At 73.2% G+C, this 93,464-nt stretch carries 85 protein-coding genes and 1 riboswitch (1 of these 86 only partly in view); of the genes, 32 read left to right on the top strand and 53 right to left on the bottom strand.

Going from position 1 to position 93,464, the window contains the following annotated elements; all coding sequences use genetic code 11:
- Nucleotides 1-534, top strand: the 3' portion of a protein-coding gene (locus tag ABD234_RS15905) for a family 78 glycoside hydrolase catalytic domain (protein WP_344358294.1). 1,752 nt of this gene lie to the left of the window's left edge; the window shows 534 of its 2,286 coding nt (coding positions 1,753-2,286); its start codon lies off the left edge, out of view; the stop codon is at nucleotides 532-534.
- Between the two features lie 164 nt (nucleotides 535-698).
- On the opposite strand, the gene ABD234_RS15910 is transcribed toward ABD234_RS15905, so the two are convergent.
- The 3 genes from ABD234_RS15910 to ABD234_RS15920 are packed head-to-tail and all read right to left on the bottom strand — an operon-like array spanning nucleotide 699 to nucleotide 5,778.
- On the bottom strand, nucleotides 699-3,260 hold the full coding sequence (locus tag ABD234_RS15910; protein WP_344358297.1) for a glycosyl hydrolase: 2,562 nt from the start codon (nucleotides 3,258-3,260) through the stop codon (nucleotides 699-701).
- Nucleotides 3,242-4,690, bottom strand: a complete 1,449-nt coding sequence (locus tag ABD234_RS15915; RefSeq protein WP_344358300.1) for a mannitol dehydrogenase family protein — start codon at nucleotides 4,688-4,690, stop codon at nucleotides 3,242-3,244. Before ABD234_RS15915 ends, ABD234_RS15910 begins: the two co-directional genes overlap by 19 nt.
- A complete protein-coding gene (locus tag ABD234_RS15920) occupies nucleotides 4,687-5,778 on the bottom strand; it encodes a LacI family DNA-binding transcriptional regulator (protein WP_344358302.1) in 1,092 nt (363 codons plus the stop codon). Before ABD234_RS15920 ends, ABD234_RS15915 begins: the two co-directional genes overlap by 4 nt.
- Nucleotides 5,779-5,964: 186 nt before the next feature.
- Between ABD234_RS15920 and uxaC the strand changes: the two genes are divergently transcribed.
- From uxaC to ABD234_RS15935, 3 genes are read left to right on the top strand one after another with little or no spacing between them, the layout of a single operon-like run.
- Entirely contained in the window at nucleotides 5,965-7,413 is a 1,449-nt protein-coding gene (gene uxaC, locus ABD234_RS15925) for a glucuronate isomerase (protein WP_344358306.1), read from the top strand.
- On the top strand, nucleotides 7,410-8,963 hold the full coding sequence (locus ABD234_RS15930) for a UxaA family hydrolase (RefSeq protein WP_344358309.1): 1,554 nt from the start codon (nucleotides 7,410-7,412) through the stop codon (nucleotides 8,961-8,963). The genes uxaC and ABD234_RS15930 overlap by 4 nt, the downstream gene beginning before the upstream one ends.
- A 49-nt stretch (nucleotides 8,964-9,012) precedes the next feature.
- Entirely contained in the window at nucleotides 9,013-9,801 is a 789-nt protein-coding gene (locus tag ABD234_RS15935; protein WP_344358312.1) for a nucleotidyltransferase domain-containing protein, read from the top strand.
- A gap of 91 nt (nucleotides 9,802-9,892) precedes the next feature.
- Here the strand turns inward: ABD234_RS15935 and ABD234_RS15940 are convergent, their stop codons facing one another.
- The 4 genes from ABD234_RS15940 to thiO form a co-directional block, all read right to left on the bottom strand.
- Nucleotides 9,893-11,080 carry a ThiF family adenylyltransferase gene (locus ABD234_RS15940; protein ID WP_344358315.1) on the bottom strand — a complete coding sequence of 396 codons (1,188 nt, stop codon included), beginning with the start codon at nucleotides 11,078-11,080 and terminating at the stop codon, nucleotides 9,893-9,895.
- Nucleotides 11,077-11,826: a thiazole synthase gene (locus tag ABD234_RS15945; RefSeq protein WP_425546800.1), complete on the bottom strand. Its 750-nt coding sequence runs from the start codon at nucleotides 11,824-11,826 to the stop codon at nucleotides 11,077-11,079. Before ABD234_RS15945 ends, ABD234_RS15940 begins: the two co-directional genes overlap by 4 nt.
- A 137-nt stretch (nucleotides 11,827-11,963) precedes the next feature.
- Entirely contained in the window at nucleotides 11,964-12,203 is a 240-nt protein-coding gene (gene thiS / locus ABD234_RS15950) for a sulfur carrier protein ThiS (RefSeq protein ID WP_038370637.1), read from the bottom strand.
- The gene (thiO, locus tag ABD234_RS15955) at nucleotides 12,200-13,324 is read right to left on the bottom strand and encodes a glycine oxidase ThiO (RefSeq protein ID WP_051486471.1); all 1,125 of its coding nucleotides are present in this window, start codon (nucleotides 13,322-13,324) and stop codon (nucleotides 12,200-12,202) included. The genes thiS and thiO overlap by 4 nt, the downstream gene beginning before the upstream one ends.
- Nucleotides 13,320-13,426: riboswitch (TPP riboswitch) on the bottom strand. (Overlaps the previous gene by 5 nt.)
- Nucleotides 13,427-13,453: 27 nt before the next feature.
- On the opposite strand from thiO, the gene thiE reads away from it, so the two are divergent.
- Complete coding sequence (thiE, locus tag ABD234_RS15960; protein ID WP_344358322.1) at nucleotides 13,454-14,344, top strand: thiamine phosphate synthase; 891 nt, start codon at nucleotides 13,454-13,456, stop codon at nucleotides 14,342-14,344.
- Between the two features lie 15 nt (nucleotides 14,345-14,359).
- Here the strand turns inward: thiE and ABD234_RS15965 are convergent, their stop codons facing one another.
- From ABD234_RS15965 to ABD234_RS15990, 6 genes are all read right to left on the bottom strand, one after another.
- A complete protein-coding gene (locus ABD234_RS15965; RefSeq protein ID WP_344358325.1) occupies nucleotides 14,360-15,382 on the bottom strand; it encodes an alpha/beta hydrolase fold domain-containing protein in 1,023 nt (340 codons plus the stop codon).
- Nucleotides 15,383-15,490: 108 nt separating this feature from the next.
- Nucleotides 15,491-17,599, bottom strand: coding sequence for a DUF6807 family protein (locus ABD234_RS15970; RefSeq protein WP_344358328.1), 2,109 nt, complete (start codon nucleotides 17,597-17,599; stop codon nucleotides 15,491-15,493).
- Complete coding sequence (locus ABD234_RS15975) at nucleotides 17,596-19,008, bottom strand: Gfo/Idh/MocA family protein (protein ID WP_344358330.1); 1,413 nt, start codon at nucleotides 19,006-19,008, stop codon at nucleotides 17,596-17,598. The genes ABD234_RS15970 and ABD234_RS15975 overlap by 4 nt, the downstream gene beginning before the upstream one ends.
- Nucleotides 19,009-19,046: 38 nt before the next feature.
- Entirely contained in the window at nucleotides 19,047-19,937 is an 891-nt protein-coding gene (locus tag ABD234_RS15980) for a carbohydrate ABC transporter permease (RefSeq protein ID WP_038370633.1), read from the bottom strand.
- The gene (locus ABD234_RS15985; protein WP_038370631.1) at nucleotides 19,930-20,868 is read right to left on the bottom strand and encodes a carbohydrate ABC transporter permease; all 939 of its coding nucleotides are present in this window, start codon (nucleotides 20,866-20,868) and stop codon (nucleotides 19,930-19,932) included. Before ABD234_RS15985 ends, ABD234_RS15980 begins: the two co-directional genes overlap by 8 nt.
- Before the next feature lie 79 nt (nucleotides 20,869-20,947).
- The gene (locus ABD234_RS15990; RefSeq protein WP_038370629.1) at nucleotides 20,948-22,249 is read right to left on the bottom strand and encodes an ABC transporter substrate-binding protein; all 1,302 of its coding nucleotides are present in this window, start codon (nucleotides 22,247-22,249) and stop codon (nucleotides 20,948-20,950) included.
- 341 nt (nucleotides 22,250-22,590) lie between these two features.
- Between ABD234_RS15990 and ABD234_RS15995 the strand changes: the two genes are divergently transcribed.
- The 5 genes from ABD234_RS15995 (at nucleotide 22,591) to ABD234_RS16015 (ending at nucleotide 27,913) form a co-directional block, all read left to right on the top strand.
- Nucleotides 22,591-23,898 (top strand): ABC transporter substrate-binding protein, encoded by a 1,308-nt coding sequence (locus tag ABD234_RS15995; RefSeq protein ID WP_344358335.1) that lies wholly within the window; start codon nucleotides 22,591-22,593, stop codon nucleotides 23,896-23,898.
- Nucleotides 23,899-23,974: 76 nt separating this feature from the next.
- Nucleotides 23,975-25,279, top strand: coding sequence for an ABC transporter substrate-binding protein (locus ABD234_RS16000; RefSeq protein ID WP_344358338.1), 1,305 nt, complete (start codon nucleotides 23,975-23,977; stop codon nucleotides 25,277-25,279).
- 97 nt (nucleotides 25,280-25,376) lie between these two features.
- A complete protein-coding gene (locus tag ABD234_RS16005; protein WP_344358341.1) occupies nucleotides 25,377-26,003 on the top strand; it encodes a DedA family protein in 627 nt (208 codons plus the stop codon).
- Nucleotides 26,004-26,102: 99 nt separating this feature from the next.
- Complete coding sequence (locus ABD234_RS16010) at nucleotides 26,103-26,960, top strand: SMP-30/gluconolactonase/LRE family protein (RefSeq protein WP_344358343.1); 858 nt, start codon at nucleotides 26,103-26,105, stop codon at nucleotides 26,958-26,960.
- A complete protein-coding gene (locus tag ABD234_RS16015) occupies nucleotides 26,960-27,913 on the top strand; it encodes a Sir2 family NAD-dependent protein deacetylase (protein WP_344358346.1) in 954 nt (317 codons plus the stop codon). Before ABD234_RS16010 ends, ABD234_RS16015 begins: the two co-directional genes overlap by 1 nt.
- A gap of 198 nt (nucleotides 27,914-28,111) precedes the next feature.
- On the opposite strand, the gene putP is transcribed toward ABD234_RS16015, so the two are convergent.
- The gene (gene putP, locus ABD234_RS16020; protein WP_344358348.1) at nucleotides 28,112-29,656 is read right to left on the bottom strand and encodes a sodium/proline symporter PutP; all 1,545 of its coding nucleotides are present in this window, start codon (nucleotides 29,654-29,656) and stop codon (nucleotides 28,112-28,114) included.
- 100 nt (nucleotides 29,657-29,756) lie between these two features.
- Between putP and ABD234_RS16025 the strand changes: the two genes are divergently transcribed.
- From ABD234_RS16025 to ABD234_RS16035, 3 genes are all read left to right on the top strand, one after another.
- Nucleotides 29,757-30,536 carry a LamB/YcsF family protein gene (locus tag ABD234_RS16025; RefSeq protein ID WP_344358351.1) on the top strand — a complete coding sequence of 260 codons (780 nt, stop codon included), beginning with the start codon at nucleotides 29,757-29,759 and terminating at the stop codon, nucleotides 30,534-30,536.
- 107 nt (nucleotides 30,537-30,643) lie between these two features.
- Nucleotides 30,644-32,371 (top strand): 5-oxoprolinase subunit B/C family protein, encoded by a 1,728-nt coding sequence (locus ABD234_RS16030; RefSeq protein ID WP_344358354.1) that lies wholly within the window; start codon nucleotides 30,644-30,646, stop codon nucleotides 32,369-32,371.
- A gap of 10 nt (nucleotides 32,372-32,381) precedes the next feature.
- Complete coding sequence (locus ABD234_RS16035) at nucleotides 32,382-32,996, top strand: hypothetical protein (RefSeq protein ID WP_344358357.1); 615 nt, start codon at nucleotides 32,382-32,384, stop codon at nucleotides 32,994-32,996.
- A gap of 183 nt (nucleotides 32,997-33,179) precedes the next feature.
- Here ABD234_RS16035 and ABD234_RS16040 read toward each other — a convergent pair whose 3' ends face one another.
- The 4 genes from ABD234_RS16040 to ABD234_RS16055 all read right to left on the bottom strand — a co-directional run bounded on the left by ABD234_RS16040 (nucleotide 33,180) and on the right by ABD234_RS16055 (nucleotide 35,842).
- On the bottom strand, nucleotides 33,180-33,668 hold the full coding sequence (locus ABD234_RS16040) for an NUDIX domain-containing protein (RefSeq protein WP_344358360.1): 489 nt from the start codon (nucleotides 33,666-33,668) through the stop codon (nucleotides 33,180-33,182).
- 225 nt (nucleotides 33,669-33,893) lie between these two features.
- On the bottom strand, nucleotides 33,894-34,232 hold the full coding sequence (locus ABD234_RS16045) for a hypothetical protein (RefSeq protein ID WP_344358362.1): 339 nt from the start codon (nucleotides 34,230-34,232) through the stop codon (nucleotides 33,894-33,896).
- 164 nt (nucleotides 34,233-34,396) lie between these two features.
- Complete coding sequence (locus ABD234_RS16050; RefSeq protein ID WP_344358365.1) at nucleotides 34,397-34,960, bottom strand: hypothetical protein; 564 nt, start codon at nucleotides 34,958-34,960, stop codon at nucleotides 34,397-34,399.
- Between the two features lie 255 nt (nucleotides 34,961-35,215).
- Complete coding sequence (locus tag ABD234_RS16055; RefSeq protein ID WP_344358368.1) at nucleotides 35,216-35,842, bottom strand: hypothetical protein; 627 nt, start codon at nucleotides 35,840-35,842, stop codon at nucleotides 35,216-35,218.
- Between the two features lie 151 nt (nucleotides 35,843-35,993).
- Between ABD234_RS16055 and ABD234_RS16060 the strand changes: the two genes are divergently transcribed.
- Complete coding sequence (locus tag ABD234_RS16060) at nucleotides 35,994-37,544, top strand: dihydrolipoyl dehydrogenase family protein (protein WP_344358371.1); 1,551 nt, start codon at nucleotides 35,994-35,996, stop codon at nucleotides 37,542-37,544.
- Here the strand turns inward: ABD234_RS16060 and ABD234_RS16065 are convergent.
- From ABD234_RS16065 to ABD234_RS16100, 8 genes are all read right to left on the bottom strand, one after another.
- The gene (locus ABD234_RS16065) at nucleotides 37,525-38,220 is read right to left on the bottom strand and encodes a hypothetical protein (RefSeq protein WP_344358373.1); all 696 of its coding nucleotides are present in this window, start codon (nucleotides 38,218-38,220) and stop codon (nucleotides 37,525-37,527) included. The genes ABD234_RS16060 and ABD234_RS16065 overlap by 20 nt on opposite strands.
- The gene (locus ABD234_RS16070; RefSeq protein ID WP_344358375.1) at nucleotides 38,217-39,092 is read right to left on the bottom strand and encodes a hypothetical protein; all 876 of its coding nucleotides are present in this window, start codon (nucleotides 39,090-39,092) and stop codon (nucleotides 38,217-38,219) included. Before ABD234_RS16070 ends, ABD234_RS16065 begins: the two co-directional genes overlap by 4 nt.
- Before the next feature lie 48 nt (nucleotides 39,093-39,140).
- Nucleotides 39,141-40,133, bottom strand: a complete 993-nt coding sequence (locus ABD234_RS16075; RefSeq protein ID WP_344358377.1) for a WXG100 family type VII secretion target — start codon at nucleotides 40,131-40,133, stop codon at nucleotides 39,141-39,143.
- A 203-nt stretch (nucleotides 40,134-40,336) separates the two neighbouring features.
- Nucleotides 40,337-41,497 (bottom strand): variant leucine-rich repeat-containing protein, encoded by a 1,161-nt coding sequence (locus tag ABD234_RS16080; RefSeq protein ID WP_344358379.1) that lies wholly within the window; start codon nucleotides 41,495-41,497, stop codon nucleotides 40,337-40,339.
- Nucleotides 41,498-41,638: 141 nt separating this feature from the next.
- Nucleotides 41,639-42,424, bottom strand: a complete 786-nt coding sequence (locus ABD234_RS16085) for an SDR family oxidoreductase (RefSeq protein WP_344358382.1) — start codon at nucleotides 42,422-42,424, stop codon at nucleotides 41,639-41,641.
- 105 nt (nucleotides 42,425-42,529) lie between these two features.
- A complete protein-coding gene (locus ABD234_RS16090) occupies nucleotides 42,530-43,888 on the bottom strand; it encodes an MFS transporter (RefSeq protein WP_038370613.1) in 1,359 nt (452 codons plus the stop codon).
- A 37-nt stretch (nucleotides 43,889-43,925) separates the two neighbouring features.
- Nucleotides 43,926-45,065, bottom strand: a complete 1,140-nt coding sequence (locus ABD234_RS16095; protein ID WP_344358385.1) for a zinc-binding dehydrogenase — start codon at nucleotides 45,063-45,065, stop codon at nucleotides 43,926-43,928.
- 449 nt (nucleotides 45,066-45,514) lie between these two features.
- A complete protein-coding gene (locus ABD234_RS16100; RefSeq protein WP_051486706.1) occupies nucleotides 45,515-46,450 on the bottom strand; it encodes a sugar-binding transcriptional regulator in 936 nt (311 codons plus the stop codon).
- Between the two features lie 237 nt (nucleotides 46,451-46,687).
- Between ABD234_RS16100 and ABD234_RS16105 the strand changes: the two genes are divergently transcribed.
- Nucleotides 46,688-48,229 carry an FGGY-family carbohydrate kinase gene (locus tag ABD234_RS16105; RefSeq protein WP_344358390.1) on the top strand — a complete coding sequence of 514 codons (1,542 nt, stop codon included), beginning with the start codon at nucleotides 46,688-46,690 and terminating at the stop codon, nucleotides 48,227-48,229.
- A 44-nt stretch (nucleotides 48,230-48,273) separates the two neighbouring features.
- Here ABD234_RS16105 and ABD234_RS16110 read toward each other — a convergent pair whose 3' ends face one another.
- The 5 genes from ABD234_RS16110 to ABD234_RS16130 all read right to left on the bottom strand — a co-directional run bounded on the left by ABD234_RS16110 (nucleotide 48,274) and on the right by ABD234_RS16130 (nucleotide 53,040).
- Nucleotides 48,274-49,545, bottom strand: coding sequence for a TRAP transporter large permease (locus tag ABD234_RS16110; protein ID WP_344358393.1), 1,272 nt, complete (start codon nucleotides 49,543-49,545; stop codon nucleotides 48,274-48,276).
- Complete coding sequence (locus ABD234_RS16115; protein WP_344358396.1) at nucleotides 49,538-50,194, bottom strand: TRAP transporter small permease; 657 nt, start codon at nucleotides 50,192-50,194, stop codon at nucleotides 49,538-49,540. Before ABD234_RS16115 ends, ABD234_RS16110 begins: the two co-directional genes overlap by 8 nt.
- On the bottom strand, nucleotides 50,191-51,255 hold the full coding sequence (locus ABD234_RS16120; RefSeq protein WP_344358399.1) for a TRAP transporter substrate-binding protein: 1,065 nt from the start codon (nucleotides 51,253-51,255) through the stop codon (nucleotides 50,191-50,193). Before ABD234_RS16120 ends, ABD234_RS16115 begins: the two co-directional genes overlap by 4 nt.
- A gap of 46 nt (nucleotides 51,256-51,301) precedes the next feature.
- Nucleotides 51,302-52,165 (bottom strand): sugar phosphate isomerase/epimerase family protein, encoded by an 864-nt coding sequence (locus ABD234_RS16125; RefSeq protein ID WP_344358401.1) that lies wholly within the window; start codon nucleotides 52,163-52,165, stop codon nucleotides 51,302-51,304.
- A gap of 68 nt (nucleotides 52,166-52,233) precedes the next feature.
- Nucleotides 52,234-53,040, bottom strand: a complete 807-nt coding sequence (locus tag ABD234_RS16130; RefSeq protein ID WP_344358403.1) for an SDR family NAD(P)-dependent oxidoreductase — start codon at nucleotides 53,038-53,040, stop codon at nucleotides 52,234-52,236.
- 529 nt (nucleotides 53,041-53,569) lie between these two features.
- Between ABD234_RS16130 and ABD234_RS16135 the strand changes: the two genes are divergently transcribed.
- From ABD234_RS16135 to ABD234_RS16150, 4 genes are all read left to right on the top strand, one after another.
- Complete coding sequence (locus ABD234_RS16135; protein ID WP_344358406.1) at nucleotides 53,570-54,307, top strand: FadR/GntR family transcriptional regulator; 738 nt, start codon at nucleotides 53,570-53,572, stop codon at nucleotides 54,305-54,307.
- Entirely contained in the window at nucleotides 54,304-55,269 is a 966-nt protein-coding gene (locus ABD234_RS16140) for a transketolase (RefSeq protein ID WP_344358409.1), read from the top strand. The genes ABD234_RS16135 and ABD234_RS16140 overlap by 4 nt, the downstream gene beginning before the upstream one ends.
- Nucleotides 55,266-56,252, top strand: coding sequence for a transketolase family protein (locus tag ABD234_RS16145; protein ID WP_038371790.1), 987 nt, complete (start codon nucleotides 55,266-55,268; stop codon nucleotides 56,250-56,252). Before ABD234_RS16140 ends, ABD234_RS16145 begins: the two co-directional genes overlap by 4 nt.
- Before the next feature lie 231 nt (nucleotides 56,253-56,483).
- The gene (locus ABD234_RS16150) at nucleotides 56,484-56,969 is read left to right on the top strand and encodes a hypothetical protein (protein WP_344358413.1); all 486 of its coding nucleotides are present in this window, start codon (nucleotides 56,484-56,486) and stop codon (nucleotides 56,967-56,969) included.
- 22 nt (nucleotides 56,970-56,991) lie between these two features.
- Here the strand turns inward: ABD234_RS16150 and srmL are convergent, their stop codons facing one another.
- Both srmL and ABD234_RS16160 read right to left on the bottom strand, forming a co-directional pair.
- Nucleotides 56,992-58,155 carry a PheS-related mystery ligase SrmL gene (srmL, locus tag ABD234_RS16155; RefSeq protein ID WP_344358416.1) on the bottom strand — a complete coding sequence of 388 codons (1,164 nt, stop codon included), beginning with the start codon at nucleotides 58,153-58,155 and terminating at the stop codon, nucleotides 56,992-56,994.
- Between the two features lie 251 nt (nucleotides 58,156-58,406).
- Nucleotides 58,407-59,267: an NAD(P)H-dependent oxidoreductase gene (locus ABD234_RS16160; protein WP_344358418.1), complete on the bottom strand. Its 861-nt coding sequence runs from the start codon at nucleotides 59,265-59,267 to the stop codon at nucleotides 58,407-58,409.
- 81 nt (nucleotides 59,268-59,348) lie between these two features.
- Between ABD234_RS16160 and ABD234_RS16165 the strand changes: the two genes are divergently transcribed.
- Nucleotides 59,349-60,314 (top strand): AraC family transcriptional regulator, encoded by a 966-nt coding sequence (locus ABD234_RS16165; RefSeq protein ID WP_344358421.1) that lies wholly within the window; start codon nucleotides 59,349-59,351, stop codon nucleotides 60,312-60,314.
- A 116-nt stretch (nucleotides 60,315-60,430) separates the two neighbouring features.
- Nucleotides 60,431-60,928 carry a glutathione peroxidase gene (locus ABD234_RS16170; protein WP_344358424.1) on the top strand — a complete coding sequence of 166 codons (498 nt, stop codon included), beginning with the start codon at nucleotides 60,431-60,433 and terminating at the stop codon, nucleotides 60,926-60,928.
- A gap of 55 nt (nucleotides 60,929-60,983) precedes the next feature.
- On the opposite strand, the gene ABD234_RS16175 is transcribed toward ABD234_RS16170, so the two are convergent.
- Together ABD234_RS16175 and ABD234_RS16180 are read right to left on the bottom strand one after the other, a co-directional pair.
- A complete protein-coding gene (locus ABD234_RS16175) occupies nucleotides 60,984-62,132 on the bottom strand; it encodes an adenosine deaminase (RefSeq protein ID WP_344358427.1) in 1,149 nt (382 codons plus the stop codon).
- Between the two features lie 62 nt (nucleotides 62,133-62,194).
- A complete protein-coding gene (locus ABD234_RS16180) occupies nucleotides 62,195-62,677 on the bottom strand; it encodes an NUDIX hydrolase (protein WP_344358429.1) in 483 nt (160 codons plus the stop codon).
- A 188-nt stretch (nucleotides 62,678-62,865) separates the two neighbouring features.
- Between ABD234_RS16180 and ABD234_RS16185 the strand changes: the two genes are divergently transcribed.
- From ABD234_RS16185 to ABD234_RS16195, 3 genes are all read left to right on the top strand, one after another.
- Nucleotides 62,866-65,355, top strand: coding sequence for a WD40/YVTN/BNR-like repeat-containing protein (locus tag ABD234_RS16185; protein ID WP_344358432.1), 2,490 nt, complete (start codon nucleotides 62,866-62,868; stop codon nucleotides 65,353-65,355).
- 95 nt (nucleotides 65,356-65,450) lie between these two features.
- Nucleotides 65,451-66,527, top strand: a complete 1,077-nt coding sequence (locus ABD234_RS16190; protein ID WP_344358434.1) for a Gfo/Idh/MocA family oxidoreductase — start codon at nucleotides 65,451-65,453, stop codon at nucleotides 66,525-66,527.
- Nucleotides 66,524-67,645: an NAD(P)/FAD-dependent oxidoreductase gene (locus ABD234_RS16195; protein WP_344358436.1), complete on the top strand. Its 1,122-nt coding sequence runs from the start codon at nucleotides 66,524-66,526 to the stop codon at nucleotides 67,643-67,645. Before ABD234_RS16190 ends, ABD234_RS16195 begins: the two co-directional genes overlap by 4 nt.
- Here the strand turns inward: ABD234_RS16195 and ABD234_RS16200 are convergent, their stop codons facing one another.
- Nucleotides 67,646-68,371, bottom strand: coding sequence for an SDR family oxidoreductase (locus ABD234_RS16200; protein ID WP_344358439.1), 726 nt, complete (start codon nucleotides 68,369-68,371; stop codon nucleotides 67,646-67,648).
- 87 nt (nucleotides 68,372-68,458) lie between these two features.
- Between ABD234_RS16200 and ABD234_RS16205 the strand changes: the two genes are divergently transcribed.
- Nucleotides 68,459-69,358: a LysR family transcriptional regulator gene (locus ABD234_RS16205; RefSeq protein WP_344358442.1), complete on the top strand. Its 900-nt coding sequence runs from the start codon at nucleotides 68,459-68,461 to the stop codon at nucleotides 69,356-69,358.
- A 24-nt stretch (nucleotides 69,359-69,382) separates the two neighbouring features.
- Here the strand turns inward: ABD234_RS16205 and ABD234_RS16210 are convergent, their stop codons facing one another.
- Nucleotides 69,383-70,288 (bottom strand): NAD-dependent epimerase/dehydratase family protein, encoded by a 906-nt coding sequence (locus ABD234_RS16210; protein WP_038371779.1) that lies wholly within the window; start codon nucleotides 70,286-70,288, stop codon nucleotides 69,383-69,385.
- Nucleotides 70,285-71,838 carry an MFS transporter gene (locus ABD234_RS16215; RefSeq protein ID WP_344358446.1) on the bottom strand — a complete coding sequence of 518 codons (1,554 nt, stop codon included), beginning with the start codon at nucleotides 71,836-71,838 and terminating at the stop codon, nucleotides 70,285-70,287. The genes ABD234_RS16210 and ABD234_RS16215 overlap by 4 nt, the downstream gene beginning before the upstream one ends.
- A 135-nt stretch (nucleotides 71,839-71,973) precedes the next feature.
- Here ABD234_RS16215 and ABD234_RS16220 point away from each other — a divergent pair, with 135 nt between their 5' ends.
- Nucleotides 71,974-72,570, top strand: a complete 597-nt coding sequence (locus ABD234_RS16220; RefSeq protein WP_344358449.1) for a helix-turn-helix domain-containing protein — start codon at nucleotides 71,974-71,976, stop codon at nucleotides 72,568-72,570.
- Between the two features lie 109 nt (nucleotides 72,571-72,679).
- Here the strand turns inward: ABD234_RS16220 and glpK are convergent, their stop codons facing one another.
- From glpK to ABD234_RS16235, 3 genes are all read right to left on the bottom strand, one after another.
- Nucleotides 72,680-74,215 (bottom strand): glycerol kinase GlpK, encoded by a 1,536-nt coding sequence (gene glpK, locus ABD234_RS16225; RefSeq protein WP_344358452.1) that lies wholly within the window; start codon nucleotides 74,213-74,215, stop codon nucleotides 72,680-72,682.
- Nucleotides 74,216-74,258: 43 nt separating this feature from the next.
- On the bottom strand, nucleotides 74,259-74,981 hold the full coding sequence (locus tag ABD234_RS16230) for an MIP/aquaporin family protein (RefSeq protein ID WP_344358497.1): 723 nt from the start codon (nucleotides 74,979-74,981) through the stop codon (nucleotides 74,259-74,261).
- Between the two features lie 208 nt (nucleotides 74,982-75,189).
- Entirely contained in the window at nucleotides 75,190-76,941 is a 1,752-nt protein-coding gene (locus tag ABD234_RS16235) for a glycerol-3-phosphate dehydrogenase/oxidase (protein WP_344358455.1), read from the bottom strand.
- A gap of 94 nt (nucleotides 76,942-77,035) precedes the next feature.
- Here ABD234_RS16235 and ABD234_RS16240 point away from each other — a divergent pair, with 94 nt between their 5' ends.
- Nucleotides 77,036-77,995 carry a sugar-binding transcriptional regulator gene (locus tag ABD234_RS16240; protein ID WP_344358458.1) on the top strand — a complete coding sequence of 320 codons (960 nt, stop codon included), beginning with the start codon at nucleotides 77,036-77,038 and terminating at the stop codon, nucleotides 77,993-77,995.
- Between the two features lie 59 nt (nucleotides 77,996-78,054).
- On the opposite strand, the gene ABD234_RS16245 is transcribed toward ABD234_RS16240, so the two are convergent.
- Entirely contained in the window at nucleotides 78,055-78,531 is a 477-nt protein-coding gene (locus ABD234_RS16245; protein WP_038371774.1) for an ASCH domain-containing protein, read from the bottom strand.
- A gap of 37 nt (nucleotides 78,532-78,568) precedes the next feature.
- On the opposite strand from ABD234_RS16245, the gene ABD234_RS16250 reads away from it, so the two are divergent.
- The gene (locus tag ABD234_RS16250) at nucleotides 78,569-78,766 is read left to right on the top strand and encodes a hypothetical protein (RefSeq protein WP_344358462.1); all 198 of its coding nucleotides are present in this window, start codon (nucleotides 78,569-78,571) and stop codon (nucleotides 78,764-78,766) included.
- Here ABD234_RS16250 and ABD234_RS16255 read toward each other — a convergent pair.
- The 11 genes from ABD234_RS16255 to ABD234_RS16305 form a co-directional block, all read right to left on the bottom strand.
- Nucleotides 78,757-79,860 carry a hypothetical protein gene (locus tag ABD234_RS16255; protein ID WP_344358464.1) on the bottom strand — a complete coding sequence of 368 codons (1,104 nt, stop codon included), beginning with the start codon at nucleotides 79,858-79,860 and terminating at the stop codon, nucleotides 78,757-78,759. The two genes, ABD234_RS16250 and ABD234_RS16255, sit on opposite strands and share 10 nt — an antisense overlap.
- Before the next feature lie 251 nt (nucleotides 79,861-80,111).
- Entirely contained in the window at nucleotides 80,112-81,020 is a 909-nt protein-coding gene (fdhD, locus tag ABD234_RS16260; protein ID WP_344358466.1) for a formate dehydrogenase accessory sulfurtransferase FdhD, read from the bottom strand.
- Between the two features lie 60 nt (nucleotides 81,021-81,080).
- Nucleotides 81,081-82,055, bottom strand: coding sequence for an ABC transporter substrate-binding protein (locus tag ABD234_RS16265; RefSeq protein WP_344358469.1), 975 nt, complete (start codon nucleotides 82,053-82,055; stop codon nucleotides 81,081-81,083).
- 57 nt (nucleotides 82,056-82,112) lie between these two features.
- Entirely contained in the window at nucleotides 82,113-82,781 is a 669-nt protein-coding gene (locus ABD234_RS16270) for an ABC transporter permease (RefSeq protein WP_344358471.1), read from the bottom strand.
- Nucleotides 82,778-83,479: an ABC transporter permease gene (locus tag ABD234_RS16275; protein ID WP_344358474.1), complete on the bottom strand. Its 702-nt coding sequence runs from the start codon at nucleotides 83,477-83,479 to the stop codon at nucleotides 82,778-82,780. Before ABD234_RS16275 ends, ABD234_RS16270 begins: the two co-directional genes overlap by 4 nt.
- Nucleotides 83,476-84,336 carry an ABC transporter ATP-binding protein gene (locus tag ABD234_RS16280; protein WP_344358476.1) on the bottom strand — a complete coding sequence of 287 codons (861 nt, stop codon included), beginning with the start codon at nucleotides 84,334-84,336 and terminating at the stop codon, nucleotides 83,476-83,478. The genes ABD234_RS16275 and ABD234_RS16280 overlap by 4 nt, the downstream gene beginning before the upstream one ends.
- Before the next feature lie 123 nt (nucleotides 84,337-84,459).
- Nucleotides 84,460-85,296: an amino acid ABC transporter permease gene (locus tag ABD234_RS16285; RefSeq protein ID WP_344358478.1), complete on the bottom strand. Its 837-nt coding sequence runs from the start codon at nucleotides 85,294-85,296 to the stop codon at nucleotides 84,460-84,462.
- On the bottom strand, nucleotides 85,293-85,985 hold the full coding sequence (locus ABD234_RS16290; protein ID WP_038371766.1) for an amino acid ABC transporter permease: 693 nt from the start codon (nucleotides 85,983-85,985) through the stop codon (nucleotides 85,293-85,295). Before ABD234_RS16290 ends, ABD234_RS16285 begins: the two co-directional genes overlap by 4 nt.
- Nucleotides 85,986-85,998: 13 nt before the next feature.
- On the bottom strand, nucleotides 85,999-87,006 hold the full coding sequence (locus ABD234_RS16295) for a glutamate ABC transporter substrate-binding protein (protein WP_344358482.1): 1,008 nt from the start codon (nucleotides 87,004-87,006) through the stop codon (nucleotides 85,999-86,001).
- Nucleotides 87,007-87,102: 96 nt separating this feature from the next.
- Nucleotides 87,103-87,897 (bottom strand): amino acid ABC transporter ATP-binding protein, encoded by a 795-nt coding sequence (locus ABD234_RS16300; protein WP_038371765.1) that lies wholly within the window; start codon nucleotides 87,895-87,897, stop codon nucleotides 87,103-87,105.
- 107 nt (nucleotides 87,898-88,004) lie between these two features.
- Nucleotides 88,005-88,820 (bottom strand): hydroxymethylpyrimidine/phosphomethylpyrimidine kinase, encoded by an 816-nt coding sequence (locus ABD234_RS16305; protein ID WP_038371764.1) that lies wholly within the window; start codon nucleotides 88,818-88,820, stop codon nucleotides 88,005-88,007.
- 178 nt (nucleotides 88,821-88,998) lie between these two features.
- Here ABD234_RS16305 and ABD234_RS16310 point away from each other — a divergent pair, with 178 nt between their 5' ends.
- The 4 genes from ABD234_RS16310 to ABD234_RS16325 all read left to right on the top strand — a co-directional run bounded on the left by ABD234_RS16310 (nucleotide 88,999) and on the right by ABD234_RS16325 (nucleotide 93,272).
- Complete coding sequence (locus ABD234_RS16310; RefSeq protein ID WP_344358487.1) at nucleotides 88,999-89,493, top strand: GtrA family protein; 495 nt, start codon at nucleotides 88,999-89,001, stop codon at nucleotides 89,491-89,493.
- A 129-nt stretch (nucleotides 89,494-89,622) separates the two neighbouring features.
- Nucleotides 89,623-91,659 (top strand): PTS sugar transporter subunit IIA, encoded by a 2,037-nt coding sequence (locus tag ABD234_RS16315; RefSeq protein WP_344358490.1) that lies wholly within the window; start codon nucleotides 89,623-89,625, stop codon nucleotides 91,657-91,659.
- A gap of 60 nt (nucleotides 91,660-91,719) precedes the next feature.
- Nucleotides 91,720-92,868: a mannitol-1-phosphate 5-dehydrogenase gene (locus tag ABD234_RS16320; RefSeq protein WP_344358492.1), complete on the top strand. Its 1,149-nt coding sequence runs from the start codon at nucleotides 91,720-91,722 to the stop codon at nucleotides 92,866-92,868.
- A gap of 131 nt (nucleotides 92,869-92,999) precedes the next feature.
- A complete protein-coding gene (locus tag ABD234_RS16325) occupies nucleotides 93,000-93,272 on the top strand; it encodes an HPr family phosphocarrier protein (RefSeq protein ID WP_038371759.1) in 273 nt (90 codons plus the stop codon).
- Nucleotides 93,273-93,464 lie beyond the last annotated feature (192 nt).

Here is a 93,464-nt window from a genome sequence, read left to right on the forward strand (position 1 = left end):
GCGGCACGGCTCAGCGAGGTCGTGCGCGCGGCCGGCTACCGGGTCTCCACCGGTTTCGCGGGCACCCCCTTCGTCACCTGGGCGCTATCGGAGACGGGGCATGTCGAGGATGCGTACCGCCTGCTGCTGGAGGAGGGGAACCCGTCCTGGCTCTACCCCGTCTCCATGGGGGCGACGACGATCTGGGAGCGCTGGGACTCCATGCTCGAGGACGGATCCATCAACCCCGGCGAGATGACGAGCTTCAACCACTACGCCCTCGGCGCGGTGGCCGACTGGATCTACCAGGTGGTCCTCGGGATCCGCCCCGCCGCCCCGGGCTACTCGCAGATCCTCGTCCAGCCCACCCCGGGGCCGGGCCTCGACTGGGCGCGCGGCGCCTACGAGTCGGCCGTCGGGCGCATCGAGGTGGCCTGGCGCACCGTCGACGGCCCGTTCCAGCTCGAGGTGGCCATCCCCGAGGGCGCGAGCGCGACGGTCGTCCTGCCCGACGGCACCACGCACGAGGTCGGCGCGGGGACGCACGAGTTCTGATCGGCCGCCACGGGCCCTGCTCCTCGATCCCGAGGGGCGGGGCCCGCGGCATGTCCGGCGGCGGCGGGTGTGCCCGGGACGCCGGCGTCGGCCGATCTCGGCGGCCGCAGTGAGTCCGGCGGCCGCGGTGATCCCGATGCCCGCGGCAGGGGCGGCATGCCGGGTCAGACCGGGAGGCGCACCTCCAGCACCGGGGACTCCCGCAGACCCACCGCGTGCTCGTCGAGGGCGCGGTCGAGGTCCTGCAGCGTGAAGCGGTCCCCGGAGGCGCGCCGCGCGCCGGCGACCGTCTCGTCGAGGTGCGGGTCGGCGGCGAGCGCCGCGGCCGCCGTCCCGTGGACCTCCAGACGCAGGGTGCTGGTGCCCGCGCGCAGATGCTCGGTGAGATCGAGGCGGAAGGGAGCGTCCCACAGCACCCCGACCTGGACCCCGTCCAGGCGGACGACGGCGATCTCGCGCACGGGCCCGTGGACCTCGGCGCGGTAGCCGTGGGCATCCGCGGGGGCGGGCGCGGGCGTGCAGGGGCCCAGGTCCAGGACGACGCCCGCCCCGGGCCGCAGCCAGGCCGGGTCGATCTCGAGAGCTGCCTCGTGGACGTGCTCGGCGACCTCGGTGAGGCGCAGGCCGACCCGCTCTCTCCGGTGCGCGGCGGGCGCCGTGTCGTCGGTGTCCGGGCGGGCCGCGGCGAGGGTCTCGGCCCTCGCCGCGGCGTTCTCCACGGCATCGGCGCCGGCCAGCACGATCGCTGCGTAGGGGTGCAGCTCCACGGCGCTCAGGTCGACGGGGCGCCGGTGCCCGGTGGCCGGGTCCCAGGCCTCGTAGGCGGCGTGCTCGTCGCGCGGCCGCAGCGAAAGGGTGCGCGTGCGGGGGCCGGTGTTGGCGACGAAGTAGACGTCGCCGTCCTCCAGGCGGCGGTGGACGACGCCGATCTCCCCTCCGTCGCCGTCGAGGGCGAGGTCCGGGGCGAGCGCCGCGCGCAGGGCGGCGGCGAGGCCGCCCTCCGGGACGTGTGCGGTCGCGAGCTCTGCCATCGGCTGCGGGCCCTCGGCGGGGCCGGCCGGCGGTGTCGTGCCGGAGGCCGCGACCGCCAGGACGGCGCCGCCGGCGGCGCGGATCGCCGCGATCCGGTGCGCGGTGCCCGCCGGAAGGCGGCGGGTGCCGGGAAGGACGAGGATCGGGACCTCGGCGGGGTCGAGGGTCTCCAGGGCGCGGTCGTCGACGAGGTCGAGGTCGTAGCCGTTCTCGCGGATCGCAGCGGGGATGTCCGGTCCGATGCGGGCGGCGACGGCGCGCCACAGGTCCAGCGGCCCCGGGTTCTCGACGCGCACGTCGTCGGCCGGGACGTAGATCTTCACGTCGGCGACGCCGCGGCCCTGGCGCAGCAGCCAGCACAGGCCCGTGAGGTACCGGGTCAGCTCCGGCATCGCCGGCCACCAGGGGTTGCGGTCGTCCAGGGCGCCGGCGGCGTAGAACACCCAGCCGAGGCCGGGGGCGTCGGGCGGCGAGTACGGCCAGCCGTGGCCGACGAAGTGGGTCGAGCCGAGCAGCAGGTGCTCGTGCGCCTCGCCCTTGAGGTCCAGCGGAGTCGCCCGGAAGGACGGCGAGTGCACCCAGGTCCAGATCTCGGTGGAGACGACGTCCCGCCCGTCGAGGTGGGCGGCGGAGGTGGCCCACCGGGTCTGCGGGAGGCCCTTCCAGCCCACCCCCTCGCCCTCGATGAGGTCGACGAGCCGGTTGGTGCTCAGCTCGATGGGCGGCTCGCCGTAGCCCTGCAGGCGGAAGCGGACCCCGTGCTCGCGGGCCCATTCCTGGCAGGTGGCCACGAAGCCGTCCTCGACGAGCTCGCTGCGCGTGCGGCCGAGGTCGATGCGCAGGCGGGCCGGGTCGACGTCCGCGCCCTCGCCGGTGATCCGTGCGCCGTCCAGGACCAGCGGCAGCACCGGGAGGAGGTCGTAGCCGCGGCGCCGCCGGAACTCCTCGGGCAGGCGCGGCGTCCAGTCGGCGCCGTACACCTCGAGGCTGTCGCTGAACACGGATCCGATGAGCTCTGCGGGGACGGCGTCCAGCAGCGCCGTCCCGACGACGTCGAGGTGACGGCGGGTCGCCGCGGCGCTGAAGTGGTCCAGCACGGGCCCCTCGGCTCCCGCGGCGGCCCGCTTGACCTGCTGGCCCGTGGGGCGCGACCAGGCCAGCAGGACGCGGCGCGGCCCGCGGCCCGGCGGGATGGTGAGCGTGCCGCCGGTGCGGGGCAGCAGCTGCCAGTCGGCGGCGTCGGCGCCCTCCCCGAGGTAGGCGGCCACCAGCTCGTCCCCGGGCCAGCCCCCGTCCAGCGGCACGGCGAGGCTCTCGAGGCCGATGTCCCGGCGCTCCCAGTGCAGCCGGCGCGCGGCATGCTCGGGGCCGATGTGCCCGCCGCCGTAGGACCAGCCGCTGCCGAGGGTCACGTCGAAACGCAGCCCCAGCTCCCGGGCGGTGCGGGCCGCATGGGCGAGGGCCTCGCGATGGGCCGGCGAGAGGAAGGGGGTGGTCGTCTCCCGCAGCGGGTAGACGAAGGCGACCTCGGCGCCGCCGATCCCGGCCGCGGCCATGGCCCGCAGCTCGCGGTCGATCTCGGCGTGCTCGACCTCGGGCCCGAACCACCACCAGCGCATCATCGGCCGCGCGGAGGGGTCCGGGTCCGCGAGGCCGGCCCGGGCCTGGGCGAGGGTCACCGCGCGAGCAGGCATGCCACCTCGTCCCGCAGCACCCCGCGCAGCCAGGCGTCCGCGGGGAGGTCCTCGCCGAACACCTCGCGGACCCCGAGGAGGTTCTCGACGATCGCCCCGGCGTCGGTGCGGCCTCGGGCCAGCTGCGCGAGACGGTCCGCGATCGGGTCGTCCAGGGGGAGGTCGGAGGCCACGTAGGCCATCCAGGCGGCGACGCCGCGGGCGGCGGCCAGCGGCTCGGCGCCCGCGGTGCGACGGTCGCGGATCGTGCCGAGCAGCCGCAGCGGCAGCTTCTGGGAGCCGTCCATGGCGATCTGCACGGTGCGGTGCGCGAGCGCCGGGTTCGCGAAGCGCTCGAGCACGGTCTCCCCGTAGGCGACGAGGTCGGTGCCGTCGGGCGCGGTGAGCGTGGGGATGACGTCCTGCGCGATGAGGTCGCGGGCGGCCTGCAGCACCTGCGGGTCCGCGACGGACTCGGCGATGGTCTCGTGGCCGCGCAGCGCGCCGAGATAGGCGAGGGTCGAGTGGGCTCCGTTGAGGGTGCGCAGCTTCATCAGCTCGAAGGGCGCCACGTCCGCGGTGAGCTGGGCGCCGCCCTGCTCCCAGGCGGGCCGCTCCCCGGCGAAGGAGTCCTCGACGACCCACTGCAGGAAGGGTTCGGCGACGACGAGGCCGGCGTCCTCCAGGCCCAGGATGGCGCGGCCCTCGGTGCGGTCGGCGTCGGTGGTGGCGGGGACGATCCGGTCGACCATCGTGGACGGGAAGCGGACGTGGGCGTCCAGGAAGGCGGTGAGCTCCTCGGCCTCGGCTGCGGGGAGGGCCTCGGCGAAGTCGCGCACCAGGCGTTCCAGGACTTCGCCGTTGGCGGTGAGGTTGTCGCAGCACACGACGGTGATCGGGGCGCCGCCGGCGCGGGCGCGCCCCTGCAGGCCGCGGGCCAGCCGCCCGACGGCGGAGGCCGGCGCGGCTCCTGCTCCCCCGGCGATGTCGGCGGCCACCAGCGGGTCGGACAGGTCCAGGCGGCCGTCCGCGCGGCGCCGGTAGCCCTTCTCGGTGACGGTGAGGGTGATGATCCGCAGGGCCGGGTCCGCCAGCAGCGCATCCAGCCGGTCCTGCTGCTCGGCGGGGAAGATCACCTCCCGGACGGCGCTGATGACCTGGGCCTTCGCCCCGGCGGGCGACTTCTCCAGGACCGTGTAGAGGCCGTCCTGGGGGGCGAGCTGGCGGCGCACGGAGTCCGAGCGCTGCGTGACGCCGGTGATCCACCACGAGTCGTCGCCGGTGTCCTCCATCGCCGCCTGCGTGATGACCGCCTGGTGGGCGCGGTGGAAGGCGCCGATGCCGAAGTGGACGATCCCGGAGGGCGCGCCGTCGGCCGGCAGGTGCGAGGGCAGGACGAGGTCCTCCCGCGGAGTGAGGGTCGGCAGGGAGGTGCGGTCCAGTCGGGTCATGGGCTCGTGTGCTCCTGGAGCTCGGGGAGGGGGCTCTCGGGCGAGGAGGTCCCTCGCTCGGGATCGGGGAGGGAGATGCGCAGCTCGCCGTCGGGGCGGGCCTCGTCGATGCGGAGGGGGGCACGGGAGGTGCTGGCGCGCAGGACCAGCTCGGTCCCCAGGCGGATCGCCCCGCCGGTGCCGCCGGCGATGATCTCGCCCAGCAGGTCCACCGCCGTGCGCCCGGCCTCGCGGCGGGGCATGCGCACCGTGGACAGGGCGGGCCGGGCCATCGCGGAGAACTCGATGTCGTCCCAGCCGATGACGCTGACGTCCCTCGGGACGTCCAGCCCGAAGGTGCGCAGGCGGTCCATCAGCCCCAGCGCCATCAGGTCGTTGTAGACGATCGCGGCGCCGAGCCGGAGGGCCAGCAGCTCCTCGGCGGCCGCGGCGCCGCCGGCGGCATCGGGCTTCCGCGCTCCCAGCGGGACGACCTCGAGGCCGATCCGCGGGGCCAGCTCCGCGAGGCTGCGGCGGCGCCGGTCGTCGGAGCTGGAGGTCGCCGGGCCGCCCACGTAGCCGATCCGGGTGTGGCCGAGGGCGTGGAGATGCCGCAGGGCGGCCTCGACGCCGGGCCCCGGGTCGAGCACGACCGACGGCAGGTGCCCGTGCTCGCGGTTGACCAGCACCGTGCGGGTGAGCGAGGCGGCCTGGCCGAGCTCGTCCTCGTCCATCCGGCTCGAGCAGAGGATCACGCCGTCGACCTGCGGGGCGAGGGTGCGCACCAGCGGGAGCTCCTCGGCGGGGGACTCGTCGGTGTCGGCCAGCAGCAGCTGCAGACCGAGCTCGCGGGCGCGGGCCTGGGCGCCCTTGACCACGGCCGGGAAGAACGGGTTCAGCAGGTCCGGGACGATGAGGCCCAGGGTCGCCGTGCGCCCCGTGCTCAGCGCCCGGGCGGTGCGGTTGGGGGTGTAGGCCAGCGCCGCCGCGGCCGCCCGGACCCGTTCCCGGGTGGCCTCGCCGATGCGCTCGGACCCCTGCAGGGCCCGCGAGGCGGTCGCGACCGACACCCCGGCGCGGGCGGCCACGTCTCGCAGCGTCGTCGCCATGGGACCTCCTCGTCGGCTCGCTCGCGCGGATGCGTCATCCGGTGCATCGCCGGGTCCCGGACGGGATCCGCAAACGTTTGCACCGCCTCCATCTTGCGCGACGGGCCGGGAATGTGCAACCGTTTACGCACCGTCTCGTGCCCGCGTCCGCTCCGGCACGGACACCGCCCCGTCGAAGGAGATGGCATGACCTCGTCCCGCCCCGCGACCGCGGACTGGACCCTCCACCCCCATCGTGCCCTGCCCGCCGAGCCGGGCCTGCGCGACATCGCCGTGCGGATCTACGAGCAGACCGCCTCCCTCCCGCTGGTGTGCATGCACGGGCACGTCGAGGCCTCCGTCTTCGCCGACGACGAGCCCTTCGCCGACCCGGCCCAGCTGCTCATCGTCCCCGACCACTACGTCACCCGCATGATGGCCTCGCAGGGCATCCCCCTCGAGTCCCTGGGCGTCCCGCGCCGGGACGGCGGCCCGGTGGAGACCGACTCCCGGAAGATCTTCCGGACCTTCTGCGAGAACTGGCACCTGTACCGCGGCACGCCCTCGCGCTACTGGCTCGAGCACGAGCTGGTCGAGGTCTTCGGCGTCACGGAGCGGCCCAGCGCCGAGAGCGCCGATCGCCTCTACGACCGCATCTCCGAGTGCGTGGCGGACCCGTCCTTCCGGCCGCGCGCCCTACTGGACCGCTTCAACATCGAGATCATCTCCACCACCGACCCGGCCTCCTCGGACCTCTCCGTCCACGGCCGGATCGCCGAGGACGGCCTCGGCGAGCGCGTCGTGCCGACCTTCCGCCCCGACGGGGTCCTGCAGCTGGAGCGCCCGACGTGGCGCGAGGAAATCGCGACGCTGGCGGAGGTCTCCGGCACCGACACGAGCAGCTACGCCGGCTACCTCGACGCGCTGCGGGAGCGCCGTGCCGCCTTCGTCGCGGCGGGCGCCCGCGCGACCGACCACGGCCACCTCTACGCCGACACGCATCCGATGGATCCGGCCGATGCCGCCTCCCTGTACTCCCGCGTGCTGGGCGGCGAGACGCCGACCGCCGCGGAGGCCCGGGCCTTCTCCGCCCACATGCTCCTGGAGATGGCGGGGATGTCCTGCGAGGACGGCCTGGTCATGCAGATCCACCCGGGGGTGCTGCGCGACCACTCGACGCAGGTGTTCGAGCGGCACGGCCAGGACAAGGGCTACGACATCCCGATCGGCGCGGAGTACGCCCGCGCCGTGCGGCCGATGCTCGAGCGCCACGGGCTGGACCCGCGCTTCCGCGTCATCCTCTTCACCATCGACGAGACCGTCTACTCGCGCGAGCTGGCGCCGCTGGCCGGCGCCTACCCCTCGGTGCGCCTCGGCGCGCCGTGGTGGTTCCTCGACTCCCCGGACGGCATGCGCCGCTTCCGCGAGCTGGTCACCGAGACCGCGGGCTTCGCGAACATGTCCGGCTTCGTCGACGACACCCGCGCCTACGCCTCGATCCCGGCCCGCCACGACCTCGCGCGCCGCGTCGACGCCGGATACCTGGCGCGGCTGGTCGCCGAGCACCGCCTCGAGGAGGACGAGGCGATCGAGACCGCCGTCGACCTGGCCTACCGCCTGCCCCGGCTGTCCTACCCGAAGCCGGTGCCGGCATGACCGGCACGCCGGCCGCCGCGCTGCGGCTGCTGCACGCCGGGGACCACGTCGCGATCGCCCTGCGCGACATCGCCGCGGGCGAGCAGCTCGCCGTGGACGGCCAGGACCTCAACGTCGCCACCGACGTCCCGCGCGGGCACAAGGTCGCCGTCCTCGCGCGCGCGAACGGCGAGCCCGTGGAGAAGTACGGCCACGTGATCGGCACCGCGACGGCGCCCATCGCCCCGGGCGACCACGTCCACTCCCACAACCTCACCTTCTCCGCGCACGCCGCCACCAGCGCCGCCCAGGCCGGCTCCACCGGCTCCTGGACCCCGCCGGAGCTGCCCGAGCGCCGCACGTTCCTCGGGATCCGGCGGGAGGACGGCCGCGTGGCCACCCGCAACCACATCGCGATCGTCGCCTCCGTGAACTGCTCGGCGACCGTCGTCAAGGCGATCGCCGACCGCGTCGAGCGGGCCGGCATCCTGCCGGACACGGTCGACGGCGTGCTGCCGCTGGCCCACGACCTCGGCTGCGGGATGGCCCCCAGCGGCGAGGGCATGGACATCCTGCGCCGCACGATCCTCGGCTACGCGGACCACCCCAACGTGGGCGGCGTGCTCGCGATCGGCCTGGGCTGCGAGGTCAACCAGATGGAGCAGCTGTTCGCGGAGTTCGAGACCGGGCCGCATCGGCCCGCGCGCGACCTGCCCCTGGTGCGGATGACCATCCAGGACTCCGGCGGCACCCGCGCCACCATCGCCAAGGGCATCGAGGCCATCGAGGCCATGCTCCCCCGGGTCGCCGATGTGCGGCGCGAGGAGGTCCCCGTCTCCGAGCTGGTGCTGGGCCTGAACTGCGGCGGCAGCGACGGCTGGTCGGGGATCACCGCGAACCCCGCGCTGGGCCACGCCTCGGATCTCATCGTCGCCCAGGGCGGCACGAGCGTCCTCGCGGAGACCCCGGAGATCTACGGCGCCGAGGACCTCCTCGTCGAGCGCGCCACGGACCCCCGGGTGGCCCAGGATCTGCTGGACGTGATCGCCTGGTGGGAGAAGTACACCGAGTCCACCGGCGCGAGCATGGACAACAACCCCTCCCCCGGCAACAAGGAGGGCGGCATCACGACCATCCTCGAGAAGTCCCTCGGCGCGGTCGCCAAGGGCGGTCACGCACCGCTGGCCGCGGTGTACCGCTATGCGGAGAAGATCGACACCCGCGGGTTCGGCTTCATGGACACCCCGGGCTACGACCCGGTGTCCGTGACGGGCCTGGTCGCCGGGGGCGCGAACCTCGTCTGCTTCACCACGGGCCGCGGCTCCGCGCTGGGCAGCCGTCCGGCGCCGACCCTCAAGGTCGCCACGAACTCGGACCTGTACCGCCGGATGGGTGACGACATGGACATCGACGCCGGCGAGATGGTCGAGCACGACGTCTCGATCGAGGAGAAGGGCCTGGAGATCTACCACGCCCTGCTCGACCTCGCCTCCGGGACGCAGTCCGCGAGCGAGGAGCTGGGCTACGGGCTCGAGGAGTTCATCCCCTGGCACATCGGCGCCGTCATGTGACGGTGCCTCCGCAGCGGGCCGCAGGGCCCCGAGGACGGGAGCAGCATCCATGGAGCACCAGGAGAGAGCCCTCGCGGCCTATGTCGAGCAGGTCGCCGAGGATCCGGCGACCCTCGGCGTGGTGCTCGTCGGCTCGCTGGCCCGCGGCACCGAGCGCGAGGACTCCGATGTCGACGTCTATCTGATCGTCGACGCGGCGCGGTTCGCGCAGCTGGGCCGCGAGGACCGCTGGGCATGGACCGACCGGGTGGGAGCGGACTATCCGGGCTCCTACGTCGACGTGAAGGCGGCGAGCCCGGACTACCTGCGCACGGCGGCGGCGTCCGGGGACGATCCCACGCGCGCCTCGTTCCTGGGCGCCCGGGTCGCCTTCTCGCGCCGCGAGGAGCTCCCCGCACTGGTCGCCGCGATCCCCCGCCTGTCCGAGGACGCCTGGGCCGGCCGGGTGCGTTCGCATCTGGCGCAGGCCCACCTGCACGGCGGCTACTTCCTGCGCCAGGCCGAGCAGCGCGGGGACCCGTTCCTGCTGCAGCATGCGGGCACGCACCTGGCCCTCGCCGCAGCGCGCGCCGCTCTCGCCGCGGACCGCCGCCTGATGCCCGGGGCGAAGTACATCCACCGCCTCGTCCGGGAGGTCCCGAGCCCCGACGGGTTCGTCGAGGCCTGGGACCGGCTCCTGGCCGGCCCGTCCATCGGGACCGCCGGCCGCCTGGTGGAGATCCTCGACGAGTGGCTCGGCCCCGAGGGCGGGATGAGCGTCGACGAGTCGCTGTCGGTGTTCATCCGCGACAACGAGCTCGCCTGGCTGCGCGGGACGCTGCCGGCGGAGTACTTCTAACCAACAGCCGCACTCCACCTCTGCGCATCCGTCGGCCACCGCGTCGGAGACGTTCCCGCGGGAACGTTCCCCGGCTGAGCAGCCGCGCGCCTCAGCCTTCGGACGGCGCCGTCCACGCCTGATAGCCGCCGTCGAGGTGGCGCAGGCGTCCCTCGCGCAGGGCCCAGTCCGGGCGCAGCCGCTCCAGGGCCCGCGCCGAGCGGACCCCGCCCTGGCAGTACAGCACCACGTCGTCGCCGCGGGGCAGGGCCGCGGCGCCGCCGTCGAGCACCTGCTGCAGCGGGACGTTGACCGCGCCGTCGATCGCCCCGGCCGCGAACTCCCACGGCTCGCGCACGTCGACCAGGGTGACCTCCCCGCGCACGACGCCCTCGGACCCGGCATCGGCCCGGCCCAGCAGCTCCCGCAGCTGGGCGGCCTGCAGGGTCTCCTCCGGCGACGGACCGCCGATCCGGCAGGACGGATCGGCGGCGGCCGGGATCTCGACCCGGGTCGCGGGGGCCCTCTCCGGGTCCGGGGCGATGCGCAGGGTGCGGGTGGTGCTGGTGGCCTCGTCCCACAGCAGCAGCCGGCCCACCAGCGGCGACCCCGTCCCCGTGATCAGCTGGATCACCTGCGTGGACATGATGGTGCCGAGCAGGCCCGGCAGGGTCCCCAGCACCCCGGCCTCGGCGCAGGAGGGCGCCTCGCCGGGGGCGGGCGGCTCGGGGAACACGTCCCGGTAGTGGGCGCCGCGACCGGGCCAGAACACGCTCACCTGCCCGTGCCCGCGCAGGATCGCGCCCCAGACCACGGGGACGCCGGTGATCTCGCTGGCATCGGCCACGACGTAGCGGGTGGCGAAGTTGTCGGTGCCGTCCAGCACCACGTCGTAGCCGCGCATCAGCTCCACGACGGTGTCCGGGCCCACGCGTTCGCGGTGGATCCGCACGGCCACCTCGGGGTTGATCCGGGCGACGGCCGCGGCGGCGGAGTCGGCCTTGGGCCGGCCGAGGGCGTCCATCCCGTGCACGACCTGCCGGTGCAGGTTGGTGACGTCCACGAGGTCGTCGTCGACGATCCCGAGGGTGCCGATGCCGGCGCCGGCGAGGTACTGCAGCGCCGGCGACCCGAGCCCTCCGGCGCCGACGACCAGCACGGAGGCGGCGCGCAGGCGGCGCTGCCCCAGGGTGCCGATCTGGGCGAGGGTGATCTGGCGGCGGTAGCGGGCGATCTGCTCGGGCGTCAGCTCCGGGCCGGGCTCGACCAGCGGCGGCAGCTCCGCTCCGTCGGCGCTCACAGGGACTCCGCCTCGCGGCTCGTGCCGGCGGTCTCGATGATCCCCTCGAAGCTCGAGGAGGCCAGCGCCAGCTGCCGCCGCGGGATCCGCCCCGCGCGGGCGGCCTCGCGCCCGCCGCGGACGGCGAGGTCCATCGCACGGGCCATCGCCTCCGGGTCCTGCGCCCGGGTGACGGCGCTGGCGACGAGCACCGCGGAGCAGCCCAGCTCCATGGCCTGCGCGGCCTCGCTCGCGGTGCCGATCCCGGCATCCAGCACCACCGGCACCCCGGCGCGCGCGGTGATCAGGGCGATGTTGTGCGGGTTGAGAATCCCCAGCCCCGTGCCGATCGGGGAGCCCAGCGGCATCACCGCGGCGGCGCCCGCCTCCTCCAGCTGGCGGGCGAGGACCGGGTCGTCGGTGGTGTACGGCAGCACGGTGAATCCGCGGCGCACCAGCTCCTCCGTCGCCTCGAGCAGCTGCACGCCGTCGGGCAGGAGGGTGTCCTCATCGGCGATGACCTCGAGCTTGACCCAGTCGGTCTCGAGGGCCTCCCGCGCGAGCTCTGCGGTGAGGACGGCGTCGCGGGTGCTGTAGCAGCCGGCGGTGTTCGGCAGCGCCATGATGCCCAAGCGCTGCAGCAGGGCGAACACCGAGGTGCCGGCATCGGCGGAGAAGCGGCGCATGGCGACGGTGGTCAGCTCGGTGCCGGAGGCGATCAGCGCCCGCTCGAGCGCGGCGAGGTCGGTGGCGCCGCCGGTGCCCATGATGAGGCGGGATCCGATGGTCCTCCCGGCGATGACCAGCGGGTCCGCGGCGGCTCCCGGCTGCGCGGGGGCGGTGGTCGAGGGCGCGGCGGCGGGGGCGGCGGTCGCCGGGGTGGGGGTGTCGGTGGTGGTCATGCTCAGCCTCCTTGGACGGCGGTGACGAATTCGCAGCGGGCGTCGGCGGCGAGCGCCGTGGCGGCCCAGCGGCTGCGGGGGACGACGGTGTCGTCCAGCGCGACGGCGACGCCGAGCGCGCGGCCGTCCAGGGCGCGGCCGTCCTCGCCGACGGGGTGGCCGATGCGGTCGGCGACCAGGTCGCGGACGGTCCAGCCGGCCGGGACCTCGGCGGGCTCGCCGTTGATGGTCACGGGGATCATGCGGGCTCCTTCGTGAAGCGCTCGGGGCGGACGGCCGCGGGCAGGGACGCGTCGCGGCCGTCGATGATGTCGGCGGTGCGCTCGGCCGCCCAGGCCGAGAGCAGGATGCCGTGGCGGTGGTAGCCGGTGGAGACGATCACCTGCTCGTGGCCGGGGACGGGCCCCAGCAGCGGCAGGTCGTCGGGGGTGCCGGGGCGGTCGCGGGCGGTGACCTCGACCAGCTCCGTCTCGCGGATCGAGGGGAGGATCTCGGCGCTGTCCTGGATCAGCTGCAGCACCCCGCCGGTCGAGGGTCCCTGCAGCGTGTCCTCCCGGCTGGTGGCGCCGAGGACGATCCCGCCGCCGTCGCGCGGCACGCAGTACACGGCACGGCCGCGGACGATCGCCCGGACGGTGCCGGTCAGCAGATGCTCCTCCCCCGGCATGAGCAGGGACGAGGGGACGCGCAGGCGGAGGATGTCGCCGCGCACGGGACGCAGCGCGAGGTCGAGCTGCTGATGCGGTCCCGCGATCGCCGGCGCCCCGAGCCCGGCGGCCAGGACGATGCGGTCGGCGGGGACGGCGTCCAGGCCCGGGACGGCGCCGATGCGCAGGCGCACCCCGTGGGCCTCGAGGGCCGCGACCACGGTGCGGGCCAGGGTGCGCGGGTCGACCTGGTGGTCGCTGCCGATGCGCACGGCGCCGGCGATGCCGCGGGCCAGCGCCGGCTCGAGGCGGCGCGCCTCGCGGGGCAGCAGCTCCTGCACCTCGGCTCCGGCGCGGCGCTGCAGGACGGCCAGGTCGTGCAGGGCCGCGAGGTCGGCATGGTCGCGACCGACCACCAAGGTCGGGTCATCCCGGTATCCGGCGGATCGCGCCGTCGCCGGCCGGGAGAACTCGCGCGTCAGCTCGGGAAGCCGGGCGGCGAGGCGCCGATGGGCGAGGGCCGCCTCGCGCATGATCCCCCACAGCGGCCCCTGACCCACCTGCACCTCGGCGGCGGGGGCGAGCATGCCCGCGGCGGCGTGGGTGGCGCCCTCGGCCACCCCGGTGGAGCGGACCTCGACCTCGTGGCCGCGACGGCGCAGCTCGAGCGCGGTGAGCAGACCGACGATCCCCGCGCCGATGACGACGACATGCACGTGTGCGATTCCTCCTGACGGCGGCATGACCCGCATCCAGTCGTAGTGGTCGGCGCCTGACGCCCTCTCAGCCCGTTCCTCCGGGCTCCCACGGAACGTCCGCGAGTGTACCTGTGGGACGCTATGACCATGAGTGCTGACCAGCTGACGGGCGCGGAGCCCCAGGACATGCCGGGGGTCCCCGCCCCCGCCCCGGGCACGGAGGAGCCCGCCCCGAGCACGGCGCAGTCCGGCGCGGGGACGGAGGAGCCCGGCGCGGGGACGGAGGAGCCCGGCGCGGGGACGGAGGAGCCCGGCGCGAGCACGGCGCAGTCCGGCGCGGCGGCGACGGCGGCGGCCCGGCGACGGGCGGTCTCGCCGGAGGGCGCCCGGCGTCGCGGCCGGCTGACCCGCGCCCGGCTGTACGTGTGCGTGGACCTCTCGCGCGGCCTCGAGGAGCTGCTCGCCTTCGCCGAGGCCGCCTTCCGCGGCGGCGTGGACATCCTGCAGGTGCGCGACAAGTCCGCGGAGGCGCGCGCCGAGGTGGAGGCCCTGCGGGCCCTGCGCCCGATCGCGGACCGTTTCGGGGCGCTGCTGGCGGCCAACGACCGGGCCGATGTCGCGGTGCTCGCGGGCGTCGACGTGCTCCACCTCGGGCAGGGCGACCTGACCACGGCCGATGCCCGATCCCTGGTGGGTCCCGACGTGCTCATCGGCCGCTCCACGCGCACCGAGGAGCAGATGCGGCAGGCGCACGACGACCCGGGGATCGACTACTTCTGCACGGGGCCCGTCTGGGAGACGCCCACCAAGCCGGGCCGCGCCGCGGTGGGCCTGGCGCTGCCGCGCGCCGCGGCCGAGCACCGCGACGCCGCCGCGCATCCGACGCCGTTCTTCGCGATCGGCGGCGTGGACCTGGACCGGGTGCCCGAGGTGCTCTCCACCGGCGCCGACCGCATCGTGGTGGTCCGCGCCGTCACCGAGGCCGAGGATCCGGAGGCCGCGGCCCGGGCGCTGCGCGCGGCCGTCACCGGGGCCTGACCCGGACTGCGGGGCTCAGCGCTCCCGCAGGCGGCGGGCCATGCGGTCCATGCTGGCGTGGGCCTCGGCCAGCCCCACTTTGTTGAGATGCCCGTGCGGGACGCCGCGGCTGAGCGCGAGCTCGACCTCGACCCCGGCGGCCTCGAGCTGCTGGGCATAGGCGCGACCGCTGGGGCGCAGCCCGTCGAACTCGGCGACGTCGATCAGCGTCGGCGGCAGATGGTCGTGCCGCGCCGCGAGGGCCGGGAACTCGTAGCCGGTCGCCTCGCTGCGGGGACGGCCGGTGTAGGTCTCCCCCATCACCGCGACGGACTCGGCGGGGAACCCGCCCAGCGGGGCGCAGGCCGCCAGCGCCGCGGCCTCCTCCGCATCCGGGGCCGGCATCTCGATGTGCGCGACGGGGTACATGAGGAAGGACTGCCACGGCGGCGCGCCCTCGTCGGCCAGGCGCAGGCTGAGGCAGGCGGCGAGGTCGCCGCCGGCGCTCGCCCCGCCCACGGCGATCCGTGCCGGGTCCGCCCCCAGCTCCGCGGCGTGCTCGCGCACCCAGGTGAAGGCGGCGTGCACGTCGTCCAGCGGGATCGGCGCGTGGATGCCCGTCTCCCCGTCGAGGTTCGGGGCGGGCCTGCCCGAGGGCTCGTCGCACAGGCGGTAGAACACGGAGACGACCACGGCGTCGGCGCGCCCGGCCACGCCCCGGGAGACCTCGTGGGCCTCGGGCATGTCGAGGTCTCCGTGCTGGAAGCCGCCGCCGTGGATCCACACCAGCGCCGGGCGGGCGGGGGCGGTGGCGGCATCGGCCGCCTCGACCGCGTCCCCGGAGGCGCGCGGGGTGTAGATCCGCACCGGCACCCGGCCGTGCGGTCCGGGCAGGTCGCGGTCGACGATGTCGAGGTCCCAGCTCTCCGGCGCGCCGAAGGGCGCGCGCCAGGCGGCCTCGGCCTCGGGCGACAGGGCGTCCTCGGGGCCGAGGCCCTCGAGCAGGTGGGCGCGGGCGGCGAGCTGCGGCGCCCAGGCGGCGTCGGCGGCAGGGGACATGAGAGGGCTCCCGGGGTCGAGGGGGCGGTGGGGTCAGGACGGGCCCGGCCGCGTCAGGGAGAGTCGCGGCCGGACCGGGGCAGGGCAGGGCAGGGCAGGGCAGGTCGGTCAGGGAAGATCGCGGACGGTGATGCGGAAGGCACGCGTCAGCGGCTGCTCGGCGGTCGTGGTGACCGGGCTGTCCCAGGCGATCGCCGATCCCAGGCCGGGGTACCCGGCCACGCGCACGAACCACGGGTCGTCGTGCTCGTCGAGGTGCTCGATCCGCACCGCGAAGCGTCCGCCGGTGGCGGCCGTGCCGCACAGCTCCACCCACGGGGCACGGGCGCCGTGGACGGCGTCCTCCCCGGTGAGACGGCCGCCGTCGGGGCCGGGCACGGCGACGGTCGCCTCGGCCAGCGGGGCCAGGCGCAGGAACAGGCCGCCGTATCCGCCGCCCTCGCGGCCGTGGCTGCCGGGGCTGCCCAGTTCCATGGCCTCCGCGCTCACGGGGCGCAGCTGCGAGGTCAGCTCCACGCTCCAGCCGCCCTCGACGGGCGCGAAGACGTGGGTGCGGGTCTCCTCGAGCTCCACGCGCGGTCCGGGCCCGTCCGAGGGAGCGGAGCCGCCGGAGGCATCGGCCGCAGTGACATCGGCCGCGGAGGTATCGGCCGCGGGCTCCGGGCCCCGCCAGCGCAGGCGCTGCGTCCAGGCGGTGCCGTCGGCCGAGGTCTCCTCGAAGGCCTCATGGGCGATGGTGCCGTGGTCCTCGCGCCAGATGTACCCGGCGCCCTCGACGTAGGTGCGCCCGCCCCAGAAGTTGACGTCCGCGACGTCCTGGATCACCACACCCAGGCCGTTGTGCCAGTCGTGGTCGGCCGGGTGCGCGTCCGTGATCACGGTCCCGCCGAGGGTGCGCAACGGGTGCAGGTAGGGGCGCGGGCTCGACCGCGGGATGATGTCGCTGCCGTCCACGAGCACGGCGATCTCGGACCCGGCGATCTCCTGGGTGCGCAGCACCCGGCGCGGGGACCAGCGGTGGACGGCCGAGGCGTCGCCCCAGGGGGCGCCGACCTCCGCGAACGGAGCCCCGGAGTCGAGAGCCGCGGTCATCCACGCCTCGACGTCCTCGACCACCGGATGGGCCGCCGGCCCCTCCCCCACCCAGGTCACGTGCTCGGGGCCGATGGGCGTGGGATCCGGGACGGACTGGGTCGCATCGAGCACCGCGGTGAACGCGCTGGTGGACTCCAGCGGGCATAGCAGCGGGACGGAGGCGTCCCGCACGTGGCGCAGCAGGTTCTCGACCAGGGAGATCCGCTCGTAGTCCTCGCGGCGGGCGGCGGCGCCGATGTCCGCGGCCGCGACCCCGGCGGGCACGATCTGCGAGGGCACGACCTGCGCGGGGCCGATCTCGGCGCGGTCGGCGGTGTAGTACAGGCGGGCGCGGCCGCGCTCGGCGACGACCTCGACCCACGGGTCGGACTGGTCGGGGGCGGTGGTCACCAGGGCGCAGTGCACGGGCGGCAGGTCCGACTGCGCCGGCAGGATGCCCAGGTAGGTGGTGTCGTCCGCCTCGATGTCATGGGCATGGCGCAGCTCGGTGGTGACCTCGGCGATCTGGTCGGCGCGATCGATCCCCGCGACGGTGAGCGCGGCGTGGACGCCGTGGGCCAGCGGGTTCGTGGCCACGCCGTCGGCCACCCGCTCCCCGCCCAGCCGCCGCAGGCCGGCCCAGCGGCTGCGGGAGTAGTAGGCGCGGTCGCGCTGCCAGGCGCCGTAGGCGGTCACCCGCAGCACCCGTCCCAGCTCGCCGCCGCGCACGATGCGACGCAGGCGGTCGATGCCGCCACCCCCGCGGGCCTGGAAGCCGACCTGCACGGAGCGCCCGGCCTCGCGGGCGGCGCGCAGCAGCTGCCAGTGCTCGGCCAGGGATCGCACCGGCGGCTTCTCCAGCAGCACGTGGCAGCCGGCCGCGAGCGCCTCGAGGGCCATCGCCATGTGGGTGGTGATCGGGGTGGCGATGATGACGACCTCGGGAGCCCGCTCGCCGGGCAGCTGCTCGAGCAGCTCGCCGAGGGTGAGGAACCACGGGGCGGTGACATCGGCCTCCGGCTCGGCGACGTCCACGACGCCGACCAGCTCCGCCAGCCCCTCGGAGATCTGCTTCTGCAGGCCCTGGAAATGCACGCGCCCGAAGCCGCGGGTGCCGACCAGCGCGACGCGCACGGCGCTCATGCGCGGGCGCCGTCGGACTCGAGGGCCTGCTGCGCGGCTCCCTCCGGCGCGGCCGGCGCGCCCGCCGAGCGCTCCGCGGCCGCGGCGGCGGCCGCGCGCAGGTCGATGCCGAGGAAGTCGGTGACCTCCACCGGCGCGCCCGTGGCCAGGGACTCGTTGCCGCAGATGCCGACGGAGATGGCGCGCAGCCCGTCGGTCCAGTCGGCGGCGCGGCCCAGCGGGTCGTGCTGCCGGCCGCGGAAGACCTCGGCCAGCATGAGCGCGTCGCCGCCGCCGTGGCTGCCCTCGCCCTGGACGATCTCGACCTCCTCGGCGGCCTCGAAGTGGCGCTGGACGATGAGCCGCTCGCCCTCGGCGCGCACCTGCGCACCGGTCTCCACGCGCACCGCGCTGGGGTCGACGACCTTGCTGCCGTCGTCGGTGGGGATCACCTCGGCGCGCTCGACGACCTCGAGCTCGGCGCGGCCCTCGGTGCCGTTGACGTGGACGCGGTAGCCCTCCCAGGGGCTGTGGGCGTTCAGCGCATAGGTGAGCACCGCACGGCTGTCGAAGTCGACGATCGCGGTGAGGTTGTCCTCGGTGGTGATCCCCGCGCCGAACACGGACTGGTCGCGGCGGTAGCCGTCGTGCTGCTCCTGCTCGAGGTACAGCGCCCGCAGGCGCTCGTCCCCGCGCAGGTCCAGCTCGAAGGGGGTGTGCTCGCCGTCGTGGGTGCCGCGCTCGGCCCCGAGCTCCTGGCCGCGCTCGCGGGCGTTGTCCTCGCCGTAGAAGCGCAGGCCGCCCCGGGCGTACACGCGGGAGGGGACGGCGTCCAGCCACCAGGAGGCGAGGTCGAAGTGATGGCTGGCCTTGTGGATGAACAGGCCGCCGCTGTTGGTCTTGTCCCGGTGCCAGCGGCGGAAGTAGTCCGCCCCGTGGGAGGTGTCCAGCACCCACTCGAAGACCATGGAGACGGGGGTGCCGATCCGCCCCGAGGCGATCACCTCGCGCAGCGCGCTGTTGCGCGGGCTGTAGCGGTAGTTGAAGGTCACCACGACCTCGCGCCCCGTGCGCCGCGCCGCCTCCTCGATGGCGCGGGCGCTCGGGGCGTCGATGGTCAGCGGTTTCTCGACCACGACGTCGGCCCCGGCCTCGAGGGCCCGCACCACGTGCTCGGCGTGGCAGCGGTCGATCGAGGTCACGATCACCCGGTCCACCCGCTGCTCGCGGATCACGTCCTCGAGATCCTCGGGGGCGGCGAGGACCGCCTCCTGGAACGCCGCGTGCTGGTCACGGTGCCAGGCGGCGCGCCCGGGGTTGATGTCGATGAGAGCTACCAGGTCGGCGACCTCGGCGTGGTCGCCGGCGATGGCGTTCATGTACATCTGGGCGCGGTGTCCGGTGCCGATCACGGCATAGCGGGTGGTCATGAGGGGAATCCTTCCGGGGATCCGAGGTCGGGACGGGGTCACTTGATGCCGGTGGTGGCGAAGCCCTTGACGAGGAACCTCTGGCCCACCAGGAACACGAGGAACAGCGGGACCAGCGAGAGGATCGACATCGCGAACATCGCGCCCCAGTTCGAGGTGCCCTGCGAGTCCAGGAACGACTGCAGCGCCAGCGGCACCGTGAAGTTCTCGGGCGTGGTCAGGTAGATGAGGGAGCCGAAGAAGTCGTTCCACATCCACATGAAGGTGAAGATCGTCGTCGTCGCGAGGGCCGGCAGCATGAGCGGCAGGATCACCTGGAAGAAGATCCGGAAATGGCCGCAGCCGTCGATGCGCGCCGCCTCATCGAGCTCGCGGGGGATGCCGCGGATGAACTGCACCATGAGGAACACGAAGAACGCGTCGGTCGCGAGGAACTTCGGCAGGACCAGCGGGACCAGGGTGTTCACCCAGCCGGTCTGGGAGAACATGATGTACTGCGGCACGATCACGACGTGGATCGGCAGCATGAGCGTCATGAGCATGATGGCGAACGCGATGTTCCGGCCCCAGAACCGCAGCCGCGCGAAGGCGTAGGCGGTCAGCGAGCAGGCCACCAGGTTGCCGATCACGCAGCCCAGCACCAGCAGCGTCGAGTTGATGAGGTAGTGCGAGAAGGGCTGCGCCAGCGCGTTCCAGCCGTCGACGTAGTTGGAGACGTCGAAGCTCAGCGGGAGCAGCGAGGGATTGCGGAAGATCTCGTCGTTGGGCCGCAGGGAGGAGACGATCATCCACAGCAGCGGATAGATCATGACCAGGCTGACCGCGATCATCACGATGTGCTTGATCACCGAGCGCGTCGGATTCGTGCGGCGCACCCGCAGGGCGGGAGCGGCGGCCGGGGCGGGGGCGGTGGCGGTGGAATCAGTCATCGTAGAACACCCAGAACTTGGAGACGAAGAAGTTGATCGCGGTGAAGATCGCGACGATGGCCAGCAGCAGCCACGCCATCGCCGAGGCGTAGCCCATGTCGAACTGGGTGAAGCCCTTCTGGTACAGGTACAGGGTGTAGAAGAGCGTGGAGTCCGAGGGCCCGCCCGTCCCGCCCGAGACCACGAACGCCTGGGTGAACGACTGGAACGCGTTGATGACCTGGAGCACCACGTTGAAGAAGATGATCGGGGTCAGCAGCGGGATCGTGATGTGGAAGAACTGGTGGAGCTTCGAGGCGCCGTCCACTCCGGCCGCCTCGTAGTACATCTGCGGGATCTGCCGCAGCCCCGCCAGGAAGATGATCATCGGCGAGCCGAACGTCCACACGTGCAGCAGGATGATCGTGCCCAGCGCCGTGTCCGGGTTGGAGACCCAGCCGGGCAGGTTCGTGAAGCCGATCGCCTCCAGCAGCTGGTTGACCAGGCCGCCGGCGCCGAACATCTGCCGCCACAGGATCGAGATGGCGACCGATCCGCCCAGCAGCGAGGGCAGGTAGAACACCGAGCGGTAGAAGGACAGGCCCTTCATGCCCTGGTTCAGCAGCACCGCCAGCAGCAGCGCCACGATGAGCTGCAGCGGCGTCCCCACGAGCACGTAGATGAACGTGACCGCGAGGGACTTGTGCAGCCGGGTGTCGCCGATCATCTCCTTGTAGTTGTCCAGCCCGGTGAACTCCGGCGGGGCGATCAGGCTGTAGTCGGTGAAGGAGAGCACGAACGAGGCGATCATCGGCAGGATGGTGATGACCAGCAGGCCGATCAGCCACGGCGCCATGAACGCCAGGCCGGCCCGGTTGTCCGGGTGCTTCTCCTTCGGACCGCCCGCGGAGCGGCGCTTGGCCAGGGAGGCGAGCTCGCCCACGGCGCTCATGCGATCCCTCCCGGGGGCGGGGTGCTGATGATGGTCATGTTGCTCCTCGGTCGATGGGGGTCTGCGCGATGCCGGCCGCTCAGGCCAGCGCCGCGTTCAGCTCGTCGACGAGCCGCTGGCCGCCGGCGGCGGCATCGATGGTCCCGAACAGCAGGTCCTCGCTGACGCGGGTGAGGATCGCCTCGAACTCGCCGCCGCCCTGCGGGGTGATGGCCGGCGGCTCGCCCAGCTCGGACTCGACGGAGTCGAGGTACTCCACGGCCATGACGTTGGCCGCGTCGAGCTCCGGCGTGATCGCCTCGCGCACGTCGAGATTGCCGGGCACGCCGCGCTCGACGGAGAGGATCTTGCCGGCGTCGGGCGAGTTCACGAGGAAGTCCACGAACTTCACCGCGGCCTCGGGATCGGCGGTCTTCGCCGAGACCGACCAGTACATCGAGGCCTTGTACCAGAGCTGGACGTCCTTGGAGCTGCCGGTCATCGACGGCGGGCGCAGCACCTTCACCCCGCCGGGGACCAGCGCGTCATGGGCGACGACCTGGTTGGACCAGACCATCGTGATGCCGATCTTGCCGGTGGCGAACAGGGACTGGTCCATGGACTTGGAGGCGTCCTCCACGGAGACGGAGGCGTCGGGGCAGGCCTTGGTGTCCTGGAGCGACTTGCCCCACTCCAGGAACTGGGTGGCGGCCGCGGCGTCGAAGCCGACGCCCTCGGCGTTGTACTGGTCCTGGCCCAGCTGGCGCACGTAGAGCTGGAAGACGCCCTGCACGCCACCCATCTGGGACATGCCGTAGGTGCCGTCGGGGGTGGCCTCGGTGATCTGCGCGGCCAGCTGCGCCATCGACTCCCAGGTCCACGTGGAGTCGTCGGGCAGCTCGACGCCCGCCTCCTCGAAGACGGCGGGGTTCACGATGATGGACACGGCGTTCAGCCCCGCGTTGATGGCCATCAGCCCCTTGTCGGGGACCTCGCCCACCTCGACGGTGCCCGGGGCGAACTTGCTGGTGTCCAGGCCGGCCTCGGCGAGGTCCAGCAGGGCGCCGCGCTGCCCGTACTCGGAGAGGTACTTCTCGTCCATCTGGATGATGTCGGGCATGTCGCCGCCGGCGGTCTGGGTGGCGAGCTTGTCCCAGTAGCCGCTCCACTCCCCCGGCTCGGCCGAGATCGTCACGGAGTCGTCCACGCTCTTGTACGCCTCGATGACGTTGGCGGTGTTCTCGTTGCGCGTCGGGTTGCCCCACCAGGCGAAGCGGAGCGTGCCCGAGCCGCCGTCGGATCCGCCGCTGCCGCCGGAGCCCGAGTTGGGCCCGCAGGCGGCGAGGGCGACGAGGGCGGGGGCTGCGGCCCCGAGGGCGATGGTCTGGCGCCTGGTGAACATGAGATCTCCTCTGATCTGCCGGCTCGGCCCGGAGGCACGAGCTCGTAGTGTCGGACGGCGGGGGTCCCGCACGGTGCCGGGCGACGACTTCGGCGCATCCGGCTGCCTGACGGAACGGAACCACATGTGGGGAGGAAACTCCCGCATGGTGATCGGATCGTGATGAAAGGTTTCATATCGGGCGTCCGACGCCGGGTCGGTCGCCGCGTCCCCGCCGGGGGAGACGGGGCGGAGCAGTGCTTCGAGGGACCAGGAAAGCGCTTGACGGGTCGCTTGTCAACCTCCACACTGGACTCACCCACTCCGGGCCGCCGCTGCCCCGGACCCGACGGAGGCCGATGATGACCACTCGACGCACTGCTCTCGCCCTGCTCGCCGCCGCAGGCGCCCTTCCCGCCCTCGCCGCCTGCGGGCCCAACGCCGGCTCGGGCGGGGACGGCGGCGGCGGCGCCGTGCGCATCTACTGGTGGGGCGGCGATCTGCGCAACTCGATGACGAACGAGGCGCTGGACCTGTTCTCCCAGTCCCACGAGGACATCCCGGTCTCCCCCGAGTACTCCGAATGGACCGGCTACTGGGACAAGCTCGCCACCCAGACCGCCGGCGGCGCCATGCCCGACCTGCTGCAGATGGACGAGTCGTACATCGACTCCTACGGCACCCGCTCCACGCTGCTGGACCTCGAGACGGTCTCCGACCAGCTCGACCTCAGCGCGATGGATGCCGCGGTGCTGGACACCGGTCGTCTGGCCGACGGCACCCTGGTGGGCGCCCCGCTGGGCATCGGCATCTTCTCCGTCGGCGTGAACACCGCGATCCTCGAGAAGGCCGGGATCCCCCTGCCCGATGACACGACCTGGACCTGGGACGAGTTCCTCGCCCTGTCCCAGCAGGTCACCGACTGGGCCAAGGGCGCCGGCGAGGACGTCTACGGCTTCGACTTCTTCGGCCGCGGCGCCGCCGAACTGGGCGCCTGGGCCCGCCAGAGCGGGGAGCAGCTGTTCCCCCGCGAGGGCGAGTCGCCGCTGACCGCGCAGACCGTCACCGAGTTCCTCGAGTACTCCGCGAAGCTCGTCGAGGTCGGCGCCGTGCCTGCGGTCTCCGAGCAGGTCGAGGACGGGGCCGCCGGCGTCGAGCAGGGCCGCTTCGGCAACAACCGCGCCGCCTTCCATCTCCAGTTCCACTCCCAGGTGCAGACCTTCATGGCCTCCTCCGGCTCGCCGATGACGCTGCTGCGCCTTCCCGCGCGCACCAGCGGCGACCACCAGATGGTCAACAAGGCCTCCATGTACTGGTCGATCAGCGCGAAGTCCGCCAGCCCCGAGAACGCCGCGACCCTGATGGACTTCCTCCTGCGCGATCTCGAGTGCGCGAAGATCCTCCGCCTCGAGCGCGGCGTGACCTCGTTCCCGGAGGTCCAGGACTCCCTCGAGTCCGTGCTCGACGAGAGCGAGATGATCGTCCTGGACTTCGCCCGCGACATGCAGGCCGAGGTGGTCCCCCCGCCGATGGTCACCCCCGCCTCGGGCGTGTCCTTCGGCGACGAGTTCACCCGCATGGCCGAGGAGGCGCTCTTCGGCACGCGCCCCGCGGCGGAGGTCGCCGAGGAGATCGTCGCCAGCCTGGAGGGCATGCAGCCGAAGGCCTGAGCGTCCCTCCCTCCCCCGACCGGCCCTCCCCCGACCGGCCCTGCCCCGACCGCGCGCCCGCACCTCAGGAGCCCCCGTGTCCCGTCGTCGCCCTGTCCCGCTCCCGCGCCGCAGCGCCCTCGCCCTGGGCGCGGCGGCGCCGGCCCTGGCGACCCTCGCCGCCTGCAACCCGAACCGCTCGGCGGGCCGGGACGCCGAGGCTCCGCTGCGCTTCTCCTGGTGGGGCAACCCCGAGCGCGCCGCCACCACGCAGGAGGTCATCGATCTCTTCGAGCAGCGCCACCCCGGGATCACCATCTCCCCGGAGCCCGGGGACATCGCCGGCTACTTCGACCGGCTGGCCACCACCGCCGCGGCCGGGGACGAGCCGGACGTCATCACCATGGGCGGCGCCTACCCCGCCGAGTACGCCGCCCGCGACGTCCTGCTGGACCTGTCCAGCGTCTCGGACACGCTCGACCTGTCCACCATGGACGAGGCCGCCCGCCGCAACGGCCAGGTGGGCGGCACCCCGTTCGGCGTCACCACCGGCATCAACGCCCTGGCGATGGTGATGGACCCCGCCGTGATCGAGGCGGCCGGGCTCGAGGCCCCCGACGACACCGCCTGGACGTGGGACGAGTTCGTGGCGCTGTGCCAGGCCATCACCGAGGCCACCGAGGACGGCACCTTCGGCACCGGCACCACCCTCAGCCACGACTCCCTGGACCTGTGGGCGCGCCAGCACGGGGAGATCCTCTACACCGAGGACGGCGCCCTGGGCCTGACGGTCCCCACCGTGCAGTCCTTCCTCGAGTTCTCGAAGTCCCTCGTGGACACGGGCGCCGGGCCCGCAGCGGACGTCCTGGTCGAGCTCACCGACGTCGGCCCCGAGCAGACCCTCATCGGCCGAGGACGGGCCGCCTTCATGCTGACCTGGTCGAGCTCGCTGACCGCGCTGGCCACCGCCTCGGGAGCGGACCTGCAGCTGGTGCGGATCCCCGGGGAGTCCGCCCGGCCGGGGGTCTGGCTGCAGTCCTCGCAGCTGTACACGATCTCCGCGCGCACCGCCTCCCCCGAGAACGCCGCCGCCTTCGTCGACTTCCTGGTCAACGACCCCGACGCCGGACGGCTGATCCTCACCGACCGCGGCGTCCCGGCCGTCGCCGCCGTCCGCGAGGCGATCCTCCCCGAGCTGTCGGAGACCGCCCAGCGGGAGGTCGCCTACATCGACGACCTCTCCACCCTGGACCTCCAGCCCACCTGGGTGGGGCCGGCGGGCTCGACGGCGATCGAGGAGATCACCCCGCGCTACCAGTCCGAGGTGCTCTTCGGCCGCATGACCCCGGCCGATGCCGCGCAGGGCTGGTTCGACGAGGCCACCGCCGCCGTCTCCGGCTGACCGTGTCCGGGCGGGCGGGGCGGCGACCGGCCGCCCCGGCAGGAGGCGGCCACGCCCCGTTCACCGCGGCGCCACCCGAGGCCGATAGCGTGCGGCCATGTCCCTGGCCGACCTCGCCATCTCCCTGATGGAGGCCCTCGGCGGGCCGGGCATCGCCCTGGTGATCGCCGCCGAAGCGCTCTTCCCCCCGGTGCCCGGGGAGTTCCTGCTCCCCTTCGCCGGGGTCACGGCGGCCGCGACCGGGCAGAACGTGCTGGTGCCGATCTTCTGGACGACGCTCGGCTCGGTCCTCGGCGGGCTGCTCGTGTACGGCGCCGGCCGGGCGCTGGGCCTGCGCCGCACCCGGGCGCTGGTCGCGCGGATCCCCCTGCTGGACGCGGCCGACGTCGACACCGCCGTGCGCTTCTTCGACCGCTTCGGCTTCCCCGCGGTGATGCTGGCCCGGTTCGTGCCGATGGTGCGCACCTTCATCTCCGTCCCCGCAGGCATCGAGCGCATGCGCGTGATCAGCTTCGTCGCGGCGACGGGGCTGGGCTCGGGGATCTGGAACGCCGCCTTCGTCCTGGCCGGCTATCTCTTCGGGATCGCGGGAGGCGAGGCCCTGGAGTCCTTCGTGCGCACCTACTCGCTGGTCCTGGCGGTGGTCGGGTTGCTGGGGATCGCCGTGTTCGCGCGCCGCCGGCTGCGCGCACGGCGTAGCGTGAGCAGGGACGCCGCAGGCTGAGCGTGCCCGCGGCGCTCCCCGCCGCCGCGACCCGGCCCCGCCGCCCCGACCCGACTGCCCGGCCCGACCATCGGCCGCCCGCACCCCTGGAGGACCCGCATGCGCGCAGAGCGCCTGACCGATTCCATCTGCTACCACGCCGAAGGGCCGTTCTGGTCCTCGACCTGGGGCGGGCTGCGCTGGGTGGACCTGCTCGCGGGCGACGTGATGTCCCTGCGCGAGGACGGCTCCGCCGAGCGCCGCGCGACGGGCTCGCCCGTGGTCGCGTGCGTGCGGCCCCGCGCCGGCGGCGGCGCCGTGCTCGCGGTCGAGAAGGGCTTCGCCCTCGAGGACCCGGAGGGCGCGGTCACCGTGCTGCCCCCGCTGTGGGACGCGGCGATCCGCATGAACGAGGGCGCCGTCGCCCCGGACGGCTCCTTCCTGTGCGGGTCGATGGCCTACGGCGCGACCCCCGGCGCCGCCGCCCTGTGGCGCCTGCACCCCGACGGCCGCACCGAGCGGCTGCTGGAGGACCTCACCATCTCCAACGGGCTGGCGTTCACCGCCGACGGCTCCCGCGCCTACTACGTGGACACCCCCACCGGCCGCGTGGACGTCATGGACTGGGACGACGCCGCGGGCCTGGTCGACCGCCGCCCCTTCGCCGATGTGGCATCGCTGGGCGTGGACGGCCACCCGGACGGCCTCACCCTGGACGCCGCCGGCCACGTCTGGGTGGCCCTGCACTCCGGCAGCGCCGTCATCGGGCTGGACGGCGAGGGCCGTCTCGCCGAGCGCATCGAGGTGGGCGCCCGCCAGGTCACCGCCTGCGCCTTCGGCGGCGAGGACCTGCGCACCCTGTTCATCACCACCAGCCGCGAGGGTCTCGACGCGGACGACGACCCGCAGGCCGGCTCCCTGTTCACGGCCGTCCCGGGTGTCCAGGGCGCGACGGACGAGCGCGCCTTCACCGGCTGATGGAGCCCGCGGACGTCGGCCGCTGGTTCTCCACCGCGAGCCCGCTCGCCACCGCCCGCGGCCTGCGCGGGAGAGCCTGGGGCCCGCTGCCCAGCGAGCTCTACGGCCGGCAGAGCCCGCCCGCCGAGCTCGACGCGGCCCTCGAGATCCTGTCCGGCGCCCGGACCTGCGTGCTGACCGGTGCGGGCATGTCCACCGCCTCCGGCCTGCCGGACTACCGCGGCCGCGACGCGGTGCCGCGCAGCCCCATGACCTACCAGGAGTTCACCGGCTCCGATCTGGCCCGACGGCGCTACTGGGCGCGCTCGACGGTGGGGTGGACGCGCTTCGCCGCCGCCCGCCCCAACCCCGGGCACGACGCCCTGGCCCGGCTCGGCCCGCTGCTGCCGGTGCACGGCATCATCACCCAGAACGTCGATGACCTGCACCGCCGCGCCGGCTCGTCCCCCGTCGTGGACCTGCACGGCCGGCTGGACGCCGTGCGGTGCCTGGGGTGCGACGCCCTCACCTCGCGCACGGTCCTGCACGAGCGGCTGCTGGCGATGAACCCGGAGATCGCCGCCCGGCTGCCGCAGCTGGCGGCCGATGCCGCGAGCGCGCCCGACGGCGACGCCGAGGTCGACCGCACCGACGCCTTCCGCTACCCGCCCTGCGGGCTCTGCGGCGGCGTGCTGAAACCCGATGTCGTCTTCTTCGGCGAATCGGCCCGCCCGGAGACGGTGCGCCGCGCGATGGCGATCCTCGAGGAGTCCGGCGCGCTGCTGGTGCTCGGCTCGAGCCTCACCGCCTGGTCGGGGCTGCGCTTCGTGCGTGCCGCCGAGCGGGCCGGGACCCCGGTGGTGATCCTCAACGACGGCCCCACCCGCGGCGACGTCCACGCGCGCCTGCGCCTGCACGGCCGCATCGAGTCGGTCCTGGCCCGCTGGGAGTCCCGCCTCGCCGCGGCCGGCTAGGGCGAGCCCGCCCCGGCCGGCCAGGGCGAGCCCGCCGCATACCGCGCCTCCCGGCCGATCCACCCCCGAACACGAACAGTCACCGGGCGATCCATCCGCGGGGCGCGAAGGGTTCGCCAGGTGACTGTCCGTGAGCTCGAGAGCCGGTTCACGCGGGGAGCTGCCGGGTGAGCAGCCCCGCGGCCGGCCCGCAGCCGATCAGGCGGTGGCGGTCCCGGCCTTGGCCGCCTTCTGCGCCTCGTGGGACTCGTCGATCTCGCCGTGGGCGGTCTCGAAGTCCGCGAGGACCTCGGCCGAGGGCGGCCGGGTGGCCAGGCTGACCACGATGGTCAGCACGAGCGAGACCAGGAAGCCGGGGATGATCTCGTACAGCGCCGAGTCCAGCAGGCCGAACAGGGTGCCCAGCTCGGTCTTGCCCCAGACGAAGGCGACCACGGCACCGGAGATCATGCCCACGATCGCGCCGGGCGCCGTGAGGCGGCGCCAGAACAGCGACAGGATCACGAGCGGCCCGAAGGCGGAGCCGAAGCCCGCCCAGGCGAAGCCGACCAGGTCCAGGATGGTGTTGTTCCGCTGGATCGCGAGGATGCCCGCGACCAGGGAGACGACCAGCACGCCGATGCGGCCGAACCACAGCTCGGCCTTCGCCGAGGAGCGCTTGCCGAAGATGCCCAGCAGGTCCTCCACCAGCGCAGAGCTGGTGACGATGAGCTGGCTGGAGATGGTCGACATGATCGCGGCGAGCACCGCGGCCAGCAGGAACCCGGCGATCAGCGGGTGGAACAGGAACTGCGAGAGGTCCAGGAACACGGACTCGCCGTTCTCGGCGTCGGTGAGGACGGCGCCGGGGTTCTGCTGGAAGTACGCCAGGCCGGACATGGCGGTGAGGATCGCGCCGACCACGCACAGGATCATCCAGCCGATGCCGAAGGTCGCACCGTACTTCGCGTCCTTCGAGCTGCGCAGGGCCATGAAGCGGACGATGATGTGGGGCTGGCCGAAGTAGCCCAGGCCCCAGGCCAGGTTCGAGATCACGGCGATCACGCTGACGCCGGCGATCATGGAGCCGAACTGCGGGTTCGCCTCGTGCACGGAGGTCATCATCTCGGCCGGGCCGCCGACCACGATGACCGCGGTGATCGGCACGGCGATGAGCGCCAGCAGCATGATCGAGCCCTGCACCATGTCGGTGTAGGTCGCGCCGAGGAAGCCGCCGAACAGGGTGTAGAGGACGGTGATGCCGGCGACCACCAGCATGCCCACGACGTACGAGCCGCCGAAGGTGGACTGGAAGAAGATGCCGCCGGCGACCATGCCGGAGGACACGTAGAAGGTGAAGAACACCAGGACCACCACGCCGGCCGCGACGCGCAGCACGCGGCTGCGGTCCTGCAGGCGGTTCTCGAAGAAGCTCGGCAGGGTGATCGAGTTCTTGGCGACCTGCGTGTACTTGCGCAGCCGCGGGGCCACGAAGATCCAGTTCAGGGCCGCACCGACGGTCAGGCCGATGGCGATCCACGCCTCGACCATGCCGGTGATGTAGAGGGCGCCGGGCAGGCCCATGAGGAGCCACCCGGACATGTCCGAGGCGCCGGCGGACAGCGCCGCCGTGAACGGGTGCAGTCCGCGCCCGCCCAGCATGTAGTCGTCGCCGTCGGTCGTCTTGCGGTAGGCGTACAGGCCGATCGCGAGCATCACCGCGAAGTAGACGCCCACGGCGATGATCTTGTACGTCAAATCCATTATTTCTCCGAAATCTCTGGGAGCACGGGGTCGCGTCACGCTAACGCATCGAGCGACGCGACGAAACCCGGGCCCCGGGATAATGAGGCAGGATCGTGACATGAGCACCGCGACGACCGCTGCCCCGATCGACCTCAACGCGGACCTCGGCGAGGGCCTCGGCGCCTGGTCCATGGGCGACGACCAGGCGATGCTGCAGGTCGTCACCACGGCGAACGTGGCCTGCGGCGGGCACGCCGGAGATCCGGGCACGATGCGCCGCTGCGCGGCGATGGCTGCGGCGGCCGATGTCGCGATCACCGCGCATGTCTCCTATCCGGATCTGGCGGGATTCGGGAGACGATTTCTCGACATTTCCGCCGATGACCTGCGGAATCTGGTCCTCGTCCAGGTCGGTGCGCTGCAGGCGATCGCCCGGGCGGAGGGCACGCGGGTGCGGGGCGTGAAACCGCACGGCGCGCTCTACAACGCCCTGGCCCATCACGAGGCGCAGGCGGGCGCGGTGGTGGCCGCGCTCGCGGATCTGGGCGGGCAGCTGGCGCTGGTCGCCGCCCCCGGCTCGGTGGCCGCGCGCCGCGCGCAGGAGGAGGGCATCCCGGTGGTCCTGGAGGCCTTCGCCGACCGAGGCTACCGATCGGACGGGACGCTGGTGCCGCGCGGCGAACCGGGAGCTCTGCTGACCGACACTTCGCAGGTCCTCGAGCGCGTGCTCGGGATCGCGCGCGAGCACGGGGTGCGGGCGGTGGACGGCAGCTGGGTGCGGCTCGGGGCGCGCAGCGTGTGCCTGCACGGGGACACGCCGGGGGCGGTGGAGCTCGCCCGGGCGGTGCGCTCCGGCCTGGAGGATGCGGGCATCCCCCTCGGCCCGGCGATCCCGTGACCCCGCGCCGCGCTCCAGGCCGATCGGCGCAGCAGCCGCCGGGTCCGTCCCGGATCGGCCCGTCGGCCGCAGCGGGAGACGGCCCGGAGAGCCTGCGCCCGCGGGCCGTGCATCGCGCCGGCGCCCGCGCCTGGCTCGCCGAGTACGCCGGCACGCCCGACGTGCTCGCCGCGGCGCGCGCCCTGCGGAAGGCTCCGCCCCGCGGGATGGTCGATCTGGTCCCCGCCGAGCGGACCCTGCTGCTGTCCGCCGCCGACCCGCTGGACATGCCGGGGCTGCGCCGCCGCCTCGAGTCCCTGCGCCCTGCGCCCGACGCGATGGCGGCTCCCGCCGCCGAGGTCGAGATCCCCGTCGTCTACGACGGGGAGGACCTCGCCGATCTCGCCGCGCAGCTCGGCATGACCTCCGAGGCGCTGGTGGCGGCGCACGGGGCCGAGACCTGGACGGCGGCCTTCGGTGGCTTCGCCCCGGGCTTCGCGTACCTCCTTCCGGAGGGCGAGGGGCTCGGCGAGGTGCCCCGGCGCGCCGAGCCCCGCCCCCGCGTCCCCGCCGGATCGGTGGCGCTGGCCGCGCGCTACAGCGGCGTGTATCCGCGCTCCTCCCCCGGCGGCTGGCAGCTGATCGGCCGCACGGAGGCCCGGCTGTGGGCACCCGAGCGGGAGGACTCCCCCGCGCTGCTCTCCCCCGGCACCTCGGTGCGCTTCCGCGCGGTGCGTGCCGGGGCGCGGCTCTCCGCGCGCCGCGCGGGCGGGGAGGCAGGGCGCTCCGCCGCCTCCCGCACCGATCCCCGGACCGGCGCCCGCGCCCCGTCCTCCGGGCGTCCGGCGGCCGATGTCCTGCGGGTGCTGTTCGCGGGCCCGCTGCTGCTGGTGGAGGATGCCGGGCGGCCCGGCTATGCGGACCTGGGGGTGGGCCGGTCCGGGGCGGCCGATCACGGCGCTCTCGTCCAGGCGAACGTCGCGGTGGGGAACCCGCCCTCGGCGAGCGCGCTCGAGCTGCTGCTGGGTCCCGCGTCCTTCGTCGCGCAGCGGGCGGTGGTGCTGAGCGTCGCCGGCGCCCCGGCCGAGCTGACCGTGCACCGGGCAGGCTCGGAGGCCGGCGCCGATGCGGACGGCCAGGTCCCGGCTCTGCGGGTGCCGAGGGGCCGTGCCGTCGCCCTGGATGCCGGGGACCGGCTCGACATCGGCGCCGTCCGCCGCGGGCTGCGCGTGGTGATCGCCGTGCGCGGCGGGGTGGAGGCGGGCGAGGGCCCCGTGCTCGGGTCCTGGGCGCGCGACACGCTCTCCGGGCTCGGCCCGGCACCGCTCGCGGCCGGCGACCGGATCGGGGCAGGCCCCACCATCGGCCTGGACGCCGTTCCCGCGCCGCCTCTCGACGCCGAGGCGGAAGACGACGCCGAGGCCGATCCGCAGAGCATCGACCCCGGAGCCGACGCCGGCCCCGATGCCGATGCCGATGCCGATGCCGATGCCGGTGCCGATGCGATCGTGCTCCCCGTGGCTCTCGGCCCGCGGGCGGAGCTGCTCGGCGCGGAGGCTGTCGCCGCGCTGACCGGGCGGACCTGGCATGTACGACCGGACTCGGACCGCGTGGGGGTGCGGCTGGACGGCATGCCGCTTCCGGTCCCCTCGGGGGCGGGCACGCTGCCCAGCGAGGCCATCGTCCCCGGCTCCGTGCAGGTCCCGCCGTCCGGGCTGCCGGTGGTGTTCGGTCGCGACCACCCGGCCACGGGCGGGTACCCGGTGGTGGGCGTCGTCGCCGAGTCCGGGCTCGACCTGCTGGCCCAGGCCCCGCCGGGAACGGCGGTGCGCTTCCGCGCCGTTCCGGAGGCTTGACGGAGCAGGCATGAACGCCATCTCCCGAGAGGAAGCCATGAACAGATGCACCCGCCGTACGCTCCTGATCGCCGGCCCGGTCATGCTCACCGGCGTCATGTCTTCGTGCGGCCCCCGAGAGGAGATAGGCGCCGGAATGTCCGGTTCCCGCGCAACGATCTACGACTCGCTCGACTCAATGCGGGCAAACTGCGACCTAGTCGTAAAAGCGATCGTTGACTCATACGCAAATGGTGAACGAACATTGCTGGACGGCGACACTTTATCAACGACCGAAGTGCGGGTAATAGTTGAAGATTATTCGTCACCTGAACCCCAGGGAAGCGATAGCGAACTCCTCCCGACGTCGTTTCCTGAGCTGATCGTCATCCAGCATGGCTCGCCTGACATGCAGGAAACGCCAGCACCGATCCTGGAACTGGGAAAAACGTACATTCTATTCCGAAATCAGACGCAACCGGCTGGTCAAGATTCGGAAAAGTTCTTCATCGCCGGAGGCGACGCCGGCATCTACCTGCAGGAAGTGACACTCAACCTAGCAACCGAAGAATCTTTCAGATCAATCGGGGAGAGTGGGGACAACATCCCGGAATCGGCGACAATCGACGAGCTTTTCGGCCGGTAGCTCCAGCACCCATTAACCGACTGCCGGGAAAACGGCCAGACACAGCGATGGACCGAAGCGCCGAAGGTGAGGGTCAAGCAATCGACAGGACGCCGTCCGCAAATGAGTACGATAGCAGAACGGAGGCAGAGCCCACCGGCCAGACGAGCCGCGGCAGAGTCGGCCGCAGGACGAGGGTCGGGGTCAGCCGCCGAAGCCGATGAGGTCGGCCGGCTCCTCGCCGCGCAGGACGCGCATCGCGGTCAGGGCCCGGCGGGAGCCCCAGGTGCTGAGCATGTGCAGCTGCGACTCCTCGACCAGGCGCCATTCCTCGAGCTCGGACTCCTGCAGCACGACCTCGCGCTCGAGGACGTCGGACGGGATGACGCCGCCGTCGAAGACGAAGTGGACGCCCATCGGCCGCCCGGACTCCGCGAGGGCCGGCAGCCAGTTCACGGTCAGCAGCCGCCCGACCTCGATGTCCAGGCCCAGCTCCTCGCGCACCTCCCGGCGCGCGGTCATGCGGACGTCCTCGTCCGGGTCGACGTGCCCGCCGGGCAGCAGCCAGTGGTCGCGGTAGCTGGGCTTCTCGATGAGCACCCGGTCCCGCTCATCGCGCAGGATCACCGACCCGGAGGAGTACACCTTGGGGAGGGAGGCGAAGAAGACGGGATCGGGAAGCAGCTCGGCCATGGCGTCATGCTCGCACAGCCTGCCGGGGCGAAGCGTGCGACTCCAGCACGGGCAGGCGGGAACGTACTGGTCTGAGCGGACCACGGCGATCCGGGCGACGTCGCGGCCGGAGCCCACGGCAATCGGGCACTGACCGGCGCGGTGGCAGGATCGCCCCGACCACCCCGCCGAATGAGAGTCCCGGCATGGGAGCTCCGAACGGAGCGACGATGGGTCCGACGAGCGCTACTCCGGAACCGACCCCACACCGCCCTGCACGCAGGCGGTCCGGTCGTTGCGAACCTGGTCGAGGGGAACGCTGCGCCCGTCCTCGAAGACCGCAAACCCCTCCGGAGCGGTCCTCCGCTTCGATTCCGGGGGAAGGATCATGGCGGGGTAGCTTCTCAGCACAGTGCCGACCATGACCACCACCTCCTCGTCGAGCACAGAAGGCTCCCCGTACTGGATGGAGTACAGCCGTCCATCCACCGGGGCTCCGCCACGAAGTGCGACGCGAGGGTCGGCGAGGACGAAGCCCGCGCCGCCACCCATCGCGTCAGGCGGCATCGCATAGATCTCGGTCACGAGGCCGAAGCAATCCGGAATGACAAATCGAAGGGTCGAAGAATCATAATAGTACGCGATCTCGTGAGAAACCCCGTCCGCGGGCTCGTCGTCGCGGTCACCCGGCAAGTCCTCTATGAAGACACAGCCCGCCAGGACCAGGCAGGAGGCCGCCGTGAGGACTCCTATCCGAAGAGGGCGCCGTCGCCATGCTCGCACGTCTCGCCCCCTTTCGCGATGACCTGAAGCTCGAACGACTCCCCGGCGCCGTTGAGGAACACGTTCGCATCCTCAGGCCAATGAGCTTCTTCGACGCCGACCCATTGGATGATGCGTCCCACCGTCTGCGAACGGACATCCACGTAGAGGTCCAGCGTCGTGTCGTAGGAGCCGTCAGATTCTCGGAACGCCGAACCTCCGAGCACAGACGGCCCGCGCTCCTCGGAGACCTCGCCGAGCCCCCACCACGTGGGCCTCGTGTCCGACCCTCCGCCCGCAAGGCGAATCCTCGTGCTGGAGTACCAGACGGCGCCGTTGCACTCCGGAATGGCGGCTGTCAGGACTCCGTCGTCGACCCGAAGGCCGCACAGCCGCTCGGTCCACGGGAGATCGACGGTGCGGCTGATATCCCGGGATCGAGGCCCGCACGAGCTCATCAGTGCGCCGACGACGAGCGACGAGCCACCGAACAGCAGCGTGCGCCGTCGTACGCGTCGGGCATCCGGCACGGCCGTGAGAGGACGGTTCACGACACTTCCACCGTCGACATCCAGAGCCGCTGGACCCACGGGTCCTGGGCATTCATCCGCACCGCAGGTTCCTCCACCCACTCGCGGCATCGCTGCCGCTCCACCCCCTCCGGGGCCGGAGATTGAGCACAGTATGCTCACAGCGAACCTGCAGGCCATGACCACATCAGGTCACAGTTGCGTCACGCCGCGGCAGCTCTCCTCCGTGGCTCGGCCATGGCGTCATGCTCGCACAGCAGGCTGGCGCGACGGACCTCAGACCGCGCCGACGGATCGGGCCAGCTCCACCCAGTCGCAGGGGTGCGGGCCCGCCAGGTCCTGGCGGAACCGTGCCACCGTGCGTGCCTGCGCCACCATCTCCCCCACCAGGTCGTCGCGGCCCCAGCACAGGAGATAGTCCACGGGCGGCGGGGCGACGTCCTCCGGCAGCCGGGCGGAGATGCCCCAGAGGTCCCGGGCGAGCAGCGGGCAGGCCGCTTCCGGCTCCTGCAGCAGCGCGAGCAGGGGCAGGGCGTGCTCCTCGACGGCATCGGCGATCTCCTGCGCTGTCCGGTCGCGCTGCGGGTCCCCGATCTCCCAGCGCCGCCCCTGCGCACGGGAGGTCAGCAGCCCCAGCGGCACCGACAGGACGCTCCCCTGTTCCGCCGGAAGATCGTGCTCCCGGCGCCACCGCCCCAGCCGCTGCGCGGTGACCTGCACGTGCACGATCGCGGGGACGGAGCGGGTGCCGGTCGGCCGCGAGGGCAGCTGAAGGGTCAGGCGCAGGGCGAAACCGTCGTCCCCCGCCCATGTCAGCGCGCTCGCCCCCGCGCGGCAGGGCCGGCTGCTCGCCTCCGCGATCAGGGGGACCAGCGCCGCCTGGGCCTCTCGCGCCGCAGTCATCGCCGGTTCGCGCCGCGGAACGGCGGCGCGGGAGGACGGAGGGTCATGCCGGACAGTCTGCCCCACCTCGCGCGATCGGCACCATCGGTTCGCGCGGATCCTCTGGATCTGCGGACCTCCGTCGCGGGCGCACAGGTGGGAGCATGACCCCATGAGCGCACCGCAGCAGTCCGCCGCCCCCGCCGTCCCCGACACCGCCGTCCGCGACACCGCCGACTCCGCCCCGGCCGACTCCGCCTCCGGGGCTGCGTCCCCGTCCGCGCCCGAGGCCGCCTACGACGTGATCGTCCTCGGCGGCGGGCCCGTCGGCGAGAACGCCGCCCAGTACGCGATCGAGGATACCGACCTCACCGCCGCGATCGTCGAGGAGGCCCTGCTGGGCGGGGAGTGCTCGTACTACGCGTGCATGCCCTCGAAGGCGCTGCTGCGCCCGATCGACGTCGCCCGCACCACCGAGACGCTGCCGGGCGTGGCGACCGCGGCCCTCGAGCCCGAGGCGCTGCTCGCGCGGCGCGACGACTGGGTCTCCCACTACGACGATGCCGGCCAGGCGCGCTGGGCCGCGGGAGCGGGGCTGGCCCTCGAGCGGGGCCACGGACGGCTGGTCGGCGAGCGCCGCGTCGAGGTCCTCGCGGCCGACGGCACGCGGCGCGTGCTCGCGGCCCGCCACGCGGTGGTCCTCGCCACCGGCAGCGAGGCCGCGATCCCCGGCCCGCTGCAGGGGATCGAGCCGTGGACCTCGCGCGATGCGACGGGCGTGGTGGAGGTGCCGGAGCGTCTGGTGATCATCGGCGGCGGGGTGGTGGCCTGCGAGGCGGCGACCTGGATGCGGGCGCTCGGCTCATCGGTGACGATGCTGGTGCGCGGGGATGCGCTGCTGTCCTCGGCGGAGCCCTTCGCGGGCGAGGCCGTCGCGGAGGCACTCGAGGGCGCCGGGGTCCGGATCGTGCGCGGGGCGCGCGTCGCGCAGGCCCATCGGCCGCAGGCCGAGGCGACCGGGCTGGGGCGGGTCCACGGCGGGCCGGTGACCCTGCGCTGCGAGGACGGCACCGAGCACGAGGCCGACGAGGTCCTCGTGGCCACCGGCCGCCGGCCCCGGCTGCGGGACGTGGGCCTGGAGAGCATCGGCCTCGACGCGGACGATGTGCTCGCCGGCCGCCTCCCGGCCTGGCTGCACGCCGTCGGCGATGCGAGCGGCGAGGCGCCGCTGACCCACTGGGGCAAGCACCGCGCCCGGGTGGTCGGGGCGCGGATCGCGGCCGCCGCGACCGGGACGCAGCCGCCCTTCGAGGTGCCGGACGCCCCGGTGCCGCAGGTCGTGTTCACCGATCCGCAGGTCGCGAGCGTCGGCGAGACGGAGGCGCAGGCCCGGGAGCGGGGCGCCGAGGTCGTCACCGCGCAGGTGCCCTTCGGGGCCGCGGCCGGGACCGCGCTGCTGCGGGACGCGGTGCCCGGACGGGCGCAGATCGTCGTGGACCGCGCCACGGGGCTGCTGCTCGGGGCGGCCTTCGTCGGCCCGGAAGCCGCTGAGCTCGTCCACGCCGCGACCGTCGCGATCACCGGGCGGGTGCCGGTCGCCGTGCTGCGCCACGCCGTGGCGTCCTACCCGACGGCCTCCGAGCTGTGGCTGCGGCTGCTCGAGGAGCTTCCGCGCGAGCTGCGCGCTCCCGTCGGCCCGCCGGTCAGCGCGCCAGGCCGTTGATCCGGGCCCGGGCCTCCTGCGGGGAGGCGCCGACGCTGCGCTCGGGCAGGGCGACGCCCTGCAGCGCCGCGGCGTGCGGGACGCCCTGGGCGGCGAGGCCCTGCTGCAGCTGCGCGGTGATCACCTCGGGGCGGCCGGAGTAGGCGAAGGCCCACATCTTGCCGCCGCGCACCGTGTCCGCGGCGGTGTCGAACATGCCCCCGCCGAGGGCGGAGCCCTCCCGGGCCTGGGCGGCGGTGGGCCCGTCCAGGAGGATCCCGCGCCGGGACTGCGGGAAGTAGAACAGGGTCGAGCCGTAGCTGCGACCGGTCGCGCGGGAGAAGCGGCCGATGTCCTCGACACAGGTCACGCCGCGTGGCTCGATCGCGCGGTACGGGATCGCGTAGGGCGGCATGCCGGGGAAGAAGCGGCCGATGAGCAGGCCGCCCTCGCACAGCACGAGGCGCACATCCGTGAGCACCCACCAGGCGATCCCCGTGGCCAGCAGCGGCACGGAGATCCCGGCGACCTTCCCCGCCACGGGCACGGTCTGGTTCAGGGACACCGCCGCGACGATCACCAGCACGATGCCCACGAACAGCAGATGCCACCACAGCGGGAACGCCTGGCGGTAGCTGTGCAGCGGGCGGCCCAGGCCGCGGCGCCGGGCGACGCGGGCGGCCTTTCCCACCCTCACGCCTCCTCGTCGCGCCGCACGAACCAGGCCGCGAGGTCCGTCAGCTCCTCCCGGGAGACGGGCTTCAGGGTCAGCCGCGGGGTCTCGCTCTCGAGGTCCTCGGCCTGCTGGGCGAGGACCTCCGTGGTGGTGGCGTAGACCGTCAGCTGCTTGACGTCGTCGGTGCGGGTGTCGAGCGCGGACAGGATCGTGATGGCGCGGGCATCGGCCAGCCGCTGCGCGAACCGCCCGCCCGGGGCGAGGTCGCCCTCCTCGAGCAGGGTCGGCTCCCCGGACTCGCCCGCCGCCGCGTCCTGGTCCACCAGGGTGATCATCCGCGCGGGCACGGCCTCGGGACGCAGGACCCGGAAGACGTGCATGCCGGAGGCGGTGACCTCCTCCTCGAGGATGCCCTCGCGGTGCACGTAGTAGTAGAGGCGATGGGTCTGCGGCCCGGCCTCGCCCTGGACCTGGCGCTCGGCCGAGCAGAGCACGTCGGCGGTGCGGCGCAGCACGCTGCAGCCGTTGATGGCGGGGTCCACCAGCCAGCGCCTCTCCCCCGTGTCCAGGTCCTGTCCGAGCGCGACCTGGCCGGAGGCGAGCAGGGAGCGCAGGCCTGCGGTCGCCGCCACGGCGCGGTCCTGCTCGTGCAGCTCGAGCCATGGCAGCGCCGTCAGCTGGCGGCGCAGGTGCCCGTCCACGCCGACGATCTGCTCGTCGCTGAGGGTGATGATGTCCTGCGGCTCGTCGCCGTCCTCGATGCGCTGCAGCAGGGCGAGGGCGCAGGCCGCGTCGTACGTGGTGTACGCGATGGGGGCGTCGGCGTCCTCGCTGCGGCCCACGCCGTAGGGGAACTCGGGCGAGGCGGGGGCGGGCGTCGCGGTCTCGGTCATGGGAGGTCCTCGTGCAGATCTCGACAGGCGGCGGGCGGGTTCAGCATGTCAGAAGAGCGATCCGATCGCTCCCAGCGGGTCGTCGACGAAGTCGCCCACCGCGTCGGTGGTCGCATCCCACGCATCGCCGACGGCCTCGGTCGTGGAGTCCCAGGCGTCGCCGACGAACTCGGTGGTCGCGTCCCACGCCTGCCCGGCGGTCTCGGTGATCGAGTCCCAGTTCTCCACGATGTACTTCCCGGCGTCGATCGCCAGGGACACGCCGCCGGCGACGAGGCCGACGCCCGCGACGATCGGGGCCGCCGGGCCGCAGAACGGCGCGGCCAGCAGCAGCCCGCCGCTGAGGGTGCTCAGGCCGCCGGCGGCGATGTCCCAGCCGTCCTCCGCGGTGACCATCTGGTGGATGCCCATGCCGATATCGAGCACCGGCAGCGCCTTGCCGAGGAACCTCCCCGCCCCCTTGACGATCCCGGAGTCGAGGATCCCCGAGGCCATATCGGCCATCCGCGTCCAGCCCCTGCCCTGCAGGAACTCCATGATCCCGCGCGCCGGGCCGCGGGTCTTGTCCACGAGCTCGTCGATGAACTGCTGGTTGATCAGCCCCTTGAGGCCCTCGAACCCGGCCTTGCCCAGGGCGGAGAGCTCGGAGAACAGGCGGAACGCCTTGAAGGCGCCGTGGAACTTCTTGGCCGCGGAGAGCAGACCCTTCAGCCCGTCCCCGAGCGAGGAGAACAGGTCGCCGATCGAGTCCAGCAGCCCGCCGCCCTCGCTGCCCGGGTCCGAGGCCTGGTCCTGCTGCTCGGCCTGGTCCTCCAGCTCGGGCCGGCGCCGGGCGATGCCCTCGACCGCGTCGGAGATGCGCGCGCTGGTGGCCGTCCAGCGGTCCCGGAACGCCTCGGCATCCGGCCCCGCCCACACTTCCGGGCGCATGACGGCGGTCTCCATCTGCGCCCGCAGCTCCTCGAGCCGTCGGCTGCGCGTCTCGAAGACCCCTGCCATCTCCCGCAGCGCGTCGGTGTCCGCTCCCAGGAAGGTCGCCATGTCCCGCTCCTCGTCGTCCGATGCCGGACGCTGTGCCGTCCGTCGCGGACCACCCTAGGAAGACCGGCGTCCCGGGGCCATGGGGAGGAGTCCCCATGGCACGCCTCTGGCTCACCGCCCCCCGGGCTGTTCCTCAGCGGGCTCACCGGGACAGCTGGTTCGCTCCTCGGTGGCGATCATCGCCTCCCGGCAGGTGGCGAGGCTCAGCCAGGCATGGGCGCATCGATGCTCGCGGACCACTCGCGGATCGCATCGCGCTCGCTCTCGTCGCAGACGTATCCGTAGCCGACCTCCACGGAGTCGGTCTCCAGCGTCCATTCGTCGTAGTAGGTGAGGGCGTAGCAGTCAGCCATCAGCTCTACGCTGCCCTGGAACAGCCCCTGCTCGAGCAGCTCGTCGTATTCGCTGGACCCATCGTCGAATCTGGCGCGATCCGCTCGCTGGTAGACGTGTGCCAGTTCATGCTGAACGGTCATCTGTATGTCCCATTCCCCGGTGAACGAGTCTTCGGGCTGGAGATGGACAGTGAGCGCGTCCGCCCCGAGGACGCAGCCGAACGTGGTCCAGCCTTCCCTCTCGCTCTGCGCGCACACGGCATCTGCGTCCCAGCGGATATCGATGAGTCCGTCCCCGGCCTCGTCGACGAGACCCTCGCTGAGGGAACCCGAGCTGTTGGCGGCGCGATCCGCCGCGGCGTCGACGTGCTGCTCCAGGTCCTCGCGACGCCGCTGCGCCTCCTGCGCCACGGTCTGCGCCGAGAACTCGTTGGTGCCCACCGATGCCGCCCGGTCCTCCAGCCGTGCGTACTGGCCGGGAAGGGTCACCAGCGGAGCAGCGGGATTGCCCTCCAGCTCCGCCACGAGCTCGTAGTATCGCTCCCGCTCCGCGTCGAAGATCGCCAGCTGCTCGTCGACCGCGGGGTCACCGGAACCGCCCGAGGGCGAGGGGTGATTGCCACCGGCTGCGGGGCGATCGGATCCGTCGGGCGAGAGCAGCGCGCCGGCACCGAGGATCACCATCGCCACCAGCACGAGCACCAGCGTGGAGCATCCGCACCCTGCGAGACATCCTCCGATCCCACCACGTCGCGGCGGCGTCCGAGGAGCAAGGGGCGGGCGGCCGGGCGGCGGAAAGCCGGCGGGCGGGCGGCCATACCGCCTCGGAGCAGCAGGCGCCGCGGGCGGGCGAGCCATGCCGTGCGGGTTCACCGAGGCGATCCAGCGGCGCAGGGCCGGATGGGTGCGCGGGTTCGCCGCGATGACGGCGTGAAGATCCCAGCGGCGGCCGGCCAGATCCGCCAGTTCCTGAGGGGAAGTCCTGGGGTCCCCGGCGATGTACCGTTCCCGATCCCCCTGTGCCACCATGCGGGCCACTATACGGAGCCGCCGCAGGGCGCAGCCGCCCTTCGAGGTCCCGGACGCCCCGACGGCAGCCTCCCCCACCGCAGAGGGCTGCGCCGCCCATCGCAGACGGAGCGGCGCAGCCCATCGGACGCATGATCGTGCTCAGGCCGCGGTGTAGCCGCCGTCGATCGAGAGGACCGAGCCGGTCACGAAGCTGCTCGCATCCGAGGCCAGGTAGACGGCCGCGCCGCCGAGCTCGTGGGGCTCGCCCGGGCGGGACATCGGGGTCATCAGCATCCACTGGTCGATCTGCGGGCCGCCGGCCTCGAAGAACTCGCGGGTGAGCTCGGTCTTCATGTACCCGGGGGCGATCGCGTTGACCCGCACCCCGCGGTCCGCCCACTCGAGGGCCGCGCTGCGGGTGAGGTTGTGGACGGCGGCCTTGGAGGCGTTGTAGGACGCCTGGGCCTGGGGGACGTTGGCGATGATGCCGCTCATCGAGCCGGTGTTGATGATGCTGCCGCTGCCGCGCTCGAGCATGTGGCGGCCCACGGCCTGCAGCACGTGGAAGACGCCGTCGAGGTTCAGCGCCATGACCTTGCGCCAGTTCTCGGCGGTCACGTCCTCGAGGTTCTGGTGGATGACCATGCCGGCGTTGTTGAGCAGGATGTGGATCCCGCCGAACTCGGCGACGACATCGGCCACGACCGCGTCGACGGCATCGGGCGAGGTGACGTCGACGTGGCGGTAGCCGGTGCGCACGCCGGCGGATTCGGCCAGCTCGGCGGCCGCCTTCTCGCCGACGGCGTCGTCGATGTCCGCCAGCACGATGTCGGCGCCGTGCTCGGCGAGGGCCCAGGCCATCGCCAGGCCGAGGCCCTTGGCGCCGCCGGTGACGAGGGCGGTGCGGCCGGTCAGGTCGAACAGGGGGGAGATCGGGGTGGGCATGGTGGCTCCGTTCGTGGAAGGCGAGGTGTGCGGGAGTGCGGCGGTGGGAGGCGGGGACGGGGGCGGGGCGGGCCGCCCCGGGGCGGAGGGACCGGGACGGTGCCCTCAGGCGCGGACGGCATCGGCCTCCGGGACCGGGCCGTGCAGCCGGGGCTGATGGACCTTGAGGAAGAAGGTCATCACGAAGGCGCAGCCGTAGAGGGCGACGAAGGCCCAGACCACCCCGACGTCCCCGCCCCAGGGGCGGACCAGGGCGACCACGGCGGAGCCGAGGAAGGTCGCACCGCCGGCGGCGGTGGTGTACATGGCCATCGCCGCACCCTTGTGCTGCGGGGCCAGCGCCGGCATGATCGCGCCGAGCGGCACGAAGCCGGCCAGCAGGATGCCGAAGACGGTGCCCGCCGCGACCGCGACGACGAAGCCCCAGTCCGAGCCGGCCGGCACCCAGTGCGGCACGTACCACCAGGCCAGCAGGCCGATGGCGGAGCCGACGATGCCGAACCAGCGCACCGTGGTGGTCCAGCCGATCCTGTCGCCGAGCGCCCCGAAGGCGGCGTTGAACAGGATGTTGCCGGCGAAGATCACCGAGGTCATGAGCAGCCAGCGGGACTGGCCCCAGCCCAGGGTGTCGGCGATGACGGTGGGCAGGATGATGAACATGCCGAACTGCGGGGCGGTGTTGATCAGGCGGGTCAGGAAGCCCATCATCACGCGGCGGTTGGTGGCGGCGAGGGTGACGCCGGACAGGATCACCCGGGCGGCGCTCTCCCCCGCGGGGGCCAGGCGCTTGTCGCCGTGCTCCTCGCGGACGCCGAGGCGGGCGATGAGGAATCCGGCGATGACGATCGCGGTCGAGGCGATCATCGTCCAGCGCTCCCCGCCGAGCCCGCCGCCCAGACCCGGGATCAGCACGATCGCGACCAGGGAGCCGATGGTCGGCATGCCGCCGGTGAACATGACGTAGAACCAGCCGACCGCCGCGCCGTTGCGCTCCTTGTTCACCACGGTGTTGATCCACACCAGGAACGCGAAGGCGAACAGCGGGAAGCCGAAGCCGCGCACCGCGTAGGTGAGGAAGATCAGCGGCACGGAGCCGGTGGCCAGCGCGCCGACGAAGGCGGCCTGGAAGACGACCCACACCGTGACGCCCAGCAGCATGACGCGCCGCGGGCCCCACAGGTCCGACAGCGCCCCGGCGAGGTAGGAGCCGATCAGGGCCGACAGGCTGTACACGGTGATGATGGTGGCGGCGAGGTTGATCTTGTCGTCGCCGCCGCCGAGGACGTTCGCGATGTGCGGGGAGACGAAGTTCGTCTCCACGCCGTTGCCCGTCATGAAGACGAGCACGCCCAGGAAGCCCCAGCGCAGGGCGTGGGGGATGCCGAGCCGGTCCAGGAAGGACTCCTGGTCGGTGCCGGGGATCGGGGCGGCCGATGCCGGCGAGGAGGTGGAGGTCGAGCTCATGGGGGCACTCCTTCGTGCGGGGAGGGACGGCGACGACTCAGGAGCCGGGGACGATGGAGACCTTGACGGAGGCGCCGGAGGAGTCGCCGACGGTGTCCAGCGCGGTCTGGAAGTCCTCCAGGCCGAACTGGTGGGTGCAGATCTCCTCCATCGGCAGCACCCCGGACTCGATGATCTTGATGGCGGCCGGCCAGCAGTTCGGCCCCAGGTGTGCGCCGAGGACGTCGAGCTCCTTGTCGTCGGAGATGATCGACCAGTCGACGGTGACGTCGTCCTTGAACACGGAGTACTCCACGAAGCGGCCCAGCTTGCGCAGCAGGGTCAGCCCCTGCTTCACGGCGCTGGGGTGGCCGGTGCACTCGATGTAGACGTCGGCGCCGTAGCCGCCGGTCAGGGCGCGGATCTCCTCGACCACGTCGACCTTCCCGGGGTTCAGGGTGAGGTCGGCGCCGCACTTCTTCGCCAGGGCGAGCTTGTCGTCGTCGAAGTCGAGGGCGATGACCTGCTTGGGGGTCTTGTGGCTCGCGCCGATCACCGCGCCGAGGCCGATGGGCCCGCAGCCGGCGACCACGACGACGTCGTCGAAGGTGATCTGCGCGCGCTCGACGGCGTGCAAGGAGCAGGACAGCGGCTCGGAGAAGGCGGCGTGGTGGGCGGGGATGTCGCCGGAGACCCTGTGGGCGCGGGCGAGGCTCGGCACGATCATGTACTCGGCCATGGCCCCGTCGTAGTGCTTGAAGCCGAACATGTCGTGGGGGCCGCACATCCAGTACCAGCCGCGGGTGCAGTACATGCACTCGCCGCAGGGGACGATCTGCTCGCAGGCGATGCGGTCGCCGAGGGAGACGCCGTGGTGGGCCAGCGCCTCGTCGGATCCTGCGACGACCTCGCCGACGAGCTCGTGGCCGGGGGTGACGCCGGGCTGGACCCAGCGGTCGCGGTTCTCGTCGCCCCAGAACTTGGTGGCGCCGTGGTAGCACTTCAGGTCGCTCGCGCAGACGCCGACGGCCTCGACGCGGATCAGCAGCTCGTCGGCGGCGGGCGTGGGGACCTGCAGCTCCTCGAGGCGGTAGTCCTCGGGGGCATGCATCACGACGGCCTTCATGGTGGCGGGGATCTCGCGGGCCGGGGTCGCGGCGGTGGGGTCGGTCGCGGGGATCGTCTGGGTCTCGCTCATCGCGGTCATCTCCTTCGATGGGGTCCATCCCGTGGGGTCGGGCAGGGTCGAGGCTAGGCCCGTCACGGAACATCCGTCAAGCACAAATGTTCCACCGCAGGTCGCGCGCCGATCCGTCCGGTCACGGCCCGTGAGAGCGGGCACACTCGCGCGGGTACGGGCGCGCTCGAGAGGGAGCGGTCGCATTCGAGAGAGAGCGGGCGCATTCGAGAGAGAGCGGGCGCACTCGAGAGAGAGCGGGCGCACTCGATCGAGTCGGAGTGGGCGGGTTCGCGAGGGAGCGGTCGCACGAAGGAGGCTGCGGGCGCGTTCGAGAGATTGCACCGTCCTGTTCCCGGAAAGCGCCATCTCTGGAACAGTCGCGTGCAATGGCTCGAGGGGGCGGAGCACATGCCCCGCCCCGCCGGTGCTGGGGCGACTGCCCGCGCGGGCGCCGATGCGCCCGGGGCTCAGGCCTCGGCGAGCACGGCCTCGGCCGTGGGCACGTCGGTGATGAGGTGCGTGAACAGCTGCGCCCGGGCGCCGGCCCGGATGGAGCGGGCCTTCTCGCGTCCCGCCGCGAGCGCGAAGATCGTCGGCACCGCGTGGAGCTGGTCGAGGCTGGGCCGCACCAGGCGGTCCGAGCCGGGGAAGGCCATCGGCTCGCCGTCGTCGCCGAAGAAGTGCAGGCAGATGTCGCCCGCCGCGGCCTCGAGGGAGGGCTCCTCGCGCGGGACCACGCTGGTGAGGGATTCGCGCCGCGCGTACGGGGCGCCGACGCCGACGATCACGGCCCGCGCCCGGTCCCACAGGTCGGTGATCTCCCGGAAGCTCGGATCGGCCTGCAGCGAGGACCAGAGGCTGGCGCTGGGCAGGGCGGGCGCGAAGATCGAGCGGGACTCCGCACCGGTGCGGGCGGCGATGCGGCGCGCGGTGTCGTTGGTCTGGTAGGCCTGGTCGGGCTCCTGCAGGCCGCCCACGGTCGGGGCGATGATCACGCCCGGCAGCGGGGGCAGCATGGGCATGCCGCTGACGGCGAAGGTGGTCCGGCCCGAGGAGATCAGCAGCGCGTCGCCGCGACGCAGACCGAGCGCGGCGAGCTCCTCGGCGAGCAGCTCGCCGAGACCGCGGTACTCGCGCTGGACCTGGTCGCCCGGGGCGATGCGGACCGACTCCACCCCGAGCGTCTCTCGCAGCCGCGCGGCGAGATCGTCGAGATCGGCCGTGGTCACGTCGAGCACCTCGAAGCGGACCATGCCGATGCGGCGCGCCTCCGCCAGCAGCTTGCTGACCGTCGGGCGGGAGACGCCGAGCTTGGCCGCGATCTCCGCCTGGCGCAGGTCGTCGAGGTAGTAGGCCGAGGCGGCGCGATGCAGCAGCTGCAGATCCATGGTCGTCTCGAGCACGCGCACCTCCTCCTCGTCGCGGCGGGCCGCCGCTGGGGCCCGGGTGCGGGCACGATCCTATAGATACCTCCCGGTCCCGCGCCGTCCCGCCCGCCGGATCCGCCGCGCGCCGGCTCCTGCCGGGCGCCGCATCGGCCGTGGCGGGAAGCGCGCGGGGGCGTGGCAGGATGACAGCGTCGCCCGGACCGGTCCGCGCGGGGCGGACGACGAGGTCACGACGACGAAGGGTGCAGTTCCATGGCTCCAGGCACGCAGCGGCCCGCGCCCGCCTCCGGCAGCGTGGTGCTGGGCGTGGACGTGGGCACCTCGAGCACCAAGGGCGTGCTCGTCGCGCCGGACGGCGAGGTCCTCGCCACGGCCGTGCGCGAGCACCAGGTCTCCCGTCCCGCCCCCGGCCACGTCGAGGTGGACGCGGGGATCTGGTGGGAAGAGTTCCTGGGCATCGCCCGCGAGCTCGGATCGGCGGCCCTGGCCCGCGGATCCCGGATCGCGGCGATCGGCGTGTCCGGCATGGGGCCCTGCGTGCTGCTGGTCGACGAGGACGATGCCCCCGTGCGCCCGGCCATCCTCTACGGTGTGGACACGCGCGCCGAGGCGCAGATCCGCGCCCTGGACGCCCGGCTCGGCCCCGAGGAGATCCTGCGCCGCAGCGGGTGCTCGCTCACCGCGCAGGCCGCCGGCCCGAAGATCCTCTGGGTCGCCCAGAAGGAGCCGGAGCGCTACGCCCTCGCCCGCCGCCTGCTGATGCCGTCCTCGTTCCTGGTGCGCCGCCTGACCGGCGCGTACGTCCTGGACCATGCGAGCGCGGCCCAGGTCGCGCCGCTGTACGACATCGCCGCCCGCGACTGGCACGCCCCCTGGGCCGAGGCCGCCGCTCCGGGCCTCGATCTGCCGCGCCTGCTCTGGGCCGACGAGGTCGCCGGGCACGTCCTGCCCGGCGTCGCCGCCGCGCTCCCGGGCGTTCCCGCGGGAACGCCCGTGCTGGCGGGCACGATCGATGCCTGGGCGGAGGCCGTCAGCGGAGGCGTCCGCGCCCCGGGGGATCTCATGCTCATGTACGGGACGACCACCTTCCTGCTGGCCATGACCCCGCAGCCGGTGCCCAGCCGGCATCTGTTCCCGACCCCGGGCACCACCGAGGGCACCAGCATGCTCACCGGCGGCATGGCGGCCTCCGGGGCGATCACCACCTGGCTGCGGGACCTGCTGTCCGCCCCGGACGTGGGCGAGCTGGTGGCCGATGCCGCGCTGAGCCCTCCGGGCGCCCACGGCCTGCTGGTGCTGCCGTACTTCTCCGGGGAGCGCTCCCCGCTGGCGGATCCGGAGGCGCGCGGCGTGGTCGCCGGGCTCACCCTCTCGCACGGGCGCGGGGACCTGTACCGGGCCGTGCTCGAGGCGGCCGCGTACGGCGTGCGCCACCACCTCGAGGAGCTGCGCGCGCAGGGATGCGCGATCTCCCGGACGGTCGCGCTGGGCGGCGGCACCCGCACCGGCCTGTGGCCGCAGATCGTCGCCGACGTGACCGGGCTGGCCCAGGAGCTGCCGCGCGTGACCATCGGCGCCTCGTACGGGGACGCGATGCTCGCGGCGGCCCGCGTGCTCGGGGCCGATGTCTCCTCGTGGAACCCGGTCCAGCGGCGGTGCGAGCCCGACCCCGCGACCCGGGAGCGCTACGACGCGCTGTACGGGCTGTACCGGGAGCTGTACCCCGCGACCCGCTCCATCAGCCACGCCCTCGCACGGATGCAGGAGGAGGACTCCCCCGCACCGCGCATCTGATCAGCTCCCGGCTCCGGCCGGGAGCGCCGGGAGCGCCGCGGCGATCATGTGATCCCCAGCAGATGCGGCAGGTAGGCGACCGCGAGCACGACCACGAGCCCCACCAGGTAGAACGGCAGCAGCGCGCGGGCGGTGGCGAGCACCGGGACCCGCCCGATCGCCGCCGAGATGAACAGGGTGGTCCCCACCGGCGGGGTGTACAGGCCCAGCGCGAGGGTCACGACCATGATGATGCCCAGGTGGACGAGGTCCAGACCGATCGCGTCCGCCAGCGGCAGCAGCACGGGCGTGAGCAGCAGGATCGCCGGGGCCATGTCCAGGAACATGCCCGTGACCAGCAGGATCACGATCATCGCGAGGATGACCATCCACTCCTGCCCGAACGCTCCCGTGATCGTCCCGGCCAGCGCCTGGGGCGCCTCCTGGATGGTGAGCAGCCAGGCCAGGGCCGAGGAGAACATGATCAGCACGAGCACCACGGCGCTCGCCGCCGCCGATTCGACCACGGCCCGGCGCAGCTGCGTCAGGCTGAGGTCCCGGTACAGCAGCACGCGGATCGCGACCGCGTAGATCACGGCGAGGACGGAAACCTCGGTGACGGTGGCGACGCCGGTGAACAGCACCACGCGGATCAGGATCACCGGGATGAGGATCGCCGGGGTCGCGAACAGCAGGTCCACCAGCAGCCGCTTGAGGGTGAAGCGCGCCTTCACCCGAGGGAACCCGGCCTTGGCGGCCACCGCCCAGCACAGCACCAGCAGCAGGACGGCCGTGAGCACGCCGGGGCCGACCCCGGCGTTGAAGACCTCGGCGACCGAGGCGCCGGAGGCGGCGGCGAACAGGATCATGGGGATCGACGGCGGCAGGATCACGCCCAGCGTGGCGGCGGAGGCGTTGACCGCTGTCGCGTACCCGCCGCCGTACCCCAGCCGCTGCGTCCAGGGGATGACGACCTTGCCGATGCCGGTCGCATCCGCGACGGCCGATCCGGAGATCCCCGAGAAGACGGTGTTGGTCAGGACGCTGGTCATGCCGACGCCGCCGCGGAACCGGCCCACCACCCGGGTGGCCAGCCCGATCACCTGGCCGCCCAGCGTGCCGCTGAACAGCAGGTCGGCGGTGAGGATGAAGAAGGGGATGGCGAGCATCGAGTAGTCGCCCACCGGGCTGAACGACTGCTGGGCGAGTCCCTCCATGGGCAGGGAGCCCACGGCGAACAGGCCCACGATCGCCCCGGCGATGATGGAGAAGGCGACGGGCACGCCCATCAGCAGCAGGACGAGGAAGACGACGATGGCCAGCAGGGCTTCAAGCACCGGGAACCTCCTGCGTCGGGGCGGCGGCGCTCGCGGCGGCCACGCGGTGGTCGGGCTCGGGGGCGCCGTGGCGGGCGTAGTGCACGGTGCGGGCGGCGGCCTGCACGGTCATCACGGCGACCATCACGATGAATGCGCCGAAGCTGCCCAGCTGGGGCCAGCCCATGATCGGCGTGGACTGCGCCGCCATCGGCGGGATCAGGTAGGCGGCGAGATAGGTGAGGTACCCCAGCAGGACGGTCACGAAGGCCCACGTGAGGATCTGCGCGCGATCGTAGGCCTTCCCGTGCAGGCGGCTGACCAGCACGTCCACGGCGATGTGGCCGCGGGTGGCCTGGGCGACGACGGCGCCGCCGGCGATCAGCCAGGGGAAGAGGTAGGTCGGCCCCTCGGAGGCCACGGGGAGCGACGAGTTCAGGACGTAGCGCAGGACCACCGAGACGGTCACGAGCACGACGATGATCGCGGTGCCCGCGATCGCGAGAACGGAGCCCACGGTGGCCGCGACGGCGTTGACGGGGTCCTCGGGGCGGGACTCCTCGGCATGGCCGCCGGTGGTGTCCAGCGCCTGCAGGTCCTCCTCGGTGATGACGGGGGCGCGCCCGTCGGCCGAGGCCGGGGACGACGGGGAGGATGCTCTGGGGCTCATGCCGGCTGCTCCTCGTGCTCGGCGCGGATCGCCTCCGCGGCGGTGGTGATCTGGTCGAAGAAGTCCGGGTGCTCCGCCTGCCATCGCTCGGCGACGGGAGCGGTCGCCTCGCGGAACGCGGCGCGATCGGGGTGGGTGACCTCGAGGATCTGTTCGAACTCCGTGTAGATCGCGGCGGTCTGCTCGGTCATCAGGCGGCGCTGCTCCTCGACGGCGCCCTGCGCGGCCGAGGCGATGACCTGCCGGATGTCCTCGGAGAGGTTCTTCCAGCGGGTCGTGGACATGACGAAGGGGTTCACCTCGTACTTGTGGCCGGTCACCGCGAGGTGGGACTGCACCTCCTGGAGGGAGGAGCTCTTGATGTTGACCACCGGGTTCTCTTGGCCGTCGACCGCCCCCTGGCGCAGCGCGAGATACAGCTCGCCGAAGGCCAGCGGGGTCGGGTTCGCTCCGAGCTCGCCGAAGATGTCGATGGTCATCGGATCGTCGGGGGTGCGGATCTTGAGCCCGGCGACGTCCTCGGGAGAGGCGATCGACCGGACGGAGTTGCTGATGTCGCGCATGCCGTTGTCCCACAGGTTCAGGACGTGGAAGCCGACCTCCTCGGCCCGTGCCGCGATGGTGTCCTGCAGGGCCCCGTCCAGCACGGCGTAGGCGTGCGCGGAGCTCTCGAAGAGGAACGGAAGGCCGATGAGGGCCGCCTCCGGCACATAGGAGGAGAAGGGCCCCTGGGAGTTGATGGACATGTCCAGGGTGCCGGCGGCCACCGACACCATCATCTCGGTGTCGTTGCCGACGGATTCCTGACCGAGGATCTGGATCTCGACCTCGCCGCCGGACTGCTCGGCGACCAGCCGCTGGAAGGCGAGGGCGCCGTCGGACCGGGGGTTCCCGGGGGCGGCGCCGTGGCCGAGGATGATGCGCACCGAATCGGTGCGGCGGGGTCCGTCGCCTCCGGCGCAGGCGCTCAGGGCGGCCGCGCCGGCGGCGGCGCCGGCCAGCCCCTGCAGCAGGCTGCGGCGGCGCAGGATGCGGCGGCCCTGGGGCACGTCGTCGTGCATGTCTCCTCCTTCGGAGTACGGGGTTCGGCGAGGGGCGCCGGAGCGGTCAGCCCGCGACCGCGCCGGTGACGAGATCCCGCACGAGGGCCAGGCTGCGGGCCACATCGGCCTCGCGGTCCTGCTCGGCGATGTCGTGGGTCTCGAGCTCGAGGACGTACCGCACGCCGGGGACATGCTCCTCGAGGGCGGCGACGACGCCGGGGAGGTCGACCTGCCCGGCGCCGAGGGACAGGTTGAGGTCGCCGGGGACGGCGTCGCGCAGATGCACGCGCTCGATGCGGCTCGCCGCGCGCGGCACCCAGGCCACCGGGTCCTCCCCGCCGGCGACGACGTGGGAGACGTCCAGCAGCAGGCCGATGCTGTCCGGGCCCACCCGGTCCAGCAGCTCCTCGGCCGCGGCGATGGTGTGGATGTAGCGGCGATGATGCAGCACCTCGACCAGCAGGCGCACGCCATGGCGGCCGCAGATCCCCGCGGCGCGGTCGAGGCGCTCGGCGATCAGCGCCATGTCGGCCGCGTGGTCGCGCACGGGGCGGTGATCGGCGCGGCCGGCCGGGACGATGAGCGCGCCCCCGCAGGCCGCGGCGAGCGCGGCGAGGCCCTCGAGGGTCTCCTCGAGGCGCCCCTCGTCCAGGGCGGGGTCGTTGAGATCGCCCGGGTCGGCGTTGACGGCATCGGCCGCGAGCCCGGCCGCGGCGACCTCCGCCGCGAGGGCGGCCGGGTCGCCGGTGAAGGGCACCGGCACGTGATCGGTGACCGCGGGGATCGCCCCCAGGTCGATCCGGGTCGCGCCCATGCCGGCGATGAGCGCGAGCGCCTCGGCGAGGGGACGGTGGCGGAAGGAGATGGTGGAGACGCCCACACGGTCGGCGTCGGGCAGGGCGGCAGAGGGCAGCGAGGAGCGCGTCATCGGGTCCTGGTCTCGGGAGCGGGGCGGAGGGGCGGGGGCGCGGCGTCGTCGACGCCGCGCCGGGATCCTCAGGAGATGTAGGCGCCGCCGTTGATGGACTGGGTGGTGCCGGTGATGTAGCCGGCGTCGGGGCCGGACAGCCACACCACCAGCGCGGCGATCTCCTCGGGCGAGGCCTGGCGGCCCATCGGGATGGAGGCGTTGATGGCGGCCTCCGACTCCTCGGTGGCATCGGCCGCGCGGATGTTGGTGTCCGCGGCGCCGGGGGCGATGGCGTTGACGGTGATCTGGTGCGGCGCCATCTCGCGGGCCAGGGAGCGGGTCAGCCCCAGCACGCCGGCCTTCGCGGCGGAGTACGGGGTCTTGGAGAAGACGCCGCCGCCCTGCTGCGCGGAGACGGAGGACATGTTGACCACACGGCCGTACCCGCCCTCGAGCATCGCCGGCAGGAAGGCGCGGGAGGTGTAGAAGGAGCCGGTGAGGTTCACCGCGATGATCGTGTCCCACAGCTCGTCGGTGACCTCGAGGAACGGCACGGGAGAGGCGATCCCCGCGATGTTGGCGAGGGCGCCGACGGCGGGCAGCTCGGAGGCGGCGATCTGTGCGGCCACGTCGTCCACGGCGGCGCTGCGGGTCACGTCGACGGCGAACCCGGCGGTGGGGACGCCGTGCTCGGCGGCGACCTCCTCGGCGACGGCCTTCGCGCCCTCGCCGTCGCGGTCGAGGATCGCCACGGCCCATCCCTCCCGCGCGAAGCGGTGCGCGGTCGCGCGGCCGATGCTGCGGGGCGCGGCACCGCCGGTGACCACGGCCGTGCGCTGCACGGTCTGCTGGTCGCCGGTCTGGGGGGCGGGGGCGGGAGTCGTGTCGTTCACCGCGGGTCCTCTCACATCGTCGTGGCGCCGCGCTCGGCGCGGGCCGCCCGGGACGCCGGGCGGAGCTTCTGGGAGGAGACGCTATGCAGTGGCCCCGGCACGGACAATCGGTCCGACCATCCCCGGACGAGGCTCGCGGGCATCGCCGCAGGCCACAGGCATGGAAGACCCGCACCATTGGTCTGACCAATCCTGGTCGCCGCCTTCCGTCCCCGCATGCCGCCCTGCCGACCTCCCGCATGCCACCCTGCCGGTTTCCCGCATGCCGCCCCGTCGGCGCTTCCGTCCCCCGTCGCGCCGTCCGCCGCCACCTCTCCCGTCGTGCCGCCTGCGCGCCCCCGCACACACCGGCCCCGTCTCGCGCGGCGTCCGCAGATCATTGGTCGACCAATTTCTGTGCCCTGCTGTCCGCCCCTGACCTGCGCCGTCATCCGGTGCAGGCCCTCAGGCGGCGGGCGGGACGCGTTGCCGCGGCGGGGTCGGCGTGATTCGATCCTCTCGCCCGTCCCCCGCGACCGAAGGAGGTCCCATGGACTCCGATGCCCTGGAGTTCCTGGACACGCTCGTGCGGGAGGGGACCCGGACCGAGAAGGGGATCCGTCTGCCCACCGAGCGGCGCCTGGCGGAGATCAGCGGCCTGTCCCGGTCGCAGGTTCGCGAACGGCTCTCGGGCCTGCAGATGCTGGGCATGCTGCAGAAGGTCCAGGGCTCCGGGAACATGCTGGTGGATCCGTCCACCAGCGGGACCGGCAACGTGTTCACCCTGATGCAGCGGGCGGGCCTCGTCTCGACCGCGCAGATCGCCCAGGCCCGCGAGATGCTCGAGATCGCGATCGCCCCGCGGATCCTCGAGCACGTCACCGAGGCCCAGATCCTGGCGCTCGAGCAGACGGTGCACGACATGATCGACGCCTCCGCCGCGCGGGACTTCGCCGCCGGGCTGAAGGCCGATCACGACTTCCATCTGGCCCTGTTCGACATCCTCGACAACCCGATCATGACCTACATGGTCGGGAGCATGAACCAGGCCCTGCACGACCTGCTGCTGGAGCGCCGCCGCGTCGTCATCAGCCGCGAGATCGCCGAGAACGGCGGCGTGATCCCGGAGATGTTCACCACCGACGAGGTGCACTTCGAGATCACGCGGGCCCTGCGTTCCCGCCGCCGCGAGGCGGTGAGCGCCGCGATGGTCGAGCACTTCGAGCGCTGGCGCCGCGTCTCGCGCCCGCGCCCCCACACCGCCCCCGCCCCGCGAGGAGAGTCATGAGCACACCGCAGACCCCGCCCGTCCCCGAGGCGACCGCCGGGCCGCCCGCCCCGCAGGCCGCATCGACCCCTGCCCCGGACCTGGATCTGGCCCTGGATCCGGAGCGCATCGCCCGCATCCAGGAGGCCGCCTACCGGATCCGCCGCAACTCCCTGATCCAGGCGGAGGTGCAGGGCCAGGGCTACATCGGCCAGGCCCTGGACATCGCCGACGTGCTCGCGGTGCTGTTCACCGACCAGCTGCACCTGGACCCGCTGGACCCCGAGTCCGAGGACCGGGACCGCTTCCAGCTGAGCATCGGCCACTACGCCCTGGCGCTGTACGCGGCGCTCACGGAGGCGAAGTTCTTCCCGCTCGAGGAGCTGGAGACCTACGCGACCGACGACTCCCGCTTCCCCATGTCCTCCATGCGCACCTACACCCCGGGCGTGGAGATCTCCGGCGGCTCCCTGGGCCACGGTCTCGGCATCGCCAACGGCGTGGCCATGGGCCTGAAGCGCAAGGGATCGGACCGCTTCGTCTACAACCTGCTCTCCGACGGCGAGCTGGGCGAGGGCTCCACCTGGGAGGCCGCGGCGGTCGCCGGGCACCACCGGCTGGACAACCTCATCGCGATCGTCGACTTCAACGACCAGCAGGCCGATGGGAAGAGCACCGACATGCTCTCCATGGAGCCGGTCGCCGACAAGTTCGAGGCCTTCGGGTGGATCGCCCGTCGCTGCGACGGCAACGACGTCGCCGCCGTCCTCGCCGCCCTGATCGAGCTGCGCGAGATCCAGGACCCCCGCCCCCGCGTGCTCATCGCCGACACCCGGCTGGGCAAGGGCGTCGACTTCCTCGAGGACCGCGAGAAGCTCCACTTCATGCGGGTCGAGCCGGAGGAGTGGGCGCGCGCCCACGAGACGTTGAAGAGGTCCCACCAGGCGCTGGCCGCCTCCCCGCGGAAGGACGACGCCCGATGAGCACGACGACCCCGAAGCTGACCAGCGGCGCCATGAGCGTCGACATCGCCAAGGAGGGGCAGCGCACCGTCGCCGCCCCGCTGGGCCACGCGCTGCTCGAGGCGGCGCGGGAGGACGAGCGCATCGTCGGGCTCTCGGCGGACCTCGCCAAGTACACCGACCTGCACATCCTCCGCGACGCGATGCCGGAGCGGTTCTACCAGATCGGCATGGCCGAGCAGGCGCTGCTGGGCGCCGCGACCGGGCTCGCGATGGAGGGCTTCATCCCCTTCGCGTCCACGTATTCGGTGTTCGCCACCCGGCGGGCCTACGACTTCCTGTGCCTGGACATCGCCGAGGCGGACCTCAACGTCAACATGGTCTGCGCGCTGCCGGGCCTTACCACCGGCTACGGCCCCTCCCACCAGGCCACCGAGGACGTCGCGATCCTGCGCGGCATGCCGAACCTGACCATCGTGGACCCCTGCGACGCGATCGACATCCAGCAGGCCGTCCCCCAGCTGGCCGCGAGCGACGGCCCCACCTATATGCGGCTGCTGCGCGGGAAGGTGCCCGCGGTGCTCGACGAGTACGGCTACTCCTTCGAGCTCGGGAAGGCGACGATGATCCGCGAGGGCGGGGACGTCCTCATCATCTCCACCGGCCTGATGACCGAGCGCGCGCTGGAGGCCGCAGCGCAGCTCGAGAAGGACGGCGTGGGCGTGGCCGTGCTGCACTCCCCCACCCTCAAGCCCTTCGACGAGGAGAGCGTCGTCGCCGCGCTCGGCAAGGGCCGCCTGGTCCTCACCGCCGAGAACCACTCGGTGGTCGGCGGGCTGTTCGACGCCGTGGCCCGCACCCTGGTGGGCCGCGGGATCGGCGAGAGGGTCACGCCCATCGGCCTGCCCGACGCGTTCCTCGACGCCGGCGCCCTGCCCACCCTCGAGGACCGCTACGGCGTGTCCACCGCGAAGATCATCGAGCGGATCCGCGAGCTGCTCTGAGCCGCACCCCGCCCCCGACGGCGCACCGCATGGCAGACTCGGAGGGCATGACCGGGGCGCCCGGGCCGGGCAGGGGGACCGCCGCCCGCGCTGCGGCGCCCTGGGCGGCGGCAGGCATCGCGCAGCTGGTCCCGTCGCCCGCCGCTCTCGCCGTCCGTCCATGATCACGGGGGATCCTCGATGTCCGCAGCTCCAGAACCTCCCCTCGCCCGACGCGATGAGGAGCGCACCATGCCACCCGGGATCGCCGCGGCCGCCGGAGCGGCGGGCGCCATCGTCCACGGGATCCTCACCGGCGCCTGGGTCGTCCGGTCCATGGTCGAGTCCACAGGGTTCTTCGCGGTCTCGACCGCCGGAGGCGCCTCGTTCATGTCGTGGAGCATCCCGGTCCTGCCCGGGCTGGGAATCGCGCTGCTGAGCGCCCTGGTCCTCGCCGCGCTCACCCTGCTCGCCTCCCGGCTGGGCCCGGCAGCGGGCCGCGCGCTGCGGCTCGGCTATGCCGGCGGCGGCCTCGCCATGATCGTCGCGGCCTTCGTCCTGGCGGCCGGCCCCCGGGGGTTCGACCTCGGGCCGATCGGGTGGGTCGTCCTCGGCGGCGCCGATTCCGCCTTCCAGCTCTGCGTCCTCGTCGCGCTCGCCCTCCTCCTCGCCGACCGGGCGAGGGCCTGGTCCGCGCGGGCCGCGCGGACCAGGCCTGCCGACGCGCCCGAGGCGTAGGGGGCCGCCCGCACCGCGCGGCTCAGATCAGCTCGAGCACCGGCCCCTCGTGCACCGCCCGGTAGACGCGGTTGCGCAGGGCGTTCGCCTCGGCGGCCCAGAGCGTGGACTCCAAGGGTCGCAGGACGATGCGGATCAGCAGGTTCTCCTGCTCGGGGCCGATGCCGAGGCGCTCGCGCGCCGCGGCAGGCAGCTGCGCGGCCGGGGTGCGGGAGAGGATCGAGACGGACTCGAGCAGCTCGGCATCGTCCCCGAGGGCGGTGCGCACCCGGTCGCCGAGGGTTTCCTCGTCCTCCCCGGCGGGCAGCACCACGGACAGGTCGCGACGGGCGGCGGGCTGGGAGGAGACGGGCCGCCACGGCGCGAGGTCGCGCATCTGCGCGAGGATCCGCGGATCCCGCGCCCGCAGCAGGCGGACGTCGGGGATCTGCTTGCGCAGCATGAGCGCCCGGTCCAGGCCCATGCCGAGCGCCAGCCCGGACCAACGGCGCGGGTCCAGGCCAGAGCGCTCGAGCACCGCCGGATGGATGCGCCCGCATTCGGCGATCTCGAGCCACTGCCCATCCAGCAGCACGTCGATCTGGCGGCCGCCGTGGGTGTACGGGTGGGTGGCGGGGGTCAGGCGGCGCCGCGCGCCGGGCAGCACGGCCTCCACCACCGCGTCGATCATGGCGAGCATGTCGGCGTCGGAGGTGCCGGGGTCCTCGCGCAGCCGCCACAGGTCGACCTGATGGGGCTCCCCGACGTGGCTGCGGTCCACCGCGTCGCGGCGGTAGACGAGTCCGGGCACGACGATCAGCTCGTCCACACCCTCGCCCTCCCGGCCCCGGTACTCCTCGAGGATCGCCGGCAGCTGGGCGCTGGTGTGGCTGCGCAGCATCGTGGTCGGCGAGAGGTACCGGGTGTAGCGGCGGGCGCGGGTGACGTCGTCCGGGGCGTAGCCCAGGCGGTCGTAGTTGTCGCGCACGGGGACGATGGGCGGGGTGCGCACGGTGCGGACCGTCCCGCCCCCGGACGGGCGCAGGGCGTCGGTGACGGCGGCGAGCAGCAGCTGCATGGCGTGCTGCCCCTGGCCGGGGTCGGTGAGGTCGCGCAGGGTGAGGGCGCGGTGCAGCTGCTCAGGGGTGAGGTAGTCGTCCGGCGTCGGGGCCGGGAGGGCAGGGGCGGGAGCGGGCTGGGCGGTCATGGGGGTCTCCTGCAGGAAGCGGTCCGATCGGGGCGGGTGCTCCCCCGGCCGTGCCTGCGCGGACCCGGCGCCTGCTCAGCGCAGCATCAGGACCCCGCGGCCGTCATCGGCCGGGGGTCGGGAAATCGCTGCATGCGCCTCATGGTCCGGAAGGGTAGCACCGCCCCGCGCCGGCGGGCAGGGCCGGGGCGGGGCGGTGCGCCGCATCGCGCGGATCCCTCGGCACCCTCGCGGGGCCGCGGGGCCGCTGCTCAGCGGGCGATCTGCCGATGGATCCCGAGGTCGACGCGCCCGGGCAGCAGGTCCTCGCGCAGCGCGCGGCTGCCCCGGTAGTCGCCCTCGCGCAGGGACCGGAAGGGGACCGGCCGCTCGGCGTCGATCCCGGCCAGGCGCTCCCGAAGCCGGTCGACCTCGTGCGCGACGCCCTCGGCCCCGAGCGCGTCGGCATCGGTGACGAGGTGGATGTCCAGCACCTCGATGCCCACGTACCAGAGCGTGCCGTGGGTGAGCGGGAACAGCAGCGACTCGATGTCCCCGCTGATCCCGCGCGGGCCGATGGAGGCAGGGTCCTCCCCCGCCGTGACCACCACCAGCGCCCGCCGGCCGGCGAGGCCGCCGTCCCCGTAGCGCCGCGGCACCGCGAGCTCCGGGTCCATGTCGCCGTAGGCGAAGCCCTCGGTGAGCACGCGGTCCAGCCACCCCTTGAGGATGGCCGGCGTGCCGTACCACCACAGCGGGAACTGGAGGACCAGCAGATCGGCGGCGGCGAGCTTGCGCTGCTCCTCGCGCACGGGCTCGGGGATCTGCCCGGCGGCATGGGCCTGCGCGATCCGGGTGGCCAGGTTCCCGGCCTCGGTCGCGCGGTCGCCGGCGTCCTGCGTGCGCAGCACCGGGTCGAAGCCCTGCCGGTACAGGTCGCTGCGGAGCACCTCGCCGCGACGGGCGAGCGCCGCCGTGCCGGCGCGGAACAGCTGGTCGTTGAAGGACCCTTCCTGCGGGTGCGCATGCACCCACAGCGAGGTGCCGGGGGTCGGGGCGTGGGCGAGCAGCGCCGGGGCGAGGTCGGGCGAGGCGGCGTGTCCGGGGGTCGAGGGGGTGTTCGTCGTCGTCATGCGCCCCAGCCAACCAGCACGATGCGAGACGCTGAATATCGCAGAATCTCGCAGCGATGCGCGAGCGTCTACGCTGGGGGCATGGACGCTCTGACCCGCCTGATCGAGCGCATCCGCGCCTCGGGTGCGCTGCTGGGCACGAACCTGCTCACCCCGCCCTGGCGGATCCGCCTGGACGAGGGCGCGACGATGACCGTGGTGACGATGCTGCGCGGCAGCGCCTGGCTCGAGACCGGGGACGGCCCGCCGCGGCTCCTGGCCCCGCGCGACCTCGCCGTCGTCACCGGGCCGCGCGCGTTCTCGGTGACCAGCGATCCGGACTCCCCCGTGCCTTCCCGGTACGTGTGCCTGGCCGATGGATCGTGCACCGATGCGCACGGCGCGGCGCTGCCCGAGAGCGAGATCGCGCTGGGGACCCGCGCCTGCGGGGATCGCCTGGACGCCGAGCACGCCCTGTTCACAGGGTCGTTCGCCGCGACGGGGCGGCTCACGCGGCGCCTGCTGGAAGGCCTGCCGCGCGTGCTGGTGGTGCCGGCGGAGCGCCGGAGCCGCGCGCCGATGGACCTGCTCGAGGAGGAGCTGCGCCGGGACGAGCCCGGACAGCAGGCCGTGCTGGACCGCCTGCTGGACCTGGTGCTCATCGGGGCGCTGCGCGACGGGCTCGCCCACCCGGAGGACGCCCCCGACGGCGCCGCGGCACCGGCCTGGTTCTCCGCGGCGGCGGACCCGGTGGTCGGCCCTGCGCTGGAGGAGATCCACGGCAGTCCGGAGCTGCCGCACACGGTGGCGTCCCTGGCGGATCGGGCGCAGGTCTCCCGCGCCGCCTTCGCCCGCCGCTTCCGCGATCTGCTCGGGGAGTCCCCCATCGCCTACCTCACCGGGTGGCGGCTGTGCCTGGCCGCGGACATGCTGCGCGAGGGCGAGGACACGCTCGAGACGATCGCCCGGCAGGTCGGCTACTCGAGCGCCTTCGCGCTGAGCACGGCGTTCCACCGGGAGCACGGCGTCCGGCCGAGCGCCTACCGGGCCGAGGCCTTCAGCGCCTGACGCCAGCGGCCGGCACCGGACCGGCTCCGCCCGCGCCCGGCCGCCGCGCAGGCCGGCGGCCGTAGTCTGGGCGCACACGAGAGCCTGCCGCACGGCGGCACGAGGGGAGAGCACCGATGAGCGAGAGCACCGACCTGACCGGCATCGAGTTCGCCGACGCGCAGGGCGCGACGCGGACCCTGCGGGACTACGCCGGCGGGCCGGTCCTGATCGTCAACGTCGCCTCGCGGTGCGGCCTCACGCCGCAGTACGCGCAGCTCGAGCAGCTGCAGCGCGACTACGGCCCGCGGGGCCTGACGGTGCTGGGCTTCCCCTGCGACCAGTTCATGGGCCAGGAGCCCGGCAGCATCGAGGAGATCCTCGAGTACTGCTCGACCACCTGGGGAGTCTCCTTCCCGATCCTCGACAAGATCGAGGTGAACGGCGAGGACGCGCACCCGCTCTACCGGGCGCTCACGCAGGTCCCGGACGCCGAGGGCACCGCCGGCCCGGTCCAGTGGAACTTCGAGAAGTTCCTGGTCACGGCCGATGGGGCCGTGACCCGCTTCCGGCCGAAGGTCACGCCGGACGCGCCGGAGGTCATCGAAGCCATCGAGGCGGCGCTCCCCCGCTGAGCGCCCCTCGCCCCGGCCGCGCAGAGCAGTCCGTGGGCTGCTCCTGCTCCGGCTGCTACTCCTGCCCGCCCTGTCCCGGCTGCGCGGCCGCGAAGGCGGGGAGGACGACGTCCTCCCGCAGAGCGCGCCGCGCGGCCTCCGGGCCGAACCCCGCCTCGAGGCCGCTCAGGACCGTGCGACGGACGTCCTCGAGGGTCCAGTCGAAGGCCTCGGCGAGCCGGGCGAGCTCGCGGCTGGTGCAGGTGCGGCTCATGAGGCGGTTGTCGGAGCTGATCGACAGCGGGAGCCCGGCGCGCAGCAGGGCGTCGGCGGGATGCGCGGCCATCGTCTCCGCCGCGCCGGTCTGCAGGTTGGAGCTGGGGCAGACCTCGAGGCAGATCCCGTCCTCCCGCACCCGGGAGGCGATCGGGCCCGGCCGCCCCTCCGCCGAGAGGTCCTCGGCCAGCCGCACGCCGTGGCCCAGCCGTTCGGCGCCGCTGTCCAGGGCATCGCGGATCGAGGCGAGGCCATCGGCCTCCCCGGCGTGGACGGTCACCCGCAGCCCGGCCTCCCGGGCCCGGGCGAACTGCTCCCGGAACGGGGAGGCGGGGAAGCCGCGCTCGGGCCCGGCGAGGTCCACGCCCCACACGCCCTGCTCGCGGCGGGCGGCGGCGACGTCGACGAGCTCCGGGTCCGCCGGGAGGTGGCGCAGGAAGCACAGCAGCTGGCCGACGAGGAGGGGCCGGCCCGCAGCGCGCGCGGCGGCCATGCCCTCCTCGAGCCCGGCCTGCACGGCGTCGACCGCCTCGGCGAGGGTGAGGCCGCCGTCCAGGTGCTGCATGGGCGCCCAGCGGGTCTCGGCGTAGACCACGCCGTCGGCGACCATGTCCTCGACGAACTCGCGGGCGATCCGCCGCAGCGCGGGGGCGGTCTGCATGAGCTCGAGGGTGCGGGAGAACGTCGCGAGGTACCGCTCGAGGGAGCCGGAGTCGGCGGACTCGGCGAACCAGCGGGCGACCGCGTCCGCCGCGCCCTCGGCCTCGCCGCCATCGCCTGCGGCAGATCTCGTCGCCGGTGCGGACCGGCCGGGAGCATCGGCCGAGGGCGGGAGGATCCCCTGCTCACGGCACAGGTCCAGCACGGTCTGCGGGCGCAGGCCGCCGTCGAGATGGTCGTGGAGCACGACCTTCGGCAGGGCGCGCAGGGACTCGAGGGGCAGCGGCATGGGCTCTCCTGGCGGGGGCATGGGGTCGGCGAGGGGCGGGGGTCCAGTCTGCCATCGGCCGCTCAGGGCTCCGCGCGGTGCCTCCAGGTCGAGTCGAGGTCGAGCGGGGCGCCGCCGAGGGCGGCGATCACGTGGCGCTCGTAGTCCGGGATCGGCGCGGGCAGCGCATCCAGCGCGAACCAGTCCAGGCCCGCGCACTTGTGGGGCTCGACGATGCGGGGCTCGCCCTCCCAGCGGTCCGCGCACCAGAACCAGTCCACCCGCTGCTCGATCGGGGCGTCGGTGCCGTCGGTGCGCTGCATGACGGTCAGCAGCGCGAGGTCCTCCGGGGCGATCCGCACCCCCAGCTCCTCGCGGGCCTCGCGCACGGCGGCGTGCCGGGCGGCCTCGCCGAGGTCCACGTGCCCCGCGGCGCCGGCCACCCAGTGCCCGTCGCGGTAGCCGGTGTTCGCGCGCTGCTGGAGCAGCACCTCGACCCGGCCGCCCTCGCCGCGCCGGCGCAGGTAGACGTAGGAGGCGGGGATGAGGGCGGGGTGCGCGACCATGCCCGGACCCTACCCGGGGACCGGGGACCCCTGGCGCAGGCGAAGCGCTTCGACTAGTGTCCCGTGTCATCCGGGTCACAGTGGACGTGAACCGGACGTCGGCCGCCTGCCGCTGCAGGCCCCATCGGCCCTGACTCCTCATCAGGGCGGCCATGACCTGGAGATGTTCCCTCACGAAGGAGTGCGTGGTGCACCGATCCCTCCCCTCTGCCCCGAAGCGAAGCGCTTCGATCCTCGCGGCCTCGGCGCTGCTGCCGCTGTGCCTGGCGGGCCTGCCCGCCGCGGCCGATGCGCCCGGCGCCCGCCCCGTCGGAGCGACCCCGGCGACGACCTCCGGCCTCACCTCCCCCCTGCGGCCGGGCCCCCGCGACCCGGCGCCCTCGCGCCCCGCCGCCGCCGGCTACACCTGGGGGAACGTCCAGATCGAGGGCGGCGGCTTCGTCCCCGGCATCATCTACAACCCCACCGAGGAGGGGCTGGTGTACGCGCGCACCGACATCGGCGGGGCCTACCGCCTGGACCGCGAGGCCGACCGCTGGGTGCCGCTGCTGGACCATGTGGGCTGGGACGACTGGAACCGCAACGGCGTCCTCAGCCTGGCCACCGACCCCGTGCGCACCGAGCGGGTCTACGCCGCGGTGGGGATGTACACCAACGAGTGGGACCCGGACCACGGCGCGATCCTGCGCTCCGAGGACCACGGCGAGACCTGGCAGGCGACCGAGCTGCCGTTCAAGGTCGGCGGGAACATGCCCGGGCGCGGCATCGGCGAGCGCCTGCAGATCGACCCGAGGGACCCCGACACCCTGTACTTCGGCGCCGAGGGCGGCAACGGCCTGTGGCGGTCCACCGACGCGGGCGTCACCTGGGCGGAGGTCGAGTCCTTCCCCAACGCCGGGGACTTCGTGCCGGTGCCCGGCAGCGAGTGGAGCTACGAGACGCAGAACGTGGGCGTGCTGTGGACGGCCTTCGACACCCGCGGCGCCGTCGCCGGCGAGGGCTCGCGGACGATCTTCACCGCCGTCGCCGACACCGAGGACATCCTGTACCGCTCCGACGACGGCGGCGAGACCTGGGCCCCCGTCCCCGGCGCCCCCACCGGATTCCTCCCCCACAAGGGCGTCATCGACGAGGCCAGCGGCAGCCTGTACCTCACCACCTCGAACACGGCCGGCCCCTACGACGGCTCCGACGGCGAGGTGTGGCGGTACTCGATCGACGACGGCACCTGGAGCGACATCACCCCGCAGCAGCGCCCCGTCGGCGGCGACTTCGGCTTCTCCGGGCTGAGCGTGGACGCCTCCGACCCCGACACCCTCATGGTGACCACCCAGATCCAGTGGTGGCCGGACATCCTCATCTTCCGCAGCACCGACCGCGGCGAGACCTGGACGCCGATCTGGGACTACACGACAGGGCAGGACGGCGAGAGCGTCCTGGAACGCCGCTACACCCAGGACATCTCCCGCGCCCCGTGGCTGACCTTCGGGGCGCAGCCCTCCGAGCCCGTCGCCGGGGCGGAGCCCTCGCCGAAGCTCGGCTGGATGGCGGAGTCCTTCGAGATCAACCCCCACGACCCCGACGAGGCCATGTACGGCACGGGGGCGACGATCTACCGCACCGAGAACCTCACCGCCTGGGACGAGGAGGGCGGCACCGTGCGGATCAGCGCCCAGGCGCAGGGCATCGAGGAGACCGCGATCCAGGACCTCGTCGCCCCGGAGGGCGAGGTCGACGTGCTCTCGGCGATGCTGGACCTGGGCGGCTTCGTCCACGAGGACGTCGACACGGTCCCCGGCATGATCACCGACCCGTACATGGGCGGCTCCACCAGCGTCGATGCGGCCGGCACCGCGCCGGAGGTGCTCGTGCGGGCGGGCACCGACGGCTCCGGCGTGCACCGCGTGGCCGTCTCCCGCGACGCCGGCGGCAGCTGGGCCGCGGGCTCCCCGGTCGAGGGGGCGCAGAGCCCGGGCCTGGTGGCCGTCACCGCGGACGGCGGCCGGATCGTGTGGTCCGCCCCCGGCATCGGCGTGCAGGTCAGCACCGATGACGGGGCCACCTGGACGGCCTCGGCCGGGATCTCCGGCGCGGCGCGCGTGGAGGCGGATCGGGTCGATCCGCAGCGGGTGTACGCCTGGAGCGAGGGCACGTTCCTCACCTCCCACGACGGCGGGGCGAGCTTCGCCGCGAGCGCCGGGGCCGGCGCGGGAGATGCCCCCGGGGCATCGGCCGCCCTGCCCGTCCAGGGCGAGGTGCGCTTCGGCGCCGTGCCCGGGGTCGAGGGCGAGGTCTGGCTCGCCGGAGGCGCCGAGGGCGAGCCGTACGGCCTGTTCCGCTCCCGCGACGGCGGGGACACCTGGAGCGCGCTGCCCGGCTTCGACGCGGCCGATGCGGTCGGCTTCGGCAAGGCGGCGCCCGGGGCGAGCACGCCCGCGGTCTACGTCTCCGGCGAGCGCGACGGTGTGCGCGGCATCTTCCGCTCGATCGACGGCGGGGCCGGGTGGACGCGCATCAACGACGACCAGCACCAGTGGGGTCGCACCGGCTTCGCCATCACCGGCGACCCGGACGTGTTCGGCCGCGTCTACATCGCGACCAACGGCCGCGGCATCGTGATGGGCGACATCGACGTGGCCGGGAAGGCCGACGGCCGGCCGGGGCGCGGACGCGGCTGACCGGGCTCCGTGTGGCGGGGCGGCATCGGCTGTGGAAGCCTGAGCACCTGAGCGCCGGCATCCCGGGATGCCGCCCCGACCCCCAGGAGAGCCCCATGACGTCCGCCCCCTCCGCCCCGTCCACCGCTGCGCGGGACGCCGCCCCGATCCGCACCGCGATCCTCGGTTACGGGCTGTCCGGGCGCATCTTCCACGGGGCGTTCCTGCGGCACGATCCCGCCTACCAGGTCGCCGTCGTCGCGACCTCGAACGGAGAGCGCGCCGCCCAGGCCCGCGAGGACCACCCGGGCGTGCGGATCATCGCCGATCCGCTCGAGGTCGTCGACCACGCCGCCGATCTCGACCTGGTGATCGTCTGCTCGCCGCCCGCGGCGCATGTCGAGCACGCCTCCGCCGCCCTGCGGGCCGGCCTCGACGTGGTCGTCGACAAGCCCTTCACCCCCACCAGCGCCGAGGGCGAGGCGCTCATCGCGCTCGCCGCCGAGCAGGGACGCCGGCTCTCCGTCTACCAGAACCGCCGCTACGACGCGGACTTCCTGACCCTGCGCGGCCTGCTCGAGGACGGCGCGCTCGGCACCGTGCACACCCTGGAGTCCCGCTTCGAGGGCTGGAAGCCGGCCGGCGGGCGCGGCTGGAAGGCGCACACCTCGGCCGCGGCCGGCGGCGGGATCCTCTTCGACCTCGGCGCGCACCTCATCGACCAGGCCGTGCAGCTGCAGGGACCGGTCACCGAGATGCTGGCCGATGTCCGCTGCGTGCTCGGCGGCCCCGACGACGTCGCCCACCTGATCCTCACCCACGCCTCCGGCGCCGCCTCCTACCTGACGATGACCAGCCTCTCCGCGATCGAGGGGCCGCGCTTCCTGGTCAGCGGCGACCGCGGCGCCTGGCGCACCGAGGGCAAGGACCCGCAGGAGGCCGCGCTGCGCTCCGGCGTCCAGCCCGATGCGCCCGGCTTCGGGGTCGAGTCCGAGGCCGAGCGCGGGCAGATCAGCACCGGCGAGGGCACCACCCCCACCCCGGCCGGCACCGGCGACTACGGCCGCTACTACCGCGAGCTCGCCCAGGCCCTGCGCACCGGCGGGCCGCTGCCCGTCGACCCCGCCGACTCCGTGGAGGTGCTGCGGATCATCGAGGCGGCGCACGCCGGCCGGCGCACGGTGTTCTCGTGACCGCGGCGCCGCGCACCGCCGTCGTCCTCGGCGGCGGCGCCCTGGGTACCTCGGTCGCCACCCACCTCGCCCGGGCGGGCGTCGCGGTCACCCTCGCCACCTCGGGCGCGCTGTGCGACGGCGCCTCCGGCCGTTCGCTGTCCTGGCTGAACTCGGCCGGGGACCGCAGCGCCGCCTATCACGCGCTGCGCCTGTGCGGCATCGACCGCTACCGCACCCTCTTCGCCGCCGATCCGACCCGGGACTGGCTGCGGTTCCCGGGCGGGCTGTGGTGGACGGCCGATGATCCCGGCGGCGCCGCGGAGACCCGCGCCCGCCACGACGTCGAGACCGCCCGCGGGTACGCCTCGCAGCTGCTGACCCGCGAGGACGTCGCCCGCACCGTCCCCGACCTGGATCCCGAGGCCGCCGCGACCGCCTCCATCCTCAACCCCGGCGAGGGATGGGTGTCCCTCCCCCACCTCGTCGAGCATCTCGCCGCCGAGCTGCGCGGGCGCGGCGGGGAGATCCGCACCGGTCTCGGCGAGTGCGCCCTGATCGTGGAGGACGGCCGCGCCGTCGGCGTGCGCGACGCCGCCGGCTCCGCGCTGCGGGCCGATGCCGTGGTCGTCGCCTGCGGCGCGGGGACATCGGCCGTGATGGCGCGGGCCGGCGTGGAGATCCCGGACGCCTCCCCGCTGTCGATGCTGGTGACCACCGAGCCGGCCGATGTGCGCGCGCCCGTGCTGAACACACCGCGGGCGGCGGTGCGCCCGAACCCCGGCGGCACCTTCTGCGTGGACCACGACTGGTACGTCGACCGGATCCTCGAGCACGAGGACGGCCGCTGCACCGTCGACGAGGCGGTCGTCGAGGAGCTCCTCGCGGAGGCCTCGCGCCTGTTCGCGCCGGGCACCCGGCTGCGCGCCGCCGGCTGGGCGGCGGGCCGCAAGCCCATCCCGGCCGACGGCGAGCCGGTGCTGGGCGCCGTCTCGGCGCTGCCGGGCTGCTCGGTCGCCTTCACCCACTCGGGCGCGACCCTCGCGCTGATCGCCGGGGAGACCGTCGCCCACGAGGTCGTCACCGGCCGCCGCCACCCGCTGCTGGCCGAGTTCACCCCCGACCGCTTCGCCGCCTGATCACCACGGCACGACCCCGTCGACGTCGAAGAACGTGCCGGTGGGGCCGTCATCGGGCAGCGTCGCGGCCCGGATCGAGCTGACCGCCCCCTCCTGCGGGGTCTTCGTGCCGCGGTGCCCGTTGAGGTCGGTCGCGACGAATCCGGGGCAGACGGCGTTGATGAGGATGCCGCTGCCCTCGAGCTCCCGGGCGTACTGCACCGTCACCGCGTTCAGCAGCGTCTTCGACGGCGAGTAGGCGACGGCGATCGGTCCGGTGTTCTCCTGCGGGTCCTGCTGGCGGGTGAGGGACCCGGCGCTGCTGGAGACGTTCACGATCCGCGGTGCCGGGGATCGGCGCAGCATCGGCAGCATCGCATTGGTGACCCGGACGACGCCCAGCACGTTGGTGTCCAGCACCCCCGTGAAGACGTCCAGATCCACCGAGGTCGGCATCTGATCGAGATCCCCGACGATGCCGGCGTTGTTCACGAGCACGTCGAGCCCGCCGCCGTGCCGCTCAACGATCTCCGCGGCGTGCATGACGCTCTCGGTATCAGTGACGTCGAGCGGCACCTCGAAGGCATCCACTCCCTCGTCCTGCAGCCGGGCGACGGCCTCCCGCCGCCGCTGATCATCCCGGGCGCCCACTCCGACCTTCCAGCCCAATGCGCCCAGGCCACGGGCGGTCTCGAATCCGATTCCCTTGTTCGCGCCGGTCACCAGCGCCGTTCTCTTCTCGCTCATACGATGAGGCTAGGCTGACTCCACCCGGCACGTCCAAGACCGATCCGGGCACGATCAATACCCGTGACGCAATGATGTGGGGGCGACATGCTGGAGACCCGCGAACTGACGTACTTCCTCGCCGTGGCGGAGGAGCTGCACTTCGGGCGGGCGGCCGGGCGCCTCGGCATCGCCCAGCCGCCGCTGTCCCGCGCGATCCGACGGCTCGAGTCGCAGCTGGACGCGCAGCTGTTCGAGCGCACCAGCCGGTCCGTCGCGCTGACGCCCGCCGGCCGTGTGCTGCGGGAGGAGGCCGGCAGCGCGCTGACGGCGCTCGAGGCCGCCGAGCGCCGCACCCGTCGCACGGCCCGCGCCCTCGCCGAGCGGCCCTCCGTCGCCCTGGCCACGAAGGCGGGAGCATCGGTCGACCTGCTGACCGATCTCCTGGACCGCTACGCGGCGGCCGACGGCGCCCGCGTCGAGGACGTCGACGTGCTGCTGTGCGGCATCGGCGAGCAGGAGCAGATGCTGCGCGACGGCCGCGCGGACCTCGCCCTGCTGCACCTGCCCTTCGACTCCGCGGAGGGGCTGGACTACGAGGAGTTCCTCGTCGAGCCGCAGGTGCTCGTCCTGCCCCGCCGGCACCCCGCCGCCGAGGCCCCGGAGCTGAGCCTCGCCGAGGCGTCCGCCCTGGAGGACCTCCCTCTGGCACGGTTCCCCCGCGGCGACGGCGGCCATGACCCCGGGCCCGGGCCGACGTTCACCGATCACGTCCAGCTGATGCAGCTGATCCGCATGGGACGGGCCGCCGTGGTCCTCCCCGCCTCGGTGCGCACCCAGCTCGACCCCTCGCTGGCCTGCGTGCCGGTGCCCGACGCCCCCGCGGTCACGACCGTGCTCGCCTGGCCCCCGCACAGCCGCTCGCGTACGGTCGCGGCGCTGGTGCGGGCCGCCGTGCGCCTCGCCGAGGAGCATGCCTCGATCGCGCCCGCCGTCGCCCCCGCATAGCGGACCTGCTCCATCTCGTGGCTCTCATCGGCCGAGCGCGGCCTGGGCCTCCTCGAGGTCGATGAGGTCGGCCATCGTCATCGAGCCGCGCCGAGGGGACGTGGCCGCGTGCTGCGCCGCGAGCGCGGTGAGCCGGCCGGTCGCCTCGGACTGCCCGACCCCGTCGACCTGCAGGGTCGCTCCGGTGCGGCGGTTGCGAACGAGGACATGCCACCGGTCGCTCCCGGCATGCGGCACAGCCCTCAGGAGGCCGCGCAGCCGCGGGATCCTGCCGACCGCGCCGAGGGCCGCGGTCAGCGCCGGCGAGCTGAGCGCGAGATAGGATCGCACATCGATGCCCCGCTGCGCGCGGAGCAGGACGTGATCGGGGAAGTCCGCGCGGAGATAGTGGCGGGACCTGCCATCGCGCCCGACCGCGCGCGTGCTGGAGCGCAGGTTCCGCACCGGTCGACCCTCCGGGGGCCGATGGACGTCGGCCCCGACCAGGGACGCCGTCCACGCGACGGCGGCGGGTCCGTGCGCTTCCCCGGATCCGAGCATGAGGAGGACGTCGACGTCGTCGCCGGGACGCGGCTCGAGCGACGAGACGAGGACGGTGCTCAGTCCGGGCACCAGCCCTGCGCCCAGCACGACGGCGCCCGACGCCGCCGTGCGCAGCTCCTCCAGGTATGCCCCGGTGGCCGAGATCTCGACGAGGGGCGTGCCGCCGACGGCGGCGGCGAGCTCGGCCCGTTCGATGCCCGCGGCGTTCACGACGACGTCGTGAGACCGGGACAGACGGGACAAGGCCGCGAGGTCGCCGCGCAGGTCGACGACGGCGTCCGCGTCGGCGTGCCGGCTCGCCCCGGTCACGGTGTGGCCCTGCCGGGTGAGCTCTCGCCGGACCACCTGTCCGACGGCGCCGCGGGCACCCAGCACCAGCGCCCTCATCGCGCGAGCTCCTGGCCGGGCCGCGGAGCTCGCGGATCGACGGCCACCGCCGCATCGGTCCGCGCCGGCTGCCCCGCGCTCCCGGGCCGGCCGGGATCGGCACCCGGACCGCCGTCGCCGGCCCCGACACGGGTGCTGACGGCGGCACCGCCGTCCGCTCCGACTGCGATCAGGAGGACCACGGCTCCGCTGGCGATCACGACGATCCAGCCCGCGACCGTGGACGGCGCGACACCGCCGGCGGCGGGCCCGACGACCAGGGTGCCGGCCAGGGCGATGCCGATCGCGGTCCCGACCTGCCGAGCGGTGGAGGCGATGCCGCCGGCGACGCCCGCACGGTCCGATGACAGGGTGCCGACGGCCGTGCTGGTGATCGGGGCGTTGGCGAACCCGACGCCGATCCCGACGAGGAGGGAGGAGAGCAGAAGCAGCGCCGAGGGGTCCTGGCCCAGGGCGAGAAGCGCCGTCGGACGGGTCGTGAGCAGGAACAGGACACCTCCAGCGGTCAGCGCGGAGCCGGCGATCAGCAGGGGCGGGCGGGGCCCGATCCGCCCGACGAGGGCACCGGAGAGCGGGGCGCAGACGGTGGCGCCCAGCGCCATCGGCAGGATGACCGCCCCGGCGTCCAGCGGAGACCAGCCCTGGGTCTCCTGCAGGAGGGCGGTGCTCATCAGCAGCGTCATGCTGAAGGCGAGGAACACGGCCACGGCTGCCAGCACAGCCCCCGCGAACTGCGGCGACCGGAACAGGGAGGGCTCGATCAGCGGCTCCCTCCGGCGCGCCTCCCCGAGGACGAACGCGGCCGAGAGCGCGACGAGCGCGCCGTACCCGAGGATCGCCCACGGCGAGCCCCAGCCCAGTCGCCGCCCCTCGATCAGCAGTGCCACCCCGAGGACCAGGATCAGCACGAGAAGGACCTGCCCCACCGGATCGAGCCGACGAGCCCGCCGTCCTCGCGATTCCGGGACCACGGCCGCCACCAGCAGCAGCGCGACCAGCACGACGGGGACGTTGATCCAGAACAGGGCGCGCCAGTCCAGCAGTGCGAGAAGAGCCCCTCCGGCGACCGGTCCGACCGCCATGCTGAGCCCGAAGACCGCTCCCCACACGCCGATGGCCGAGGCGCGCCCACGCGGGTCGGGCATCGCGTTCACCACGATGGCCAGGGCGACCGGCGAGAGCATCGACGCCCCTGCGCCCTGCACCGCGCGGGCGGCCACGAGGATGCCGGGCGCGGGCGCGGCGGCGCACGCCAGCGATGCCGCCGCGACGGTGATCAGCCCCGTCCGGAACACGCGACGGCGACCGAAGCGGTCCGCCAGGGCCCCGGAGCTGATGAGCAGTCCCGCGAAGACGACCGTATAGGCGTCCACGACCCATGCCAGGCGATGTCCCTCGATGCCCAGGCCGCGGCCGATCTCCGGCAGCCCCACCGTCACGATCGTCGTGTCCAGCCCCACCAGGAACAGCGCCAGCGCACAGACCCCCAGCACGGCCCACCTCCGGCGGGCGCTCAGGCCGCCACCTGCGGCACCGGTCTTCTCCGTCATCCGGGCATCGACCTCTCATCTCGCGCCCGCCGGGTCGACGGGCTCACCAGGTCCGACAGAGCGCCGGACCGGGATCATCCTGCGCGGACGAGGAGCGGCTGCCGAGCGATCTTGCAGATCCTGCACACTGTTCGCATGGAGACCCCTGTCGCGGAGATCATCGATGGCATCGGCCCGAGGCTGCGCGCGATGCGCCTCGAACGCGGCCTGACCCTGGCGGACGTCGCCGAGCGGACCGGCCTCTCGCAGAGCGGGCTGTCCCGGCTCGAGACGGGCCACCGCCAGCCCACCCTCGACCTCCTGATCCCCCTGGCGGAGATGTACCGGGGGTCATTGGAGCGGATCATCGCCGCGCCCGCGACCGGGGACCCCCGCATGCATCTGGTGCCGCACCGCCACGCGAGCGGCGGAGTCGTCGTGCCGATCACGCGGTATCCCGGCCGGATCCAGGTCTTCAAGCACGTGCTGGGACCGCGCGAGCCGCGCCTGACGAGCCACGAGGGACACGCCTGGCTCTTCGTGCTCGCCGGGACCCTCCGGCTGCTCCTCGGGGAGGACGAGCACCTGCTCGCACCCGGGGAGACCGCGGAGTTCGCCGCGTCGACGCCGCACTGGTTCGGTCCCGCGGACGGGAGCTCCGTCGAGATCCTGCACCTGTTCGGGCCCCGGGGCGACGCCGCCGTCCCCCGGGTCTCGCCGCGCGGCGCGGGCCGTCCGGCCGGGGACCGCTGAGCATCGGCCCTGACATGCCGCGAGGCCGGCGGACCAGGATCCTCAGGATCTGGTTCGCCGGCCTCACGAGATCGCGCCGACCGGAGCGCTGCCGCTCAGGCGGGCCCGATCAGGCGGTCGCCGCCTCGGTGTCCTCGTCGACCCAGTCGAAGGTGCGCTCGACGGCCTTCTTCCACAGGCGCAGGGACCGCGCGCGGGTCTCCTCGTCCATGTTCGGCTCCCAGCGCTTGTCCTCGGCCCAGTTGTCGATGACGTCCTGCTCGCCGTTCCAGAAGCCGACCGCGATGCCGGCGGCGTAGGCCGCCCCGAGCGCGGTGGTCTCGATGACCTTGGGCCGCACGACCGGGACGCCCAGGATGTCCGCCTGGAACTGCATGAGCGTCTCGTTCATGACCATGCCGCCGTCGACCTTGAGCTCGGTGAGGTCGACGCCGGAGTCGGCGTTCATGGCCTCGAGCAGCTCGGCGGACTGGAAGGCGGTGGCCTCCAGCGTCGCCCGGGCGATGTGGTTCTTCGTGATGTAGCGGGTCAGGCCCACGATCGCGCCGCGCGCATCGGACTTCCAGTACGGGGCGAACAGGCCCGAGAACGCGGGCACCACGTAGCAGCCGCCGTTGTCGTCGACCTGCTTGGCGAGGTCCTCGATCTCGGGGGCGTCCTTGATCAGGCCCAGGTTGTCGCGCACCCACTGCACGAGCGAGCCGGTCACGGCGACGGAGCCCTCGAGGGCGTAGATCGGCTTGTTGTCGCCGATCTTGTAGCAGACCGTCGTCAGCAGGCCGTTCTCGCTGCGCACCAGCTCCTCGCCGGTGTTGATGAGCATGAAGTTGCCCGTGCCGTAGGTGTTCTTGGCCTGGCCGATCTCGAAGCAGGCCTGGCCGAAGGTCGCCGCCTGCTGGTCGCCGAGGATACCGGCGATCGGAGCATCGACGAGGACGCCCTGCTTGCGGCCGTGCCCGTAGACCTCGGAGGAGGACTTGATCTCCGGCAGCATGGACAGCGGGATGCCCATGTCCGCGGCGATGTCCGCGTTCCAGTCCAGGGTGTCGATGTTCATGAGCATCGTGCGGGAGGCGTTGGTGACGTCGGTGACGTGCACGCCGCCGCTCGCGCCGCCGGTCAGGTTCCACACCAGCCAGGCGTCGGTGTTGCCGAACAGCAGGTCCCCGGCCTCCGCCTTCTCCTTGGCGCCCTCGACGTTCTCGAGGATCCAGGCGACCTTGGGGCCGGAGAAGTAGGTCGCCAGGGGCAGGCCCACGCGCTCCTTGTACTTGTCCGCGCCCTCGTCGCCGGCGAGGCGGTCGCAGATCTTCTGGGTGCGGGTGTCCTGCCAGACGATCGCGTTGTACACGGGCTCGCCGGTGTTCTTGTCCCACACCACGGCGGTCTCGCGCTGGTTGGTGATGCCGACGGCCGCCAGCTGGTGGCGGTTGATCTCGGCCGCGGTGAGCGCCTCGCCGATCACGCGCCGGGTGTTCTCCCAGATCTCCATCGGGTCGTGCTCGACCCAGCCGGACTTCGGGAAGATCTGCTCGTGCTCGCGCTGGCCGGAGGCGACGATCTGGCCGCCGTGGTCGAACACGATCGCGCGGGTCGAGGTGGTGCCCTGGTCGATCGCGAGGATGTACTTCTGGTCGTCGTTCATCGGTTCTCCTTCGTTGGACGGTTCGATGGGATGAGGGGAGGGCTCAGAAGTAGAGCTGGGATGCCACGCCGGCGAGCACGCCGCCGATCAGGGGGCCGACGACCGGCACCCACGAGTATCCCCAGTCCGAGCTGCCCTTGTGCGGGATCGGCAGGATCGCGTGCGCGATACGGGGGCCGAGGTCACGGGCAGGGTTGATGGCGTAGCCCGTGGGCCCGCCGAGGCTCGCGCCGATCGCGAGGACCAGCAGCGCGACGGCCAGCGGCCCGAGGCCGCTGGGGGTGTTGCCGAACTGGATGATCACGAACACGAGGACGAAGGTGCCGATGATCTCGGTGACGAGGTTCCAGCCGTAGGAGCGGATCTCCGGGCCGGTGGAGAAGGTGCCGAGGATGGTGCCCGGGTCCTCCTCCGCGTCGTAGTGCTTCTTGTACGCCAGCCAGCACAGGACGGCGCCGACGAAGGCGCCGATGAGCTCGGCGACCAGGTAGGCGATCGTGGTGCCGACCGTGATCGGAATGCCCGGGCCGTACTCCGTGGCCCCGCTGGTCAGCAGGCCGAAGGTGACGGCAGGGTTCAGGTGCGCGCCGGTCTTGTAGGCGACGTAGACGCCGGCGAACACGCCGAGGCCCCAGCCGAAGTTGATCAGCAGCCAGCCGCCGCCGTTGCCCTTGGTGCCGCGCAGGATCACGTTGGCGACGACGCCGCCGCCCAGCAGGAGCAGCATCGCGGTGCCGGCGATCTCCGACAGGAAGATCGTGCCGATGGTTCCCATGGATTCTCCTCATCGAGTGGTGCTCCGCGGGTGCGGAGCGGGAACGGTATGTCCGTTTCGGGGCCGATGCGGCCCGCGAGGGGACCGGCATGGTGCCGATCCCCGGGAAGGAGCCGGCGGGTGCCGGTCCCGGGGTGGGTGCCGGCGGATGCCGGCGCCCGGTGGGACGCGCCTGCGGGCATCGGCCCGCGGGCGGGGTTCAGGAGCGCGCCGGGACCTCCGGCGCGGAGGCCGCGGCACGGGCCGCGGAGGCATCGTCCGAGGTCGCCTCGGAGGCGAGACGGGCGTCGATGAAGGCGCGGTAGGTCTCGACCTCGCGCGCGGTCGTCGCCGCATCCCAGCCGAGCAGCGGGCCGACCAGGGCCGCGATCTCGTCGGCGGCGTCGGCCCCGCGGTCGCGGGTCTCGTAGTCCAGCCGGGTGCGGCGCTGGAGGACGTCGGCCAGGTGCCGGGCGCCCTCGGCGCGCACCGCGTAGACGGCCTCGGCCCGCAGGTAGCGGGGGGCGTGCTCGAGCGGGGTGCCCAGGGAGGGGTCCTCGTCGATCAGCGCGAGCACGTCGTGCAGCAGGGTGCCGTACCGGAACAGCAGGCGGTCCATGCGGATCTCGTCGAAGCCGTAGCGGGCGGCGATCTCCGCCTTCTCCCGCACCAGCGCCGCGTAGCCCTGCGCGCCGATCACGGGGACGGTGCGGGTGAGGCTGGGCCGGCCGGGCTGGTCCTCGCGGATCGCGAAGTCGACGACGTCCTCGGCCATCACCCGGTAGGTGGTGAACTTGCCGCCGGCGATCGCGCTCAGGCCCGGCTCGACCTCCATCACGGTGTGCTCGCGCGAGACCTTGGTCGAGGCGCCGCCCCCGGCCTTCTTCACCGGCTGCAGCAGGGGCCGCAGCCCGGTGTACACGCCGATGACGTCCTCGCGGGTGAGGTCCTGGGCGAGGATCGCGTTGGCGTGCTCGAGCACGTAGTCGATGTCGGTGCTGGTCGCGGCCGGGTGGGCGACGTCCTCCGTCCAGGGGGTGTCGGTCGTGCCGATCACCCAGTACTCGTCCCACGGGATGATGAACAGCACGGACTTCTCGGTCTGCGTGATGATCCCGGTGTCGGGGACGGCGGGGATGCGGTCGCGGGCGACGGTCACGTGGATGCCCTTGGAGGCGAGGACCTCGAGGCCGGCATCGGCATCGGCGAGCTCCTGCTGCTCCTGCGTCCACACGCCGCCGGCGAGGATGGTCTCGCGGGCGTGGATGTCGAACTCCTCGCCGGTCTCCTCGTCGCGGACCCGGGCGCCGATCACGCGCGGCCCGTCGTGGAGGTAGTCGATGACCGTCGTGTAGTTGGCGACGGCGGCGTCGTGCTGGGCGGCCGAGCGCACCAGCATCATCACGAAGCGGGCGTCGTCCATCTGCGCGTCGTAGTACTCCAGGGCGCCGACGGCCTTGTCCCCGTCCAGCGCCGGGAACACCTCGAGCATCTTCGCGTGCAGCAGGTGGCGGTGGAAGGGGACGGCGCGCTTGCGGCCCACGGACTGCATCGCGTCGTACAGCAGCACGCCGGAGCCGATGAAGCCGCGGTCGATGACCTTCTTGAAGAAGGGGAAGACGAACTTGATGGGCTTGACCAGGTGCGGCGCGGTGCGCTCGATGAGCAGGTCGCGCTCGCGCAGCGCCTCGGCGACGAGCTTGAAGTCGAGCATCTGCAGGTAGCGCAGGCCGCCGTGCATGAGCTTGGAGGAGCGCGACGAGGTGCCCGAGGCCCAGTCCCGGGCCTCCACGAGGCCGACGCCCAGACCGCGGGTCGCGGCGTCGAAGGCGGCGCCCGCCCCGTTCACCCCGCCGCCGACGACCAGCACGTCCAGCGGGGCATCGGCCGTGGCCGCCCGCAGGCGCGCGAGGTGCTCGCGGCGGGAATCAGGGGTGAGTTCGGACCGCTTCAGTGCAGGCGTCGCAGGCACGGGGAGCTCCTTTGCTGTGGCGTTCTTGCGCCCATCCTGGAACTGTCGTGCACCGCACCGCAAGCGGGATGCACATACGTGCAACACTGGTCCGATGGACCCTGCGAATCGGCTCGAGGCGGCGTTCGCCGCTGCACGGATGTACTACGCCGAGGGGCAGACGATGGAGGCGATCGCCGGCGCCCTGTCCGTCTCCCGCTCCACCGTCTCGCGGATGCTGCGCGACGCCCGCGCGGAAGGCCTCGTGGAGATCTCCCTGCATCCGCCGGGCGTCCAGCGCGTCGAGGAGCTGCGCCGTACCATCGCCCACCGCTTCGGGGTGCGTGCGCACGTGGTCGCCGTCGGCCCGCCCGACAGCGAGCGCGAGCGCCTCCAGGCCGTCGCCGCCGCCGGTGCCGGCGTCCTCGAGGAGATGCTCGAGCCGGGCATGACCGTCGGCATGGCCTGGGGCACGACCATCGCCGCGCTCGTCGCCCATCTGGACCCGCGACCCACCCCGGGCCTGCGGATCGTCCAGCTCAACGGCGCCATCAACACCGAGGGCGCCGGCATGACCTACGTGTCCACGGTGCTGGCCCGCGCCGCCTCCCTGTGGGACGCGACCGTCCACCACTTCCCCGTGCCCGCCTTCTTCGACTTCGCGACCACGCGCGAGGCGATGTGGCACGAGCGCTCCGTCCAGCGCGTGCTGGAGACCCAGCGCCAGTGCACCCTGGCCGTCTTCGGCGTCGGCGCCTTCGACGCGGAGGTCCCCAGCCACGTCTACACGAACAACTACCTCACCGAGGAGGACCTCGCCTCGCTGCGGGCCGATGCCGCGGTCGGCGACGTGTGCACCGTCTTCCTGCGGGCCGACGGCTCCTTCCGCGACATCGCCATGAACCGCCGCTGCTCCGGCCCGGACCCCGCGCAGCTGGCCCGCATCCCGCGCCGCCTGCTGGTCGCCGCCGGCAAGTCGAAGTCGCTGCCGCTGCGCGCCGCCCTGCGCGCCGGCGTCGCCACCGACGTCGTCGTCGACGAGGTGACCGCGGCCAGCCTCCTCGCCCTGCGCTGACCGCGGCGCCCACGCCCCCGAGGATTGTCACTCCCTATGCCCTCAGAGAGCTCCAGATGTCATGAGGAGTGACAATCCTGCGCTGGTCGCCCGTGGATCACTCGGAACCGCTCGCAGACGATCGGCATGTCCGGACGGAAGCCCCTCGTCCCGTAGTCCCGCCAGAACGCCTCATGGATGCGTCGCCAGTCCGCGAGGCTGCGATCGCCCTCCCCCTCGCTGTGGGCGTGCTCCTCGCTCACCTGGTCGAAGGGGACGGTGCGGACCTCGGTCACCTCGAGCACCGCGCGCGGCGCACCGGCTCCGTCGAGGATGATCGAGAGGTCGCCCACCTCGGGAACCTTCTCCCCTTCGGCCTCGTAGTCCCACAGAGCCCCTGCGGTCCCCGTCTTCGTGCCCGCGAGCACCAGCGCGAGGAGACCGTCCGCGTGCTCGGGCGTCGCGCCGAAGGCCCATGCCGGCGGCAGCTCCTCCGGAAGCGACGGGTGCACAGCTCGGGCATCGGCCCAGAAGGAGGTCAGGTCGTCGGAGCTCATCGGACGAGGTTATCGCGCCGCGAAGGGGGACGAGGACGTGGACTTCCTGGGGATCTCCGGCTGGGAGGGCGTCATGCTGATCGGGACGCTCGTGCTGGTGGTCGGGGCGCTCGCTGCCATCGTGCTGGCCGCCGTCCAGCTCATCGCCATCGGCCGACGCCTCGAACGGCGCCGCTCTCGGGGGGAGCATGACCAGGACACCGCCGCCGGGTGCGGGCTCGAGGATCAGCGATAGCGGGGCTGGCGCCGGGCGAGCTGGAGCGTGAGCCCGCGCGATGGCAGAGCGGCCACCACGCCCGTGATGTGATCGTCGCTCGGCACCGCCGCCCCGCGCTCGCGCAGCGCACGCGCGAGGCGCAGAAGGATGCGCAGGGGGCGCCGCGCGTCCTCGCCGTTCGCGCGGGCGAGGGTCCATCCGAGCGCGGCGAGCTCATCCCGGCGGGCCTCGTCGTCGCGCCACTGGTCCTTGGTGGTCCGATGCCCGTCGCCGTCGTATTCGAGGGCGAGCATGACGTCCTTCCACGCGAGGTCCAGCAGCCGCCGCCTTCCGGTAACGGGGTCGACGACCGGGAGATTCGGATCGGGCTCCGGCAGTCCGGCGGCCAGGATCAGCATGCGCATGAGGGACTCCCCGGGCGAGCGCACGTCCTCACGAGCGAGCACGAGCGCAGCGCGCAGCAGCGGAGCGCCGGGCTGGCCCTGCTGTGCCTCGAGGTGGCAGCCGATGTCTGAGCGCCCGACGCCGGAAACCGGCTGCGTCGTGCTGAGCACGCCGTCGACCGCAGCGACCAGGTCGTACAGCGGCATCATGGTGGCGAGCTCCCGGAGCACCTCCTCCGGCGTCGAGACCACCAGCTCCCCGAGCTCCTGCACGGGTCCTGGTTTCCAGCGGTGCACGATCACTCCTCGACGCGCGGCCTTCCCCGCGGACGGTGGGATGCGGGCGTGGATCTTGGGGAGCTGGGCGCCGCTGCGCAGGGAGAGTCCTGGTCGCACCGAGGGGATGATCGGCACCGCGTTCCACCGTTCCCCTCCCTCGTCACCCGGTCCGGGACGCAGGAAGGCGACGCCGTTCTCGAGCGTCCACGGCAATCGGACCCCGTGAAGGAGCGCGGCCGTCGTATGGCTGATCACGCACCCGGGGAGCACGTGCCGCTGCAGCACGTACGCCATGGCGTTCACGCTCGCCGGATGGTCCGTCGGCGTATGGAACCCGCGGTAGACCACGGTGAACTCCGGGCCCGAGAGGTCCCGGCAATGGTGGCCCAGTGCCTCCCACTGCGCCCGCGAGAGCAGCGCGCCTCGATAACGATCCGGATCCCGTCGCATGCAGGCGACGCTAGGCGGATCCAGATCCTCGCGCGCCGCCCGCCCTCGGATTGTGGATAACGTGCTTCACGGCGCAGGCGCAGAGCACTCGGTGGCCGCCGGGCGCCGGGCGCCGGACGCCGGACGCCGGGCGCCGGGCGCCGGGCGCCGCCACGATTGTCAGTCCCTATGCCATCCAGGGCCCGCAGATGGCATAGGGACTGACAATCCTCGAAGCGTTGGGCGGACGGAGGCCGCCGGGCGCCCGATCTTCACTCCGCGTCGGAGAGGTCCAGGCGATCGGGGTGGGTGTAGACGTTCATGCGGCCGTCGCCGGCGGAGGCCCCCTCGGCCCCGCCGCCATCGGCCCCGCCGCCATCGGCCCCGCGGAGGAAGCCGATGAGGGTCATCCCGACCTCGTCGGCGGTGTCGACGGCGAGGGAGCTGGCGGCGGAGACGCAGGCCAGCAGCGGGATCCCGGCCATGTACGCCTTCTGCACGATCTCGAAGCCGGCGCGGGAGGAGACCAGCAGCATGAGGTCGGACAGCGGGAGCATGTCCTGCAGCAGGGCCCAGCCGATCACCTTGTCGACCGCGTTGTGGCGGCCCACGTCCTCGCGCTGGACGAGGACCTCGCCGCGCGGGGTGACGAGCGCGGCGCCGTGGATGCCGCCGGTGCGGCGGAAGATCGTCTGCTCGGCGTCGAAGGCGCGCTGGGCCGCGAACAGGGCGCGGGGCGTGGTCGTCCAGTCCTGCGCGAGCGCGAACCGGCCCTTGCGGCGGACGTCCTCGATGCTCGCGGCGCCGCAGACCCCGCAGGCGGAGCTGGTGACGAACTCCCGCGCCAGCACGGGCAGCAGCTGGGGGCGACGGGTGGTGAAGTCCATGACGTTGTAGGTGTTGCGGGCGTAGCCGGACTCGTCCTCCACCACGGCGCCGTCGCAGTAGCGCGCCTCGGCGATGTCCTCGCGCGCGGTGATGCGGCCCTCGGCGTGCAGGAGCCCGTGGACGAGCTCGGTGTCGTGGCCGGGGGTGCGCATGGTCATCGACAGCGGCTGCCCGTTCAGGCGGATGTCCAGCGGCTCCTCGACGGCGAGATGGTCGCCCTTGCGGCCCCGGTGCAGCCGCCCGTCGCGGATGCGAACCGTCGTGATCCTCCTGGCCTGCGTCACCCTGCCCATGTCCCCGAGCCTAGCCCGGGGACAGGGACGTCGGGTGCGCCGGTCCCGTCCGCCTCACCCTCAGGCGACGATGCCCTTCTCGGCGAGCCACTCGCGGGCGATGTCGGCGCTCTTGGCCTGCTCGTCGATGCTGCGGGTGTTCAGCGCGATGAGCTCCTCGGTGGTGAGCGCGCCGGTGACCTTGGCGATCTCGGCCGCGGCGGCGTCGTCGACCTTGGACGAGGCGATCGGCACGACGTTCTGCGGGAGGATCAGCGACTCCGGGTCCTCGAGGGTGACCAGGCCGTTCTTCTGGATGGCGGGGTCGGCGGTGTAGATGTCGGCCAGCTGCACGGTGCCGTCGGTGAGCGCCTTGACCGTCAGCGGGCCGCCCGAGTCCTCCACGGGCACGAGGGCGACGTCCACGCCGTAGGTCTCCTTCACGCCGGCCGGACCGTAGGGGCGGGCCTCGAACTCGCTGTTCGCGGCGATCTTCAGGTCCTCCTGCACCCCGGCGAGATCGGGGATCGCGGTCAGCGAGTTCGCGGAGGCGAAGTCGGCGGTGGTGGTGTAGGAGTCCTGGTCGGTGGCCTCGGCGAAGGGCAGGGCGGTCAGGCCGTCGGGAAGGACCCCGGCCAGCGCCTCGGCGATCTCCTGGGGGCTCGCCGAGGGGGCGTCCGCCTGGTAGTACTGCAGGAGGTTGCCGGTGTACTCGGGCAGCAGGTCCACGGCCCCGGACTCGAGCTCGGGCAGGTACACCTCGCGCTGACCGATCTGGTACTCGCGGGTGATGCTCAGCCCCGCCGCCTCGAGGACCTGCGCGAAGAGCTCCGCGATGATCTCGTTGGAGTAGTAGGCCTGGGAGCCGACGACGAGCGCGCCGGCGGCGCCGCCTCCGGCATCGGAGGCCCCGCCGCCCCCGCCGGAGGCGTCCGTGGTCTCCTCGGCGAGCGGGTCGGAGCTCGAGCAGGCGGCGGCGAGGGAGGCCAGGCCTCCGGCGCCGAGCGCGGCGAGGGCGCCGCGGCGGGCGATGGGTCGGGCGGTCCTGCGGTTCATGAGGGCTCCTTCGGGAGGGTGTGCGGTCTGGGGCGGCCGATGGGCGGTGGGGCGGCGTCAGCCGGCGGGCACCGCGCCGCGGGGTCGGGTGACGGCCTGGACGAGCAGCAGCGCGCCGTCCAGGACGAGCGCGAGCGCGATCACGAGCAGGGATCCGGCGAGCATCTGCGGGTAGTCCTGGGTCTTCAGGCCCAGGAAGATGAACCGGCCCAGCCCGCCGTTGCCGACGTACGCGGCGAGCATCGCCGTGGAGATGACCTGCAGCGTCGCGGCGCGGATGCCGGTGATCAGCAGCGGCATGCCCAGCGGCAGCTCGACGCGGGTGAGCACCTGCATCTCGGTCATGCCCTGGGCGCGGGCGGCGTCGACGGTGCGCGGGTCCACGGCCTCGCAGGCGGAGTAGGCGCCCGCGAGCAGCGAGGGGATCGCGAGGATCACGAAGGCGAGGGTGGGGGCCAGCAGGCCGATGCCCACCAGCAGGGCGAACAGGGTGACCAGGCCCAGGGTGGGCAGGGCGCGGGCGGCGCCGCTCGCGGCGACGGCCAGGCCCCTCCCCCGCCCGGTGTGGCCGACCAGGAGGCCCAGCGGGATCGCGACCACGGCGGCGAGGACGACGCCGAGGGCGGTGTAGCCGAGGTGCTCGGCCAGGCGCATCGGGATGCCGCCGGGGCCGGAGTAGCGGGCCGGGTCCAGCAGCCAGTCCAGGGCCGCGAGCAGCTGGTTCATGCGGCACCTCCTGCGGCGGCCGCCGGGTCCGGGGCGCCGGCGGGTGACGGCTCCGCCGGGGCCTTCCCGGCCGATGCCCACGGCATCAGCGCCCGCCCCGCGAGGACCAGCAGGCCGTCCAGGGCGAGGGCGATCGCGGCGGTGAGCACGATGCCGGCGAGGATCTCGGCGGTGATGCCGCGCTGGAACCCGTCGACGAACAGCATGCCCAGGCTGGGCACGCCGAGCACCCCGCCGACGGTCACCAGCGACACGGTGGAGACGACGACGACGCGCAGCCCGGCCAGCAGCACCGGTCCGGCCAGCGGCAGCTCGACCGCCCAGAAGCGGGCGACGGGGCCGTAGCCCTGCGCGGTAGCGGCGCGCAGCACGTCGCCGTCCACGGAGCGGAAGGCGTCGATCGCGGCGGGGACCATGAGCGCCAGGCCGTAGAGCGTGAGGGCGACGATCACGTTGATCATGGAGCGGATCGAGGTGCCCAGCACGATCGGCAGCACGATGAACAGCGGCAGCGAGGGGATGGCGTACATCAGCGCGGCGGCGGTGCTGATGCCGCCGCGCAGCACGCCGAGGCGTCCGGCGAGCTTCGCGACCGGCAGCGCGAGGACGAAGGCGAGCACGATCGCCGGGAGGGCCTGCAGCAGGTGCGCGCCGGCGTGGCCGCCGATGACGTCGAGGTTGCCGAGGACCCAGCTCATGCCCGGTCCCTCGCGGGGGCGTCCGGCACGGCGAGGTCGCCCTCGGCCGCCTGCAGCACGCCGGCGGCCCGGCCAGTGCCGTCCACGACGATCCGCGTCCCGTCCCGCTCCTCGAGGCGCAGGGCGCGGCGGCCGCGGTCGGCGCCGATGAACCGCTCGACGAAGTCGTCGGCGGGGGCGGCGAGGATCTCCTCGGCGGTGCCGGCCTGGGCGACCTCGCCGCCGGGGCGGAGGATCACGACCTGGTCGCCGATGAGGAAGGCCTCGTCGATGTCGTGGGTGACGAAGACGATCGTCTTGCCCAGCTCGCTCTGCAGTCGCAGCAGCTCCGTCTGCAGCTCCCCGCGCACGATCGGGTCCACGGCGCCGAAGGGCTCGTCCATGAGCAGGATGTTCGGGTCCGATGCCAGCGCCCGGGCGACGCCCACGCGCTGCTGCTGCCCGCCGGAGAGCTGGGAGGGGTAGCGCGTGGCGAGGCCCCGGTCCAGGCCCACGGTCTCCAGCAGGTCCAGAGCGGCGGCCCGGGCCTCCCGCTTGGGGGTGCCGGTGAGCATCGGGACGGTGGCGACGTTGTCCTGCACGGTGCGGTGCGGCAGCAGCCCGGAGGCCTGCATGACGTAGCCGATGCTGCGGCGCAGGGCGACCTTGTCGGTGGTGGCGACGTCCTGGTCGTCGATGAGCACGCGGCCCGCGCTCGGGTCGACCATGCGGTTGATCATGCGCAGCAGCGTCGTCTTGCCCGACCCGCTCGAGCCGACCAGCACGGTCGCGGTGTGCGAGGGGATCGTGCAGGAGAAGTCCTCCACCGCGACGGTGCCGCCGGGGTAGCGCTTCTGCACGGATTCGAATCGGATCACGGAGGGTCTCCTCGCGCTCGGGGAAGGCGCTCCTGGGAGCCTATGCCACGGCCGGGACGGATGGCGCGGCGCTGACCGGCCGGTTCCCTCTCCGCGGACAGACCCTGTCCGCAGCAGCCCCGATCAGCTCTTCGGTCCGGCCGCCGCTCTCTTCTGCATGCGCGCGTCCAGCACCAGCGCCACCCGCGTCAGCAGGAGGTTGATGACGATGTAGATGCCGGAGACCACGAGGTAGGTCTGCACCAGGAAGCGGGTGATGGAGACCATGTTCTTGCCCTGGAACTGGAGCTCGTTGTAGCTGACCACGAAGCCGAGGGTGGAGTCCTTCAGCAGCGAGACGAGCGCCAGCACGAGGCTGGGCAGGACCAGGCGCACCGCCTGCGGCAGGATCACCGAGACCATCGACTGCCGGGGCATGAGGCCGATGGCGGCGGCCGCCTCGTGCTGGCCGCGGTCCACGGCGCGGATGCCGGCGCGGAAGACCTCCGCCGTGGTCGCCGAGGACACGAGGATCATCGGCACCACGAGCATCCAGAAGCGGTCGAAGGTGACCCCGTAGGCGGGCAGCGCCAGCAGGAACGCGTACACCACCAGCAGCATGGGGATGCCGCGGAAGAACTCGATCCACGCCGTCGCCGCCCAGCTCAGCGGTCGCAGCGGGGCCAGCCGCGCGAGCGCCAGGACCAGGGCGAAGGGGAAGGCGATCACGGCCGCGACGGCGGTGGCCCGCAGCGTGCCCCAGAGCCCCTCGCCGAGGAAGGCGATGTAGTCGCGCCGCAGGTAGGGCAGCCACTTCCCGGCGTCGAGCTGGCCGTTGACGGCGAACTGCCACAGCCCCGCGCCGATCAGGCCGGCGATCCCCAGCACGCTGAGGACGGACAGCAGCAGGATCCGCCGGCGGCCCTTGGGGCCGGGGGCGTCGAAGAGGACCTGGGTCGCGCTCGAGCTGTTCGCGCTCATGCCTGCTGCGCCCCCATCATCGCCTGGGTGGTGGTGGGCCTGCGCCGGCGGCCGGGGGCGAGGGCCTTCTCCAGGGCGATGCCGCCGGAGGCCGCCGCGAGGGACAGCGCCAGGTAGATGACGCCGGCGACGAGGAACAGCAGCACCGCCTCGGCGGTGCGGATGTTCAGCTGCTGGGTGACGTAGGTGATCTCGGCGACGGAGATCGCCGCGCACAGCGAGGAGCCGATCAGCGTCCCGATGAACACGTTGACCAGCGGCGAGATCATGGTGCGGAAGGCCTGCGGGAGCACCACGTAGCGCAGCACGCCGAAGAAGCCCAGGCCGATGGACCGCGCCGCCTCGGCATGGCCGATGGGCACGGTGTTGATGCCGGAGCGGACGTTCTCGCACACGAAGGCGGCGCTCGAGAGCGTCAGCCCCAGCACCCCGCACCAGAAGTACGGCAGCAACAGCCCGGCGTCCGGCAGCCCGAAGGCGATGAGGATCAGCAGGCTCAGCAGCGGGATGTTGCGGAAGATCTCCACGTACACGGTCGCCGCGCCGCGCAGCGGCGGGATCGGGCTGACCCGGCACACGGCCAGCGCCGTGCCCAGGATCAGCGCGAAGCCGTAGCCCAGCACGGTCAGGGCGATCGTGGTGCCGATGCCGCCCAGCAGCATCGGCCAGTTCTCGAGGATGATCTCCATGCCGCCGCTCCGATCAGGCGGGCAGCTCGCCGATGGTCGGCGGCGTGGGCGCCTCGCCGTCGATCACCTGTCCGATGGTGGCGTCGTAGAGCTTCGTCCAGGTGCCGTCGTCGATGATCGTCTGCAGGAAGGCGTTGACGAACTCGAGGGCGTCGGCCTTGTCCTTGTTCAGGCCGATGCCGTACGGGTCCTCGGTGAAGGGCTCGCCGACGACGGTGACGTCCGGATCGGCCTTGGAGTTTCCCAGCAGCACGCCCTGGTCCAACACGTACGCGTCCACGCGCCCCTGCTTGAGGGCGGCGACGCAGGACTCGTTGTCGGCGAGGGTCTCGACCTTGCCGGGGTTGGGCACGTTGTCCTCGATGGCCTGGATGCCGGTCGAGTTCGACTGGGTGACCAGGTTCTTGCCCTCGAGGTCCTCCGGACCCGTGATGCTCTCGGCGTCCTCGGTGCGGACCTGGATGGACGTGCCCGAGAGGTAGTACGGGCCGGCGAAGTTGATCTTCTCGAGGCGCTCGGGGGTGATCGAGTAGGTGGCGATCACCGCGTCGACGGTGTCGTTCTGGACCATGGTCTCGCGGGTCTCGACGGTGGTGTCGATGTACTCGACCTTCTCCTCGCCGCCCTCGCCCAGGATGTAGCGGGCCAGCAGCTGGGTGATCCCGGCGTCGAAGCCGGTGACCTTGCTGGTGGCGGGGTCGATGATCGAGAAGACCTGGTTGGCGGTGGTGCCGCCGCGCACGAAGGAGTCCTTCTCCTTGATGGCGGTGGCCCAGGCGCTGCCGGAGACGGCGGCCTCGTCGGCCACGGGCCCGGCGGCGATCGCCGCGTCGTAGGCGGAGGCGCCCTCGCCGCCGCCGTCGCTGGCGCCGTCCCCGCCGCCTCCGAGGGACGGGGCATCGCCCGTCTCGCTCGAGCAGGCGGCCAGGGCGATGCCGGCGGGGAGCGCGGCGGCGGCGGCGATGAGGGCGCGCCGGCCGGGAAGAGGACTGCGGCCGGGAAGAGCGCTGCGGAGGGTCATGGGAACTCCTGGGTTCGGGCCGCCGGGCGGCGGCAGGGGTGTCGGGACGGGGCGTCGGGGAAGAGGGGGACGGGGGACGGTGCGGCCCGCCGCGGGTCAGTGCGCGAGCACCTTGCCGAGGAAGTCCTTGGCGCGCTGACTGCGGGGAGCGGTGAAGAAGGCCTCCGGCTCGGCGGACTCGACGATCTCCCCCGAGTCCATGAACACGACCCGGTCGCAGACGTGCCGGGCGAAGCCCATCTCGTGGGTGACCACGAGCATGGTCATGCCGGCCTCGGCCAGCTCGGTCATGACGTCCAGCACCTCCTTGATGACCTCCGGGTCCAGGGCCGAGGTGGGCTCGTCGAACAGCATCGCCTTGGGATGCATGGCCAGGGCCCGCGCGATCGCGACGCGCTGCTGCTGACCGCCGGAGAGCTGGGCGGGGAGGCTGTGCTCCTTGCCCTGCAGGCCGACGCGGGCCAGCAGCTCCATCGCCTCGGCGCGGGCCTCCGCCTTGGGGACGCCGCGCACCTTCATCGGCCCCAGGGTCACGTTCTCGACGGCGCGCAGGTGCGGGAACAGGTTGAAGGACTGGAAGACCATGCCCACCTCGCTGCGCAGGCGGGCGAGCTCCCTGCCCTCCTCCGGCAGCGGGCGGCCGTCGACGGTGATCACGCCGTCGCTGACCGTCTCGAGGCGGTTGATGCAGCGGCACAGGGTCGACTTCCCGGATCCGGAGGCGCCGATCAGCGCGACCACCTCCCCGCGATGGATGTCCAGGTCGATGTCCTTGAGGGCCGCGAAGTCGCCGAAGAGCTTCGAGACGCCCCGCACCGAGATCAGCGGCTCGCCGACGGCGGCCGCCGCGCCGTCGGGCGGGGGGACGGGAGTGTCGCGCGCGTCGGTCATAGGCATCACTATGTCCCCGGCCTGGGCCGATGTCCACGCGCGGGGGCATCGGCCCAGGATCCGGGACCCAGATGTGACCTCGCGGTCAGCGCACCGGGCCGGCGGCCTCAGGCGTGCGACGGGCCGGAGTAGGCGCCCTGGTAGACGGCGTCGAAGGGGGCATGGCAGGACTGGCGGTTCTCGATCGCGCTGGTCACGACGGCCTTGGCGGTGCGGGCGGCCTCCAGGGGCGTGGCGCCCTTGGCGAGCTCGGCGGTCACGGCGGCCGCCAGGGTGCAGCCCGCGCCCGAGACCCGCTCCTGGCCGACCTTGGGGCTGCGCAGCTCGACCAGCTGGTCGCCGTCGAAGAAGACGTCCACCGCCTCGTCGCCGGCGATGCCGACCCCGCCCTTGGCCAGGACCACGGCGCCGGAGGCCGCGTGGATGACGCGGGCGGCCTCGGCCAGCTGCTCGACGCTCTCGATCGGGCGGATCCCGGAGAGGATCTCCGTCTCGGCGAGGTTCGGGGTGACGAAGGTGGCCTGCGGCAGGATCTGCGCCTTCAGGGCGGTGTCGGTGTCCAGCGCGAAACCGCCCTCGGACTCGTCCTTGCAGATCAGCACCGGGTCCAGCACGACGTTCGTGAAGGCGTGGCGCTCCAGGGCCGTCGCGACCACGTCGATGGTCGCGGGGGTGCCCAGCATGCCGATCTTCACGGTGTCGATGTCGTGGTTCGCGGTCGTCGCCTCGATCTGGTCCTCGATGACCTGCGGCTCGACGGGCACGAAGCGGTGCCCCCAGCTGTTCTGCGGGTCGAAGGAGACGATGCACGTCAGCGCGACGGTCCCGAAGGTGCCCAGCTGGTGGAAGGTCTTGATGTCGGTCTGGGCGCCGGCGCCTCCGGTGGCCTCGGAGCCGGCGATGGACAGGGCGACACGGGGCATGGGTGCTCCTCCTCGGATGCAGGTCGGTGGGGCATCGGCCGATGGCACGATGCGCGTCCGAGCGCTCCCAGGACCTCCCCGTCGGGGGCCGGTCCGTCGCCACGGCGAGGGATGATCCTACGCTCATCGGCCTCCCGGGCGCAGACGCGCCCCCACGGCGGCCGGTACAGTGCAGGGCGTGCTGCGCGGTCTGCTCGACCGCCACCTCCGGCCGAGCCTCAAGTTCCTCGCGGTGGGTGGCCTGGTCTTCCTCCTCGACGCGGCCCTGTACAACCTGCTGGTGTTCTGGGATCCCGGGCAGGGGTGGGGCCACGGCGTCCTGTTCGCGCACCCGATCATCGCCAAGGCCATCACGATCTCCGCGGCGTCCTGCCTGACCTACCTCGGCAACCGGCTGTGGACCTTCGGGGACCGCCCGGCCCCCGGGACCACCCGCTCGGTGATCGCCTTCGTGCTGGTCAACATCATCGCCACCCTGCTGCAGCTGTCCTGCCTGGCGTTCTCCCGCTACGTCCTGGGGCTGGACTCCCCGCTGGCGGACAACATCTCCGGCACGCTCATCGGCCAGGCGGTCTCGACGTCCTTCCGCTACGTCACCTACGGGCGCTTCGTGTTCCCCTCCGCGGCGCGCGCCGCGCAGGACTCTGCGCCGCGGATCACCACAGCCGTCTGACGTCCGCCTAGAATCAGGCGAGCCCCCTCGTCGGGTCGGCCCTCCCGGCCCTCCTCCCCGACGATGTCGCGCTGCAGGGTCCCGCGCTGCGGGATCCGTCGTCCTCGGACACCACGGGAAGGATCAGCGATGACCACCACCACCGAGACCCGAGCGGGATTCAGCCCACGGGTCGCCCTCCAGAAGGTCGGCACATCGCTGTCGAACATGGTGATGCCGAACATCCCGGCGCTCATCGCCTGGGGCATCCTCACCGCCTTCTTCATCCCGGACGGGTGGACGCCCAACGAGCCGCTTGCCGCCGCCGTCGGCCCGATGATCCACTACCTGCTCCCGCTGCTGATCGCCAACACCGGCGGCCGCATGATCTACGAGGCGCGCGGCGCCGTCGTCGGCGTCATCGCGACCATGGGCGTCATCGCCGGCTCCGACTGGCTGATCGCGCAGGAGAACGCCGCCGAGCTCGAGAAGTGGCTGGCCGCCGGCAACGCCGAGGCCGACTTCGCGGCGCTGGGCCAGGTCCACATGTTCATCGGCGCCATGATCATGGCGCCGCTGGCGGCCTGGGTCATGAAGAAGCTCGACCGCCTGTGGCAGGACCACATCCCGGCCGGCTTCGAGATGCTCGTGAACATGTTCTCCGCCGGCATCTTCGGCTTCATCGCGCTGGTGGCGGGCTTCTTCGGCCTCGCACCGATCGTGAACGGCCTGATGAGCGCCCTGTCCGCGGGGGTGGGGGCCCTGGTCGACGCGCATCTGCTGCCGCTGGTGTCGATCCTCATCGAGCCCGCGAAGATCTTCTTCCTCAACAACGCCATCAACCACGGCGTGCTCACCCCGCTGGGCCTGTCCGAGGCCAGCCAGAACGGCAAGTCCGTCCTGTTCCTGCTCGAGGCGAACCCCGGCCCGGGCGTCGGCATCCTGCTGGCGTACACGATATTCGGCCGCGGCGCCGCGCGCGCCTCCGCCCCCGGCGCCGCGATCATCCAGTTCTTCGGCGGCATCCACGAGATCTACTTCCCGTACGTGCTCATGAAGCCGATCCTGATCCTCGCCGCGATCGGCGGCGGCATGGCGGGCGTGGCCGTGAACGTCGCCTTCGGCACGGGCCTGATCGCGCCGGCCTCCCCCGGGTCGATCTTCGCGATCTTCGGCGTGGCCGCCCGCGACTCCTACCTCGGCATCGCCCTGGCGGTCCTCGCCGCGGCCGCGGTGAGCTTCACGCTCTCGGCGCTGCTGCTGCGCATCGGCAAGCAGGACGACGGCGACATCGCCGCAGCCACCGCGAAGATGGAGCAGATGAAGGGCAAGAAGTCCTCCGTCGCCGGGGCGCTCACGGGCGCCGGCGACGGAGCCTCCGGCATCGCCGTCTCCGGCCACACCGGCCCGATCTCCCGGATCGTCTTCGCCTGCGACGCCGGCATGGGCTCCTCCGCGATGGGTGCGACGGTGCTGCGCAAGAAGGTGCGCGCCGCCGGCTTCGCGGACGTCGAGGTCACCAACAAGGCGATCTCGAGCCTGTCCGACGAGTGGGACGTGGTGGTCACCCAGAAGGAGCTCGCCGACCGCGCCCACGAGCGCACCGCCTCCGCCGTCCACGTGGCCGTGGACCAGTTCATGAACTCGCCCCGCTACGACGAGGTCGTCGAGCTCGTGAAGGCCCGCAACTCCGGCGGCGCCCCGGAGGCCGACGCCGCCCCGGCGGCTCCCGTGGCCGCTGCCCCCGCCGCCGAGGCCGGCCCCGAGATCATGCCGCTGTCCTCCATCGTCATCGCCGGCACCGCCCGGGATGCGGCCAGCGCGATCGACGAGGCCGGCGGCCTGCTGGTCGCGGCGGGCGCCGTGGACGAGGGCTACGTCGCCGCGATGCATCAGCGCGAGGCGACCGTCTCGACGTTCATGGGCAACGGCCTGGCGATCCCCCACGGCACCGGCGAGGCGAAGGCCTCGATCAGCCGCTCGGGCATGTCGCTGATCCGCTACCCCTCGCCGATCGACTGGAACGGCAACGAGGTGCGCTTCGTGGTCGGCATCGCGGGCGTCGGCAACGAGCACCTGGACCTGCTGCAGAAGGTCGCGATGATCTTCTCCGACCCGGCCCAGGTGCAGCGGCTCGAGGATGCCGGGACGGCCGAGGAGATCCGCGCGATCTTCGACGAGGACTGAGAACATGGGCCGGCCCCGGACGGGCACGGACATGACGCGAACGCGAGAAGAGGGAGACCGATGAAGGCAGTGCATTTCGGCGCAGGGAACATCGGCCGCGGGTTCGTGGGCCTGCTGCTGCACGAGGCGGGGATCGAGGTGGTCTTCGCCGACGTGCAGGACGCGCTGATCACGGCCCTGAAGGAGGCGGACTCGTACACGGTCCACGCCGTCGGCAGCTCGGGCCGCGACACGGTCGTCGAGGGGTTCCGGGCGGTGAACTCCGCGAGCGAGCTCGAGGCCGTCGTCCAGGAGATCGCGACCGCGGACATCGTCACCACCGCCGTCGGCGCGCACATCCTGAAGTTCGTCGCCCCCGCCATCGCGCAGGGGATCGCGGCCCGTCCGGCCGATGCGGGACGCGTCGCGGTGATGGCCTGCGAGAACGCCATCAACGCGACCGACATCCTGGAGGCGGAGGTCCGCAGCGCCTACGAGGGCGAGGACCTCGAGGCGCGGGCCCTGTTCGCCAACACCGCGGTGGACCGCATCGTCCCCGCCCAGGCGCCCGATGCCGGCCTCGACGTCACCGTCGAGACCTTCTTCGAGTGGGCGGTCGAGCGCGGCCCCTTCGACGGCGCCGAGCCGGACATCCCGGGGATCACCTGGGTGGAGGACCTCGAGCCGTACATCGAGCGGAAGCTGTTCACCGTCAACACCGGCCACGCCGCCACGGCCTGGTTCGGCTGGGCCGTCGGGATCGAGAAGATCTCCGACGCGATCTCCGAGCCGTCGATCCGCGGGAAGGTCGCCGCGGCCCTCGCCGAGACCGCCACCCTGCTCGTCACCAAGCACGGGTTCTCCGCCGAGCAGCAGCAGGCGTACGTCTCCAAGATCCTCGAGCGCTTCGCCAACCCGCACCTGCCCGACACCGTCGAGCGGGTGGGCCGCGCCCCCGAGCGCAAGCTCTCCCGGCACGAGCGGATCATCGGCCCCGCGGCGGAGCTCGCCGAGCGCGGACTGGACCACCACTCGCTGGTCGCCGTCCTCGCGGCGGCGCTGCGCTTCACGCCTGAGGGCGACGAGGAGGTCGTCCGCGTCCAGGAGCTCCTGGCCACGGGCGACGCCGACCAGGTGACGGCGACGCTCACAGGGCTCGCGGCGGAGCATCCCCTCCACCCCGCCGTGCGCGAGGCCGTCGCCGCCCGCATCGCCGAGCTGCAGGCCTGAGCGCCGGGGCCGCGCGGGCGGGCTTTCCCGTCCGCGCAGCGCCCGCACCGCCGCCGAGGTAGCGTTACCTCTACGACCATCGCTTCCGTCGCCCCCGGACCATCGGGGCGGCTCCGAGAAAGGCTTCGAACATGGCAGAGCGCACCGTCACGGTTGCCAGCGCGTCCGGGCTCCACGCCCGTCCCGCCTCGATCTTCGCCAAGGCCGCGGGCGAGCAGCCCGCGCAGGTCACGATCGAGAAGGTGGGCGGCAACCCCGTCCAGGCCTCGAGCATCCTCATGCTTATGACCCTGGGCGCCGGCAACGGCGACGAGGTCACCCTGCGTGCCGAGGGCGAGGGCGCCGAGGAGTCCGTCGCGGCCCTGGCCGCGCTGCTCGAGAAGGATCTCGACGCCGAGGAGTGAGCCTCCTCCCCCGGAGACGGAAGAACGGCGGCATCCCCTCGGGGGTGCCGCCGTTCTCGCGTCCGGGCGCTCAGCTCACAGGCCGAGCTCCTCGAGGATCGGCAGGCCGGCGCGCACGGCCTGCTTCGCGGCGGAGGCGGTGGGGGCGGCCACGGCCGCGGCCGCGAGCTCCTTCGCCTGCTCGAGGGAGAC

This window comes from Brachybacterium phenoliresistens, from assembly GCF_039530785.1.
GTDB classification, from domain to species: Bacteria; Actinomycetota; Actinomycetes; order Actinomycetales; family Dermabacteraceae; genus Brachybacterium; species Brachybacterium phenoliresistens.

What these genes read in the sequence shown, in the direction of transcription:
- ABD234_RS15910 (WP_344358297.1), bottom strand. Translation starts at nt 3,260, where the DNA reads ATGCCTGCTCGCGCGGTGACCCTCGCCCAGGCCCGGGCCGGCCTCGCG.
- ABD234_RS15915 (WP_344358300.1), bottom strand. Translation starts at nt 4,690, where the DNA reads ATGACCCGACTGGACCGCACCTCCCTGCCGACCCTCACTCCGCGGGAG.
- ABD234_RS15920 (WP_344358302.1), bottom strand. Translation starts at nt 5,778, where the DNA reads ATGGCGACGACGCTGCGAGACGTGGCCGCCCGCGCCGGGGTGTCGGTC.
- uxaC (WP_344358306.1), top strand. Translation starts at nt 5,965, where the DNA reads ATGACCTCGTCCCGCCCCGCGACCGCGGACTGGACCCTCCACCCCCAT.
- ABD234_RS15930 (WP_344358309.1), top strand. Translation starts at nt 7,410, where the DNA reads ATGACCGGCACGCCGGCCGCCGCGCTGCGGCTGCTGCACGCCGGGGAC.
- ABD234_RS15935 (WP_344358312.1), top strand. Translation starts at nt 9,013, where the DNA reads ATGGAGCACCAGGAGAGAGCCCTCGCGGCCTATGTCGAGCAGGTCGCC.
- ABD234_RS15945 (WP_425546800.1), bottom strand. Translation starts at nt 11,826, where the DNA reads ATGGGCACCGGCGGCGCCACCGACCTCGCCGCGCTCGAGCGGGCGCTG.
- thiS (WP_038370637.1), bottom strand. Translation starts at nt 12,203, where the DNA reads ATGATCCCCGTGACCATCAACGGCGAGCCCGCCGAGGTCCCGGCCGGC.
- thiE (WP_344358322.1), top strand. Translation starts at nt 13,454, where the DNA reads ATGAGTGCTGACCAGCTGACGGGCGCGGAGCCCCAGGACATGCCGGGG.
- ABD234_RS15965 (WP_344358325.1), bottom strand. Translation starts at nt 15,382, where the DNA reads ATGTCCCCTGCCGCCGACGCCGCCTGGGCGCCGCAGCTCGCCGCCCGC.
- ABD234_RS15970 (WP_344358328.1), bottom strand. Translation starts at nt 17,599, where the DNA reads ATGAGCGCCGTGCGCGTCGCGCTGGTCGGCACCCGCGGCTTCGGGCGC.
- ABD234_RS15975 (WP_344358330.1), bottom strand. Translation starts at nt 19,008, where the DNA reads ATGACCACCCGCTATGCCGTGATCGGCACCGGACACCGCGCCCAGATG.
- ABD234_RS15980 (WP_038370633.1), bottom strand. Translation starts at nt 19,937, where the DNA reads ATGACTGATTCCACCGCCACCGCCCCCGCCCCGGCCGCCGCTCCCGCC.
- ABD234_RS15985 (WP_038370631.1), bottom strand. Translation starts at nt 20,868, where the DNA reads ATGAGCGCCGTGGGCGAGCTCGCCTCCCTGGCCAAGCGCCGCTCCGCG.
- ABD234_RS15990 (WP_038370629.1), bottom strand. Translation starts at nt 22,249, where the DNA reads ATGTTCACCAGGCGCCAGACCATCGCCCTCGGGGCCGCAGCCCCCGCC.
- ABD234_RS15995 (WP_344358335.1), top strand. Translation starts at nt 22,591, where the DNA reads ATGACCACTCGACGCACTGCTCTCGCCCTGCTCGCCGCCGCAGGCGCC.
- ABD234_RS16005 (WP_344358341.1), top strand. Translation starts at nt 25,377, where the DNA reads ATGTCCCTGGCCGACCTCGCCATCTCCCTGATGGAGGCCCTCGGCGGG.
- ABD234_RS16010 (WP_344358343.1), top strand. Translation starts at nt 26,103, where the DNA reads ATGCGCGCAGAGCGCCTGACCGATTCCATCTGCTACCACGCCGAAGGG.
- ABD234_RS16015 (WP_344358346.1), top strand. Translation starts at nt 26,960, where the DNA reads ATGGAGCCCGCGGACGTCGGCCGCTGGTTCTCCACCGCGAGCCCGCTC.
- putP (WP_344358348.1), bottom strand. Translation starts at nt 29,656, where the DNA reads ATGGATTTGACGTACAAGATCATCGCCGTGGGCGTCTACTTCGCGGTG.
- ABD234_RS16025 (WP_344358351.1), top strand. Translation starts at nt 29,757, where the DNA reads ATGAGCACCGCGACGACCGCTGCCCCGATCGACCTCAACGCGGACCTC.
- ABD234_RS16035 (WP_344358357.1), top strand. Translation starts at nt 32,382, where the DNA reads ATGAACGCCATCTCCCGAGAGGAAGCCATGAACAGATGCACCCGCCGT.
- ABD234_RS16040 (WP_344358360.1), bottom strand. Translation starts at nt 33,668, where the DNA reads ATGGCCGAGCTGCTTCCCGATCCCGTCTTCTTCGCCTCCCTCCCCAAG.
- ABD234_RS16055 (WP_344358368.1), bottom strand. Translation starts at nt 35,842, where the DNA reads ATGACTGCGGCGCGAGAGGCCCAGGCGGCGCTGGTCCCCCTGATCGCG.
- ABD234_RS16060 (WP_344358371.1), top strand. Translation starts at nt 35,994, where the DNA reads ATGAGCGCACCGCAGCAGTCCGCCGCCCCCGCCGTCCCCGACACCGCC.
- ABD234_RS16070 (WP_344358375.1), bottom strand. Translation starts at nt 39,092, where the DNA reads ATGACCGAGACCGCGACGCCCGCCCCCGCCTCGCCCGAGTTCCCCTAC.
- ABD234_RS16075 (WP_344358377.1), bottom strand. Translation starts at nt 40,133, where the DNA reads ATGGCGACCTTCCTGGGAGCGGACACCGACGCGCTGCGGGAGATGGCA.
- ABD234_RS16080 (WP_344358379.1), bottom strand. Translation starts at nt 41,497, where the DNA reads ATGGTGGCACAGGGGGATCGGGAACGGTACATCGCCGGGGACCCCAGG.
- ABD234_RS16085 (WP_344358382.1), bottom strand. Translation starts at nt 42,424, where the DNA reads ATGCCCACCCCGATCTCCCCCCTGTTCGACCTGACCGGCCGCACCGCC.
- ABD234_RS16090 (WP_038370613.1), bottom strand. Translation starts at nt 43,888, where the DNA reads ATGAGCTCGACCTCCACCTCCTCGCCGGCATCGGCCGCCCCGATCCCC.
- ABD234_RS16095 (WP_344358385.1), bottom strand. Translation starts at nt 45,065, where the DNA reads ATGAGCGAGACCCAGACGATCCCCGCGACCGACCCCACCGCCGCGACC.
- ABD234_RS16105 (WP_344358390.1), top strand. Translation starts at nt 46,688, where the DNA reads ATGGCTCCAGGCACGCAGCGGCCCGCGCCCGCCTCCGGCAGCGTGGTG.
- ABD234_RS16115 (WP_344358396.1), bottom strand. Translation starts at nt 50,194, where the DNA reads ATGAGCCCCAGAGCATCCTCCCCGTCGTCCCCGGCCTCGGCCGACGGG.
- ABD234_RS16120 (WP_344358399.1), bottom strand. Translation starts at nt 51,255, where the DNA reads ATGCACGACGACGTGCCCCAGGGCCGCCGCATCCTGCGCCGCCGCAGC.
- ABD234_RS16125 (WP_344358401.1), bottom strand. Translation starts at nt 52,165, where the DNA reads ATGACGCGCTCCTCGCTGCCCTCTGCCGCCCTGCCCGACGCCGACCGT.
- ABD234_RS16135 (WP_344358406.1), top strand. Translation starts at nt 53,570, where the DNA reads ATGGACTCCGATGCCCTGGAGTTCCTGGACACGCTCGTGCGGGAGGGG.
- ABD234_RS16140 (WP_344358409.1), top strand. Translation starts at nt 54,304, where the DNA reads ATGAGCACACCGCAGACCCCGCCCGTCCCCGAGGCGACCGCCGGGCCG.
- ABD234_RS16145 (WP_038371790.1), top strand. Translation starts at nt 55,266, where the DNA reads ATGAGCACGACGACCCCGAAGCTGACCAGCGGCGCCATGAGCGTCGAC.
- ABD234_RS16150 (WP_344358413.1), top strand. Translation starts at nt 56,484, where the DNA reads ATGCCACCCGGGATCGCCGCGGCCGCCGGAGCGGCGGGCGCCATCGTC.
- srmL (WP_344358416.1), bottom strand. Translation starts at nt 58,155, where the DNA reads ATGACCGCCCAGCCCGCTCCCGCCCCTGCCCTCCCGGCCCCGACGCCG.
- ABD234_RS16160 (WP_344358418.1), bottom strand. Translation starts at nt 59,267, where the DNA reads ATGACGACGACGAACACCCCCTCGACCCCCGGACACGCCGCCTCGCCC.
- ABD234_RS16165 (WP_344358421.1), top strand. Translation starts at nt 59,349, where the DNA reads ATGGACGCTCTGACCCGCCTGATCGAGCGCATCCGCGCCTCGGGTGCG.
- ABD234_RS16170 (WP_344358424.1), top strand. Translation starts at nt 60,431, where the DNA reads ATGAGCGAGAGCACCGACCTGACCGGCATCGAGTTCGCCGACGCGCAG.
- ABD234_RS16175 (WP_344358427.1), bottom strand. Translation starts at nt 62,132, where the DNA reads ATGCCGCTGCCCCTCGAGTCCCTGCGCGCCCTGCCGAAGGTCGTGCTC.
- ABD234_RS16180 (WP_344358429.1), bottom strand. Translation starts at nt 62,677, where the DNA reads ATGGTCGCGCACCCCGCCCTCATCCCCGCCTCCTACGTCTACCTGCGC.
- ABD234_RS16190 (WP_344358434.1), top strand. Translation starts at nt 65,451, where the DNA reads ATGACGTCCGCCCCCTCCGCCCCGTCCACCGCTGCGCGGGACGCCGCC.
- ABD234_RS16200 (WP_344358439.1), bottom strand. Translation starts at nt 68,371, where the DNA reads ATGAGCGAGAAGAGAACGGCGCTGGTGACCGGCGCGAACAAGGGAATC.
- ABD234_RS16205 (WP_344358442.1), top strand. Translation starts at nt 68,459, where the DNA reads ATGCTGGAGACCCGCGAACTGACGTACTTCCTCGCCGTGGCGGAGGAG.
- ABD234_RS16210 (WP_038371779.1), bottom strand. Translation starts at nt 70,288, where the DNA reads ATGAGGGCGCTGGTGCTGGGTGCCCGCGGCGCCGTCGGACAGGTGGTC.
- ABD234_RS16215 (WP_344358446.1), bottom strand. Translation starts at nt 71,838, where the DNA reads ATGACGGAGAAGACCGGTGCCGCAGGTGGCGGCCTGAGCGCCCGCCGG.
- ABD234_RS16220 (WP_344358449.1), top strand. Translation starts at nt 71,974, where the DNA reads ATGGAGACCCCTGTCGCGGAGATCATCGATGGCATCGGCCCGAGGCTG.
- glpK (WP_344358452.1), bottom strand. Translation starts at nt 74,215, where the DNA reads ATGAACGACGACCAGAAGTACATCCTCGCGATCGACCAGGGCACCACC.
- ABD234_RS16240 (WP_344358458.1), top strand. Translation starts at nt 77,036, where the DNA reads ATGGACCCTGCGAATCGGCTCGAGGCGGCGTTCGCCGCTGCACGGATG.
- ABD234_RS16245 (WP_038371774.1), bottom strand. Translation starts at nt 78,531, where the DNA reads ATGAGCTCCGACGACCTGACCTCCTTCTGGGCCGATGCCCGAGCTGTG.
- ABD234_RS16255 (WP_344358464.1), bottom strand. Translation starts at nt 79,860, where the DNA reads ATGCGACGGGATCCGGATCGTTATCGAGGCGCGCTGCTCTCGCGGGCG.
- fdhD (WP_344358466.1), bottom strand. Translation starts at nt 81,020, where the DNA reads ATGGGCAGGGTGACGCAGGCCAGGAGGATCACGACGGTTCGCATCCGC.
- ABD234_RS16265 (WP_344358469.1), bottom strand. Translation starts at nt 82,055, where the DNA reads ATGAACCGCAGGACCGCCCGACCCATCGCCCGCCGCGGCGCCCTCGCC.
- ABD234_RS16270 (WP_344358471.1), bottom strand. Translation starts at nt 82,781, where the DNA reads ATGAACCAGCTGCTCGCGGCCCTGGACTGGCTGCTGGACCCGGCCCGC.
- ABD234_RS16275 (WP_344358474.1), bottom strand. Translation starts at nt 83,479, where the DNA reads ATGAGCTGGGTCCTCGGCAACCTCGACGTCATCGGCGGCCACGCCGGC.
- ABD234_RS16285 (WP_344358478.1), bottom strand. Translation starts at nt 85,296, where the DNA reads ATGAGCGCGAACAGCTCGAGCGCGACCCAGGTCCTCTTCGACGCCCCC.
- ABD234_RS16290 (WP_038371766.1), bottom strand. Translation starts at nt 85,985, where the DNA reads ATGGAGATCATCCTCGAGAACTGGCCGATGCTGCTGGGCGGCATCGGC.
- ABD234_RS16295 (WP_344358482.1), bottom strand. Translation starts at nt 87,006, where the DNA reads ATGACCCTCCGCAGCGCTCTTCCCGGCCGCAGTCCTCTTCCCGGCCGG.
- ABD234_RS16300 (WP_038371765.1), bottom strand. Translation starts at nt 87,897, where the DNA reads ATGACCGACGCGCGCGACACTCCCGTCCCCCCGCCCGACGGCGCGGCG.
- ABD234_RS16305 (WP_038371764.1), bottom strand. Translation starts at nt 88,820, where the DNA reads ATGCCCCGTGTCGCCCTGTCCATCGCCGGCTCCGAGGCCACCGGAGGC.
- ABD234_RS16315 (WP_344358490.1), top strand. Translation starts at nt 89,623, where the DNA reads ATGACCACCACCACCGAGACCCGAGCGGGATTCAGCCCACGGGTCGCC.
- ABD234_RS16320 (WP_344358492.1), top strand. Translation starts at nt 91,720, where the DNA reads ATGAAGGCAGTGCATTTCGGCGCAGGGAACATCGGCCGCGGGTTCGTG.
- ABD234_RS16325 (WP_038371759.1), top strand. Translation starts at nt 93,000, where the DNA reads ATGGCAGAGCGCACCGTCACGGTTGCCAGCGCGTCCGGGCTCCACGCC.